This window comes from Streptomyces sp. NPDC050997, from assembly GCF_040660135.1.
Taxonomy (GTDB): domain Bacteria; phylum Actinomycetota; class Actinomycetes; order Streptomycetales; family Streptomycetaceae; genus Streptomyces.
In genome coordinates this window covers 1-114,375 of sequence record NZ_JBFAGK010000019.1, presented here as the reverse complement: position 1 = coordinate 114,375, position 114,375 = coordinate 1, and the positions used below count along the sequence as shown (strand labels likewise).

General features: G+C 71.0%; 103 protein-coding genes, 1 pseudogene and 2 riboswitches (1 of these 106 only partly in view). Of the genes and pseudogenes, 60 read left to right on the top strand and 44 right to left on the bottom strand.

The features are described 5' to 3' along the window. Positions 1-676 carry the 3' portion of a glutamine-hydrolyzing GMP synthase gene (guaA, locus tag AB0H86_RS33430; protein ID WP_362447435.1) on the top strand. Its footprint begins 896 nt before the window's first position, so 676 of the gene's 1,572 nt are visible here — the last part of the coding sequence; its start codon lies off the left edge, out of view; it ends in the stop codon at positions 674-676. A gap of 69 nt (positions 677-745) precedes the next feature. Here guaA and AB0H86_RS33425 read toward each other — a convergent pair whose 3' ends face one another. Further along, a complete protein-coding gene (locus AB0H86_RS33425; RefSeq protein WP_362447432.1) occupies positions 746-1,225 on the bottom strand; it encodes a pyridoxamine 5'-phosphate oxidase family protein in 480 nt (159 codons plus the stop codon). 143 nt (positions 1,226-1,368) lie between these two features. On the opposite strand from AB0H86_RS33425, the gene AB0H86_RS33420 reads away from it, so the two are divergent. Next, complete coding sequence (locus AB0H86_RS33420) at positions 1,369-2,178, top strand: class II aldolase/adducin family protein (RefSeq protein WP_362447429.1); 810 nt, start codon at positions 1,369-1,371, stop codon at positions 2,176-2,178. Between the two features lie 73 nt (positions 2,179-2,251). Here AB0H86_RS33420 and AB0H86_RS33415 read toward each other — a convergent pair whose 3' ends face one another. Further along, positions 2,252-3,148: a DUF4429 domain-containing protein gene (locus AB0H86_RS33415; protein ID WP_362447426.1), complete on the bottom strand. Its 897-nt coding sequence runs from the start codon at positions 3,146-3,148 to the stop codon at positions 2,252-2,254. 145 nt (positions 3,149-3,293) lie between these two features. Between AB0H86_RS33415 and AB0H86_RS33410 the strand changes: the two genes are divergently transcribed. Next, positions 3,294-4,592, top strand: a complete 1,299-nt coding sequence (locus AB0H86_RS33410) for a hypothetical protein (protein ID WP_362447423.1) — start codon at positions 3,294-3,296, stop codon at positions 4,590-4,592. Positions 4,593-4,722: 130 nt separating this feature from the next. Continuing rightward, a complete protein-coding gene (locus tag AB0H86_RS33405) occupies positions 4,723-5,241 on the top strand; it encodes a DoxX family protein (RefSeq protein ID WP_362447420.1) in 519 nt (172 codons plus the stop codon). Positions 5,242-5,273: 32 nt separating this feature from the next. Here the strand turns inward: AB0H86_RS33405 and AB0H86_RS33400 are convergent, their stop codons facing one another. Both AB0H86_RS33400 and AB0H86_RS33395 read right to left on the bottom strand, forming a co-directional pair. After that, the gene (locus tag AB0H86_RS33400) at positions 5,274-5,516 is read right to left on the bottom strand and encodes a hypothetical protein (RefSeq protein ID WP_362447417.1); all 243 of its coding nucleotides are present in this window, start codon (positions 5,514-5,516) and stop codon (positions 5,274-5,276) included. Continuing rightward, the gene (locus AB0H86_RS33395) at positions 5,503-7,059 is read right to left on the bottom strand and encodes a PspC domain-containing protein (protein WP_362447414.1); all 1,557 of its coding nucleotides are present in this window, start codon (positions 7,057-7,059) and stop codon (positions 5,503-5,505) included. Before AB0H86_RS33395 ends, AB0H86_RS33400 begins: the two co-directional genes overlap by 14 nt. 188 nt (positions 7,060-7,247) lie before the next feature. Here AB0H86_RS33395 and AB0H86_RS33390 point away from each other — a divergent pair, with 188 nt between their 5' ends. Both AB0H86_RS33390 and AB0H86_RS33385 read left to right on the top strand, forming a co-directional pair. After that, on the top strand, positions 7,248-8,534 hold the full coding sequence (locus tag AB0H86_RS33390) for a PspC domain-containing protein (RefSeq protein ID WP_362447411.1): 1,287 nt from the start codon (positions 7,248-7,250) through the stop codon (positions 8,532-8,534). Beyond that, the gene (locus tag AB0H86_RS33385; protein WP_362447408.1) at positions 8,534-9,280 is read left to right on the top strand and encodes a response regulator transcription factor; all 747 of its coding nucleotides are present in this window, start codon (positions 8,534-8,536) and stop codon (positions 9,278-9,280) included. Before AB0H86_RS33390 ends, AB0H86_RS33385 begins: the two co-directional genes overlap by 1 nt. Positions 9,281-9,304: 24 nt before the next feature. Here the strand turns inward: AB0H86_RS33385 and AB0H86_RS33380 are convergent, their stop codons facing one another. Beyond that, positions 9,305-10,180, bottom strand: a complete 876-nt coding sequence (locus AB0H86_RS33380; protein ID WP_362447405.1) for an alpha/beta hydrolase — start codon at positions 10,178-10,180, stop codon at positions 9,305-9,307. 108 nt (positions 10,181-10,288) lie between these two features. Here AB0H86_RS33380 and AB0H86_RS33375 point away from each other — a divergent pair, with 108 nt between their 5' ends. The 5 genes from AB0H86_RS33375 (at position 10,289) to haaN (ending at position 15,927) form a co-directional block, all read left to right on the top strand. Then, positions 10,289-10,795, top strand: coding sequence for a CGNR zinc finger domain-containing protein (locus AB0H86_RS33375; RefSeq protein ID WP_362447402.1), 507 nt, complete (start codon positions 10,289-10,291; stop codon positions 10,793-10,795). 159 nt (positions 10,796-10,954) lie between these two features. Continuing rightward, on the top strand, positions 10,955-13,852 hold the full coding sequence (haaT, locus tag AB0H86_RS33370; protein ID WP_362447399.1) for a cyclophane-containing RiPP biosynthesis TPR protein HaaT: 2,898 nt from the start codon (positions 10,955-10,957) through the stop codon (positions 13,850-13,852). Positions 13,853-14,000: 148 nt separating this feature from the next. After that, the gene (gene haaA / locus AB0H86_RS33365; RefSeq protein ID WP_362447395.1) at positions 14,001-14,189 is read left to right on the top strand and encodes a HaaA family cyclophane-containing RiPP peptide; all 189 of its coding nucleotides are present in this window, start codon (positions 14,001-14,003) and stop codon (positions 14,187-14,189) included. 13 nt (positions 14,190-14,202) lie between these two features. Beyond that, positions 14,203-15,369 (top strand): FxsB family cyclophane-forming radical SAM/SPASM peptide maturase, encoded by a 1,167-nt coding sequence (locus AB0H86_RS33360; protein ID WP_362447392.1) that lies wholly within the window; start codon positions 14,203-14,205, stop codon positions 15,367-15,369. 84 nt (positions 15,370-15,453) lie between these two features. Further along, the gene (gene haaN / locus AB0H86_RS33355) at positions 15,454-15,927 is read left to right on the top strand and encodes a cyclophane-containing RiPP N-acetyltransferase HaaN (RefSeq protein ID WP_362447389.1); all 474 of its coding nucleotides are present in this window, start codon (positions 15,454-15,456) and stop codon (positions 15,925-15,927) included. A 79-nt stretch (positions 15,928-16,006) separates the two neighbouring features. On the opposite strand, the gene AB0H86_RS33350 is transcribed toward haaN, so the two are convergent. After that, a complete protein-coding gene (locus tag AB0H86_RS33350) occupies positions 16,007-16,465 on the bottom strand; it encodes an ATP-binding protein (protein ID WP_362447386.1) in 459 nt (152 codons plus the stop codon). A 131-nt stretch (positions 16,466-16,596) separates the two neighbouring features. Here AB0H86_RS33350 and AB0H86_RS33345 point away from each other — a divergent pair, with 131 nt between their 5' ends. From AB0H86_RS33345 to AB0H86_RS33325, 5 genes are all read left to right on the top strand, one after another. After that, complete coding sequence (locus tag AB0H86_RS33345; RefSeq protein WP_362447383.1) at positions 16,597-17,415, top strand: helix-turn-helix transcriptional regulator; 819 nt, start codon at positions 16,597-16,599, stop codon at positions 17,413-17,415. Further along, a complete protein-coding gene (locus AB0H86_RS33340) occupies positions 17,412-17,657 on the top strand; it encodes a DUF397 domain-containing protein (RefSeq protein ID WP_362447380.1) in 246 nt (81 codons plus the stop codon). Before AB0H86_RS33345 ends, AB0H86_RS33340 begins: the two co-directional genes overlap by 4 nt. A gap of 269 nt (positions 17,658-17,926) precedes the next feature. Next, positions 17,927-18,892: a hypothetical protein gene (locus AB0H86_RS33335; protein ID WP_362447377.1), complete on the top strand. Its 966-nt coding sequence runs from the start codon at positions 17,927-17,929 to the stop codon at positions 18,890-18,892. Between the two features lie 80 nt (positions 18,893-18,972). Then, positions 18,973-19,257 (top strand): ribbon-helix-helix protein, CopG family, encoded by a 285-nt coding sequence (locus tag AB0H86_RS33330; RefSeq protein ID WP_362447375.1) that lies wholly within the window; start codon positions 18,973-18,975, stop codon positions 19,255-19,257. Beyond that, entirely contained in the window at positions 19,254-19,634 is a 381-nt protein-coding gene (locus AB0H86_RS33325; protein ID WP_362447372.1) for a hypothetical protein, read from the top strand. Before AB0H86_RS33330 ends, AB0H86_RS33325 begins: the two co-directional genes overlap by 4 nt. 76 nt (positions 19,635-19,710) lie before the next feature. Here AB0H86_RS33325 and AB0H86_RS33320 read toward each other — a convergent pair whose 3' ends face one another. Further along, entirely contained in the window at positions 19,711-20,646 is a 936-nt protein-coding gene (locus AB0H86_RS33320) for a LysR family transcriptional regulator (RefSeq protein ID WP_362447369.1), read from the bottom strand. A gap of 109 nt (positions 20,647-20,755) precedes the next feature. Between AB0H86_RS33320 and AB0H86_RS33315 the strand changes: the two genes are divergently transcribed. Together AB0H86_RS33315 and AB0H86_RS33310 are read left to right on the top strand one after the other, a co-directional pair. Beyond that, positions 20,756-21,379 carry a LysE family translocator gene (locus AB0H86_RS33315; RefSeq protein ID WP_362447366.1) on the top strand — a complete coding sequence of 208 codons (624 nt, stop codon included), beginning with the start codon at positions 20,756-20,758 and terminating at the stop codon, positions 21,377-21,379. A gap of 27 nt (positions 21,380-21,406) precedes the next feature. Next, the gene (locus AB0H86_RS33310) at positions 21,407-22,195 is read left to right on the top strand and encodes an alpha/beta fold hydrolase (protein ID WP_362447363.1); all 789 of its coding nucleotides are present in this window, start codon (positions 21,407-21,409) and stop codon (positions 22,193-22,195) included. A 26-nt stretch (positions 22,196-22,221) separates the two neighbouring features. Here AB0H86_RS33310 and AB0H86_RS33305 read toward each other — a convergent pair whose 3' ends face one another. Beyond that, positions 22,222-23,289 (bottom strand): C40 family peptidase, encoded by a 1,068-nt coding sequence (locus tag AB0H86_RS33305; RefSeq protein ID WP_362447360.1) that lies wholly within the window; start codon positions 23,287-23,289, stop codon positions 22,222-22,224. A 464-nt stretch (positions 23,290-23,753) separates the two neighbouring features. Between AB0H86_RS33305 and AB0H86_RS33300 the strand changes: the two genes are divergently transcribed. Continuing rightward, positions 23,754-24,107, top strand: a complete 354-nt coding sequence (locus tag AB0H86_RS33300; RefSeq protein WP_362447357.1) for a hypothetical protein — start codon at positions 23,754-23,756, stop codon at positions 24,105-24,107. Between the two features lie 118 nt (positions 24,108-24,225). Here AB0H86_RS33300 and AB0H86_RS33295 read toward each other — a convergent pair whose 3' ends face one another. Beyond that, positions 24,226-25,416, bottom strand: coding sequence for an NlpC/P60 family protein (locus AB0H86_RS33295; protein ID WP_362447354.1), 1,191 nt, complete (start codon positions 25,414-25,416; stop codon positions 24,226-24,228). Positions 25,417-25,423: 7 nt separating this feature from the next. Next, positions 25,424-25,593: riboswitch (cyclic di-AMP (ydaO/yuaA leader) on the bottom strand. 418 nt (positions 25,594-26,011) lie between these two features. On the opposite strand from AB0H86_RS33295, the gene pcrA reads away from it, so the two are divergent. Beyond that, positions 26,012-28,498, top strand: coding sequence for a DNA helicase PcrA (gene pcrA / locus AB0H86_RS33290; protein ID WP_362447351.1), 2,487 nt, complete (start codon positions 26,012-26,014; stop codon positions 28,496-28,498). A gap of 65 nt (positions 28,499-28,563) precedes the next feature. Here pcrA and AB0H86_RS33285 read toward each other — a convergent pair whose 3' ends face one another. After that, complete coding sequence (locus AB0H86_RS33285; protein ID WP_362447348.1) at positions 28,564-30,159, bottom strand: M23 family metallopeptidase; 1,596 nt, start codon at positions 30,157-30,159, stop codon at positions 28,564-28,566. Between the two features lie 251 nt (positions 30,160-30,410). Beyond that, positions 30,411-31,280 carry an alpha/beta fold hydrolase gene (locus tag AB0H86_RS33280; RefSeq protein WP_362447345.1) on the bottom strand — a complete coding sequence of 290 codons (870 nt, stop codon included), beginning with the start codon at positions 31,278-31,280 and terminating at the stop codon, positions 30,411-30,413. Between the two features lie 425 nt (positions 31,281-31,705). Here AB0H86_RS33280 and AB0H86_RS33275 point away from each other — a divergent pair, with 425 nt between their 5' ends. After that, positions 31,706-32,122 (top strand): cobalamin B12-binding domain-containing protein, encoded by a 417-nt coding sequence (locus AB0H86_RS33275; RefSeq protein ID WP_362447342.1) that lies wholly within the window; start codon positions 31,706-31,708, stop codon positions 32,120-32,122. 182 nt (positions 32,123-32,304) lie between these two features. On the opposite strand, the gene AB0H86_RS33270 is transcribed toward AB0H86_RS33275, so the two are convergent. Both AB0H86_RS33270 and AB0H86_RS33265 read right to left on the bottom strand, forming a co-directional pair. Beyond that, positions 32,305-33,951 carry a DUF5691 domain-containing protein gene (locus AB0H86_RS33270; RefSeq protein WP_362447339.1) on the bottom strand — a complete coding sequence of 549 codons (1,647 nt, stop codon included), beginning with the start codon at positions 33,949-33,951 and terminating at the stop codon, positions 32,305-32,307. A gap of 184 nt (positions 33,952-34,135) precedes the next feature. Further along, positions 34,136-35,488, bottom strand: a complete 1,353-nt coding sequence (locus AB0H86_RS33265; protein WP_362447336.1) for an SWIM zinc finger family protein — start codon at positions 35,486-35,488, stop codon at positions 34,136-34,138. 133 nt (positions 35,489-35,621) lie between these two features. Between AB0H86_RS33265 and AB0H86_RS33260 the strand changes: the two genes are divergently transcribed. The 8 genes from AB0H86_RS33260 to sucD all read left to right on the top strand — a co-directional run bounded on the left by AB0H86_RS33260 (position 35,622) and on the right by sucD (position 46,009). After that, entirely contained in the window at positions 35,622-36,752 is a 1,131-nt protein-coding gene (locus tag AB0H86_RS33260; protein WP_362447333.1) for an AAA family ATPase, read from the top strand. 184 nt (positions 36,753-36,936) lie between these two features. Then, positions 36,937-39,381: a DUF5682 family protein gene (locus tag AB0H86_RS33255; RefSeq protein WP_362447330.1), complete on the top strand. Its 2,445-nt coding sequence runs from the start codon at positions 36,937-36,939 to the stop codon at positions 39,379-39,381. Continuing rightward, positions 39,378-39,539 (top strand): hypothetical protein, encoded by a 162-nt coding sequence (locus AB0H86_RS33250; protein WP_362447327.1) that lies wholly within the window; start codon positions 39,378-39,380, stop codon positions 39,537-39,539. The genes AB0H86_RS33255 and AB0H86_RS33250 overlap by 4 nt, the downstream gene beginning before the upstream one ends. Beyond that, positions 39,536-40,714, top strand: coding sequence for a VWA domain-containing protein (locus tag AB0H86_RS33245; RefSeq protein WP_362447324.1), 1,179 nt, complete (start codon positions 39,536-39,538; stop codon positions 40,712-40,714). Before AB0H86_RS33250 ends, AB0H86_RS33245 begins: the two co-directional genes overlap by 4 nt. Before the next feature lie 226 nt (positions 40,715-40,940). Next, positions 40,941-41,954 carry a hypothetical protein gene (locus tag AB0H86_RS33240; protein ID WP_362447321.1) on the top strand — a complete coding sequence of 338 codons (1,014 nt, stop codon included), beginning with the start codon at positions 40,941-40,943 and terminating at the stop codon, positions 41,952-41,954. Positions 41,955-42,136: 182 nt separating this feature from the next. Continuing rightward, complete coding sequence (locus tag AB0H86_RS33235; protein WP_362447319.1) at positions 42,137-43,447, top strand: hypothetical protein; 1,311 nt, start codon at positions 42,137-42,139, stop codon at positions 43,445-43,447. A gap of 477 nt (positions 43,448-43,924) precedes the next feature. After that, positions 43,925-45,103, top strand: coding sequence for an ADP-forming succinate--CoA ligase subunit beta (gene sucC / locus AB0H86_RS33230; RefSeq protein ID WP_362447316.1), 1,179 nt, complete (start codon positions 43,925-43,927; stop codon positions 45,101-45,103). 21 nt (positions 45,104-45,124) lie between these two features. Next, a complete protein-coding gene (gene sucD / locus AB0H86_RS33225) occupies positions 45,125-46,009 on the top strand; it encodes a succinate--CoA ligase subunit alpha (protein ID WP_356768305.1) in 885 nt (294 codons plus the stop codon). Between the two features lie 84 nt (positions 46,010-46,093). Here sucD and AB0H86_RS33220 read toward each other — a convergent pair whose 3' ends face one another. Beyond that, positions 46,094-47,260 carry a sigma factor-like helix-turn-helix DNA-binding protein gene (locus tag AB0H86_RS33220; RefSeq protein WP_362447312.1) on the bottom strand — a complete coding sequence of 389 codons (1,167 nt, stop codon included), beginning with the start codon at positions 47,258-47,260 and terminating at the stop codon, positions 46,094-46,096. Between the two features lie 96 nt (positions 47,261-47,356). On the opposite strand from AB0H86_RS33220, the gene AB0H86_RS33215 reads away from it, so the two are divergent. Next, positions 47,357-48,937, top strand: a complete 1,581-nt coding sequence (locus AB0H86_RS33215) for a DUF6350 family protein (RefSeq protein WP_362447309.1) — start codon at positions 47,357-47,359, stop codon at positions 48,935-48,937. Between the two features lie 63 nt (positions 48,938-49,000). Here AB0H86_RS33215 and AB0H86_RS33210 read toward each other — a convergent pair whose 3' ends face one another. Continuing rightward, complete coding sequence (locus AB0H86_RS33210) at positions 49,001-49,951, bottom strand: hypothetical protein (RefSeq protein ID WP_362447306.1); 951 nt, start codon at positions 49,949-49,951, stop codon at positions 49,001-49,003. Between the two features lie 253 nt (positions 49,952-50,204). On the opposite strand from AB0H86_RS33210, the gene purN reads away from it, so the two are divergent. Together purN and purH are read left to right on the top strand one after the other, a co-directional pair. After that, the gene (gene purN, locus AB0H86_RS33205) at positions 50,205-50,834 is read left to right on the top strand and encodes a phosphoribosylglycinamide formyltransferase (protein ID WP_362447303.1); all 630 of its coding nucleotides are present in this window, start codon (positions 50,205-50,207) and stop codon (positions 50,832-50,834) included. Continuing rightward, positions 50,831-52,399 carry a bifunctional phosphoribosylaminoimidazolecarboxamide formyltransferase/IMP cyclohydrolase gene (gene purH, locus AB0H86_RS33200; RefSeq protein ID WP_362447301.1) on the top strand — a complete coding sequence of 523 codons (1,569 nt, stop codon included), beginning with the start codon at positions 50,831-50,833 and terminating at the stop codon, positions 52,397-52,399. Before purN ends, purH begins: the two co-directional genes overlap by 4 nt. A gap of 162 nt (positions 52,400-52,561) precedes the next feature. On the opposite strand, the gene AB0H86_RS33195 is transcribed toward purH, so the two are convergent. Continuing rightward, positions 52,562-53,719, bottom strand: coding sequence for a helix-turn-helix domain-containing protein (locus tag AB0H86_RS33195; RefSeq protein WP_362447298.1), 1,158 nt, complete (start codon positions 53,717-53,719; stop codon positions 52,562-52,564). A gap of 223 nt (positions 53,720-53,942) precedes the next feature. On the opposite strand from AB0H86_RS33195, the gene AB0H86_RS33190 reads away from it, so the two are divergent. Then, complete coding sequence (locus AB0H86_RS33190; RefSeq protein ID WP_362447295.1) at positions 53,943-54,371, top strand: peptidase inhibitor family I36 protein; 429 nt, start codon at positions 53,943-53,945, stop codon at positions 54,369-54,371. Positions 54,372-54,483: 112 nt separating this feature from the next. Here AB0H86_RS33190 and AB0H86_RS33185 read toward each other — a convergent pair. The 3 genes and pseudogenes from AB0H86_RS33185 to AB0H86_RS33175 all read right to left on the bottom strand — a co-directional run bounded on the left by AB0H86_RS33185 (position 54,484) and on the right by AB0H86_RS33175 (position 57,524). Next, positions 54,484-56,073, bottom strand: a pseudogene (locus AB0H86_RS33185) (protein kinase). Further along, a complete protein-coding gene (locus tag AB0H86_RS33180) occupies positions 56,070-56,816 on the bottom strand; it encodes an FHA domain-containing protein (RefSeq protein WP_362447292.1) in 747 nt (248 codons plus the stop codon). The pseudogene AB0H86_RS33185 and the gene AB0H86_RS33180 overlap by 4 nt, the downstream one beginning before the upstream one ends. 132 nt (positions 56,817-56,948) lie before the next feature. Continuing rightward, entirely contained in the window at positions 56,949-57,524 is a 576-nt protein-coding gene (locus AB0H86_RS33175) for a hypothetical protein (protein ID WP_362447289.1), read from the bottom strand. A gap of 276 nt (positions 57,525-57,800) precedes the next feature. Here AB0H86_RS33175 and AB0H86_RS33170 point away from each other — a divergent pair, with 276 nt between their 5' ends. The 13 genes from AB0H86_RS33170 (at position 57,801) to AB0H86_RS33110 (ending at position 74,161) form a co-directional block, all read left to right on the top strand. Then, positions 57,801-58,655, top strand: coding sequence for a bifunctional methylenetetrahydrofolate dehydrogenase/methenyltetrahydrofolate cyclohydrolase (locus AB0H86_RS33170; RefSeq protein WP_362447287.1), 855 nt, complete (start codon positions 57,801-57,803; stop codon positions 58,653-58,655). 301 nt (positions 58,656-58,956) lie between these two features. Next, positions 58,957-59,424, top strand: a complete 468-nt coding sequence (locus AB0H86_RS33165) for a DUF3017 domain-containing protein (RefSeq protein WP_362447619.1) — start codon at positions 58,957-58,959, stop codon at positions 59,422-59,424. Between the two features lie 252 nt (positions 59,425-59,676). Further along, the gene (locus AB0H86_RS33160) at positions 59,677-60,180 is read left to right on the top strand and encodes a helix-turn-helix transcriptional regulator (RefSeq protein WP_362447284.1); all 504 of its coding nucleotides are present in this window, start codon (positions 59,677-59,679) and stop codon (positions 60,178-60,180) included. 325 nt (positions 60,181-60,505) lie between these two features. Next, positions 60,506-61,876: a DUF2690 domain-containing protein gene (locus AB0H86_RS33155; protein ID WP_362447281.1), complete on the top strand. Its 1,371-nt coding sequence runs from the start codon at positions 60,506-60,508 to the stop codon at positions 61,874-61,876. A gap of 322 nt (positions 61,877-62,198) precedes the next feature. Next, a complete protein-coding gene (locus AB0H86_RS33150; RefSeq protein WP_362447278.1) occupies positions 62,199-63,188 on the top strand; it encodes a malate dehydrogenase in 990 nt (329 codons plus the stop codon). A gap of 205 nt (positions 63,189-63,393) precedes the next feature. Further along, complete coding sequence (locus tag AB0H86_RS33145) at positions 63,394-65,247, top strand: hypothetical protein (RefSeq protein ID WP_362447275.1); 1,854 nt, start codon at positions 63,394-63,396, stop codon at positions 65,245-65,247. After that, positions 65,234-65,590, top strand: a complete 357-nt coding sequence (locus AB0H86_RS33140) for a hypothetical protein (RefSeq protein ID WP_362447272.1) — start codon at positions 65,234-65,236, stop codon at positions 65,588-65,590. Before AB0H86_RS33145 ends, AB0H86_RS33140 begins: the two co-directional genes overlap by 14 nt. A gap of 484 nt (positions 65,591-66,074) precedes the next feature. Then, entirely contained in the window at positions 66,075-66,788 is a 714-nt protein-coding gene (locus AB0H86_RS33135) for a hypothetical protein (RefSeq protein WP_362447269.1), read from the top strand. Between the two features lie 185 nt (positions 66,789-66,973). After that, positions 66,974-68,494, top strand: coding sequence for an aldehyde dehydrogenase family protein (locus AB0H86_RS33130; protein ID WP_362447267.1), 1,521 nt, complete (start codon positions 66,974-66,976; stop codon positions 68,492-68,494). 149 nt (positions 68,495-68,643) lie between these two features. Beyond that, a complete protein-coding gene (locus AB0H86_RS33125; protein ID WP_362447264.1) occupies positions 68,644-70,173 on the top strand; it encodes a GMC oxidoreductase in 1,530 nt (509 codons plus the stop codon). After that, on the top strand, positions 70,173-71,258 hold the full coding sequence (locus AB0H86_RS33120) for a glycine betaine/L-proline ABC transporter ATP-binding protein (protein WP_362447261.1): 1,086 nt from the start codon (positions 70,173-70,175) through the stop codon (positions 71,256-71,258). Before AB0H86_RS33125 ends, AB0H86_RS33120 begins: the two co-directional genes overlap by 1 nt. Before the next feature lies 1 nt (position 71,259). After that, entirely contained in the window at positions 71,260-73,206 is a 1,947-nt protein-coding gene (locus tag AB0H86_RS33115; RefSeq protein ID WP_362447258.1) for an ABC transporter permease subunit, read from the top strand. A 1-nt stretch (position 73,207) separates the two neighbouring features. Then, positions 73,208-74,161, top strand: coding sequence for an ABC transporter substrate-binding protein (locus tag AB0H86_RS33110; RefSeq protein ID WP_362447255.1), 954 nt, complete (start codon positions 73,208-73,210; stop codon positions 74,159-74,161). 6 nt (positions 74,162-74,167) lie between these two features. Here the strand turns inward: AB0H86_RS33110 and AB0H86_RS33105 are convergent, their stop codons facing one another. From AB0H86_RS33105 to AB0H86_RS33095, 3 genes are read right to left on the bottom strand one after another with little or no spacing between them, the layout of a single operon-like run. Further along, a complete protein-coding gene (locus tag AB0H86_RS33105) occupies positions 74,168-74,884 on the bottom strand; it encodes an isocitrate lyase/phosphoenolpyruvate mutase family protein (protein WP_362447252.1) in 717 nt (238 codons plus the stop codon). Beyond that, entirely contained in the window at positions 74,881-75,324 is a 444-nt protein-coding gene (locus AB0H86_RS33100) for a carboxymuconolactone decarboxylase family protein (protein ID WP_362447249.1), read from the bottom strand. The genes AB0H86_RS33105 and AB0H86_RS33100 overlap by 4 nt, the downstream gene beginning before the upstream one ends. Continuing rightward, the gene (locus AB0H86_RS33095; RefSeq protein WP_362447246.1) at positions 75,321-75,854 is read right to left on the bottom strand and encodes a carboxymuconolactone decarboxylase family protein; all 534 of its coding nucleotides are present in this window, start codon (positions 75,852-75,854) and stop codon (positions 75,321-75,323) included. Before AB0H86_RS33095 ends, AB0H86_RS33100 begins: the two co-directional genes overlap by 4 nt. A 163-nt stretch (positions 75,855-76,017) precedes the next feature. Here AB0H86_RS33095 and AB0H86_RS33090 point away from each other — a divergent pair, with 163 nt between their 5' ends. After that, entirely contained in the window at positions 76,018-76,509 is a 492-nt protein-coding gene (locus AB0H86_RS33090) for a carboxymuconolactone decarboxylase family protein (protein WP_362447243.1), read from the top strand. 90 nt (positions 76,510-76,599) lie between these two features. Here AB0H86_RS33090 and AB0H86_RS33085 read toward each other — a convergent pair whose 3' ends face one another. The 6 genes from AB0H86_RS33085 to AB0H86_RS33060 form a co-directional block, all read right to left on the bottom strand. Further along, positions 76,600-77,340 (bottom strand): aminotransferase class IV, encoded by a 741-nt coding sequence (locus AB0H86_RS33085; protein WP_362447240.1) that lies wholly within the window; start codon positions 77,338-77,340, stop codon positions 76,600-76,602. Positions 77,341-77,494: 154 nt separating this feature from the next. Next, the gene (locus tag AB0H86_RS33080) at positions 77,495-78,694 is read right to left on the bottom strand and encodes an FAD-dependent monooxygenase (protein ID WP_362447236.1); all 1,200 of its coding nucleotides are present in this window, start codon (positions 78,692-78,694) and stop codon (positions 77,495-77,497) included. Continuing rightward, positions 78,691-80,256, bottom strand: coding sequence for an AMP-binding protein (locus AB0H86_RS33075; protein ID WP_362447233.1), 1,566 nt, complete (start codon positions 80,254-80,256; stop codon positions 78,691-78,693). The genes AB0H86_RS33080 and AB0H86_RS33075 overlap by 4 nt, the downstream gene beginning before the upstream one ends. Before the next feature lie 23 nt (positions 80,257-80,279). Then, entirely contained in the window at positions 80,280-81,860 is a 1,581-nt protein-coding gene (locus AB0H86_RS33070; RefSeq protein ID WP_362447230.1) for an AMP-binding protein, read from the bottom strand. Positions 81,861-81,913: 53 nt separating this feature from the next. Next, on the bottom strand, positions 81,914-84,217 hold the full coding sequence (pabB, locus tag AB0H86_RS33065; protein WP_362447227.1) for an aminodeoxychorismate synthase component I: 2,304 nt from the start codon (positions 84,215-84,217) through the stop codon (positions 81,914-81,916). A gap of 30 nt (positions 84,218-84,247) precedes the next feature. Beyond that, positions 84,248-84,838: a hypothetical protein gene (locus AB0H86_RS33060; RefSeq protein ID WP_362447224.1), complete on the bottom strand. Its 591-nt coding sequence runs from the start codon at positions 84,836-84,838 to the stop codon at positions 84,248-84,250. Between the two features lie 207 nt (positions 84,839-85,045). Between AB0H86_RS33060 and AB0H86_RS33055 the strand changes: the two genes are divergently transcribed. Continuing rightward, positions 85,046-85,852: a DUF3050 domain-containing protein gene (locus tag AB0H86_RS33055; protein WP_362447221.1), complete on the top strand. Its 807-nt coding sequence runs from the start codon at positions 85,046-85,048 to the stop codon at positions 85,850-85,852. 177 nt (positions 85,853-86,029) lie between these two features. Here the strand turns inward: AB0H86_RS33055 and AB0H86_RS33050 are convergent, their stop codons facing one another. After that, the gene (locus tag AB0H86_RS33050; RefSeq protein ID WP_362447616.1) at positions 86,030-86,878 is read right to left on the bottom strand and encodes a DMT family transporter; all 849 of its coding nucleotides are present in this window, start codon (positions 86,876-86,878) and stop codon (positions 86,030-86,032) included. Between the two features lie 162 nt (positions 86,879-87,040). On the opposite strand from AB0H86_RS33050, the gene AB0H86_RS33045 reads away from it, so the two are divergent. The 3 genes from AB0H86_RS33045 (at position 87,041) to AB0H86_RS33035 (ending at position 89,684) form a co-directional block, all read left to right on the top strand. Continuing rightward, positions 87,041-87,409 carry a hypothetical protein gene (locus tag AB0H86_RS33045; protein ID WP_362447218.1) on the top strand — a complete coding sequence of 123 codons (369 nt, stop codon included), beginning with the start codon at positions 87,041-87,043 and terminating at the stop codon, positions 87,407-87,409. Positions 87,410-87,461: 52 nt separating this feature from the next. Further along, positions 87,462-88,655: a glutathionylspermidine synthase family protein gene (locus AB0H86_RS33040; RefSeq protein ID WP_362447215.1), complete on the top strand. Its 1,194-nt coding sequence runs from the start codon at positions 87,462-87,464 to the stop codon at positions 88,653-88,655. Positions 88,656-88,832: 177 nt separating this feature from the next. Beyond that, positions 88,833-89,684: an LLM class flavin-dependent oxidoreductase gene (locus tag AB0H86_RS33035; RefSeq protein WP_362447212.1), complete on the top strand. Its 852-nt coding sequence runs from the start codon at positions 88,833-88,835 to the stop codon at positions 89,682-89,684. Here AB0H86_RS33035 and rocD read toward each other — a convergent pair. Further along, entirely contained in the window at positions 89,665-90,894 is a 1,230-nt protein-coding gene (gene rocD / locus AB0H86_RS33030) for an ornithine--oxo-acid transaminase (protein WP_362447209.1), read from the bottom strand. The genes AB0H86_RS33035 and rocD overlap by 20 nt on opposite strands. Positions 90,895-90,986: 92 nt before the next feature. Next, positions 90,987-91,077, top strand: a riboswitch (ZMP/ZTP riboswitch). Positions 91,078-91,118: 41 nt separating this feature from the next. On the opposite strand from rocD, the gene AB0H86_RS33025 reads away from it, so the two are divergent. After that, entirely contained in the window at positions 91,119-92,567 is a 1,449-nt protein-coding gene (locus AB0H86_RS33025; RefSeq protein ID WP_362447206.1) for a glycine hydroxymethyltransferase, read from the top strand. A gap of 373 nt (positions 92,568-92,940) precedes the next feature. Here the strand turns inward: AB0H86_RS33025 and AB0H86_RS33020 are convergent, their stop codons facing one another. From AB0H86_RS33020 to AB0H86_RS33010, 3 genes are all read right to left on the bottom strand, one after another. Next, on the bottom strand, positions 92,941-93,600 hold the full coding sequence (locus AB0H86_RS33020; protein WP_362447203.1) for a hypothetical protein: 660 nt from the start codon (positions 93,598-93,600) through the stop codon (positions 92,941-92,943). Between the two features lie 185 nt (positions 93,601-93,785). After that, entirely contained in the window at positions 93,786-94,637 is an 852-nt protein-coding gene (locus tag AB0H86_RS33015) for a hypothetical protein (protein ID WP_362447613.1), read from the bottom strand. Between the two features lie 88 nt (positions 94,638-94,725). Further along, a complete protein-coding gene (locus AB0H86_RS33010) occupies positions 94,726-95,286 on the bottom strand; it encodes an RNA polymerase sigma factor (protein ID WP_362447200.1) in 561 nt (186 codons plus the stop codon). 199 nt (positions 95,287-95,485) lie between these two features. On the opposite strand from AB0H86_RS33010, the gene trpS reads away from it, so the two are divergent. Together trpS and AB0H86_RS33000 are read left to right on the top strand one after the other, a co-directional pair. Then, positions 95,486-96,496, top strand: a complete 1,011-nt coding sequence (trpS, locus tag AB0H86_RS33005; protein WP_362447197.1) for a tryptophan--tRNA ligase — start codon at positions 95,486-95,488, stop codon at positions 96,494-96,496. A gap of 151 nt (positions 96,497-96,647) precedes the next feature. Further along, on the top strand, positions 96,648-97,232 hold the full coding sequence (locus tag AB0H86_RS33000; RefSeq protein ID WP_362447194.1) for a 2'-5' RNA ligase family protein: 585 nt from the start codon (positions 96,648-96,650) through the stop codon (positions 97,230-97,232). Positions 97,233-97,259: 27 nt separating this feature from the next. On the opposite strand, the gene AB0H86_RS32995 is transcribed toward AB0H86_RS33000, so the two are convergent. Both AB0H86_RS32995 and AB0H86_RS32990 read right to left on the bottom strand, forming a co-directional pair. Beyond that, positions 97,260-98,015: a decaprenylphospho-beta-D-erythro-pentofuranosid-2-ulose 2-reductase gene (locus tag AB0H86_RS32995; protein ID WP_362447191.1), complete on the bottom strand. Its 756-nt coding sequence runs from the start codon at positions 98,013-98,015 to the stop codon at positions 97,260-97,262. Positions 98,016-98,117: 102 nt separating this feature from the next. Then, entirely contained in the window at positions 98,118-99,473 is a 1,356-nt protein-coding gene (locus AB0H86_RS32990) for an FAD-binding oxidoreductase (protein WP_362447188.1), read from the bottom strand. Positions 99,474-99,734: 261 nt separating this feature from the next. Here AB0H86_RS32990 and AB0H86_RS32985 point away from each other — a divergent pair, with 261 nt between their 5' ends. Beyond that, on the top strand, positions 99,735-100,643 hold the full coding sequence (locus AB0H86_RS32985) for a YihY/virulence factor BrkB family protein (RefSeq protein ID WP_362447185.1): 909 nt from the start codon (positions 99,735-99,737) through the stop codon (positions 100,641-100,643). Here AB0H86_RS32985 and AB0H86_RS32980 read toward each other — a convergent pair. Next, positions 100,591-101,949, bottom strand: coding sequence for a D-alanyl-D-alanine carboxypeptidase (locus tag AB0H86_RS32980; RefSeq protein ID WP_362447182.1), 1,359 nt, complete (start codon positions 101,947-101,949; stop codon positions 100,591-100,593). The two genes, AB0H86_RS32985 and AB0H86_RS32980, sit on opposite strands and share 53 nt — an antisense overlap. Before the next feature lie 91 nt (positions 101,950-102,040). Here AB0H86_RS32980 and AB0H86_RS32975 point away from each other — a divergent pair, with 91 nt between their 5' ends. The 4 genes from AB0H86_RS32975 (at position 102,041) to AB0H86_RS32960 (ending at position 105,875) form a co-directional block, all read left to right on the top strand. Further along, on the top strand, positions 102,041-102,280 hold the full coding sequence (locus AB0H86_RS32975; RefSeq protein WP_362447180.1) for a hypothetical protein: 240 nt from the start codon (positions 102,041-102,043) through the stop codon (positions 102,278-102,280). 39 nt (positions 102,281-102,319) lie between these two features. Then, a complete protein-coding gene (locus AB0H86_RS32970; RefSeq protein ID WP_362447177.1) occupies positions 102,320-103,621 on the top strand; it encodes a metallophosphoesterase in 1,302 nt (433 codons plus the stop codon). A 199-nt stretch (positions 103,622-103,820) separates the two neighbouring features. Beyond that, a complete protein-coding gene (locus AB0H86_RS32965; RefSeq protein WP_362447174.1) occupies positions 103,821-105,377 on the top strand; it encodes an ABC transporter substrate-binding protein in 1,557 nt (518 codons plus the stop codon). 96 nt (positions 105,378-105,473) lie between these two features. After that, a complete protein-coding gene (locus tag AB0H86_RS32960; protein WP_362447171.1) occupies positions 105,474-105,875 on the top strand; it encodes an ATP-binding protein in 402 nt (133 codons plus the stop codon). Between the two features lie 29 nt (positions 105,876-105,904). Here AB0H86_RS32960 and AB0H86_RS32955 read toward each other — a convergent pair whose 3' ends face one another. Then, a complete protein-coding gene (locus AB0H86_RS32955) occupies positions 105,905-107,380 on the bottom strand; it encodes a HAMP domain-containing sensor histidine kinase (protein ID WP_362447168.1) in 1,476 nt (491 codons plus the stop codon). 17 nt (positions 107,381-107,397) lie between these two features. Further along, positions 107,398-108,087 (bottom strand): response regulator transcription factor, encoded by a 690-nt coding sequence (locus AB0H86_RS32950; protein ID WP_362447165.1) that lies wholly within the window; start codon positions 108,085-108,087, stop codon positions 107,398-107,400. 165 nt (positions 108,088-108,252) lie between these two features. On the opposite strand from AB0H86_RS32950, the gene AB0H86_RS32945 reads away from it, so the two are divergent. Next, complete coding sequence (locus AB0H86_RS32945) at positions 108,253-110,691, top strand: MMPL family transporter (protein ID WP_362447611.1); 2,439 nt, start codon at positions 108,253-108,255, stop codon at positions 110,689-110,691. Here AB0H86_RS32945 and AB0H86_RS32940 read toward each other — a convergent pair. The 6 genes from AB0H86_RS32940 to tnpA all read right to left on the bottom strand — a co-directional run. Beyond that, positions 110,684-111,292, bottom strand: a complete 609-nt coding sequence (locus tag AB0H86_RS32940; protein ID WP_362447162.1) for a Uma2 family endonuclease — start codon at positions 111,290-111,292, stop codon at positions 110,684-110,686. The two genes, AB0H86_RS32945 and AB0H86_RS32940, sit on opposite strands and share 8 nt — an antisense overlap. A 91-nt stretch (positions 111,293-111,383) precedes the next feature. Further along, the gene (locus tag AB0H86_RS32935; RefSeq protein WP_362447159.1) at positions 111,384-112,130 is read right to left on the bottom strand and encodes a TetR family transcriptional regulator; all 747 of its coding nucleotides are present in this window, start codon (positions 112,128-112,130) and stop codon (positions 111,384-111,386) included. An 11-nt stretch (positions 112,131-112,141) separates the two neighbouring features. Further along, positions 112,142-112,726 carry a DCC1-like thiol-disulfide oxidoreductase family protein gene (locus tag AB0H86_RS32930; RefSeq protein WP_362447156.1) on the bottom strand — a complete coding sequence of 195 codons (585 nt, stop codon included), beginning with the start codon at positions 112,724-112,726 and terminating at the stop codon, positions 112,142-112,144. Beyond that, positions 112,723-113,127, bottom strand: coding sequence for a hypothetical protein (locus tag AB0H86_RS32925; RefSeq protein WP_362447154.1), 405 nt, complete (start codon positions 113,125-113,127; stop codon positions 112,723-112,725). Before AB0H86_RS32925 ends, AB0H86_RS32930 begins: the two co-directional genes overlap by 4 nt. A 95-nt stretch (positions 113,128-113,222) precedes the next feature. Beyond that, the gene (locus tag AB0H86_RS32920) at positions 113,223-113,633 is read right to left on the bottom strand and encodes a VOC family protein (RefSeq protein ID WP_362447152.1); all 411 of its coding nucleotides are present in this window, start codon (positions 113,631-113,633) and stop codon (positions 113,223-113,225) included. Positions 113,634-114,086: 453 nt separating this feature from the next. After that, positions 114,087-114,375: IS200/IS605 family transposase (gene tnpA / locus AB0H86_RS32915; protein WP_362447149.1), on the bottom strand; the 289-nt coding region annotated here is incomplete at its 5' end.

The window sequence follows — 114,375 nt, the reverse complement described above, 5'->3', positions numbered from 1 at the left end:
GGAGAAGCGGAAGATCATCGGCCGGGAGTTCATCCGGGTCTTCGAGCAGGCCCAGGCGGAGATCATCGCGGACGCGGGCCCCGAGGTGGCCTTCCTGGTCCAGGGCACGCTCTACCCGGACGTGGTCGAGTCCGGTGGCGGCACCGGCACCGCCAACATCAAGTCCCACCACAACGTGGGCGGACTGCCCGAGGACCTCGAGTTCCAGCTGATCGAGCCGCTGCGCCAGCTGTTCAAGGACGAGGTCCGCAGGGTCGGCCAGGAGCTCGGCCTGCCGGACGAGATCGTCCAGCGTCAGCCGTTCCCCGGCCCCGGCCTGGGCATCCGTATCGTCGGCGAGGTCACCAAGGAACGCCTCGACCTGCTCCGTGACGCCGACGCCATCGCCCGCGAGGAACTCACCGCGGCCGGCCTGGACAGGGACATCTGGCAGTGCCCGGTGGTCCTGCTCGCGGATGTCCGCAGCGTCGGTGTCCAGGGCGACGGCCGCACCTACGGCCACCCGATCGTCCTGCGCCCGGTGTCCTCCGAGGACGCGATGACCGCCGACTGGTCGCGGCTGCCGTACGACGTACTCGCGAAGATCTCGACCCGGATCACCAACGAGGTCGCGGACGTCAACCGGGTGGCCCTCGACGTGACGTCGAAGCCGCCGGGCACCATCGAGTGGGAGTGAGCCCCTCCTGGGGCCCCTCCTGGGGCCCACTGGGGCCTCTCCTGGGACCTGTCCTGGGGATCAGGTCCATCAGGTCCGCCTGAGGGTCCGCACCGGCTCTCCGGGCTGCCAGACCTCGGCGACCAGGTACGTGTCGTCCTCGACGTAGGTCCGTACGACCTCCGTCAGCTCGGTGCGGAAGAGGTGGAACGGTTGCGGCGGTTCCACCTCTTCGACGTATCCGGCCTTCTCCTCCGGGTCCTCCACCTCGATCGCCCGACCACTGATCCGGACATCGCCGCCGCCCATGCCGGTGCCCTCCCCGGGGTTCGCCTGGAGCGCGAAACGCGGGTCGCGGCGCAGGTCGAGGGCCTTGAGCGAGTTCGGCATCATGCCCAGCCACAGCTCACCGCGCAGAAAGCGCACCTCCAGACCGGTGGTGCGGGGTGCGCCGTCCCGGCGCAGGGTCGCGAGGGTGTGGTGCGTGAAGGCGGCGAAGCGCGCCTCGACCGTTTTGGCGAGTTCGGGTTCCGCGGAGGAGAAAGCTGCCCAGTTCGTACTAGCGTCCATATCGGACAGTGTTCCGTCGATACCCGACATCTTCTGTCGTGTATCGCTTGCGTGCGTCATCTTTACAAACCAGCGCTGTTCTCTTGCGCTGACCGACGGTAACTTCCGCCCCGTAACACCCACCCAGTGCTGGAGGACGACACATGCACGGGACGCCCGAAGCCGGGCCCACACCGCCGCTGCCGCTGCCGACCGACCGGCTGCGGTTCGCGATGCCGCCGATGCACGAATCGCTGGACGACGAGCGGAGGCATCGAAAAGAGCGGCTCGCGGGCGCGCTGCGGATCTTCGGACGCCTTGGCTTCGAGGACGGGGTCTCAGGACACATCACCGCCCGTGACCCGGAGTTCAGCGACTGCTTCTGGGTCAACCCGTTCGGGATGCCGTTCAAGCACGTCACCGTCAGTGACCTGGTGCTCGCCAACTCCGACGGGCAGGTGATCCAGGGCGGTCACCACGTCAACCAGGCGGCGTTCACCGTGCACGCCCAGGTGCACGCCGCCCGCCCCGACGTCGTCGCCGTCGCCCACTGCCACTCGGTGCACGGCCGGGCGCTGTCCGCGCTGGGCGACCTCCTGGACCCCATCACCCAGGAGAGCTGCGCCTTCTACGAGGACCACGCCCTGTACGACGCCTACTCCGGCGTCGCCGTCGACGCCGGCGAGGGCCGCCGTATCGCGGGCGCCCTCGGCTCCCGCAAGGCGCTCGTGCTGCGCAACCACGGTCTGCTGACGGTCGGCGACTCGGTGGACGCGGCGGCCTGGTGGTTCCTGTCCCTGGAACGGTCCTGTCAGGTCCAGCTGACCGCGAAGGCGGCCGGACGGCCCATCCTGATCGACCACAGGATGGCGGTCGCGACCCGGGAGCAGCTGGGCGGGGACCTGGTGGCGTGGATCAACTACCAGCCAATGTGGCAGGACATCAGCAGAAGCGAGCCCGACCTGTTGTCGTGAGGGGGCTTCAGAGCCCCGCGACGGGGGCTCCAGAGCCCTGAGACAGGGGCTTCGGATGACTGTGGCGGGGGCTTCAGAACCCGCGTAGCACCGCGGCCTTCGTCATCGCGAACTCCTCGTCCGTGAGCACCCCGTCCCGGTGCAGCTCGCCCAACTCCCGCAGTCGTCGCAGGAGTACGTCGTGATGGTCGGCCGGAGGCCGGTCGGCCGACGTGAGCCGGGGCGGGGCGGCACGCCGCTCGCCGTCCTCGACGCCGGAGCGGGCGGAGGGGTGCGGCAGTCTGGCCGTGACGGCGGCGGCGACGATCGCCGTGAGCAGGTCACGGCGGGGGCTGCCCCAAAGGTCCAGGGCGTACGGGTCCTTCTCGGGCGGCAGCTTGGAGAACGCGGTCTCGCGGGTCGCGAAGCGCAGAAAGCCGTCCTCGTAACCGGAGTTGGGCAGCCACTCGACCTGGACGACGTCCCCGATGCCGATGATCCGCGGACCGGTGGCCCGCTTGACCCGGTCGGAGGTGTCGGACCAGTCGATCCGCACCTGGGTGCCGTCGAAGGAGACCGTGCCGTCCGAGGAGCGCACCGAGACCGGGACCGGCGGCCCAGGAAGGAGATAGGCCTTGGCCGGCTCCTGCGGGATCTGGTCCAGCAGAAGGGAGTGGCGGATCTCCTCCGCCACGTACTCGGCGACGCCGGCCCGGTCGACGTCCACCAGCAGCCGGTACGGGTCGGCCGGATCGGGCAGCCGTCCGCCGGTCGCCTGGAGCAGCGGGTCGGCGCCCTCACGCAGCCGCATACGCAGCCGCCCACGCTTGCGTTCGGGTTCGAAGACGACGCCCGCGACGGCCTCCAGAGGCACCGCGATCTCCCCGTACGTCTGCCGGAACAGCGGCACGGAGCGGTGCAGACCCGGCGTGATCCGGACCGTGCTGCCGTCGAAGGCCCAGGTCCCGTCGCGCTGGATGATCTCGGCCATGGGGAAATTCTCGCAGCCGGGTCAACACGTCGGCCCGCGCTTCACCCCGCACTGACCGGACCTGGCGGACGCGGACGGTGCTGGGTAGGGCACAATTCGCTGTCATCGTAGGGGAGTTGCGGGGCTGGGAAGGCGGACGTCGGACGTGGCGGTGCAGGAGGCCAGACAGGGCGCGGTCGGGGGCGCGCGGGGAAGCGCCGACGGCGGGCACGGGGGCGGTTGTACCTGCGGGGACTGTCCGCATGGGGCGCGTGCGGGACACCGGCAGGCGGTCGCCGCGTTTCTGCTGAAACGGGACGGGTTCGCGGTGGGGGAGGGACTGCCCGCCGGCGTCGCCCACTCGGCCTCGGCCTCCCGGCAGTGGGTCTCGGAGGAGCTGACCCAGTCCGCGGAACTCGTCGCCGAACGCGGCCGGGCCGAGGGCGAGGCCTGGCTGGCCCTACTCTGGCGCCGAACGGCCGTCGTGGTGTGGGCGCTGGTCGTCCTGCTGCTCGTGGCGCAGGCGCTCACCGCGATCGGCGCGGGCTGGACGACCGCGCGCACGGCCGGACTGCTCTCCGCCTTCCTGGTGGCCGGCGCCCTGACCGCCGCCTCCTGGTTCCACCGGGCGCGCGGCGGCGCGCTGGCCCCGGTGATCGGCGAGGACAACCGCCTGTCCACCTCCCGTGCGGTGGCGGTCGGTTGGGTGCTCTTCGTCGCCTACGCCGTGCTCGTACTGGTGTGCCGCCTGGCCGCCGCCTCCGACCACACGGAACGCGACACGCTGATCTCCGGGCTCGAACTCGCCCGTGGCGCGGGCGTGGTGACCGTGCTCGCCGTGGTGTGCGCGATCGCCGTGCTGGTGCGCCGCGTGGTCGGGCTGCGGGTGCTCGGGCAACGGCTGCAGAAGGTACGCGCCGACCGGCCGAGAGCGGCCGACCTGCTGACGGACGACGCGGGCCGGGGCGCCTTCGCCGACATCCAGTACGTCGCCATCAGCACGGTGGCCCTGCTGTTCGCGGCGGTACGGCTCGCCCGGCGCCCCGACCAACTGCCGGACCTGCCCTGGGGGTTGGCGGTGGTGGTGCTGGTGTCGGCCGGGACCTACCTCGCCGGGAAGTACGCGGAGGGCGGCCGCCCGGTGATCCTGTCCGTCGTACGGGCCCGGGAGGCCGGCGACCTGGACGGGCCGATCCGCACCGGCGACGACGTCGAGATCCGCGGCGCCGGATTCGTCCCCCCGGGTGGCCAGCACGCCGACCGGCTGTCCCGCATGGTCGTCCGGATCGGCGCGGTCAACGTCCGCGTTCCCCTCGTACCGGTCACCGGAGGCTTCAGCAACCCGACGGACGCGGTGCTCACCGTGCCGGTGCCGGCGGACGTGGAGCCGGGCCGGGTGGAGGTCCAGGTCGTCACCGCGGCGGGGGTGGAGACCAACCGATACGAGATCGACGTGACCGAGTAGCCGTCATGTCCGCCCAAATCGGAGAGACTGGCCGGAACAGGATTGAGCGCGACTCCCCTGGCATACGTATCGTCTTTCAAGGGGTCACTGCACGGCAGGCGAGAGGCGGCTTGGAGCGATGACTCACGGCATGGGTAGGGACACGCAACCCCCTTACCTCGACGGCGACCGCGACTGGCGGGAGACCGCCACCCGCTACGCGCTGCTCCCACTCCGGGTCTTCCTCGGCGTCACCTTCATCTACGCCGGGCTGGACAAACTCACGGACAACGCCTTCCTGAAGGAATCCGGTTCCGGTTCCATCGGCGATCTGATGCGTACCGTCCGCGACTCCTCCGCCATCCCGGCCCTGGTCGACCTGGCCCTGAAGAACCCCGTCGGCTTCGGCTACGCCATCGCGTTCGGTGAGATCGCCGTCGGCCTCGGCACCCTGGTCGGTCTGCTCACCCGTCTGGCCGCGCTCGGCGGCGCGCTGATCTCGCTCAGCCTGTGGCTGACCGTGAGCTGGACCTCCGACCCGTACTACTACGGCAACGACCTCGCCTACCTCATGGCCTGGATCCCCCTGGTCCTGGCCGGCGCCTCCGTCGTGTCCCTGGACGCGGCCCTCCGCTCCCGACGACGACAGCGGTCGGGGGCCTACCGGTAGTTCTAGGGGGCGGGGGCAGGGCCGCGCAGGGGTCAGTTCGGGGAGTCCGTCGGTGTCCGGGTGGGTTCCGTACGGCCCGCTCCCCGGCGTCTGCGGATGGTCCGGGTCAGGTATCCGACCGCACCCGCCAGGAACAGGCCTCCCACGACCAGCGGGATCACGGCGAACCACGGCGTGTCCCAGAGGCCGCCGGCGTCACCCGCGTAGATGAGGCCCGCGAGGGCGATGAAGAATCCGGCGACCAGCTTTCCGGGCTGGAACTCATGACGCAGCACGGCTCACCTCCGCCTGTCCCACGCCCACCTGGAGGTCCAGGTCGATCGTGCCGGTGTTCTTGACGCCGGGGTTCGGTGTCAGGGTCAGTTGCTTGAACTTGCCCGGCGCCACGTCCACGTCCTTCTTCTCGTCGCCCGGCAACTTGATGTCGCCCACCCCCACGTCGATCTGCAGCTTCACCGTGATGTCCGGGGGCACGATCACCCGCACCCGGCCCACGCCCACCTCGACCTCCGACTCCACCGTCTGCCCCTTGGCGAGCCGCAGCTGTCCCAGATCCAGGGTTCCGACGCCGGTGCCCAGGTTGTACTTCCGCTGCAGGTCGGCTTCTGCGGCGGGCCGCCACGTCGTGCGCATCCAGTCCGTGCCGATGTTCTTGGGGAGCGCGGCCGCGCCGGCCAGCAGGCCCGCCGTGATGACCGCCACGAAGACCGACCCCGCGCCCGTGCGCCCCAGGAACGCGCTGACCGCGATGCCGACGCCGAGCACGGCGAGCGCGCAGGCCAGGCCGGTCTGGAGGCTGGTGCCGAGTGGCTGCTCCTCCCACGTCGTCCCGGTGCCGAGTCCGCCCGCGAGGAGGGCGAGGAGGAAGACCCGGCCGCCGATCCAACGGGGACCGCGCGGTTTCGGCGACCGCGTGGGCGGGGTGCGTATGTCCTGGCGGTCGGCCCATGTGGTGCCGAGGCTGATGTTGACGGCCGCGGCGATGTCCCGGTCGTGGGAGTCCCTCGGGCCCCACAGATAGCCCGTGCCGCGCACATGGGTGCCGTCCTTGGCGATGGGGTCCCGCCACCAGGACGAGTAGGCGGCGGGCACCGGTGGCGCCTGGGCCTCCGGCGGGGCGTCGACGACGGCCTGCGCGGCCAGCGGGTCCGTGTCGGGCGCGCCGCGATGCCGTGACCAGTAGCCGGCACCGGCGAGGAGCAGCGAGAGGACGACGCCGAAGGCCAGCACCCCCCCGTTCTTCAGCAGTGTCAGGAACACCCCGCAGCCGATCAGCGCGAACAGTACGGCCGTCAGTGCCTGGCCGTCGACGCGGCCGGTGAGGAGTTTGCGGACCTCGTTCTCGTCCTCGTCGTCGAACGGGACGAAGAGCCACACGAAGCCGTAGAAGAGGAGGCCGATACCGCCGGTCGCGGAGAGCACCGCGAGGGTGATCCGGAAGATCACCGGGTCCATGTCGCACTGCCGTCCGAGCCCCGCGCACACCCCGGCGAGCATCTTGTGCCGCCGGTCGCGCCGGAACTTGCGGGGGAGCTCGGGGGCGAGGGGGGTGCTGGGGGTGCCGGCCGCGTCGGGGGTGCCGGGGGGTCCGGCTTCGGTTGCGTCCGCCCCGTCCGCCCCGTCCGCCCCGGTCGGCCCCGCCCCGTCAGCCGTGTCCGCCCGTCCCCCCGCACCCTGCCCCGTCGGCGCGTCCGCCCGCCCGTGCGCGCGCGGTTCCTTCTCCGCGGCGGCTTCGGGACCCGCGGCGGCTTCGGGACCCGCGTCGGACTCGGTGCCCGCGTCGGGCACGGAGTCCGCGGCGTGCTGGTGCTCTGTCATGTGTCCATGGTGACGGGCGAGCCGCCGCAGCGGCAGTCGGTACGACCCTGGCCGGACCCTGATATCGCCCCTGAGTCGGTGCCCGGGAGGCGTTCGAAGGGAGCGCCCGTCGGAGCTGTCGAAGATCAGGGGTGTCTCGGGGGACAACCCTGATGCCCCGGCCCTCCCGTCGTGTGACCATCGTTGCCATGCCGGAAGCCGCAGCAGCGCCCCTCGTCGAACCGCGGCCGCCGCGCAAGCTCTACCGCAGCAGTGACGGACGCTGGCTCGGTGGTGTGGCGCGGGGGCTCGCCGGGCACCTCGGGCTGCCCGTGATCTGGGTGCGGCTGGTCTTCGTCGGCCTGTTCATGGCGGACGGCCTCGGCGCCCTGCTGTACGCCGCGTTCTGGTTCTTCGTACCCCTGGGCATCGGCGGCGTCGGCGGTCAGAGGCCCCCGTCCCTCGTCACCGCCGAGACGTTGTCGGACGGCCGCCGCAAACTCGTGGCCCGCAGGCCGGACAAGGGTCAGATCGTGGCCCTGCTCCTCATGGTCGTCGTGGCCATGGTCTTCGTGGGCAACGTGAACCTCGGAAACGGCGCGAAGGCCTACCTCTGGCCGATCGTCCTGGTCGGCGCGGGTGTCGCCCTGGTCTGGCGGCAGGCGGACAACGCCCGGCGGGCCCGCTGGGTCGAGGCCGGCCGCCGCCGACGCACGCTCACCCTGCTGCGTGCGGGCGGCGGTGTCCTGCTCGTCACCGCCGGTGTCTCCGGCATCTTCGTCCTGCAGGGCTCCGCCGCCCACCTCGGCGCGGTCCTGCAGGCGGCCCTCGCGGTCCTCGTCGGGATAACGCTCCTCGCCGGCCCCTATCTCGTGCGCATGACCCAGGACCTCTCCGAGGAGCGCCTGATGCGTATCCGTGCCCAGGAGCGCGCCGAGGTGGCCGCGCACGTCCATGACTCGGTGCTGCACACCCTGACGCTGATCCAGCGCAACGCGGAGAACGTGGGCGAGGTGCGCCGCCTCGCCCGCGCCCAGGAGCGCGACCTGCGCACCTGGCTCTACAAACCCGAGGGCACCGGCAAGGACGAGGCCGACGAGCCCACCACCCTCGCCGACGCGGTGCGGCGCAACGCGGCGGAGGTCGAGGACAACCACGGCGTCCCCATCGAGGTCGTGGTCGTCGGCGACTGCCCCCTCGACGACAGAATCGGCGCACAGATGCAGGCAGCGCGCGAAGCTATGGTGAACGCGGCGAAGTACGGTGGCGAGGGCGGCGCGGTCCAGGTCTTCGCCGAAGTCGAGGGAAAGACGGTCTTCGTGTCCGTCCGTGACCGAGGTCCCGGCTTCGACCTCGAGTCGATACCCGCCGACCGTATGGGCGTCAGAGAATCGATCATCGGCCGCATGGAGCGCAACGGGGGCACGGCGCGACTGCGCGCGGTGCCGGACGGCGGCACGGAGGTCGAGCTGGAGATGGAGAGGGCGGAGACGTGATGAGCGACCCGACCGAGGAGAACGGCACGACGGGAGCGGGGGCGGCGGCCGAGTCCGCGAAGGGCTCCGGCACCGGCGCGGACACGCGGCACGTGCGCGTGGTCCTCGTCGACGACCACCGCATGTTCCGTACGGGAGTCCAGGCCGAGATCGGCCGGACCGAGGAGACCGGCGTGGAGGTCGTCGGCGAGGCCGCGGACGTCGACCAGGCGGTCACGGTCATCACCGCGACCCGCCCCGAGGTGGTCCTCCTCGACGTCCACCTCCCGGGCGGCGGCGGCGTCGAAGTCCTGCGCCGCTGCGCCCCGTTGATGGCCGACGCCGAGCGGCCGGTCCGCTTCCTGGCGCTGTCCGTCTCGGACGCGGCGGAGGACGTGATCGGGGTGATCCGGGGCGGCGCGCGGGGCTATGTCACGAAGACGATCACCGGCACGGATCTGGTCAACTCCGTCTTCCGCGTCCAGGAGGGCGACGCGGTCTTCTCCCCGAGGCTGGCCGGCTTCGTGCTGGACGCCTTCGCGTCCACGGACGCGCCTCCCGTCGACGAGGACCTCGACCGCCTCACCCAGCGCGAACGCGAGGTCCTGCGCCTGATCGCCCGCGGCTACGCCTACAAGGAGATCGCCAAGCAGCTCTTCATCTCGGTCAAGACGGTCGAGTCCCATGTCTCCGCGGTCCTCCGCAAGCTCCAGCTGTCCAACCGGCATGAGCTGACGCGGTGGGCTACGGCGCGTCGGCTGGTGTGACGGTGAACTGACTTCTCGCGGGCGTCACGCCGGTGATGCGGCGACGGTCAGGAACCCGCGTATGTAACCGGCCACGGTGTCCAGGTGGCTTTCGAGCAGGAAGTGTCCACCTCCGGGAACCAGGTGGATTTCCGCGTCCGGCAGGTCCCTTGTGAAGGCGCGTGCTCCGTCCGGGCCGAAGATCTCGTCGCCTGCGCCCCAGACCGCGAGGAGAGGAACCTGGCGTTCCCGGAAGTAGGCGTGCACCTGAGGGTAGAGGGGCGGGTTGCCGGCGTAGTCGCGAAACAGGGCGAGCTGTACGAGGTCGTTGCCCGGCCGGTTGACCTCGCGGTGGTCAGTGGCCCAGGTGTCGGGATCGACCAGCTCGGGTCGGTCGACTCCGTGCAGGTACTGCCAGCGGATGGCGTCGAGCGAGAGAGCGCTACGGACAGCGGGTTCGGTCTCAGGGCCCGGATTCTCGCCGTACGCCCATACCGGCTTCCAGAAATCCGGTACGAAGCCGTCCTCGTAGGCGTTGCCGTTCTGCGTGACCACCGCGGTGATCGCATCCGGGGTGCGCAGGGCAAGCCGCCAGCCGATGGGCGCGCCGTAGTCCTGGACGTACACGGCGTAGCGGGTGACGTCGAGCTGGGCCAGCAGGGCTTCGGTGATGTCGGTCAGGGAGTCGAAGGTGTAGGTGAACGCGTCCACGGACGGGGCATCGGAGTTGCCGAAGCCGAGGTGGTCGGGGGCGATGACGTGGAATCGATCGGCCAGCGCCGGAATGAGGTGGCGGAACATGCGGGAACTGGTGGGGAATCCGTGCAGGAGTACAAGCGTGGGCGCCTCGCGGGGTCCTGCCTCGCGGTAGAAGACGCGATGTCCCCGCACTGTCGCGTATTGGTGGCGGATCTCAACCATGGCTAACCCCTTCGACGTCCTTTGATGGTTACTCCGTGGCATCCAGTAGACCGCCCTTGGAGTAACCTGTCAAACGTCTTGATGGAGTTAGCTGGGAAGGTGGGGTCCGTGCTGGACGACCAGGCCCTGATGCAGGCGCTGAACAGCACCCCTGTTGTGGAGGGCCGACGCCAGGACCTGTGGCGTGACGACCATGACGTGGACACGTGGGCGCGTGAGCACGGGGGCCTCGCCGGCGAGGAGGAGCGCCGCTGGCTGCGCACCGCCCGGGACGCGCTCCAGGCGGTGGAGTCGGGCACGTCGGCGGAGCCCCGTCTGCGCCGAGTCCTCGCAGGCGTTCGCAAGGTCCCGCAGCCCAGCGCGTCGGGCATCGAGTGGCACCTGGAAGTACCGCCGGAGCGCAGGCTCGCCGTGGAACTCGTCCTCGCGTGGGCGGACGTCAAAGAGCGCATGCCCGGCCGTCTGCGGCCGTGCGAGAACTCTGAATGCCGCCTCTTCCTCTTGGACCGCAGCCGTGCCAACACCGCACGGTGGTGCTCCATGAAGACCTGCGGGAACCGCATCAAAGCCCGCCGCCACCAGGCCCGGGCACGGGAGACCCCGCGACCCGAGTAGAGCGCCGGCGAACGGGCGTGTGTCGTCAGCTCGCTGAGCAGCAGGACCGCCGTCTCCGTCACGTCGTCGGGGAGCTTCCATGAAGTGGCCTGGCTACGGCCGCGGCCCAAGCCAGGCGGTCCGTGCTCGCGCCTTTGGAGTGATGGCGCGGAGATGACCTTGACCAAGGCCCATGAAGGCTGGTCCGCTTGGGGAGTTGGGCTGGGTTTCGAAGTTGGGGGTGGCCTGCGTGCCGAGAGCGGACCTGCGTGTTGTGGGCTGGCTGAAAGTACGCACGTGAGGATGCGGCGGGGGGCAGCGATTGCCGTCGTCGCCGGCGTCGGCGCGGTGACAACGATGCTCGCGGGCCTTGTCACGAACGCCGTGTCAGCGCAGTCGCATTGGCCTTCCTGGCTGGGCTGGCTGCAGGCGCACCCCTGGCTGTCGTTCGTCATGCTTGCGGTCGTCACGGCCGGGCTGACGGCGGTACTTGCCGCGTTGGACGATCGCAGTACACCGAGCCGGAATCCGGACCCAGCGGTGCGCCCGGATGACGGGGCAGGGCCACCCGGCGCCGCACTGGTCCTCCGCTCACTCCCCCGCGACACCACGGCGTTCACCGACCGGTCCGCCGAGCTGGATTCACTGGTGAGCTCGGTGCGCGCCGCGCAGGAGAACGAGGAGTCCCTGCCCGTCCACGTGATCGACGGGATGCCTGGCGTCGGGAAGACGACCTTCGCGGTACACGCCGGGCACGTGCTATCCGAGCGGTTCCCCGACGGGCAGCTCTTCGTGAACCTGAACGGGCACACGACGGGCCGCAATCCCGTGCAGGCGTCCGAGGCACTGGCCTCGCTTCTCACGGCGGCCGGCGTGCCGACTCAGCAGATACCCGTCGGCGACGACGTGGGTGCGATCACGGAGGCGCGCGCCGCCATGTGGCGGAGTCGGCTGGCAGGGAAGAAGGCGTTGCTCATCCTCGACAACGCGGCTAGTTACCGGCAGTTGGAGCCTCTGCTCCCCGGCGGGAGCGGCTGTCTGGTTCTGGTGACCAGTCGCAAGCGGCTCGCTGCCCACGAGGAGGTGGTGCTGGCGGTGGAGGCGTTGCCGCCGGATCACGCGGTCGACTTGTTCATGCGGCTAAGCGGACGGCCAGCGGACACCCTCGACCGTGACGTGCTCAAGGAACTGGTGCGGCTGTGCGGGTACCTGCCTCTGGGGGTGTCGTTGCTCGCGGCACGGCTGCGGCACCATCCGTCCTGGAGCGCCGAGGACCTGCGCGAACGGCTGATTGCCGCCCGCGACCGACTGGGAGAGCTACGGGCCGGGGAACGTGCTGTCGCCGCGACGTTCGACCTCTCGTACCGGGATCTCACTCCAGAGCGCCAACATTTCTTTCAGAGCCTCGGCTTCTACCCCGGTACGGATCTCGACGCGTACGCCGGGGCCGCGCTCGGCGCGGTCCCGGTGGTGGTCGCCCGTCAGCAACTCGACGCGCTTTACGACGCCCATCTGATCGACGAACACCCCGGGAGCCGCTACCGGCTCCATGACCTCCTACGCGACTACGCCCGCGGTCTGGCTGATGAAGGGGACAGCATGGACCACGTACAAGCCGTTCAGCGTGTGTGCGCCTACTACCTGGCCACTCTCGCCGTGGCGAACGAACACATCGTTCGCGACGGCGCGGGCGGAACGCCTCCGCCAGACCGCTCGTCGCAGGTGGAGACCCCACCTATGGAATCGCGTACGGCGGCTCTGGGCTGGCTGGAGAACGAGCGTCCCAACGTACTGGCCTGCATCCGGGAGGCGAAGAGGCTCGCCCTGCACGACCTCGTGATCGCGCTGGCCGCGGCGATGGCTCCATTCCTTCGGCAGGCCGGGCCCTGGGACCAGGCCGTCGGGCTGCACCGGACCGCGGCCGAGTCCGCCCGGCACACCGGGGATCAGAAGGCGCTGGCCGGCGCGTTGACCGAACTCGGTGTCGTACGGCGCTTCATGGCTGCCTACCCCGAGGCAACCGAAGCCCTGAACGAGGCGGTGACGCAGTACGAGGCTGTCGGCGACCGGCGCGGCAAGGCGGGCGCCCTCAACCAGGTGGGCATCGTCTGGTATCTGACTGCGGACAACGAAGCCGGTGCCCGCGCCCAGACCGAGGCTCTTGCCCTCTACCGCCAGTTGGGAGACCGGCACGGACAGGCCAACTGCCTCGCGGACCTCGGCATGGTGCGTCGGCAGACGAGCCGGTTCGACGCGTCGGTCGAGGCACAGTCCGAAGCGCTGTCCATCTATCGTGAGCTCGGCGACCGCTATGGAGAGGCCAACTCTCTCCGGGACCTCGGCATCGTGCACTGTCTCCTGGGCGAGTACGGCCTGGCCACTCGGCGGCACCGCGAAGCGTTCGACATCTACGCGGAGTTGGGCGACCGGAACCACCAGGCGTATGCCCTCAACGAGTTGGGCGTGGTACGGCGGCTCACCGGTGATCTCGAAGGTGCCCGCGATGTCCATGCTCAGGCGCTGGAGCACTACACCGATCTCGGCGACCGCTTCGGCCGAGCGAACAGCATCCGTCATCTTGGGGTGCTTGATCGTCTGTCCGGGGACGCTGCCGCGGCGATCCGTGTGTTGGAGGAGGCTCTGGAGGCGTATCGCGATCTCGGCAGCCGCGGCGGCGAAGCCGTCTCGCTGAGCGAGCTGGGCGTTGCCCGCGGGCTCGTCGGTGCACAGGACGGTGCCGTCGAGGGGCTCCGGCAGAGCGTGGAAATCCTACGTGAGCTCGGTGATCGCTGCGGCGAGGCGGAGGTGCTGAACCACTGGGGAGCCCTTCTGCGTACGACCGGTGATCCGGTGGCAGGGCGTGGATGCTTTGAGCAGGCGCTGGTGCTGGCCCGGGACGTTCGCTGTCCCTTGGAGGAGGCGAGGGCACTGGAGGGGATCGGCCGCTGTGAGTGGGGGACCCACGGGCCCGCCCGGGCCGGGGGGCCGTTGAGGGAAGCGGTCGCCGTGTACCGGCAGTTGGGCGTGAGCGCGGTGGTCGACGACATCGAGCGGCTTTTGGTGTCGCAGGCGGGGTGAGTCGGAGCGAAATACGTGACCAGTTTCTGTATGTCGCGGTGAGCGGCGGAGCTGTTACGTTGCGAGCCGATCTGTCGTTTCAACCGCCATCACACCGTGCCGACGTCGGCCCCCGGGCACGTCCATCACGCAGCACGAGGAGCGTTGAATGCCGTCACGCACATCCGTTCCCGCACCGCACGCCACGGCCGCCACCGGTGGGGCCGCGCAGGACAACGTGGTCCTGGACCGCGTCGCCGCCCGCGTACGGCAGAGGCTGGCAGTCGAGCAGGCCGCCACCAACCGTGTCGGCGACGGTTCCCACGCGGCCTCGCTCATCTGGCCCTGGCCTGTCTGAGCGCTGTCGCTCGATGACCCTGCTCGAAGACACCGCCCCCTTCCGGACGTTCATCCTCAAGGTCGCCAACCGCTGCAACATCGACTGCGACTATTGCTTCGTCTTCAACTCCAAGGACCAGGCGGCGCGACACCTGCCCGCCCGGATGAACCTGGACGTAGCCCGAGCCGCGGCCCGACAGATCGGCGACCACGTCAGGACGCACGGCCTGTCGACTGTCCATGTCGTGCTGCACGGCGGGGAGCCGCTGCTCGCCGGCCCCCGGCACACGGCTGACCTGTTGGACGCCGTTCGGGAGGCGATCCCGGACAGCGCGGAGGTCCGCTTCGAGCTCCAGACCAACGCCACGCTTGTCTCCGAAGCGTGGCTGGACCTCTTCGAGCAGTACGAGGTTGCTGTGGGCGTCAGTCTCGACGGGCCGTCGGCCGCGAACGACCGACACCGGCTGACGCACGCCGGACGGTCGAGCTCAGCCACCACCGTGCGCGGCATCGAACTCCTGCGCTCCCGCCCGCACCTGTTCGCGGGACTGCTCGCTGTCGTGGACCTGGCCAACGACCCCGTGGAAGTCCACGACTACCTGGCCTCCTTCGAGCCGCCGGTGATCGACTTCGGCCTGCCGCACGGGACCCACGACGACCCGCCGCACCGCCGCGACCCGAGCGTGCCCAACGAGTACGGGCTGTGGATGAGCCGGGTGTACGACGCCTGGATCGCCCGTCCCGAGTACCAGCACAGCGTCCGGATGCTGGAAGACATCGTGGCACTCAGCTCCGGCGTGCGCGGCTCGGTGGAGACCCTCGGCCTGGCCCCGCCGACGAGTGTCGTCGTCGAGTCCGACGGCACCATCGAGGGCGTGGATACCCTGCGCTCCGTCGAGGAGGGCGCCTCCTGGCTCGGGCTCGATGTCTTCCACCAGTCCTTCGACGATGCCCTTCGGCATCCGAAGCTCATGCACCGGCAGTACGGCAAGGCCGCGCTCGCCGAACAGTGCCAGAGCTGCCCGCTGGTGGACGTCTGCGGCGGCGGGTATCTCCCACATCGCTTCAGCGCCGACCGCGGCTACCGCAACCGCTCCGTCTACTGCGCGGACCTGGAGTACGTCATCCGGCACGTCCAGGGCTCGCTGCGCCGACACGGCTGGGAGGACACCCACGCGTCGGATGCTCCGCCGCCGTAACCGTGTTGTGGGCCACGATGGAATCGTGCGTTGGAGCGAGTGAGTGAAGCGACCGAAGAGACTGAGAAAGGACGGGAGATGCCGATGAGCGTGACGATTCGGCCCGCCGGCAAGCGGGACGTAACGGCCGTGGCCGAGCTGATCGAGGAGATCGAGCGGTTCTACGAGTCGACGGAGATCCAGCCGTTCGAGGAACGCCGGGCCCAGGTGGAGGAGGCCCTCTTCGGCTCCCCGCCCCTGGCGTCCGCACTCCTGGTCGAGGACGAAACCGGCGACATCGTCGGCCTCGCCGCCTACTCGTTCCTCTGGCCCAGCGCCGGCTCCACGCACTCCCTCTTCCTCAAGGAGCTCTACGTCCGCGACACCCTCCGCCGGCAAGGCGTCGGCGCCCGCCTCATGGACGAAATCCGTGCTGTAGCCGCCGCGCGTCCCGGGTGCAGCCGTGTCGAGTGGATGACGGACCGCGTCAATCCTGGCGCGCGCGCCTTCTACAAGTCGCTCGGGTTCGCGGAGTTCAACGGGAAAATCGTGTACCAGGTCTTCACCGACAAGCCCTGATTGGACTCGGCGCTCAGTTCACCACTCGGTGGCGACATGCAGGGTTTTCGAACTCGCGCGGTGCGCTAGATCCTTTGCGTCACGGTTCGTCGCCGTGTGGGCCGCGGAGCCGGCAATCGAGTTCGAACCAGACCGTCTTGCCGATGCCGTGCTCGCGAGGGGCCGCGCCCCAGTTGTCTGCCAGCGTGGCCACCAGTGCCAGGCCTCGGCCCGATTCGTCGTCCGAGGATGCCGCGCTCGGCGTCGGGAGCGTGGCGTTCGCGTCGGTGACCGTTACCCGGACCCGGTCTTCGGTGACCACGCAGCGCGCCCAGATCTCGCGGTCGGCCGGGACCTTCGCATGGCGGTACGCGTTTGTCATCAGCTCGCTCAGAAGGAGTTCGGTCGTGTCCGTCACGTCTTGAGGCAGGCCCCAGGACACCGCCTGTTCTCGGAACAGCGCGCGTGCCCTGCTCACGCTTCGCGCGTGACGCGGCAGGCGCCACTCGATGTCCTTCGGGGCGGCCGTCGTGGGGAGCGGGGGCCACGGGGTCTGCATGCGCTGTTCATCCCTTGCGTCGATGTTCTGACGTTTCGTGGGATCACGGTCCCGGGGCGCGCGTAGCCTCACGAGTAACGGCGCGGGTACAGCGGGTGGTTGTACCTGTCGTGGACCCGGCGGAGGTGTGCGTGTCGACCGAGGTGAACTCCCAGCCGCCGATCGCGTGGCGGTATTGCGGCAGCCAGATCAAGCTGTGGCGTACGGAAGCCGGTATCGGGCGGGAGGCGCTGGCCAAGGAGTCCGGATACGACTACGAGTACGTCAAGTCCATGGAGAACGGCCGCCGTCGGCCCACGCTGCGGTTGCTGCAGATCGCCGATCAGGTGTGTGGGGCCGGTGGGAAGCTCGTCGCTGCGCAGGACTACCTGAAGCCGGAGCCGTTCCCGGCGCGGTCGCAGGAGTTCATGGCGCTTGAGGCCGAGGCCATTGCCGTCTCCTGGTATGAACCGCTGCTCATTCCAGGCTTGTTGCAGACGGAGGGATATGCCAGAGCGCTGATCGGCGACAGCTCACCTCCTCTTGATGATGAGACGGTCAACGAACGTGTGGCAGCCAGACTCCGTAGGGCCGACGCACTGCGGCGCAAGGTCGGAGTGATGTACGGCTTCGTGATCTACGAGGCGGCTCTGCGTACCAGCGTCGGTGGGGCGGAGGTGATGCGCGAACAGTTCCAGCACCTCTTGGCCGTGGGTGGACCACGCAATGTGTCCATTCAGGTCCTGCCCTTCGGGCGGTGTAGCGGAGTTGCTCTCAACGGCAGCATCGTTCTGTTGGAGACACCCGAGCACGAGCACTATGGATACATCGAGGCGCCGGAGGTCAGCGTGCTGCATGCGAGCCCCGGCAAGCTGAGTGCTCTGACTCAGGCTCATGCGATGATCCGCATGCACTGCCTCAGCGTGGAAGAGTCGGCCACGTTCATCAGAAAGGTGGCGGAGGAACGATGAGCGAACGCCTGATCTGGTACAAGTCCAGCTACAGCGACAGCCAGGGTGGCGCCTGCCTCGAAGTAGCCCTCGACTGGCACAAGTCCAGCCACAGCGACAGCCAGGGTGGCGACTGCCTCGAAGTAGCCCCCTGCCCCCACACCATCCACGTCCGAGACTCGAAACTCGGCGCTCGGAGCCCCCAGCTCGCGGTTCCAGCCAGCGCCTGGACTGCCTTCGTCGCCAACGCCCGCAGCGTCTGAGTCGTCGGCGCTTGAACCCCGTGCTTCGGGCGCCGAGACCCGAGCTCTGTTTGTGAGGAATGGGCGGTTGGGTTCAACCCACCCTCCCTCCCAACCCCCGCGCATACCAGCGCACATGACTTTTCGTGACCGGCTTGCCACGCGCCGTGGCGAACGTCTAGCGTTCGCAGCAACAAACGACCCCGGCAGGTGTTACCAGCACCAGACCGGGGTCTCACCCAAAGATCGAAGTGGACGATCTCGTGGCTTACCAAGACCCTAACGCGGCCATGCCCGCGCCCGCACACCCCATGGCGAACCCCGGCTACGGCAAACGGTCCGCCCCGGACCAACTCCCGTTCCGCTCCGGCTGCTTCGATCACCTTCCGCCCCGTGAGCGTTACGTCGCCGCATTCATCGACCGGCTCCCCCAGGGCGCAGCCATGGACGCCAAGACCCTCGCCAAGGCGCTGCCCCTCTACGGCCAACAGGCTGTCCGCACCGCCCTCAACGAGTTGTCCCGGGCCGGTCACCTCCGCCGCGTACGCCGCCGAGCGGAAGGCGGGGCTACCGGTGACGGCGCCGATGGCGTGACCCGCTGGGTGTTCCACACCTACTGGTCCCGTACCGCACGTGACAGCGAATGGTGGGCCCGGTTCCTCGCCGGTGACGTACCGAGTGAGGCGCAGCCCGAGACTCCAGCAGAGACATGCCCCGCCTCTGCGGCTCCGGTGGCCCCCGGCGACGTACCGGCCCCGGAGCCCAACCAGGCCGAGGATGCCGACGCACCGCAGCCCGCAGTACGGCCGCGCTCCTCCGTCGCCTACGAAACCCTCGCCCAACTCGGCCGCACCGAACCTCGTTTGGCGCTCTCCGCCACCGACTGTGCCGCCCTCGAAGAACTTGCCGCCGCATGGCTCGCCCGTGGCGCGACACCGGCCAGCCTGACGCAGTCCCTCGTTGCCGGGCTCCCCGAGCCGGTGTACTCACCCCGCGCCCTCGTGCACCGGAGACTGCGCGACAAGATGCCGCCCGAGTTGCCAGCCCCGGAGGAACGCCCCTCTCTCCGCGCACGGCTGATCATGGAGTGCACCGAGTGCCGCGTCCCCGGCCGCCCGGAGGCCCTGCCCGGAGGTCTCTGCCGGGCCTGCCGCGGCGGCACCACGGCCGAGGCGCCGCGGGCGCTACCCCCGACGGCAGTGCATGTCCGAGCCGCACAGGTGCGCGGGACGATCCGTATGCCGCTGCGCGCTTGAGCCGTTTCCGCGCACGGCCCACAACCTGTCCATCACCCTCAATAGGAGTCTCTCGCATGACCATGCGATACCCTCGCATCATGGCAGCCAAGAAGCCCATCTCCGTCACTCTCGACCCGGACGTGCTCGAAGAGCTGCAGCGGCTCGTCGAGGCAGGCGAGGCGACCTCGATCTCAGCCGTGATCAACGAGACCCTGCGAAGCCGTGTCGAACGCCGGCGGCGAGCCGAACAGGCACGGGAGTACGTCGAGGAAACCCTGCTCGGCGGCCAGGCGCTGACGGACGAGGAGCTCGTCGAGGCGCGCGGCATGCTGGCCGCGAGCAAGGCCCGCACCGACGCCCGCCGCAAGGGCACGGCGGCGTGAGCGACGGCGTCATTCTGGACCATCACGGTCTACTTGCCCTCGGGCGCGGGCATCGCGTGCTGTCCGGGTTCATCGTGGCAGCGCATGAGGACCCGCTGTACACGGTGGTGGTTCCAGCTCTCAGCCTGGCCGAGGCGACGAGGAGTCGCCCCGGTATCGCGGGTCACCTGGCTCAGCTTCCCGCCGTGGAGGTGGCATCGGTCGACCGGATCGTCGCCGACACCATGGGGCGTATCGCGGCCACGCTCTTCCCCGAGCAGGGGTGGTCGGCCGTACACGTGGCCGCGGTGAGCATGGCGACCGGCTGGGAAGTCGCCACCACGGAGCCTGGCGCGTATCGCGGGTTCGGCGTGCCGGTGCTGCCCTTGACGGGATGACCTGCCCAACCGTCGCGAATGATCGAAGCAGTCACCACGGACCCGCGCCAGGCACTGCGGGAGCGGATCGCCGATCTTATGCGGGAGCCTCCCAGGTGGCGGTGATGTCGCGGGCGACATCGCGTAGGAGGCCGATGAGCATGTCTGCGAGTGGTGTGAGGCCGGCGTCGGTTTTGGTCAGGGCGTAGAGCTGGCGGTAGGGCCTGGGGTGGGCCAGTTCGCGATGGGTGGTGCCGGGCGCATGGGTCAGGGCCAAGCGCGATACCAGAGCCACAGCGCTGCCCGTGCCGACGAGGGCCTGGACAACGTCGTAGGACTCGGTCTCGAACCGCACGGAGGGAGTGAAGTCGGCCTCGCGGGCAGCGTCGTGGAACTGTTCGCGGGCGGCATGGCTGGCCAGGATGGAAACCCATGATTCGTCGCGCAGTTGTTCCAGGTGAAGTTCGGTGTCCGCGGGCTGCCCGGTGGCCAGCGGATGGTCATCGGGGAGAACCACGACCATCGGGTCCAACAGGAGCGAGTGTGCCCGTACGTGTGGGGGCGGCGCGAGCGGCGTGCCCCACGACGCGACGATGGCCACGTCCAGGCGCCCCGCGCTGATCTCGTCCGCTCCGCGTCCGGACACCACGTCTACGACGGAGACGTCGGCGTCCGGATGGCGGTGCCGCAGGGCCGTCAGGGCGGGTGGCAGCAGGTGCAGGGCAGCCGCCTGGAACGTTCCGATCCGCAGCCGTAGGGAGAGGTGGCCGAGCAGTGCGGCCAGTTGCGCCTCGGCCGTGTCCGACGCCTCCATCACGGTTCGACCGTGGGAGGCGAGCAGCGCACCGGCCGCGGTGAGCGTTGCTCCGCGAGGACCACGGATGACCAGGGGTGCCTGCCAGTCGCGCTCGGCCTTGACCACCTGCTGTGTGACCGCCGCGGGCGTGAGTTGGAGGGCGTGAGCCGCCGCCGTCAAGGAGCCGTGCCGCTCGATCAACGCGAGAAGCCGCAGCTGCGCCGGGTCCACCACCATTCACTAATCCTAACGCTGCACCCTTCTCTTTTAACTTCTCTTACAGGTGCGGGAGGGGAAGCCTGGTGGTGCACCCATCGGCCGCGGTCCCTGGAAGGGTTCTCTCCCCATGCCTACGCATGTGCCCGTTTTCATCGCCACCACATTGCTGCTGGCGATGCTGCCAGGCGCGAGTACAGCCATGATGATCCGGCAGGTTCTGGAAGGCGGGCAACGCACAGTCCGAGGCACGCTCGCGGGCAACGCCACCGGCTTCCTGCTGTGGTCCACGGCCGCCGCGGCCGGGCTGTCCGCTGTCCTGCTGGCCAGCCCGCGCGCGTACGCGGTGCTACGGATCGCTGGCGGCATCGTGCTGATGATCCTCGGGGTGAACACGCTGCGGACCGCGCTCACCACCGTCGCCGCCCGTCCGCCCCGCGAGGGCGGGCGCCGCACCGGCTTCGGGGGCGGATACCTCACCGGCCTGAGCACCAACCTCGGCAACCCGAAGGCGGGCGTGTTCGCCGTCTCGGTGCTGCCCCAATTCGTGACGACGAAGGGCCCGGTGTTCCTGTCGACCGTCGCCCTGGGAGCTCTGTGGGCGCTCGTCAGTGCCTCTTGGTACCTGTTGCTCACCTGGGCCGTCGGCCGAGGGCGCGCCTTGGTATCACGGCCGACGGTCCTGCGGGGGCTCAGTGTGACGACCGGCGTCGTCCTGCTTGGGCTGGGCGCCGCGGTGGCAGCCGGTGTCTGAGGGCCGGGCCGGTACTTCTTCCGGCAGATGACGCACGCGATGACACCGGACGGAACCCGCATCGCCTACCAGCTCCAGGGCCGGGGGACGCCGCTGGTTCTGCTGGCGGGCCAGGCCAACAACCATCACTGGTGGGACGCGATTCGCGCCGACTTCCATCCCGCTCGCAGCACCCTCACGCTCGACTACCGCGGCACCGGCGCCAGCGACAAGCCCGACATCCCCTACAGCACCGAACTGTTCGCCCAGGACGTCATCGCCGTCCTCGACACACTCGGCATCGACCGGGCCGACGTCTACGGCACGTCCATGGGCGGACGGGTGGCCCAGCAACTCGCGGCCCGTCACCCCCGCCGGGTGGGCGCCCTGGTTCTCGGCTGCACCTCACCCGGCGGCCCGCACAGTGTCGAACGGGACGACGACGTCCGCCAAGCCCTGGCGCAACCTCAGCCTGGAGCCGCGCGACAGGCCCTGCTGGAGCTGATGTACACACCCCAGTGGCTCGCCTCCCATCCCGGCCCGCACCACACCCTCGGCGACCCCGGTATGCCTACCTACGCCCGGCGCCGCCACCTCGCGGCCAGCAACCGGCACGACGCCTGGGACATCCTCCCGGACGTCAGCGCACCCACCCTGGTCGTCCACGGGAGCGACGATCTGCTCAACCCCACCGCCAACGCACCCCTGCTCACCGACCGCATCCCGGGCGCCCGACTCCACCTGATCCCCGAAGCCCGGCACGCCTACTTCGAGGAGTTCCGCGCCCACGCCGGCCCCCTCGTCCTGGACTTCCTCACCACCGCGCACAAGCTGTGAGAACAGCGCGGAGTGCGCACGCCACCTCACGCCACCCGCGTAGCCCCCGCGAACGGCATCTCGTCGATCGGTGCCACGCGTACCGGGGCCGAGGGGTTCGGGGCGTGGATCATCTGGCCGTTGCCCACGTACAGGCCGACGTGGCTGATGCCGGAGTAGAAGAACACCAGGTCGCCCGGGCGTAGTTCGGAGCGGGAGACGCGCTGGCCGGCGCCGATCTGGGCGTAGGTGGTGCGCGGTAGGGAGACGCCCGCGGAGCGGTACGCGGCGAGGATGAGGCCCGAGCAGTCGAAGGCGGCGGGGCCGGTCGCGCCCCACACGTAGGGGCTGCCCAGCTTGGAGTAGGCGAAGGAGACGGCGGCCGCGGCACGGGAGTCGGGTGCCTCGGAGGTGGCCGTCCCCGTCGCCTTCAGGGTGTCCCGCGCGGCGCCGGCGGACCGTGCGGCGCGGGCCCCGTCGCCGCCGGCCCCGTACCGGGCCCGTTCCTCGGCGGGCAGCCTGGACAGCAGCTGTCGGGCCGTGTCCAGCTTCCCGTTGACCGTGTCCTTGTGCCGCTTCAGCTCAGCCTGCCGGGACTTCAGCGAGGTCAGCTCGATGTGCGCGGCCCCGCGTAACCGCTCGATCTCCCGCAGCTGTCCGCGGACGTTCGCGACGGACGTGGCCTGCCGGGTGCCGGCCCGTTCGACGAACTCGGCCCCGTCCAGGTACTGGTCAGGGTCGTCGGACAGTGCGAGCTGCAGCGCGGGATCCAGGCCGCCGTCGCGGTACTGCGCCCTGGCCATCGAACCCAGCGAGTCCCGCGCCGAGTTGAGCTTCTCCGTCCGGCGCGCGGCCTCGTCCCGCAGTGTCGAGAGGCGCTGTTCCGCGCTGTCCGCCTTCTCCTTGGCGCCGTTGTACTTCTCGGTGGCGACCTCCGCCTCCTGGTACAGCTTGTCCACCTTCGCCTTGACCTGCGTCGGCGTCAGCTGGGGCTCGGCGTGTCCGGTCCCGTCGAAACCCGTCGCCGTCGCCGCGCCCGCGAGGGCGATCGTCGCCGCGGTGCGGGCCGTGTTGCCGCTGACCGAACGTTGTCGGGGCTTGCGGTGCGCTGCCAACTGGACTGCACGTCCTTTCGTACGACCGCCTCATCCGTACGAACGCCAAGCGGAGCGGACGTACGGCCGCCCGGAGGCGGATGACGCGTCCGGCGGCGGCCCGCACAGGGGGAACGGACCGCCGCCGGACTTCTCGGCGGTGGTGGCCGACTGCCGCCCCTGGCCCGGGCGGCGGTGGGGAGCCGGTCACCTGGTTGAGGACGCTAAACCGGACTGTGACGGCACGGTAACGCGATGTACGGAAGTGCCGCGTGTAGGCCGTCTGGTGACCGTATGTGACCGTGATCCGCCATTGGCGTCGTCGACTTCACGCAGAGCGATGACCGAGGTGAGGAATCCGCGGCACAGGGGAGTCGCCAGGTGCTATGGGCCGCATATATGCAAGATCTGGTCGGGCAAGATCCGGTCCAGTGGGGCGGCCCGGTGTCAGATGCCTCCCGCACCCCTGATTAGGCTCCGGCCTCATGGACGTACTCATCCATCTCTTCGTCGGCCTGCACATCATCGGCATCGCCTCGCTGCTCGGCGGCTTCCTCACCCAGATGAAGGCGATGGGCCAGGGCACCGCCCGCTTCGTCCCGGCGATGCTGCACGGCGCCCTGACGATGCTGGTCACCGGCGCGATCCTGGTAGGCCTCAACCAGGCCGACGACCAGCCCGTCAACAACATCAAGATCGGCGTGAAGCTGGCCCTGCTGGTCGTGATCCTCGGCCTCGTCTACGTGAAGCGGGACGACGAGCGGGTGGACAAGAGCATGTTCGGCCTGGTGGGCGCGCTGACCACGGCGAACATCTTCATCGCGGTGCTGTGGACGTGACCTCCGCGCGGGTGGCGGCGTAGGCCGACAGGACCACGCCCGCGCCGAGCCGCAGGAGAGCCGCCCCGCCTCCGGAGGAGGCGGCGGACGAACGCCGTCCGCCCCCGGATGGGCAGGGTCAGGCCGGTCGCACCACGCGGTAGATCGACGACTCGCCGTCGTAGTAGATCGACTCCTCGCGGACGTACGCGCCCGGCTTTGGGGCGTGGATCATCATGCCGTTGCCGATGTACACGCCGACGTGGCTGATGTCGTCGTAGAAGAAGACCAGGTCACCGGGTTGGGCGGCGGAGAGGGCGACCGTGGTGCCGGCGTTCACCTGATCGTAGGTGGTGCGCGGGAGGGAGACGCCGGCGGCCTTCCAGGCGGCCTGGGTGAGGCCGGAGCAGTCGTAGGATCCGGGGCCTGTGGCGCCCCAGACGTACGGCTTGCCGATCTGCGCGCGGGCGAAGGCGAGCGCCTTCTCGGCCTTGGTGGCGTACGAGGCGTCGGGCGCGGAATCGGACGCGGAGCCGGACGTGGACGAGGATCCCGACGACGTGGAGCCCGTCGAGGAGCCGCTGTCCTGCTGCTGAGCCGCCTCCTCCCGGGCCTTCTGCTCCGCCGCGGCCTGCTGCTCCGCCAGCTCGGCGGCCTTGCGCTCCGCCTCCTGCTTCTTCTTCTCCTCGATCGCGGCGAGCCGCGCCTTCTCCTCGGCGGTCAGCTGCGACAGCAGGGCGCGGGCGCCGGCGAGCTTCTTCTGGACGGTCGCCTTGGCCGTCTTCAGGTCGCCCTGCGACTCGGTGAACGACTGAAGGCTCTCGGTGGCCTCCTTGCGCTTCTCCATCGTCGCGGACTGCTCGACGGTGTAGTCGTCGACCGCGCCCTTCTGCCTGTTGGTCAGCCGACCCATCAGCTGGGTCTGGTCGAAGTAGTCCTGCGGGGAGTCCGCGAGCAGGAAGGTCGCGGTGTCGGGTGCGGAGGCGCCGGTGCGGTACTGGGCGGCGGCGAAGGAACCCAGCTCCTCCCGTGCCTCGTTGAGTTTCTGGGTGCGCTGGGCGACGTCGTCGAGGAGGGTGTCGACGCGCTTGCGCTGCTTCCCGGTCTTCTCCTTGGCCGCGTTGTACTTGTCGGTCGCCGACTCCGCCTGGCGATAGAGGTCGTCGACCTTCTGTTCGACCTCTTCGAGGCTGGGTCTGTCGTCGACGGGGGCGGCCTGCGCCGATTGGGACAGCAGGGCGACGGAGGTGAGGGCCGCCGTGGCGAGGGCGGGGGTCCGTATGCCTGCTACGCGCGTACCCGGAGGACGCGACTTGCGGTGCGACGCCAAGGGAGGCGACTCCTTCCACGTTCCGCCTACCGAGTTAGCTGTCGGGTTCGGGCGGGTGGTTAGGAAGGGTTGCCCTACGGCCTTGTCCCAGAGGGAGTTGGGCCGATTCACCCCAATGTTCGGTGGGTCCCCGGTTCCAGTCGCGCGGCGGCGCTGCGGATTCGGCGGGGGCCGCGCGGCCCGGCGAGGTTCGCCGGTGGGGGTCGTACGGCCTGTGCGGCACGGTAGCCAACTCGTGTGGCCGCTGTGAAGGTTGATGTTCGATATGCCCGATACATTTTCGTGACCTTCAGTCAGGACGTCGCCGGTCGTGGTCGATCCGGAGTGCTCTGAAACGGTCTGAAGCGATCTGAGTGATATACGCGATCTAAGCTATATGCATCGGCTTACACGTGTTTTCGTCGGAGTGGTGACGTCCGCCCCTTCGTGACCGGCCTGGTCGATCGCGGACCGTGACGGCTTCGCCCCGCAGGGTGGGAGGCTGCCGGGCGGCCGGCACCGGAAGATCCTCGGGGTCCGCGCCCGCCGCCGGATTCCGGCGATGTTCTCGGGGTGGCGGCGGGCTGTCAGTGGGGGGTCCTAGACTCGGAGGGCGATGAGCAGCCTCTTTGATGACAGCTTCCTGGCGAACCTCCAGACCCCTCGCGGGCACGAGGAGGAACCCCCGCCGCCGCCCGAAGACGATCACGTACCGGAGCCCGTTCCGGACGATCTGTTCGGCGGGAAGTTCGACGCGCCGCCGGACCGGGACACGCACTACCGCGACGGCGCCCCCCGCCCGGCGGTGGACCCGGCCGCGCTCCTGGAGGGGCTGAACGAGAACCAGCGCGAGGCTGTCGTGCACTCCGGCGCCCCGCTGCTCATCGTGGCCGGCGCCGGCTCGGGCAAGACCCGTGTGCTCACGCACCGCATCGCGTACCTGCTCGGCGAGCGGAACGTGCATCCGGGCCAGATCCTCGCGATCACCTTCACCAACAAGGCCGCGGGCGAGATGAAGGAGCGCGTCGAGCAGCTCGTCGGCCCGCGCGCGAACGCGATGTGGGTGATGACCTTCCACAGCGCGTGCGTCCGCATCCTGCGCAGGGAGTCGAAGAGGCTGGGCTTCACGTCCTCGTTCTCGATCTACGACGCCGCCGACTCCAAGCGTCTGATGGCCCTGGTCTGCCGTGACCTGGACCTCGACCCCAAGCGCTTCCCGCCGAAGTCCTTCAGCGCCAAGATCTCGAACCTGAAGAACGAGCTGATCGACGAGGAGGACTTCGCCGCCCAGGCCACCGACGGCTTCGAGAAGACCCTCGCCCAGGCCTACGCGATGTACCAGTCGCGGCTGCGCGAGGCGAACGCCCTCGACTTCGACGACCTGATCATGACGACGGTCAATGTGCTCCGCGCCTTCCCGGACGTCTCCGAGTACTACCGCCGCCGCTTCCGGCATGTCCTCGTCGACGAGTACCAGGACACCAACCACGCCCAGTACTCCCTGGTCCGGGAGCTCGTCGGCATCTCCGAGCACCCGGTGGACGTGCCGCCCAGCGAGTACGACCTCCAGCCCGCCGAACTGTGCGTGGTCGGTGACGCCGACCAGTCGATCTACGCGTTCCGCGGCGCGACCATCCGCAACATCCTCCAGTTCGAGGAGGACTACCCGGACGCGACGACGATCCTGCTGGAGCAGAACTACCGCTCGACGCAGACGATCCTCACCGCGGCCAACGCGGTCATCGAGCGCAACGAGTCCCGCCGCCCCAAGAATCTGTGGACCAACGCGGGCGCGGGCGCCCGCATCACCGGCTATGTCGCCGACACCGAACACGACGAGGCGCAGTTCGTCGCCGACGAGATAGACCGCCTCACGGACGCGGGCGACGCGAAGGCCGGCGATGTCGCCGTCTTCTACCGGACGAACGCCCAGTCACGTGTCTTCGAAGAGATCTTCATCCGCGTCGGCCTGCCCTACAAGGTCGTCGGCGGCGTCCGCTTCTACGAGCGCAAGGAGGTCCGGGACGTCCTGGCCTACCTGCGGGTCCTCGCCAACCCGGAGGACTCGGTACCGCTGCGCCGGGTCCTGAACGTGCCCAAGCGCGGCATCGGCGAACGCGCCGAGGCGATGATCGACGCCCTGTCCCAGCGGGAGAAGATCAGCTTCCCGCAGGCACTGAAGCGGGTCGACGAGGCGTACGGCATGGCCGCGCGCTCCACGAACGCCGTGAAGCGGTTCAACACGCTGATGGAGGACCTCCGTACCGTCGTCGACTCCGGCGCGGGCCCGGCGACCGTCCTGGAGGCGGTGCTCGAACGCACCGGCTACCTGGCCGAGTTGCAGGCCTCCACCGACCCTCAGGACGAGACCCGGATCGAGAACCTTCAGGAACTCGCCGCCGTCGCCCTGGAGTTCGAACAGGAGGCCGCGCAGGGGGAGGCGTCCGGTTCGCTCTCCGACTTCCTGGAGCGGGTGGCCCTTGTCGCCGACTCCGACCAGATCCCCGACGAGGACGAGGACGGCTCCGGAGTCATCACCCTGATGACCCTGCACACCGCCAAGGGCCTGGAGTTCCCTGTGGTGTTCCTGACCGGCATGGAGGACGGCGTCTTCCCGCACATGCGTGCCCTCGGTCAGACCAAGGAACTGGAGGAGGAGCGCCGGCTGGCGTACGTCGGCATCACGCGCGCGCGGGAACGGCTGTATCTGACACGGTCGTCGCTGCGGAGCGCGTGGGGGCAGCCGTCGTACAACCCGCCCTCCCGTTTCCTGGAGGAGATCCCGCCGCAGCACGTCGACTGGAAGCGGACCGGCGCCACATCACCGGTGTCCTCCGGCCCGGTGTCCGGGGTGGCGGCCTCGCTGTCGTCGTCCCGCTCCCGCTCGTCGGCGTCCGGGGCGTCCGGCTTCGCCACCCGCCGGGGCTCGGAGAAGCCGGTGGTGGCGCTGGCGGTCGGGGACCGGGTCACCCACGACCAGTTCGGGCTCGGAACGGTCGTGGCCGTGAAGGGCACGGGCGGCAACGCCGAGGCGTCGGTCGACTTCGGGGAAGAGAAGCCGAAGCGACTGCTGCTGCGGTACGCGCCGGTGGAGAAGCTGTAGTTCTCACGCCATGAGCCCCGGCCGAACGGCCGGGGCTCAGCGGGGCACAGGGGGAGTTGTGGTGCCTACGTCGGGTTGATCCCGTGGCTGCGCAGCCACGGCAGGGGGTCGATCGCCGCGCCGCCGGCCGGCCGTACCTCGAAGTGCAGGTGCGGGCCGGTCGAGTTGCCGGAGTTGCCGGAGTACGCGATCGGGTCGCCGGCCTTCACGGTCGTACCGGACGAGACCCGGTAGCTGGAGAGGTGGCAGTACCACGTCTCCGTGCCGTCCTTCGCGATCAGGATCATCATGTTGCCGTACGCGCTGTTCCACTGCGTCCGCACGGTGGCGTCGGTCGCGGCCATCACGGTCGTGCCGTAGGAGACGGGGAAGTCGATGCCGGTGTGCACGGACATCCAGTTGACGCCGGACTGGCCGAAGTAGGCGCTGAGCCCCTGCTGGGCGACCGGCAGCGCGTACTTGGGGCGCAGCCGCTCCTTACGCGCCGCATCCGCGGCCGCCTGCTTCTTCTCCGCCGCCTGCTGGGCCTTGAGGTCGATACGTTCCTGCGTACGGCTGACCCGGTCGCTGAAGTCGTCCGCCTCGGCGGAGAGGCTCTGCAACTGGGTGTCCAGCTTGTTGTTCGCGGCGGCCGGCTGCACGGCGCTGACGTCCGAAAGGGTCTTCGCCGTCTCCTGGTCGCCGCCGGTCATCGTGCCGACGGAGGCGGCGGCGATCCCCGCGACACCCATCACACACGCCGAGGGAACGGCCACCGTCAGCAGCGCGGACCGCTTGGCGGGCACACGGCGGCGGGACCGGGACCCGCTACGGGAGGCGGCGCGGGAGGACGGGGCCGGGGCCGGGGCGACCTCTTCCTGGTCGTCGAGGAGAGGGGAGTGCGGGGAGTCAGCGGCGTACGGGGAGTGGGCGGAGTCGGACGCGGGCGACGCCTCTGACCCGTCCGGCAGCTCGGCGTTGCCGGTGAACTCGCCGTCGCCGATGAACTCGCCGTCACCCGGGGTCGGTTCGCCGTACGTGACCTGGTCGAAGGTCGCCGTCGCCTGCTGTTCGAAGGGCTCGCCGTGCGGCGCGTACTCCTCGGTGCCGGTCGCGGCGTGAGGGCCGTCGGAGTTCCACTGCGTGGCGTCGTACGCCCCGGTGTCGAAGGCCTGCGTGCCCCATTCCCACTGCTGGGTCTGGTCGGCCGGGCCGCCGGACTGGCCGGGCTGGAGCCAGGCGTTCGCGTCCCATTGGCCGCTGGTGTCGGGGCCGGTGGCCTGCGGCGGGATCGCTGAGAGCTGCTGGTGCTCGCCGGTCCAGGCAGTGCTGTCGTACGCGCCGGTGTCGTAGGTGGCGTGGTGCTGCGCCGCGTATATGTCGTAGTTCAGGGTCTGGTGACCGCCCGTGGGCCAGGCCGACGAGTCGTACGAGCCCGTGCCGTCGCCGGGAAGGCTGCCGAAGAGGGGGTCCGACTCGAAGGTCGCCGTGGCATGGGCGCCGGCGTCGAAACCCGGGTTCAGGGAACCCGAGGCGTCAAAACCGGGGGCGTCATAGCCGCCGTAGGTGGTGAAGTCGCCGTACTGGGCTTCCTGGGCGCCGTAGGACGGGTGGTGCGTGGAGGCGGCGTCGGAAGCCGGAGCCGGGGTGGTTGTGATCCCCGACGGGTGACGGTCGTTCACCAACTTCTCTTTCGCCTCGACAACAGGGGCTGCCAGAGCAGTGCGGCGACTGTACCCGGCGGTATGCGGGCACGACAATCTTCGGCAGGTTTCCCGCGCGCAGGAAACGGGCAATCGGCCGTGTTTCGGGGGACTGTGGACGAGGGTTTGGCCCTGCGTTCGAAGCGTGTTCGATGTTGATGTGCTGTCGGGTGGCTGTTTTTTTGCTGTGCGGGCCGGCTGGGACGGTCGTGGGTCGCTCCTTCGCCGGGTTACGCGACCGTCAGTCCGTCGGTGCGCGCGGCGGTCTCCTCGCCCGGGCGCGCCGCGTCGAGAACCCGCCGTATCCCGGCCGCGACGGCGGGGTGCACGGGCAGGGCCAGATGTCCGATCCCGGTCACCCGGATGTTGTCCGCGGTCAGGTCGGGGTGGTCGACACAGGCGGTCTCCAGCGGGTCCATCAGATGGTCCAGGTCGCTCCAGAAACTGACGAAGTGCGTCCGGCAGCCGGGGGAGGGCCGGTTCAGCTCTTCGAGCAGCTCCGAGCCGGGGCGCATCTGACGCACGATCGGGTGCGCGTTCGCCAGCGGCACCACCCGGGTGCCGGAGTGCGGGGTGCCGAGCGTCACGAGGGTGCGCACCCGGATGTCACCGCCGAGGCGCTGCACGTAGTAGCGCGCGATCAGGCCGCCCAGGCTGTGCCCGACGACATCGACCTGCCGGCTGCCCGTGCGCTCGCAGATCTCCTCTATGTGCCGCCCGAGCAGCGCTGCCGCGGTACGTATGTCGCAGGTCAGCGGCGAGTAGTTGAGCGACTCGATCTGCTGCCTGCCGTGCTGGGCGAGGCTGCGGCGCAGCAGGACGAACACCGAGCGGTTGTCGATGAACCCGTGCAGCAGCACGACCGGCGGCTTGGCCTCCCTGGGCAGTTGGGTCGCGCTGTCCTCCGGGGCGGGGATGGGGGGCACGGGGGCGCGGCGCTCCTGGGTGATGCCGGAGGGATAGAGGAGGAGGTGGCCCGCGAGGATCGCGATCTCCAGGGCGGTCGCCTTCAGGAGTGTCAGGGAGAAGCCCGCCAGTCTGCTCGGAAGCAGGCGCTGGCAGAGCGGAAGAAGGGGCAGCGCTGCCCTGGTGACCTTCATGGCCGACCTCCTGTCGGCGCGCGGGAGGACTGCTCCCTACCCCGTGTGCCCTTGTGGGGAGGCGCGGCGGAGGTCGTCGACGGGGCGCGAGCGGGGCGGGTCGGTCCGATGGCCTGGTGAGGCTCCCTGCCGGTGTGGCGACGAGGCTCCCCGCTGTCGTGCCTTACCTGCCCTGCGTGCCCTTCGCGCCCAAGTCGATACGCCTCACCGCCGCGGCGCGCGGCCTGCGGCGCGGCGGTGAGGCGACCTCGTAGCGGCTCCCGAACGTGTCCCATCGTGTGATTTCCCCTTCGGTATCCTCCGCGAAACTGCCGGTTGAGGGATGCTGGCGATAACGGTCGTTCACTTTTCCGGCTGGTGCGGTACTTGTCGGTATGGATGGATGAATCCGTACGGATGGATGTAGTCGCTTCATGGAGGCAGTGATGGGTGTGGCAGCCGGTCCGATCCGCGTCGTGGTGGCCAAGCCGGGGCTCGACGGTCATGATCGCGGGGCCAAGGTGATCGCGCGGGCGCTGCGCGACGCCGGTATGGAGGTCATCTACACCGGGCTCCACCAGACGCCCGAGCAGATCGTCGACACCGCGATCCAGGAGGACGCCGACGCCATCGGACTGTCCATCCTGTCCGGGGCGCACAACACCCTCTTCGCCGCGGTGATCGACCTGCTCAAGGAGCGGGACGCGGAGGACATCCTGGTCTTCGGCGGCGGGATCATCCCCGAGGCGGACATCGCTCCGCTGAAGGAGAAGGGCGTCGCGGAGATCTTCACCCCGGGCGCGACGACGGCGTCGATCGTGGACTGGGTGCGCGCGAACGCACAGGAGCCCGCGGGGGCCTAGGGAGGCACTGAAGATCTTGGCCGGGCTCTCGACGCCCGACATGCCTGGGCGGTCGTAGGTCCGCGCGGGTGGGCAGGGGCAGCGGTTCCCAGGAGCCCCGCCTCCACTCACCCCGCCTCCACTCACCCCGCCTCCACTCGCCCCGCCTCCACGCTCCCCGTCCGGTCCGACCGGCCCGGGCCTCAATCCCCGGACGCGCTGCGGGGGCGCACCACCCCCAGTTCCTCCTGCATCGCCGCCCGCAGCCGCAACGTCGTGACCAGGCGCTGGAACGCCTCCGCCCAGTACCCCCCGGCCCCGGGGCTCGCGTTCTCCGTCTCGTCCGGCACCGCCAGCAGCCCGTTGAGGCGGCTCGCCTCGGAGGGATCGAGGCAGCGCTCCGCCAGCCCCATCACTCCGCTGAAGCTCCATGGGTAACTCCCCGCGTCTCGTGCGATGTTGAGCGCGTCGACCACGGCCCGGCCGAGCGGCGCGGCCCACGGCACCGCGCACACACCGAGCAGTTGGAACGCCTCGGACAGTCCGTGGGCCGAGATGAACCTGGCCACCCATTCGGCCCGTTCGGTGGCGCCCAGGGTGCCGAGCAGCTTGGCCCGCTCGGCCAGGGACACCGCTCCGGGGCCGCCGGCCTCGGGTGCCGCGGACGCCCCGAGGAGGGCCCGCGCCCACTCGGCGTCCCGCTGTCGCACCGCCGCCCGGCACCAGGCCGCGTGCAGTTCGCCCTGCCAGCCGTCCGCCACGGGCAGCGCCACGATCTCCTGGGGCGTACGGCCACCGAGCCGCCCCGGCCAGGTTCCGAGCGGTGCCGCCTCCACCAACTGGCCCAACCACCACGACCGTTCTCCCCGCCCCGCCGGGGGCTTGGGTACGACACCGTCGCACTCCATGCTCGCGTCGCACTCGTGCGGCGCCTCGACCGAGAGGGTCGGTGCGTCCCCGGTGTGGTCGACGGCCACGCAGGCCCCGGCCCGCACCGCCATCCGCGCGGCGAGCGCCGAGCCGGGCAGCGCCGACAACAACTCCGCCGCCGTCGCCCGTACGTTGCGGCTGCGGTCGGTGAGCGCCTGCTCCAGGAACGACTCGTCGCCCGCCGTCAGTCCGGTGCGCAGGGAGTCGAGGAACATCAGCCGGTCCTCGGCCCGTTCCGTCGCCCAGGTCGTCGCGAGCAGCTCGCGCGCGGCGGCGGGCTCACGGGCACGGATCGCGGAGAGCAGGGCGACCCGCTCGGCGAACAGCCCCTCCTGCCACAGCTGTCGGATCTTCTCGGTGTCCTCGGGGTGCGGCAGCGTCGTGCCCCCGCCCGGGGTCGCACGCAGGGCGAACCGCCAGTCGGGGTTCAGCCGGGCGAGCCACACCGCGCGTGGCCCCGCGAACGTCAGCGCCGACGGCCGTAGGTCCGTACGCCCCCGCGCCGCGTCCAGCAGGGCCGGCAACTGCTCGGGGGGAGCGGCGAAACCGCGGGTGTTGGCCGTCGCGAGCCACTGCGGCAGCAACTCCATCAGGTCCGGTGCCGTACCCCGGCGGCCACCGCCGCCCGTGCCGGGGCGGTCGGCCAGCAGCATCGCCAGCCGGCGGGCCGCCGCGGCCGGCAGCGGCGGGCGTGGGTCCTCGCCCACCGGTTCCGGCAGCCGGGCCGCCCGTCCCGGTCGCAGGCCTGCCCGTCGCCGTACGGTTTCCGCGGCCGCCGCGTCCAGCAGGGCGAGCGGTGCCTCCCGGCCGGGCGGGCAGCCCGGTGGGGTGCGTCGCTCCGTTCCGAGCAGGGCCGCCGTGACGAGTTCCTCCCAGACGCCCGGCGTGGGCGCGTCCACAGGAGCGGAAGTCCTGGTCATGTGTTCCTTTCCGTTCCACTCCCTGGGGCGCCGGGAAGTGGTTGAAGGGTCACTTGATGCGGGTGTCCCGTGAGCCGGGAGACATGCGTGGCAGATCGGGACAATGGGAGGGACACCGGGACGGGCAGTGATCGGGTCAGCGGTCGGGTCAGCGGTCGTATCAGGGGTCGTGTCAGCGGTCGCGTCAGCACAGGGACACCGCCTCGCCCGCGCTCTCCGGCCAGGCCGTGAGCGGAGTGAAGCCGCGGTGGCCGCACTCGCCGAAGACCTTGACCGGAGCGCCACCGGACACGGAGACCAGCCGCCACAGGCCCGGACGGGACCGCGCGGTGGACGTCAGCGGCAGCGCCGTGTTCCCGTCGGCGTCCGCCAGCTGCCAGGAGTCGCCGTCCGGGGCCGGGACGACCCTGTCCAGCGTCACCGGCACGGAGTCCAGCCAGGGATCGTCCCGCAGGGCCTCGCCGTAGCGCGCGACAGCCTCCGCCGGTGTCACCCCCGGCGGGCGTATCGCCGCGGGAGCGGGCGGGGCGAACTGCTCGCCCAGGGCCGCCCGTGGTTGTCCGGCACCCGGATACGCCGACACCTCCGCGTCCAACGCCAGCCCCATCGGCAGCGCGAGCTCCGGCGCGCGGCCGGCGGCACCATAGGAGAGGAGCAGCGCCGTACGGCCGGACGCGGCGCCGTACAGCCAGATCCGGCGGGTCGTCAGCCGGGCGTCCGCCGTGTCGTACTGGGCGAGGACCAGCCAGCTGTCCCGCAGCGGCGGGCCACCCGCCGAAGTGGGCAGGCCGACCCGGGAACGGACCGTCGCCGCCAGGTCGTCGGGCAGCCGCTCCCGGCGCAGCCAGCCCTGGTCGAGGAGATGGAGGAGGGCACAATCCTCCAGCAGGCGCACCGGCCAGCCCGGCCCGGACGACGGGATCGCCCCCAACTCCCGCACCCGCGCGGCCAGTCCGGAGGCCTGGGCGTCGACCATCCGGGCCGCCGTCTCCTCCCACAGCCCGTACCCCGCCTGCTCCGCGCCCGCGAGGCCGCCGCGCAGCAGATCCACCAGCCGTTGCTCCAACTCCGTCGCGCCCGCGGTGATCCGCGCGGCCCGGCGCTCCGCCCGGAGCCGCGCCGCCTCGGGATCACCGGAGCCCGACGGTGAAGCGGCGGCCGCCGCATGCTTCTCCGCCGAGCGCTTCCTTCTCCCCTCCAACCACTCCCCGGCCCACTCCGGCGGCTGCCTCGCCGGCACCGCGCCGTCCCCGCCCGCCCAGAGCAGCAGCAGCCCGAGCGCGTGCTTGCACGGGAACTTCCGGCTCGGACAACTGCACTTGTACGCCGGTCCGGACGCGTCCGCGACGTCCACGACCGTCTGATACGGCTTGCTGCCGCTGCCCTTGCACAGCCCCCACACCGTCCCCTCCCCGGAACTGCCCGCCTCGGACCACGGTCCGGCCGCGCCGAGTTTGCTGCCCGCTTTGCGTGAAGCGGCGTCAGGCGCCAGTGACAGCACCTGGTCCGCGCTCCAGCGCACCCCCTGCTGAGTCATGTCATCGAAGGTAGATCCCACCACTGACAATCGGCCCTGCGAGCGCGTTTGTGCAGGTCAGATCGCATTGTCAGTGGCGTGGTGCACGGTGGACACCAGATCCGAACCGGCCGAGCTGGAGGGGGACTCAGCCATGACTGTGTCTGTAGAACCGACGTCCGCTGACGTGCGTGAGAAGGAGCCGACCGAGGCGTTGCGTCCGCATGCCGAGGACGCCTTCGCCGGTGAACTCGTCGCGCTCGCCGCACAGGACGACCGCCCGCGCCCGGCCCGCTGGAAGCTGTCGCCGTGGGCCGTCGCCACCTATCTCCTCGGCGGCACCCTGCCCGACGGCACGGTGATCACGCCGAAGTACGTCGGCCCGCGCCGCCTCGTCGAGGTCGCCGTCACCACTCTCGCCACCGACCGCGCCCTGCTCCTGCTCGGGGTGCCCGGCACCGCGAAGACATGGGTGTCCGAGCACCTCGCCGCCGCGGTCAGTGGCGACTCCACCCTGCTCGTCCAGGGCACGGCCGGTACCCCGGAGGAGGCCATCCGGTACGGCTGGAACTACGCGCAGTTGCTCGCGCACGGCCCCAGCCGGGACGCCCTGGTCCCCAGCCCCGTCATGCGGGCGATGGCCGAGGGGATGACGGCCCGCGTCGAGGAACTGACCCGTATCCCGGCCGACGTACAGGACTCCCTCATCACGATCCTGTCGGAGAAGACGCTGCCGATACCGGAGTTGGGCCAGGAGGTGCAGGCGGTCGGCGGCTTCAACGTGATCGCGACGGCCAACGACCGTGACCGCGGGGTCAACGAGCTGTCCAGCGCCCTGCGCCGCCGTTTCAACACGGTGGTGCTGCCGCTGCCGGAGAGCGTCGAGGCCGAGGTCGACATCGTCTCGCGGCGCGTCGACCAGATCGGCCGCTCACTCGACCTGCCGGCCGCCCCCGACGGCATCGACGAGATGCGCCGCGTCGTGACGGTCTTCCGTGAGCTGCGTGACGGTCTCACGTCCGACGGCCGCACAAAGCTGAAGTCGCCCACCGGCACCCTGTCGACGGCGGAGGCGATCTCCGTCGTCACCAACGGCCTCGCCCTGGCTGCGCACTTCGGCGACGGCGTGCTGCGGGCGGGCGATGTCGCCGCGGGCATCCTCGGCGCGGTCGTCCGCGACCCGGCGTCCGACCGGGTCGTCTGGCGGGAGTACCTGGAGGCGGTCGTCCGCGAACGCGACGGCTGGACGGACTTCTACCGCGCCTGCCGTGAGGTGAGCGCGTGAACGGAGGCGGGCGGGGATCCGGTGGCGGGAGGGGAGTTCAGCGCGCTGTTCGCGGGGGTGGGCGCGGGCTCGGGCTCCGGTGCGGGTGTGCGTGCGGGTGCGGGTGCGGGCGCGGGTGGGCGTGCGGGTGCGGACTCGCTCTGGTCTCGGTGGTCTCGGTTGTCTCGGAAGGGAGGGGGTCGAAGTGACGGGCGCTGACGAGACCGGGGGGCGAGGGGCCGGGGTGGCGGGGCCGCTGCTGCTCGGGGTGCGGCACCACGGGCCGGGTTCCGCGCGGGCCGTGCGGGCGGCGTTGGCCGCGGCCCGGCCGCGGGTCGTGCTGATCGAGGGGCCGCCCGAGGCCGACGCGCTGATCCCGCTGGCCGCCGACGAGGACATGCGGCCACCGGTCGCCCTGCTCGCCCACGCGGTGGACGAACCCGGCTGTTCGGCGTTCTGGCCGCTGGCCGAGTTCTCCCCGGAGTGGGTCGCCATCCGCTGGGCCCTGGAACACGACGTCCCGGCCCACTTCATCGACCTGCCGGCGGCACACACGCTGGCGTGGGGGCGGGACGGGGAGGAGTCCGGGGGCGTAGAGCCCGAAGGGGAGACGAGCGGGGCGGCAAAGGACCAGGGAGAGGGCGCCGAGCCGGACGTCCGCGTCGACGTCCGGGTGGACCCGCTCGCCGTGCTCGCGGAGACCGCCGGTTATGACGACGCCGAGCGCTGGTGGGAGGACGTCGTCGAACACCGGGGACCGGGCGCGGGGGACCCCTTCGCTCCGTTCGTCGCGCTTGAGGAGGCCATGGGGGTGCTGCGGGAGACGTACGGGAGCGGGGGCCACGACCGGGATCTCGTACGGGAGGCGTACATGCGGCTCCAGATGCGGGACGCACAGCGCGAGTTCGGGGACGACGTGGCCGTGGTGTGCGGCGCCTGGCACGTGCCCGCACTGCGCCGACGGACCACCGTCGCCGCCGACAAGGCACTGCTGAAGGGACTGCCCAAGGTCAGGACGGACATGACCTGGGTGCCGTGGACGCACCGCAGGCTGTCGCGCCGCAGCGGGTACGGCGCGGGGATCGACTCCCCGGGCTGGTACGGGCATCTGTTCGGGGCGCCGGACCGGCCGGTCGAGCGATGGCTGACCAAGGTCGCGGGGCTCCTGCGCGACGAGGACCGCATGGTCTCCTCGGCGCATGTCATCGAGGCGGTACGGCTGGCCCGGACGCTCGCCGCGATGCGGGGCCGCCCGCTGGCCGGCCTGAGCGAGACGACCGACGCCGTGCGGGCGGTGATGTGCGACGGCTCGGACGTACCGCTGGCGCTGGTGCACGACCGGCTCGTCGTGGGGGACGTGCTGGGGGAGGTGCCGCCGACGGCGCCCGCGGTGCCCCTGCAGCGGGACCTCGACCGGATCCAGCGCCGCCTGCGGCTCAAACCGGAGGCGCGGGAACGGGAGTTGGAACTCGACCTGCGCAAGGACAACGACGCCGAGCGCAGCCGGCTGCTGCACCGGCTGCGGCTGCTGGTGGTGGCCTGGGGGGAACCGATCGCCTCGCGCGGCAGCACGGGCACGTTCCGGGAGACATGGCGGCTGAGGTGGGAGCCGGAGCTGGCCGTGCGGGTCGCGGAGGCGGGGGTGTGGGGGACGACCGTGCTCGCCGCCGCGACCGCCAAGGCGGAGTCCGACGCGGTCGCCGCGCACGGGCTCGCCGATGTCACGGCACTCGCCGAGCGCTGCCTGCTCGCCGAACTGCCGGACGCGCTCCCCACGGTGATGCGGATCCTCGCCGACCGGGCGGCCCTCGACGCCGACGTCGGCCACCTCGCCCAGGCCCTGCCCGCCCTGGTCCGCTCCCTGCGCTACGGCGACGTACGCGGCACGGACACCGCGGCCCTGACGGAGGTCGCCGCCGGCCTCGCCGAGCGGATCTTCGTCGGCCTGCCGCCCGCCTGCGCCGCGCTCGACACGGACGCGGCCGAAGAGATGCGGCGCCATGTCGAAGCGGTGCACGGGGCGGTGGGGATGCTGGACGACGCCGCCGTACCGGCCCACGGCGACCTGCGGGGGCGTTGGCACGCGGTGCTCGGGGTGCTGTCCGGGCGGGACACCGTGCCCGGTGTCATCCGGGGCCGGGCGGTGCGCCTGCTGCTGGACGGCGGGCAGCTGGCGCAGAGCGACGCGGCGCGGCTCATGGGGCTCGCGCTGTCGCCGGGGACGCCGCCGGGAGACGCGGCCGCGTGGATCGAGGGCTTCGTCGGCGGCGGAGCGGGCGGCGGGATGCTGCTGGTGCACGACGAGCGGCTGCTCAGCCTTGTCGACACCTGGCTGACCGGCGTGCCGGCGGAGGCGTTCATCGATGTACTGCCGCTGCTGCGGCGGACGTTCTCGGCGTACGAGCCGGGCGTGCGCCGCACCCTCGGTGAACTCGTCCGGCGAGGGCCGGCCCGCCGCCGGAGCACAGGAGCGGCCCAGTCCGGCATCCCCGGATTCGCACCCGACCTCGACGGTGAGCGCGCGAACGCGGTCCGGCCGGTCGTGCGGCTGCTGTTGGGCCTGGATGAACTGAGTGAACCGGACGGCCTGGGTGGACCGGACGGAATGGAAGAGGACGCGGGCAACGACCTGGTGGGGGTGACGCGATGACGACCGACTGCCTGAGCGGGCCGAGGGAGAGGGAGCGGGCCGAAGGGGTGAGCGTGGTCGGCGACGGGCGCGGTTCGCGGGCGGCGCAGGACCGCCCGGCGACGACCGTGCCGGTGATCCCGCTCTGGGAACGGCTTCGCACGGAGGTACGCGGATGACGACCGACCCGCACACGACGACCCAGCCGGTCGACCCGGCGCAGGAGCGGCTGCGGCGCTGGCGGCTCGTGCTCGGAGGCGACACGGCCGACGGCACGGGCTGCGAGCTCTCCGGGCGGGACGCCGCGATGGACGGGGCACTGGCCGGGCTCTACGGGAAGGGGGACAAGGAGCGTTCGGCCCGGGACCGTTCGGCGGGGCTCGGAGCGTCGGCGCCGTCCGTGGCGCGCTGGCTCGGGGACATCCGGACCTACTTCCCGTCCACCGTCGTCCAGGTCATGCAGCGCGACGCCATCGACCGGCTCGGGTTGTCCACGCTGCTCCTGGAGCCGGAGATGCTGGAGGCGGTGGAGGCGGACGTGCACCTCGTCGGCACGCTGCTCTCCCTCAACAAGGCGATGCCGGAGACCACGAAGGAGACGGCACGGGCAGTCGTCCGCAAGGTCGTCGAGGACCTGGAGAAGCGGCTCGCGACCCGCACCCGGGCCACCCTCACCGGCGCCCTGGACCGCAGCGCCCGTATCAACCGGCCCCGCCACCACGACATCGACTGGAACCGCACCATCGCGGCCAACCTCAAGCACTATCTGCCGGAGTACCGGACGATCGTGCCGGAGCGGCTCATCGGGTACGGGCGCGCGTCCCAGTCGGTGAAGAAGGAGGTCGTCCTGTGCATCGACCAGTCGGGGTCGATGGCGGCGTCCGTCGTCTACGCGTCCGTGTTCGGGGCGGTGCTGGCGTCGATGCGGTCGATCAACACGCGGCTCGTCGTCTTCGACACGGCCGTCGTCGACCTCACCGACCAGCTCGACGACCCGGTGGACGTCCTGTTCGGCACACAGCTCGGCGGCGGCACGGACATCAACCGGGCGCTGGCGTACTGCCAGTCGCAGATCACCCGGCCCGCGGAGACCGTGGTCGTGCTGATCAGTGACCTCTACGAGGGAGGCATACGGCAGGAGATGCTCAAGCGGGTCGCGGCGATGAAGGCGTCGGGGGTGCAGTTCGTGACGCTGCTCGCGCTGTCCGACGAGGGGGCGCCCGCCTACGACCGGGAGCACGCGGCCGCGCTCGCCGCACTCGGCGCACCGGCCTTCGCGTGTACGCCCGACCTGTTCCCGGAGGTGATGGCGGCGGCGATCGAGAAGCGGCCTCTGCCGATACCGGAGACCTAGTCACGGCCCCCCTGGGCAGGGCGATTTGTCGACCCATTGACGTGAATTCCGTGCGGACTTCGGCCACCAAAACGGACATGACCACCCATCGGTAAAGGGGGGCTTGCGCAACCTCGGGAGTCCCGTGCAAGGATCGACGAAAATCAGCGGTGCGAGGCGCTCCGCTTGCTTCGAACCGAGTCGTACGGCGTGCAATGTTCCGTCGCACGGAGGGACCCACACCCAGTTGATCCAGCCTGTCGCCCTTATCGGTGCCGCTCTGCGCGTGATGCGTACGGCGGCCGGGCGGCGTGCGCTGCAAGTGGTGCTGCTGGTGGGCGGGTTGTTCGCGCTCGGGTTCCTCTGCGGGGAGCAGGCGCACGCGGCGGACAGGGCGGCATCGGCGTCGGTCACCGAGGTGTCGTCGGTTTCGGCGGATGGCGTCCGGTCGTTGACGAGCGGTGCGGTCACCGGGGTGACGCACACCCCGGCGGAGGCGGCACCGGCCAAGCCGGCCGCTCCCAGGCCCCCCGCTGACGAGGCGGAGGTCAAGCCTCCTCCGCTGTCCGTCGCGGTTCCCGACTCGCCTTCTCCGCCCGACGTGACGGGCGTGACGGACGTGACGGACGTGGTGGACGCGGCTGCGCTGCCCGACGTGACGACCCTGCCGGACTCGGCGGACCTGTCAAAGCTCCCGCCCGTGCAGTCTCTGCCTTCGGTCCCACCCTTCCCGTCCCAGCCGGCTGTGCCGTCCGGGCCGACTATGCCGTCCACGCCGATCCTGCCGGGGCTTCCGCAGCTGCCGGGGGCGCCGTCGCTCCCCGTTCACACGCTGCCGATCCCGGTCACGCCGGCTCCGCAGCCGGGCTCGCCGACGTCACCGACCTCACCGACGGCCCCGACGGCGACGGACGGTCAGACCTCCGAGGGACGTTCCGACGCGGCGACGCCGCTCGCCTACGGGCCTCGGTTCACCGCGGACGCCGACGTCACCGGCGTCGGGGCGCGGACACCCGCGCACCGGGTCGCCCGCCCGGGGCCCGTCCCCGCGCACCAGGAGCCCCCGCACGACCCGGGTGGTGCGTTGAGCGGCAAGGCGGCAGGCGACTCCGGTACCGGCAGCCCACGGCACGGTGGCGACGCGCACGCCGTCACCTTCGACCACCGGGCGCCGCTGCGGCTCGTGCCCGGCGCCGCCGTGGGCGCGGACGCCTACGGCACCCGGGACAGGCACCGGGACATTCCCTTCTCCCCGGCCTAGGCCAGACCCCTTCCCCCGCCGCAGACCTGCCGCGCGGGGGCGGAAACAGGTCTGCCCGCCCGTCCGGATCCCCTGCGATCTCCGGACGCAAGCCCTCGGAATTGTCCCCAAGCCTTCCCGAGTCCCGCGGCTCCCATCGAGGACCACCGGACTCCTGTGGATCTAAGGATCTGACGCACGCCATGAACAAGAACATCCGCATGAACACGAACATCCGCCGTTCCATCGTGATAGCCGCCGGTGTCACCGGCGCGTGGGCGCTCGGCTCCACCGTCGCCAGCGCGGACGAACTGCCCGCGACCCCTGTCTCCACACCGGACGCGACAACCGAAACCACCACCGACGCGGTGACGAACACCACGAACACCATCACCGCCACCCTCCACACCGCCACCACCACGGTCGACGGACTCGTCTCCGACGCGCAGGCCCTCACCCCGAAGGTCACCACCCCGAAGGCCGCCACCCCCAAGAAGTCCAAGGTGAACGGTGCCGCCGCGATCCAGGGGGCCCGGGCCGCCCGCGCGGCGCAGGCCACCAGCACCGTCTCCGACGTGGGCGTCACCCCCGAGGGCCACGCCCACGCGGACGGCATCGACTACCTCTTCGGCCCCCTCGCCGCCTTCGCACCCGAGGTGGAGCAGGCGCGGTCCACCGCCCACGACACGGCGACCTCCGCCACGACCGCCGCCGAGGCCACCGTCTCCGGCGTCCCGAGCCACGTCACCGGCACGGTCGTCCCCGTCGTCGGGCAGACGGTGGACGCGGCCGCCCCGCCGGTGGCGACGTCCGCCGTGGACGGAGCGCTGCCGATCGCCACCGGCGCCGTGCACGGAGTGACGCCGGTCGTCGCCGGCGTGGCCGCGGACGTTCACCCGTACGCCACCGGTCTGGTCGGTCAGGTCGCCGGTGGCACCACGGCCGCCGTTCTGCCGCCGGTGGTGAACACCGCCGTACACGGCGTGGTGCCGGTCGCCGGGCAGGCCGTGGCGGACGCGGGTGGGCTGGCGACCGGTGTCGCCCAGGACGTCCAGCCCGTCGCGACCGGGGTCGTCGGCTCCGTGCCGCCGCTCGCGCATGGCGTGGCCGGTCACGCCACCGACCTGGTGTACGGCGTCGTGGGCCAGGTGCCGCCGTTCGCCCAGGGGGTCACGGGCGCCGTCCACCCGGTCGTCGACACCGTCACCCGGACCGTGAACGACACCCTGCGCGACACCGTCCAGCCGGTCGTGCACGGCGTCGGCGGCAGCGCCACGACGCTGGCGTACGGCGTCACGGGCGATGTCGCTCCCTTCGCGGACGGTCTCGTCGGAGAGGTCGGCCCGTTCGCGTACGGGGCCGTCGGCCAGGTCGCGCCCCTGGCGCAGGACCTGACCGGCACCGTCCGGGCGACGGCCGGCCCGCTCGCCGGTCACGCCGTCACCGGGGTCGAGGGCGTCGCCGAGTCGATCACCCCGAGCTACGTGCACCACGGCGGCACGTACAGCGTCTGAGCCCACCGCTCATGAGGACTCCGTGAGGCGGCAGATCCCGGATCGCCGAAAACCATCGGCTTGTCCGGCCGAAACCTCACGGACAGGGCGAGGTGGTCCCCATTGGGGTGGGGATCAACCGCCCTTCGCCCCGTAGGGGCTGTTTCAAGGGGCCTCACCGGGTCAACCCCAGCCCGGTGAGGCCCTTCGCTCGCTGCCCCGATGCCGCCGCAGGACGTCCCCAGTGCCGCCCCGACCCCTCACATACGGCACCCCGTGCCAGTGAGCGCGGCATCATGTGACAGGTATCACCGCTCAGGTGTGACCCGCGATTTAGAGGCCCCCCGCAAGCAGCGATAACCTGCGAGACGGACATGCCGCGCGCTCGGACACCGTGTGCGCCTCCCTTGTGACTGACAGACGGCGGACGTCACGTTGCCCTCGCGGCACGCCCACGCAGACAACGAACCGCGAGATCACTGATAGGGACGGAAGCGCGTGGACCTGTTCGAGTACCAGGCGAGGGACCTCTTCGCCAAGCACGATGTACCGGTGCTGGCCGGTGAAGTCATCGACACGCCTGAGGCGGCCCGCGCAGCCACTGAGCGTCTTGGTGGCAAATCCGTCGTCAAGGCCCAGGTGAAGGTCGGCGGCCGTGGCAAGGCCGGTGGCGTGAAGCTCGCCGCCACCCCGGACGAGGCCGTCGCCCGTGCGACGGACATCCTCGGCATGGACATCAAGGGCCACACGGTCCACAAGGTGATGATCGCCGAGACCGCGCCCGAGATCGTCGAGGAGTACTACGTCTCGTACCTCCTCGACCGCACCAACCGCACTTTCCTCGCCATGGCGTCCGTCCAGGGCGGCGTGGAGATCGAGGTCGTCGCGGAGGAGAACCCCGAGGCCCTCGCGAAGGTCCCGGTCGACGCCAACGAAGGCGTGTCGATCGAGAAGGCCCGCGAGATCGTCGCCCAGGCGAAGTTCCCGGCCGACGTCGCCGAGCAGGTCGCCGAGATCCTGGTGACCCTGTGGGACACCTTCATCAAGGAGGACGCCCTCCTCGTCGAGGTGAACCCGCTCGCCAAGGTCGCCTCCGGCAAGGTCATCGCCCTCGACGGCAAGGTGTCGCTGGACGAGAACGCCGACTTCCGCCAGCCGGACCACGAGGCGCTCGTCGACCACGCGGCGGCCAACCCGCTCGAGGCCGCGGCCAAGGAGAAGAACCTCAACTACGTCAAGCTCGACGGTGAGGTCGGCATCATCGGCAACGGCGCGGGGCTCGTCATGAGCACCCTGGACGTCGTCGCGTACGCCGGTGAGGCGCACGGTGGCGTCAAGCCCGCCAACTTCCTCGACATCGGCGGCGGCGCCTCCGCCGCGGTCATGGCGAACGGCCTGGAGATCATCCTCGGCGACCCGGACGTCAAGTCCGTGTTCGTCAACGTCTTCGGTGGCATCACCGCCTGCGACGAGGTCGCCAACGGCATCGTGCAGGCGCTGCAGCTGCTCGCGGACAAGGGCGAGGAAGTCAGCAAGCCCCTCGTCGTCCGCCTCGACGGCAACAACGCCGAGCTGGGTCGCAAGATCCTCTCCGACGCCAACCACCCGCTGGTCCAGCGCGTGGACACCATGGACGGCGCGGCCGACAAGGCCGCCGAGCTCGCGGCTGCGAAGTAAGGAAGAGGGACAGACACAGCCATGGCTATCTTCCTCAACAAGGACAGCAAGGTCATCGTCCAGGGCATGACCGGCTCCACGGGCATGAAGCACACCAAGCTCATGCTCGCCGACGGCACGAACATCGTCGGTGGCGTCAACCCGCGCAAGGCGGGCACGTCCGTGGACATCGACGGCACCGACATCCCGGTGTTCGGCACGGTCGCCGAGGCGATCGAGAAGACGGGCGCGAACGTGTCCGTCCTCTTCGTACCGCCGGCCTTCTCCAAGGCCGCCGTGGTCGAGGCCATCGACGCCGAGATCCCGCTCGCGGTCGTCATCACCGAGGGCATCGCCGTCCACGACTCGGCCGCGTTCTACGCGTACGCCGTGTCCAAGGGCAACAAGACCCGGATCATCGGCCCGAACTGCCCCGGTCTCATCACCCCGGGCCAGTCGAACGCCGGCATCATCCCGGGCGACATCACCAAGCCGGGCCGTATCGGCCTGGTCTCGAAGTCCGGCACGCTGACGTACCAGATGATGTACGAGCTGCGTGACATCGGCTTCTCGTCCGCCGTCGGCATCGGTGGCGACCCGGTCATCGGCACCACGCACATCGACGCCCTGGCGGCCTTCGAGGCCGACCCGGACACCGACCTGATCGTCATGATCGGTGAGATCGGCGGCGACGCCGAGGAGCGTGCGGCGGACTTCATCGCGAAGAACGTGACGAAGCCGGTCGTCGGCTACGTCGCCGGCTTCACCGCGCCCGAGGGCAAGACCATGGGCCACGCCGGCGCCATCGTCTCCGGTTCCTCCGGCACGGCCGCCGCGAAGAAGGAGGCCCTGGAGGCCGCGGGCGTCAAGGTCGGCAAGACGCCGACCGAGACGGCCAAGCTGGCGCGCGCCATCCTCGCCGGCTGACGCGTCTCTCAGCGGAAGGGCCCGCACCCTCACCGGGGGTGCGGGCCCTTCCGCATGCTCAACGCGCCTGCGTCTGCCGCATGCTCAACGCGCCTGCGGCACCAGTCTCTGGGGCCCGCTCGCCGTTCCCTCCCGCAGCTTCGCCCGCAGTGCCAGCTCCCCCGCCGACAGCGAGCCCGGCGCCACCTTCGGCGGTACGCCCCGCACCGTCTCACCCGGTGACACCGGCGGCTCGTAGTGCGTCGGCGCCGTCCGCAGCGTGAGCGCCGTCGCGCCGATCAGGGCGACGGTGAAGGCGATGGCGGCCCGGGTCCAGAAGCGGGCCCGGCGCTCACCGTCCGCCCGTACCGCCAAGGGCCGCGCGGCGCGCAGCCGCTCCAGGGAGGCCAGTTCGACCAGCCGCCGGTGCAACTCCGCGGGATGCGCCAGTTCCGGCAGACGCGTGGCGACCGCCTCGCGCGCGTGCAGCAGCCGGTTCGCCGTCGCCCGGGTGCTCGCCTCCGTCTCCGCCGCCGTCTCCGGCAGGCCGAGGCCGACACCGTCGTAGAGGAGGAGCGCGCGACGGTACGGCGGCGGGAGTTTGAGGAGGGCGTCGAGCAGCGTGCGGGAGAAGGCGTCGGCGGGGGGCGGCCCGGAGTGCCGGGAGCGGGGGCGGAGCCGGTGCCAGGGGGAGAGCGCGTACTCGTACGTCGCCGCCCGCACCCAGCCCGCCGGGTCGGGGTCGCGGGCCACCTCGGGCCAGCGCTGCCAGGCGAGTTGGAAGGCCCGCTCGACCGACTCGCGCGCGAGCTCGCGTCGCCCGGTGAGCAGATAGGCCTGCCGGACGAGGGCGGGCGCGCAGAACGCGTACAGCCCGTCGAAGGCCTGAGCGGGCGTCAGAGCAGACGTCAGAGCAGGCGTCAGAGCAAGCGTCAGAGCAGGCGATTCCGCGACCGGTTCAGATGCTGACACGGGCGATGGCGGTGCCGGCTCCGGTGCGGGGCTTGGCGCGGGGCTTGGCGCGGGTTCAGGTGACGGGGCGTCCGTTCGTACGGGGCTGTCGGCGGCATGGGCCGTGAGCTCGGCCAGCAGCTTCGCGTACGCCTCCCGTTTCCGGCCGCGCGGAGTCGTCCGGCCGGCCTCCCACCCGCGTACCGTCTCGCGAGTGACGCCCACGCGTGCCGCGACCTGAGCCTGCGTCAACGCCCCGGACTCACGCAGGCGTCGGCGTTCCTTGGGTGGGGGAAGCGGGGTTGCAGTGCTCTGGGTCACCGGGCGACCCTTCGTGCCGAAAAGTACATAAACGTATATTGAGCGACACATCCGGTGTTCGCCTGTTACGACGAGAAAGTGCGTGTCGTTGGCAGCATGGCCGTCATGATCCAGATGACCGCTTGCCGACCGCTGTTGTCGTCCCTGCTCACCCGGATGCGCGACCGACCGCCCGGAGAGGCTGCCAGCCTCCTGAATGGTGCCGTCGCCGCGGGGCTCGGCCTCTGCTTGTTCGCCGCACCCGCGATGTTGCTGTGGATCAGCTCGCCGTATCCCGACAGCGGCCCCGGAGGCGCGCTGCACGTCGCCGCGGCGCTGTGGCTGTTGGCGCACGGCGCCGAACTGGTCCGCCCCGACACCCACTCCGGCGTCCCCGCGCCCGTGGGAGTCACCCCGCTCCTGCTGCTCGCACTGCCGGTCTGGCTGGTGTACCGGGCGGCGCGGGACGCGGTGGACGGCAGCGAGGACCCGGGGGGCGGCCCGGGGGCCGGAGGAGCCGAGGGACCGCCGCCGGTTGCCGCGCGGACGGCGTGGAGGGGGGTCGTCCTCGGCTACCTCGCCGTCGGCTTGGCCGCCGCGCTGTACGCCTCGGGCGGCGATCTGCGGCCCGCGTGGGGGTGGACGGCGGTGTGCCTGCCGCTGACGGTGACAAGCGCGGCCGGGTGGGGGGTGTGGACGGCGTACGGCTGTCCGCGCGCGGCGATGGACAGTGCGCTGGTCCGGTTGCCGGCGGGGCTGCGGCGGCGGGCCCTGGGGCCGGAGGCGTGGGAGGGCGGCGTTGTCGCCGGACGCGCGGCCGGGGCCGGGGCGGCGGTGCTGGTCGGAGGCGGGGCGTTGGCACTGGCGGCGTCGCTGGTGTGGCACGGCGGGGCGGCGCGGGTGGCCTTCCTGCAGCTGACCGAGGGGTGGTCGGGGCGGTTCGCGGTTCTGCTGCTGTGCCTGGCCCTGGTGCCGAACGCGGCGATGTGGGCGGCGGCGTACGGGCTCGGGCCCGGCTTCACCCTCGGCGTCGGCCATGTCGTGAGCCCGTTCTCCTCCGCACCCGCGCCGCTGCTGCCGCCGTTTCCCCTGTTGGCGGCGGTGCCGGACGCGGGAGCCGGCACGCCCTTGAACTGGGCGGCGGTTCTGGTGCCGGTGGCGGCGGGGCTGACGGTGGGGTGGTTCACGGGACGGGAGGCGACGACGGGCGGTGCCCGGACCGGGGAAACGGCCGCGATGGGCGGGGACGGTGACGATGGCGGACGGGCAGTGGGTGCCTGGTCGTACGGGCGGACCGCCGTGACCGCGGGGATGGCGGCCGTGTGGTGTGCGGTGCTGGTCGCGGTGCTCGCCGCGTTGGCCGGCGGACCGCTCGGAGTCTCCGCGTTGGCGCGCTTCGGGCCGGTGTGGTGGCAGGCGGGAGGGGCGGCGCTGGTGTGGACGGCGGCGTTGGCGGTGCCGGTGGCGCTGGGAGTGCGGGCGTGGCGGTGCTGGGGACGAGGCGGGGGAGGCAAGTATGAGACGACGGCGACGATCGGGAAGCCTCGGGTGGAGTCGAAGCGGGAGCCGCGGGGCGGCGGCGAGGTCGTGGTGGACGTGGTGCCGAAGGTCCCGTACCTGTCCTACGCCGACGACACCGACGACGAGCCGTACGACTTCCTCCCCGTGGAGCCGCCGGAGCCCGGGTCCGCATCCTGAGAGACACCTACGCCGGTGCGAGCCCTCGGGGGCTCGACGGGTGTCGGTGCCGAGCCTCAGACGTCAGCTGTCCGTGCCCAGTACTCCGCGCAGTTCCTTCGGGAGGAGGTCCTCGCAGGACTGCTTCGCCGAGTTGGTCAGGGCGTCGTTCGTGCAGGTGTAGTAGTCGTCGTAGACCAGCTTCGCGGTGAAGCCCGCGGCGACCAGGACGATGGCCAGGGACGCCGTGACCAGGCCGCTCACCGCGGACGTCGTGACGGGGCGGGCGCTCTGGACGGGGGCCGGGCTGTGCGGGTCGGGGGTGCGGGGCTTGGCGCGCAGCGCGCTGATGCTCCAGTACATGGCCAGCGCACCGAGCAGCAGGGCCACGTACGGCCAGCTGAAGAGGGCGAAGAAGAAGGCCCACATGCCGCTCAGCAGGGCGTACCGCGCATGCCGCTGGGCCGGGTCCGTCGGGTCCCACCGGCTGCCGGTGCCCGGGCCCGATCCGCTCGGGCCCTCGGGGCCGGTTCCCTGGCCGCCGCCGCCCTGACGCTCACCGAAGCCGCCGGGGGTACGGCCGGGCTGTCGGTCGCTCCACTGGTTGCCCCAGGGGGAGCCGTCGTCGCCGGACTCCGGGCCCTGCCCGCCCTGAGCCCCCTGCGAACCCTCGGACCCCTCGCCGCCCACCGGGCGACGCGGCTGCCAGGGGCTGTCCGGCGTGCCCTCCGGGGGCGGAGCGAAGGGATTGTCGGCCCGGGTGTCCTCGGGCGCCCCTTGGGTCTGCCCGTCGCCGGGCCCCTGGGAGGACCCACCACCCTGTCCGCCGCTCGCATCCTGAGAGGTGCCGCCGCCCTGTCCGTCGCCGGGACCCTGGGACGACCCGCGGCCATGGCCGCCGACGCCCCCGCCCGACGGAGTGCCCGCGGCGTCGGGAGGAGAAGCGGGGCGCTCCCGACGCAGCACGCCGCTGCGCTCCCCTCCCTGCGGTGACTGCGGGGGGAGCGTGAGGAGTCGCAGACTGCGGTCCGGCATCAAGTGAGCGTCTTCCCTAGGTGATACGGCTGGCTGGCGTGAGCTGTCGCTTGGAGAACGCACCACACCACCACCGCGTTCCCGAGCCCGCCCGCCCCAGACGCTACCTCCCGGCCGCGCCCCCGTCCCGTGGGGGCCGCCCCGTGTGCCGGTATCGTTGCTGACGGTCGGCCGCTTCGTAGACTTCCCCGTATCCCGGGGCGTGAAGCATTCGTACGACCGTACAAACGCACCCCCGAGAAAGGGCCTCACCGTGGCCGCCAAGCCCGTGGCCAAGCGCCTTGTCGTGCTGGTCTCCGGATCCGGTACGAACCTCCAGGCGCTGCTCGACGCCATCGAGACCACCGGCACCGAGGCATACGGCGCCGAGATCGTGGCCGTGGGCGCCGACCGCGAGGGCATCGAGGGGCTCGCGCGGGCCGAGCGCGCCCAGATCCCCACCTTCGTGCGGAAGGTCAAGGAGTTCGGGACGCGTGACGAGTGGGACGCCGCCCTCGCCGAGGCCGTCGCCGCCCACGAGCCCGACCTCGTGGTGTCCGCGGGGTTCATGAAGATCGTGGGCAAGGAGTTCCTGGCCCGCTTCGGCGGGCGGTTCGTGAACACGCACCCCGCCCTCCTCCCCAGTTTTCCCGGCCCCCACGGTGTCCGCGACGCCCTCGCGTACGGCGCCCGGGTCACCGGCTGCACCGTCCACTTCGTCGACGACGGCGTCGACACCGGCCCGATCATCGCTCAGGGCGTGGTCGAGGTCCTGGACGAGGACGACGAGAGCGCTCTGCACGAGCGCATCAAGGAAGTCGAGCGAAGGCTGCTCGTCGAGGTCGTGGGGCGGCTCGCCCGCAACGGCTATCGCATTGAGGGACGAAAGGTAGTTATCCAGTGACCGCCACCGCCGAGAGCAACAAGCGGGCCATCCGTCGCGCGCTCGTCAGCGTCTACGACAAGACCGGGCTCGAGGACCTCGCGCGCGGGCTGCACGAGGCGGGCGTGGAGCTCGTCTCCACCGGGTCCACCGCCTCCCGTATCGCCGACGCCGGCGTCCCCGTCACCAGGGTCGAGGAGCTCACCGGCTTCCCCGAGTGCCTGGACGGCCGCGTCAAGACCCTGCACCCCAAGGTCCACGCGGGCATCCTGGCCGACCTGCGGCTGGAGGACCACCGCAACCAGCTCGCCGAGCTGGGCGTGGAACCCTTCGACCTGGTCGTCGTCAACCTCTACCCCTTCCGCGAGACCGTCGCCTCCGGTGCCACTCCCGACGAGTGCGTGGAGCAGATCGACATCGGCGGGCCGTCCATGGTGCGCGCCGCCGCCAAGAACCACCCCTCCGTCGCCGTGGTCACCAGCCCCGCGCGGTACGCGGACGTCCTCGCCGCCGTGCAGCACGGCGGCTTCGACCTCGCCACCCGCAAGCGGCTGGCCGCCGAGGCCTTCCGGCACACGGCCGAGTACGACATCGCGGTCTCCTCCTGGTTCGCCTCCGCCTACGCGCCTGCCGACGACTCGCCCTTCCCCTCCTTCCTCGCCACCAGCCTGGAGCGCGCCAACACCCTGCGCTACGGCGAGAACCCGCACCAGCCCGCCGCTCTCTACAGCGCCGGCACCGGCGGCCTGGCGGCGGCCGAGCAGTTGCACGGCAAGGAGATGTCGTTCAACAACTACACGGACACGGACGCCGCTCGCCGTGCCGCGTACGACCACGCCGAGCCGGCCGTCGCGATCATCAAGCACGCCAACCCGTGCGGTATCGCGGTCGGCGCGGACGTCGCCGAGGCGCACCGCAAGGCGCACGCCTGCGACCCGCTGTCCGCGTTCGGCGGCGTGATCGCGGTCAACCGGCCGGTGTCGAAGGAGATGGCCGAGCAGGTCGCCGAGATCTTCACCGAGGTCATCGTCGCGCCCGACTACGAGGACGGCGCGCTGGAGGCCCTCGCCAGGAAGAAGAACATCCGCGTGCTGCGCGTCCCGGACAGCCCCGCCCACCCGGTCGACGTCAAGCCGATCGACGGCGGCGCCCTGCTCCAGGTCGCCGACCGGCTCCAGGCCGAGGGCGACGACCCCGCGAACTGGACCCTTGCGACGGGCGAGGCGCTCGGCGCGGACGAGCTGGAGCAGCTGTCCTTCGCGTGGAAGGCCTGCCGTGCCGTGAAGTCCAACGCGATCCTCCTCGCCAAGGACGGCGCCTCGGTCGGCGTCGGCATGGGCCAGGTCAACCGCGTCGACTCCGCGAAGCTGGCCGTCGAGCGGGCGGGCGCAGAGCGCGCGCAGGGGGCGTACGCCGCGTCGGACGCGTTCTTCCCCTTCCCCGACGGCCTGGAGATCCTCGTCGAGGCAGGTGTGAAGGCCGTGGTCCAGCCGGGCGGTTCGGTCCGCGACGAACTGGTCGTCGAGGCCGCGAAGAAGGCGGGCGTGACGATGTACTTCACGGGCACGCGGCACTTCTTCCACTAGGAACCTGGCCGGTAGGTCATATCCGGTGGGTCCTGTCCGGTGGGTCCTGTCCGGGCGGTTGTCAGTGCCGGATGAGAGCCTGGCGGCATGGACGTCGAGTGCATACGTTCATGCCGCCGGGGCCGAGCCGGGTGGCGGACGCCCGAGACTCATCCCCGAGATTCACCGCGGAGTGGGGGAGTCCTTGACGGCTCGCTCGCAGTGCGGCCAGTCGTGGAAGTCGTGGGCGCTGCTCCACAGGCGGTGGGCTGCCTTGATGTTCCACTCCGGGTCCAGCGCCTGACGAGGTGTACCGCCCAGTTCGCGCAGGCGGGCGTCGGAGATCTGGAACAGGCCCCAGTTACGGGTGCCGTTGGTGTTGGGAAGGATGTGCAGCGGGTCCAGGAAGGACTGGCAGTCCGCGATGGCGACCGCCTCGTCGGGAGCCTCGGTGAACACCGCACGGATGTGCTGCCGCACCTTCGCCGGGGACCATACGGTCATGCGCACGTGCGAGTCGTACAGCGCCTTCTTGGTGGAGTCCCCGACGACCCCGTTGGGCGGGAGACCGGCGAACACCTGGAAGGCGGTGACGCGGCGCAGCGTCTGCGGCCCGAAGGACGAGTCGACACCGATGTCCGCGCCCTTGGTGTGCAGCAGCCGTTGCACCTCCTCGACGCACGCGTCCTGCTGGCCCATGGCCACGACGGACTGACAGGCGGCCGAGAAGAGCAGTCGGCCGTCCGTGGGACCGCCGCTCGAACCGTTGACGTTGCTGTTGCCGGACGACGGCTGCTCGGCCGACAGAGCCCAGGCGGAGATGCCGATCGTCAGGACCGCGGTGGCGACGACGGCGTTGCGGAACCGGTGCCGGAGGAACCGGTCCCGGGCCCGCACCGGTTCCGGCTCCGCCACCGGCTCGGATACCGGCTCCGGCTCCGGCACCGACGCCGATTCCTCGGCACCGCCCACCACGTCCGCGGCGGCTTCGACACCGCCCTCCGCCGTCTCCCGCTCCCCGGTTTCCCGCTCCCCGGTTTCCTGCCCCCCGGCTTCTCGCTCCCCGGTTTCCCGCTCCTCGGTCTCCCGTGTCCGGGACGCGTCCGCCAAGGCCCACAGCCGGTGCAGGTTCCGCAGCTCGTCCGGGGCCGCGCCGCAGACCTTGGCGAGCCGGTGCACGCTGCCGTAGTCCTGAGGCACCGAAGTGCCGCGGCAGTAGCGATGGAGTGTGGACCCGGCTATTCCGGACTTCCCGGCGAGCGCCTCGTAACTGAGGCCTGATCTGTTCTTCAGTGAACGCAAAAACGCGGCGAACCGCTCGGTTTCCGTGCACGCGGACATCGAAGTATCCCCCTGCCGTACGGGACGTTGGTCAGACGTTCCAGCGGCTGGTCACAGTAGCGTCCCACGGCCGTCCCAACGGCATCAGAACGCGCCATCCAGAGGGCGTCCCGTCGTCCCGGCATCCCACCCCGGCCGGTTTCCTTGCCCGGGTCGGACGCGACTTGCCACGGTCTGGCTGTCCGCAGCACCAGTCGACGAACCACCAAGGGAGACCAGGCCCATGCATGTTTCCGTACGCCGGCCGCGCCGTACCGCACCGCTGTTCGCAGCCCTCGCCGTCAGCGCGGCGGTCGCCACCACGCTGGCTCTGCCCACGTCCGCGTCAGCGGCGCAGGCCACGCCCGCCGCCGTGGACTGCGCGACGGGTGACATCTGCTTCTGGACCGGCGCCAACTTCACCGGCAGCAAGTGCGCGTGGGACGCCGCCGATCCCGACTGGACGTCCGGCGCCGTCACGTGTTCCTGGGCCGCCACGACGAACGTGAAGTCGGTGTGGAACGCGGGCACCGGCTCCTTCACCGGTGTGGCGTACTACAAGGGGGCCAACTACACGGACCGGGTCGGCTGTACCCGGCAGCAGGCCGGCGGCAACCTCGCCGGCACTTACAAGGTCAAGTCCCACAAGTGGATCACGAGCAGCTGCGGCTGAGCCGGAAGCCTGCGTGACGGTGGCCTCCGGCCTTCCCCCGATCGGGCCGGAGACCACCTCGGGACCACGTTCCCACCGGCGGGCCCGAGGGTGAACCTGGGAAGTCTCAGGGTCACTTCTTGGCCTCAGGCGTGTACTCCTTGAGGTAGTGAGCGACGCGGTCGGCGTAGGCGCGAGCCTTCGGGGGAACACCCTCCGCGGCGTTCACCTTCTTGTAGGACGTTCAGTACGAGGCGGCGAGCAGCACCTTCCGGTCGCCCGGCAGGGAGGGGTTCAGCAGCGGCTCGATGCCGCAGAGGTAACGGCTCACGGCGGGGATGGACTGTTCGGGCGTGAGGGGAGGCCGGGGTGTCTCTTCCGCGGGGACGCCGTCGTTGCGGACCCACCAGCGCAGGATGTTCGGGGTCCAGCGGGCGATGCCGTACTCGCCGGCCACGGGGTCGGAGAGGTTCGGGTCGAAGTTGCTCTCCGACTTGAGCAGCGCCGCGATGAGGGCCGGGGTGACCTCCGGCTGGGCGCAGTTGTGGGCCGAGTCGACGATCAGCTTGCGGTACTTCACGGGGACACCCTTGTCCGTACGGAGTTCGGCGGCGCCGTAGCGGGCGGAGGTGACGGTCTGGGCCCCCGTGCCGGCGGAGGTCTTCGCGTTGTCGCCGGAGCCGGCGCGTGGGCCGGCCGTGCCGCCGGGATCCGACCAGGTGGAGACGGCGTAGCCGAGCGCGGCCACCACGACCGTGGCGGTCGCGGCGGCCAGGACGGCGGTGCGGCGGCGCAGCGGCATCCGGGGCAGACGGGGTGAGCGGCCCGAGCCCGCCGCGGTCTCGACCCGGCGGAGCAGGGCCTCGGTGGTGATGCGGTCGGCGTGCGTACGAGCCAGACAGTCCCGCACGATCTCCCGCCACGGCTGGGGCAGTTCCGGCGACAGCCGCAGCTCGTCCGTGCCCCGGGCGTACGCGGCGGCGGCATCCCTGCGGGCCGTCGGGGTGCCGCCGGGCAACGGGAAGGAGTCGGTGAGGACGAGGTGGGCGAGAACACCGAAGGCCCAGACGTCGGCGGACGGACGGATCCGGCGGCCACGTTCGCCGATCTCCGACCAGAGCAGCTCGGGCGGGGTGTAGTCGGGGGTGGAGAAGGCGGGCGTGTACGCGTGGGTGCCCTCCAGTTCGGCGGCCATGTTGAAATCGGCCAGCCGCGCCGAACCGTCCTTCATCAGCAGCACGTTGGCCGGTTTCAGATCCCCGTGCACCCAGCCCGCGCGATGCAGCTGGGCCAGCCCCTCGCAGATCTGCGCGAGGAGGACGGGGCCCGCGCCGGGCCGGGGCGAGGCGGTGAGCAGGGCGGACAGCGATCGCTCCGCCTTCTCCAGTACGAGGACCGTGGCACCGTCGAGGGCCGGGCGCTCCGGGTCGTCGACGGTGAGGGTGTCGTACATCCGGATCAGTCGCGGGCGTCTGAGCCGACGGTACAACTCGACCTCCCGCTCGATCAGTTCGCGCAGGTGGGTCAGCTGTCGGGGAGTGCCCGTGCCGGTGGGCAGGAACTTCAGGGCGGCCGTGCGGGGCAGTTCCTCGCCGCCGACGACGTCCTGGGTGCGCCGGGCCTCGTACACGCTCCCGAACGCGCCCGTCGCGATCGGCTCGCGCACCTCCCAGGCGCCCACCCGGTACCCGCGGGGCACCGGCACGGCGTACGGCTCGGTCACCGTGCCCCCCGGGCTGCGGGGGCCGTCAGGACGGTGAGGTCGTCCTCCCGGACCAGGTCGAAGCGGAGCGCCAGGGACACCAGCGACTCCTTCTTGCCGTTGAGCCGGGCGCCGGTCTCCGCGGTGTCCGGGCCGGGCTTGAGGCGCAGCTTGACGGCCAGGTAGTCGATGTTCCACTGGACGGTGGTGCGGGACGCCGCGGGCCAGTTCGGGCGCAGGCGGTCGACGACCTGCTCGACCGTGGGCAGCGCGGCGTGCGGCTCACCGCGCAGCCGTGGCTCGCACAGCGCGGCGAGGACCGCGAAGTAGCGCTTGGTGCGGTCGACGGAGAAGGCGGGCGCCGTGGTGTCGCCGTCGAGGCCGCCCTCGGTGCGCAGATAGTCGTGGCGGGGCGCCCACACGTCGATCGCCAGCAGATCGCCCGCCGCCGGCAGCACGATCCGCGAGAACTCGAACGGCACCGGCGCGTCCAGCCGCCCCGGCCCGACCTTGATGTGTTCGCCCGCGCCCTCCGGGTTCTCCACGACGTACGTCTGGTGGCCGCAGAGGTTGCTCAGGGTCCAGCAGGCGCCCTGCGCGCTGATCACGCCCGCTCGGCGGGACACCCCGTCATGCGGAACGACCAGGTCGTTCTCGCGCGCGGAGCGGCCGAAGGTCAAGCGCTCGCCGGGCGCGAGTCGCTGTCGTGTGTACTGGGGCTCGTCCTCCGTGGTCGGCGGAGGTACCACGATGATGCTGTACAAGGTGCTTCTCCCCGTGCCTGACGGCTACAGGGGTCAGAGTAGGGCGACGCACCAGGGCCGTGTCCCCCTCGTGCGGGTGAGACACGGCCCTTGGACAGGATTGGCGCGAACTGTTCAGTCCGGCCAAATGCCTCAGTAGCGCGGGCGGTTGAACCAGGCCTTGCCCTTGGAGTTGCCGGTGAAGACGGCGATCAGGATGCCGAGCACCAGGTGGATTATGCCCACGAGAGTGAACGGGTACAGGCCGAGGACCGCGGTGATGACGCCGAACACGAGGGTCGTGACACGCAGGCCGTTGCCGCCGGTGGTGAACTTCGTCGCCAGGAAGGCCGCCCACACCAGCCAGGCCAGAGCGAACACCGAGAAGGCCCACAGCGCGCCGGTCGGGTAGTCGGCGAACTGCTCGAAGGCGGCGTCGTCCTTGGCCTTGTCGAGGGCCACGGCGGCGAACGCGAAGAGGGCCACGCCGATGACCTGCAGACCGACGATGACCCACAGCATCACGCGGGCCGCGCTGACCGAGCCGGGCATCGTCGTCACCGGAGCGCCGGCGCCGTACGGCTGCTGCACCGGCGGGGCCTGGGGGTAGCCGTAACCGGGCGCCTGGCCCTGCTGCTGGGGGTAGCCGTAGCCCTGCTGCGGCGGCTGCTGCGGTTGCTGCTGGCCCTGGGGCGCGCCGTAGGGGTTGTTCGGGTCGCCGTAACTCATGGCGGTCTTTCCTCCGTTGATGTCCAAGTGCGGGGACGACGCGCAGCGGCATCGAAGGAGGAAAGTTCTTCGGATACGGCCGTCCCCCCGATGGGCTGCCCGCGGCACTGTGCATGTCATGGTTCTGCACCGTCGTCTCGCTTGTCCAGCCGCATTCCGCATGCGTTGTGCAAGTGCAACATGACTGATCATGAGGGGATACGGGCGGACGGATGCCGCACCATCCAATGGGCCCCTGATTGGAACCCGGGCCGGGTCATCCGCGAGGATGGGTACATGACCGCCCAGATTCTCGATGGCAAGGCCACCGCAGCCGCGATCAAGTCCGACCTGACCGCCCGCGTGGCGGCGCTGAAGGAGAAGGGCGTCACGCCCGGCCTCGGCACGATCCTCGTCGGGGAGGACCCCGGCAGCCAGAAGTACGTCGCCGGCAAGCACCGCGACTGCGCCCAGGTCGGCATCGCCTCCATCCAGCGGGAACTGCCGGCCACGGCGACGCAGGAGGAGATCGAGGCGGTCGTCCGCGAACTGAACGAGGACCCGGCCTGCACCGGCTACATCGTCCAGCTGCCGCTGCCGAAGGGCATCGACGAGAACCGGATCCTGGAACTGATGGACCCGGACAAGGACGCCGACGGCCTGCACCCGATGAACCTCGGCCGCCTCGTCCTCAACGAGCCCGCCCCGCTGCCCTGCACCCCCAACGGCGTGCTGACCCTGCTGCGCCGGTACGGCGTGGAGATCAAGGGCGCCGAGGTCGTGGTCGTCGGCCGTGGCGTCACCATCGGCCGGCCGATGCCGCTGCTGCTGACCCGCCGCAGCGAGAACGCCACGGTGACCCAGTGCCACACCGGCACCCGTGACCTGTCGGCGCACCTGAAGCGCGCGGACATCATCGTCGCCGCGGCCGGTTCCGCCCACCTGATCCGCGCGGAGGACGTGAAGCCGGGCGCGGCCGTCCTCGACGTCGGTGTCTCCCGCAGCGCCGAGGGCAAGATCGTCGGCGATGTCCACCCGGACGTCGCCGAGGTGGCCGGTTTCATCTCCCCGAACCCCGGCGGCGTCGGCCCGATGACCCGGGCGCAGCTGCTCGTCAACGTGGTCGAGGCGGCGGAGCGCAGTGTCGGCTGACGGCAAGCCCGGCGACCCGGCGTCCGCCGACCCGGCGTCGGGCGACCGGGCGTCCGCCGACCCGGCGTCGGGCGACCGGGCGTCCGGTGACCCGGCGTTCGCCGACCCGGCGTCCGGTGACCCGGCGTCCGGTGACCCGGCGTCCGCCGACCCGGCGTCGGGCGACCGGGCGTCCGGTGACCCGGCGTCCGGCGACGAGAAGGCCGAGGGAGTCGAGAAGCCCGAGAAGCCCGCGAAAGCCGAGAAGCCCGAGAAGCCCGCGAAAGCCGAGAAGCCCGAGAAAGCCGAGGACGCCGAGGAAGTGGACGGAGTCGAGGCCGTCGACGACATCGAGGTGCGGGACCCGATCAGCGCGCCCGACGCCGAGGGGAACCCACGCCGGGTGACCCGCCGGTTCCCGCTGTTCACCAGGGACACCGCGCGCCCCGAGGGCGGCGGCCGGGCCGCACCCCGCGACGCCCCGGCGCCCGCCCGGCAGTGGCCGATCCTCGCCGTCCTGTCGGCGGTCGGACTCGGACTGCTGCTCACCGCCCTCGACCTGTTCCGCCTCGGCATCCTGCTGATCGGCGTCGCGCTGCTGGTCGGCGGGCTCCTGCGCTGGCTGCTGCCGGACGTCGGCATGCTCGCCGTCCGCTCCCGCTTCACCGACATCGTCACCTACGGCGTGCTGGGCGGCGCGATCGCGCTGCTGGCGCTGATGGTGCAGCCGGACCCGTGGCTGGTGATCCCCTTCCTGAAGGACACCCTGCACTTCACGGTCAGCGGCTAGGACTTGTCAGCCGCTCACCTGTGACGGAGGCCCGTCCTCTCCCCCGAGCGAGGACGGGCCGCCGCCGGTGTCCACACTCGGGCACGGGATCTGCCCGTACAACGCCTGGCCGTCGGCTGTGGCACGGAAGTGACTGTTCCGCCACGCTGTCCGGGCCCTGCCACAGCCCGGCCCGCGACGGGAACCGACCAGCTGTCCGACGTCGTCATTCGCTCAGGACCGGGCGAGACGGCGACGCCGTGGAGGTGGGTGATGGGCGACTGGCAGCCGTTGCCGGACGAGCTGCCGCCGGAGGTGCGGCACTTCGTGGAGCAGCTGCGGCTTCTCAAGGACCGCACGGGGCTCAGCCTCGTCGCGCTGGGCGCCCGCACCGCGTACAGCAAGTCCTCCTGGCACCGTTACCTCAACGCGGGGCAGCCGCCGCCCCGGCAGGCCGTCGTCGCCCTGTGCCGGATCGCCGGCCTCGCCGACCCGGACGCCGAACGGTTCGGCGTGCGCTGGGAACTCGCCGTCCAGGCCTGGCCCCGACCGGCGACGCTCCCGGCGCCCGGCTCCGGGAGCGACGCGGGCGGTGATCCGGGTGTGGGCACGGGCGGTGATCCAAGGGGTGAGTACGAGGACGATCCCACGCTGCCGTGGTGGGACACGCCCCCCGAGGAGAGCGGGCGTGGGCGGGGCGGGCTGCTGCTGTCCGCCGTGCTGCTGCTCCTTCTCACGCTGCTGATCGGGGTGGCCGGCACGGTTGCGTTTGGGTGAGCCGAAGTCTTCTGTGACAGGCGTTATTTCCCATGTGTTCCCCTTGTGTCGATGTATTGACACGTTCGCGTATGTGACACGAAGTCCATCGACATAGGGGCTAGCGTGACCCCTCTGCCGACGGAGTCCTGGGCCTCGTCCCGGAGGGCGTGCGACGGTGCGTGCCCGCGGCCACGATGCACCCGTGCGCCCCCACCCCGGGAACTGAGATCCTGAGTGCGCGCATCCCTGTGGGTAGCCACAACGGGGACTCGGCAGACGGCACCACGCACGCACGGGGAACGCGCGGGACAACCAGCACCAACCGGGGGGAAGAGGGGGAGCAATGCCTCGTTGGAGGGCTTTGCCGGACGAACTCGATCCGCAGGTCAGAGAGTTCGCGAGCCAGTTGCGTCGGCTCGTGGACCGCGGCGGCCTCAGTATCGCGGCCCTGGCGGACCGTACGGGCTACAGCAAGACATCCTGGGAGCGTTATCTGAACGGCCGGCTTCTCGCACCGAAGGGCGCGATCGTCGCCCTGGCCGAGGTCACCGGCACCAATCCCATTCACCTGACCACGATGTGGGAGCTCGCCGAGCGTGCCTGGAGCCGCTCGGAGATGCGCCACGACATGACCATGGAGGCCATCCGGATCTCCCAGGCGCGGGCCGCGCTCGGCGAGTTCGGCGGCGACGTCGGGGCGCCCGCGGCGGGCGCCAAGGGGAGCGGGACGGCCCGCAGGAGCGGCAGCGCCACGGTCAGACCAGGCATCGCCGGACCGGCCGGGGTGGCCCCGAGCGTGCCGCCGCAGCCGACGGCACCGGAGGTCCAGGACTCGGCGGGCGGCGTACGCGAGGTGCTGCCCCCGGGCGGCACGAGCGGGTCCTCGGGCGGCTCGAGCGGGTCGGGCGGGTCGTCCTCGAGCGGGTCGACGGGCTCGTCGGGGACCTCCTCGGGAAGCTCTTCGGCCGGCACCTCGGGAGTCTCGTCGAACAGGAACTCCTGGGGGCTGGCGGGCTACCAGGGACCGTCGGCGAGCGGCGGCGGGCGTACCGCCGGGGCCTCGTCGCCCGCGCCGACCCCCTCGCCGTCGGTGCCCCCGTCGCCCTCGCCCGCCCCCTCGTCCTCGGCCTCGGCCGACGGCCCGGGGTGGACTCCGGCGTCGGTCGGCCCGTACGGCGAACCCCCGCAGGGGCCCCGGCCCGGTGCCGGCCCGTCCGGCGGGGCGGGCGGCAAGCGGCGGCTGACCATGTTCCTCGCGGGCGTCGTCGGTGTGCTGGTCGTGGTCGCCGCCGCGTTCTTCCTCACGAAGGGCGGCGACAAGAAGCCGGAAGCGGGGCCCTCGCCCTCGCCGTCCGTCAGCACCGACGCCGACCTGCCGACCGGGGTGAAGTGCAGCGGTGACTCGTGCACAGGCAAGGACGCGGAGAGCATGGGCTGCAGCGGCGAACTGGTGACCACCGCCAAGACCGCGACCGTCGGCACGAGTGTCGTCGAGGTCCGCTACAGCAAGACCTGCGGCGCGGCGTGGGGACGTATCACGCAGGCCGCGCAGGGAGACGAGGTGCGGGTGACCGTGGGGAAGACCGCGCAGAGCGGGAACATCACGGTGGCCGGGGACACGATCGCGTACACGCCGATGGTGGCCGTGAAGGACGCGGGCGAGGCCAAGGCGTGCGCGGTGCTGGCCGCGGGGCAGGAGGGGTGCACGACCTGAGGTGGGGTGCCGCACAGCCCGGCGAAACTTTTCCGGGAACCGTAGGCATGGTTCCTGGAAACCCGGGCACGCGACCGTTACCCCCACGGGAGTCCGGAAACGGTACCCCCGCACGGCGGCCGCCTTTGTCCCCCTCTCCCGGACAGGCGGCCGCCGCTTTTCGTGGACCGCACCGGGCTCTGTGGGCTGGGCCACATGGCCCCGGACGTCCGGGATCCCGGATGCGCGATAGCCTGACCGCTGGATCTGTCTTGATGCCAAGAGATCGATCAAACGTCCGGGGCAGGGACGCCCCACCGCCAGCTGTCATACGGAGAACGCCATGACCCGCACTCCCGTGAACGTCACCGTCACCGGCGCGGCCGGCCAGATCGGTTACGCCCTGCTCTTCCGCATCGCCTCCGGCCAGCTGCTCGGCGCGGACGTGCCGGTCAGGCTTCGCCTCCTGGAGATCACGCCGGCCCTGAAGGCCGCCGAGGGCACCGCCATGGAGCTGGACGACAGCGCGTTCCCGCTGCTCCAGGGCATCGACATCACGGACGACCCGAACGTCGCCTTCGACGGCACGAACGTCGCCCTCCTGGTGGGCGCCCGCCCGCGTACCAAAGGCATGGAGCGCGGTGACCTGCTCTCGGCCAACGGCGGCATCTTCAAGCCGCAGGGCAAGGCCATCAACGACAACGCCGCGGACGACATCAAGGTCCTGGTCGTCGGCAACCCGGCCAACACCAACGCCCTGATCGCCCAGGCCGCCGCCCCGGACGTACCGGCCGAGCGTTTCACCGCGATGACCCGCCTGGACCACAACCGCGCGCTGACCCAGCTCGCGAAGAAGACGGGCTCCACGGTCGCCGACATCCAGCGCCTGACCATCTGGGGCAACCACTCCGCGACCCAGTACCCGGACATCTTCCACGCCACGGTCGCCGGCAAGAACGCCGCCGAGGTCGTCAGCGACGAGAAGTGGCTGGCCGAGGACTTCATCCCGACCGTCGCCAAGCGCGGCGCCGCGATCATCGAGGCCCGTGGCGCGTCCTCGGCCGCCTCCGCCGCCAACGCCGCCATCGACCACGTCCACACCTGGGTCAACGGCACCGCCGAGGGCGACTGGACCTCCATGGGTATCCCGTCGGACGGTTCCTACGGCGTCCCGGAGGGCCTGATCTCCTCCTTCCCGGTCACCACGAAGGACGGTCAGTACGAGATCGTCCAGGGCCTGGACATCAACGAGTTCTCCCGCGCCCGGATCGACGCCTCCGTCCAGGAGCTCACGGAGGAGCGCGAGGCGGTCCGCGGCCTCGGCCTCATCTGAGCCGTACTCCACGGTTCTCTCACGACCCCGCACGGGCCCCGCTCCGGTTTCGGCCGGAACGGGGCCCGTGCTCCTTCACGGGGGAAGCCTCCCCCGTACGGATGCTTCCTGACATTCCGGTTCCCCCGGTCCCACCCGCCCCTCTATGCTGATTGTTTGTCAACAACACGGTGAGCAAGGGTTTTCCACGCATCGGGGGAACGGCGTGAGTACCGCATACGTGCCTCAACAACCACAGTCGACGGATGACGCTGCTTCACCGGCGCCCTCGGCACCACCGCACCCGCCCACTCCGCCGCACGCCAGCGAGGCGAGCCGACTGCTGTGCGCGGGTGCCTATCTGGACTCCGGCTACCGAGACCGGGTCATCGAGCAGCTCCACCTCAACGAGCAGCGGATCGTCGCGCCCTCGCTCGGCTTCGACGCGGCCCGCGTCCTCGCGCACGCCCTGCGGGCCTGGCGCCAGGAGCTGCTGTGGGCCGGGCTGGTGATCTTCCTGTGGGTGGTGGGACTGCCGCTGACCGACGGTCTGCTGATCGGTTTCCTCGGGCCGAGCCTGCTGCTCGCGGTCGCCGGCTGGGTCCGCGGCCGTGCCGCCGACCCGCCCGTCTACCGGCGGCTGCCCGCCTTCCTGCTCCGCTGGTGGGGCCGCATCGTCTTCGCGATGTTCCTGGTGATCACGCTGGTCGCCGCGTTCGGCGGCGGGGACGACGACCCCTACGCCTCGTCCGGCTACGGCTCGTCCGGCTATGACCCGTACTCCAGCGACAACCCCAGCGTGTCCGATCTGATCATCCCGGACATCTCCCAGGTCAGCGGCCTGATCGAGCCGTGGCGGGCCTGGCTCGCGCTCGGCGTGTTCACGCTGATCACGCTGTGCCTCGCGGCGCAGCGGGCCCAGTTCGCGAAGACGATGTCCGCCGAACTGTCCCCGGCGAGTTTCTCGGACGCCGCGGGTGACCCGGCGGAGCAGGCCGAGGGCCGGCGCTTCCAGCGGCTGAAGGAACGCATCCGGGTCGAGCAGCACGCGCCGCTGGTCATGTACCACGAGGCGCGGCCGTTCTGCGGGACGGGCGAGGCGTACGAGACCTGGGTGCTGGCGGTCGAACTCCGTCCCGCCGGCACGAAGAAGCAGCAGCCGATCAGCAACCGCACGGTCCTCGAGAAGATCCGCCCGCTGCTCGAACAGCTGCGGCTGCCCGCCGAGTTCGCCGGACACACCGTGCGTGACCGGCTGCGCTGGCTGGAGATCGACGAGTGCGTGTTCCTGCCCGCCGAGGGGCTCAGGCTGCGCGAGGAGGCGCCGTACAACGCGCGGGCCTTCGAGGACCACCGGGTGCGGGCGGTCGAGGAGGGCGCCGAGAAGCGGCGGCACTTCCTGCGCATCCGGGTCGGCGGCTGGGAGGAGGAGCTGGTCGTCACGGTGTTCGTGCGCATCCACACCCAGGGCCGCATGCTGATGCTGGAGATCGCCCCGCACGTGCTGCTGCCGGTGCGCGAGGACTTCAAGAACGCCGACCGTACGGCCCATGCCTTCCGCCACAACAACGTGGTCGGCAAGGCCGCCTGGGCGGTCGCCCGGGTGCCCGGATCCGCGGCCCGCTCCCTGGTCTCGCTGGCCAAGGGGCTCGTCTACGCGTGGCGGCTGCTGACCGGCGGCTTCAAGGGCGCGCTGCCCGACGGGCCGGCCCTGTCGGTGCGGGAACTGGGTTCGGCGAGCGCCGGGTCCACGTTCCAGGCGATGGACGTGTCCCGCTATCTCAAGAGCGTCCAGGACCGGGTCGCCCACGGGGTGCGGGCCGCGCTGGACGAATCCGGTTACCAGACCGGTGAGTTCGTCCAGAAGATCGTGAACATCAGCGGCGGTGGAGTGAACATCGAGGGCGGGGTCGAGGACAGCACGTTCGCCGTGGGCAGCCACGCGAAGGCCTCTTCGTCCACGTCCGCCACCCCCTCCGCTCCTTCCGATCCCTCCACCTCTGCGCCTTCCACTCCTTCCGCTACGACTTCCGGCGGCGCCGCGCCGCAGAAGGGATCCGGCACCGATGGCAACGGATGAGCCCAACGTCAGCATCAGCGGAGGCGTCTCGAAGAGCACCTTCGCCATCGGCAGCCACGCGCACGCCGAGAGTCATCACGGCACGGCGGTACCGCGCGACCAGGCCGCCGAGGAACTGCTCGCCGCCGTACGGGAGTTGCGCGCCGACCTGACCAGGGTGCGGGCCAGCGACGAGACGGCGGCGCTGGACGTGGCGCTCGCCGACACGGAGGAGGAGATCACCCGCACCGGGACACCGTCGCCGTCCCGCCTCGATCGCCTGCGGCAACTCCTCCAGGACTCCCAGGCCCTGGTCGGTCTGATCGCCTCGGCCGGAGCCGTGGCCGGCCTTCTGAACATCTGAGCGCGGCTCCGGCCGCAGAACGGAGAGGGACGCGATGAGCGGGGGAGCACGGTACTGGAACGAGGAGACCCAGCGCTGGGAGGACACCGGCGGCCGGGACACCGCGTCCGCCCCGGTCACGCCTCCGCCACCGGCCCGTCCGGGGTTCGCGCCGGGAGAGGGGGCGCCGGGCGCCGACACGGGGCCAGGGTCAGGTCCGGTGGCCGGGTCAGGTCCGGCGGTCGGCGGGCACGCGGAAGGGTCGCCGTCCGCCGGGACTGGGGCCGCGGCTCCGCCTGGTGACTGGCCCGGGCAAGGCGGCCAGGGTGGCTGGCACAGTCCGGTGGGTGCCGGCGATGGGGCATGGTCCCCGACCGAGGTGTCGGGCGGGGCCCCCGCTTCGTCGGAGCCGGGCGGCGGCGTCGGCGCCGGGCCCGCCGCTCCGTGGCCCGGTGCGTCCTGGCCGCCCGTCGGTCAGCCCGCCGCGCCCGCCCCGCCCCGGGGGATGAGCAGGCGGCTCGTGTGGTCCGTGGTGATCGCGGCCGCCGTTGTCGGTGTCACCGTGAGCCTGGTGCTGACCCTGGTGGTCTCGTCCGGGGACGACAAGGACGGACCGACGGTCGCGGCGAGCGGGTCCGAGTCGTCACCGCCGGCCGAGGTCTCGCAGCAGAGCGACCCGAATCCGACACCCACCGAGGAGACGGCGCCCCCCTCCACCTCGGCCCCGACGCTCCCCGCGGGGTACGAGTCGTACGAGGACAAGGAGGGGTTCCGGATCGCGCTGCCCAAGGGGTGGACACGCAGCACGAAGGCGTCGCAGTACGGCATCCCCATCGTCAACTACCGCAGCGCGGACGGCGAACGCCGGCTGCAGATCTACCAGGTGTCCGAGCCGTCCCCGGACTCCTCGTTCGACCTGTACCTGTCCGACCAGACCGCCAAGGCGGCCGGTTTCGACGAACTCTCCCTGGAGAACCTCGACGACGGGGAGTTCACCGGCTCACGACTGGAGTACCTGGCCGACCGCATCAAGGGCGAGCCCGACGTCGGCACCTGGCACGTCTACGACGAGCGGTTCGTGGCGGCGGACGGCAACATCTACGCCATAGCCGCCTACGGCCCCGACTCGGACGGCCGCGAGGACGAGCTGGAGCTGCTCACCACCGCCCTGGACAACTTCTGCCCGCCCTACGCCTGTGATCCGGCGTCGATCGACTGAGTCACACCTTCCGTAGTTCAGCTGTACGCCTTTCACCCTATTTGTCCGAATGGCCAGTGGCGCGGCGCACTTTCAGCCAGGGATTGCGCATGCAATGCCTGCTTGGGGGAATGCGATCCCGGTCCCGGTGAGTGACAAGTGTCTGACGCAGGGGCGCTGAACAGGAACGGAAGGCAATACCGATCATGGCGGACAGAGTGGAACTCCAGGCGCGGAAGACCATCCACGCGGACGGGGAATGGCGTGAAGCCGTCTCCGGTGCCACGCGCGAGATCCTCGACCCCGCGGACGCCCTGCCGTTCGCCGTGGTCGCGGAGGGTGACGAGAAGGACACCGACCTGGCGGTCGCGGCGGCCCGCCGGGCCTTCGATCAGGGTGACTGGCCCGGTACTCCCGTCACCGAACGCGCCGCGCTGCTGCGCCGCGTCGCCGATCTCCTCGTACGCGACCGTGCGGAGCTCGGTCTGCTGGAGGCCCGGGACGCGGGCAAGACCGTCGAGGAGGGCTGTGTCGACATCGACTGTGTCGCGGACGCCTTCCGCTACTTCGCCGACCTGGTCGCGGGCGAGTCGCCCGGCCGGGTGGTCGACGCGGGCTCGCCCGACATCCACAGCGTGGTCGTCCATGAGCCGGTCGGCGTCTGCGCGCTGATCACCCCCTGGAACTACCCCCTCCTCCAGGCGAGTTGGAAGATAGCCCCGGCGCTCGCGGCCGGCAACACCTTCGTGGTCAAGCCGAGCGAGATCACCCCCCTGACGACGATCGCCCTGATCGACCTGCTGGCCGAGGCGGGCCTGCCCGCCGGAGTCGCGAACATCGTCACCGGCCCCGGCCACTCGGTCGGCGCCCGCCTCGCCGAGCACCCCGACGTCGACCTCGTCTCCTTCACCGGCGGCCTGGTCAGCGGCACGAAGGTGGCCCAGGCCGCCGCGCCGAGCGTCAAGAAGGTCGCCCTCGAACTCGGCGGCAAGAACCCCAACGTCGTCTTCGCCGACGCCTGCGGCACCGACGAGGCCTTCGACACCGCCGTCGACCAGGCCCTCAACGCGGCCTTCATCCACAGCGGCCAGGTCTGCTCGGCGGGCGGCCGCCTCATCATCGAGGAGTCGGTCCGGGACCGCTTCGTCGCCGAACTCGCCCGGCGGGCGGACCGTATCCGCCTCGGACGCGGTACCGCGGACGGTGTCGAGTGCGGCCCGCTCGTCTCCGAACAGCAGCGGGCCAAGGTGGAGGGGTACGTCGAGTCCGCCCTGAAGGAAGGCGCGGTGCTGCGCTCCGGCGGCAAGCGCCCCGAGCCGTCCCCGGAACGGCCCGAACGCGGCTACTTCTACGAGCCGACCGTCCTCGACCACTGCCACCGCGAGATGCGGGTCGTACGGGAGGAGGTCTTCGGACCGGTCCTCACCGTCGAGACCTTCCGCACCGAGGACGAGGCCGTCGCCCTCGCCAACGACACCGAGTACGGACTCGCGGGCGCCGTCTGGACCACCGACGCCGGCCGGGCCCGCAGGGTCGCGGGACGGCTGCGGCACGGCACGGTGTGGATCAACGACTTCCACCCCTATCTCCCGCAGGCGGAGTGGGGCGGCTTCGGCAAGAGCGGAGTGGGCCGCGAACTCGGCCCCGCCGGACTCGCCGAGTACCGCGAGACCAAGCACGTCTACCAGAACCTCGCCCCGAAGCCCGTCCGCTGGTTCGGCGGCTGACCCCCGTCCTTCGCAGGTCCGGCGGCTGATCCCCACCCCTTTGCCGCCCCAGGAGCCCAGGCCCCGAGCCCAGGCCATTCCGAAGCCCAGGCCACCCCGGCCCAGGCCACCCCGAAGCCCTGGCCCCGCAAGACCCTGGAGTACCCCCCATGCCCGAGAACCCACATGTCTACGACTATGTCGTCATCGGCGGTGGCACCGCAGGCTCCGTCATAGCCTCCCGCCTCACCGAGAACCCCGACGTCACCGTCGCCGTCATCGAGGGCGGCCCCAGTGACGTCGGCCGCGACGACGTGCTGACCCTGCGCCGCTGGATGGGTCTGCTCGGCGGCGAACTCGACTACGACTACCCCACCACCGAGCAGCCGCGCGGCAACTCGCACATCCGGCACAGCCGCGCCCGGGTCCTCGGCGGCTGTTCCTCGCACAACACCCTGATCGCCTTCAAGCCGCTGCCGTCCGACTGGGACGAGTGGGAGGCGGCCGGTGCCAAGGGCTGGGGCGCGGTGCCGATGGAGGCGTACTACGCCCGGCTGAAGAACAACGTCGTCCCGGTCGACGAAAAGGACCGCAACGCCATCGCCCGCGACTTCGTGGACTCCGCGCAGACAGCGCTGGAGGTCCCCCGCATCGAGGGCTTCAACAAGAAGCCGTTCAACGACGGCGTCGGGTTCTTCGACCTCGCCTACCACCCCGAGAACAACAAGCGGTCGAGCGCCTCGGTGGCGTATCTCCACCCGGTGATGGACGAGCGGCCCAACCTCCACATCTGGCTGGAGACCTGGGCGTACCGGCTGGAGCTGAACGGCACCCGCGCCGAGGGCGTACACGTCCGCACGAAGGACGGCGAGGAGATCCTCGTACGGGCCGGCAAGGAGGTGCTCCTGTGCGCCGGCGCCGTCGACACGCCCCGGCTGCTGCTGCACTCCGGCGTCGGCCCGAAGGCAGACCTCGTCAAGCTGGGCATCCCCGTCGTGCACGACCTTCCCGGCGTCGGCGAGAACCTGCTCGACCACCCCGAGTCGGTGATCGTCTGGGAGACCAACGGCCCCATCCCCGAGAACTCCGCGATGGACTCCGACGCGGGCCTGTTCGTGCGCCGCGACCCCGAACACCACGGCCCCGACCTGATGTTCCACTTCTACCAGCTCCCCTTCACGGACAACCCGGAACGCCTGGGCTACGAACGCCCCGCTCACGGCGTCTCGATGACCCCGAACATCCCCAAGCCCAAGAGCCGCGGCCGCGTCTACCTGACCAGCGCGGACCCGTCGGTGAAGCCCGCCCTGGACTTCCGCTACTTCACCGACGAGGACGACTACGACGGCCGCACCCTCGTCGACGGGATCAAGATCGCCCGTGAGATCGCGAAGACCGAGCCGCTGGCAGGCTGGCTCAAACGCGAGGTGGCCCCGGGACCGCAGATCACGGACGACGAGGAGCTGAGCGAGTACGCCCGCAAGGTCGCGCACACCGTGTACCACCCGGCGGGGACCTGCCGTATGGGATCCGCCGACGACCAACTGGCCGTCGTCGACCCGGAGTTGAAGATTCGCGGTCTGGACGGCATCCGGATCGCCGACGCGTCCGTCTTCCCGACCATGCCCGCGGTGAACCCGATGATCGGGGTGCTCATGGTCGGCGAGAAGGCGGTTGAACTGATCGGAGGTGACGCCTGATGGCGCTCACAGTTCCCACCCGCAAGCCCCCCACGGACGACTCCACCACCCCGGTCTTCTCGGTGGACGGCCTCTGGAAGGTCTTCGGACCGAAGGCCGACAGCATCCCCGCCGACCCGGAGCTCGCCGCCCTGACGCCGGCCGAACTACGTTCCCGTACCGGCTGCACGGCCGCCGTCCGGGACGTCTCCTTCGACGTGCGCAAGGGTGAGGTCTTCGTCGTCATGGGCCTGTCCGGCTCCGGCAAGTCCACGCTGGTGCGCTGCCTGACCCGGCTGATCGAGCCGACCGCCGGCACGATCGTCATCGACGGCGAGGACGTCCGTGCCATGGACAAGTCCCGGCTGCGTGAACTGCGCCGCCACCGCGCCGCGATGGTCTTCCAGCACTTCGGCCTGCTGCCGCACCGCACGGTCCTCGACAACGTGGCCTACGGCCTGGAGATCCAGGGTGTCGGCCGGGCCGAGCGCCGGGCCCGCGCCAAGGACATCGTCGCCAAGGTCGGTCTGGACGGCATGGAACAGCGCCGCCCGGGCCAGCTGTCGGGCGGTCAGCAGCAGCGTGTCGGGCTGGCCCGCGCGCTCGCCGTCGACCCCGAGGTCCTGCTGTTCGACGAGCCGTTCAGCGCGCTCGACCCGCTGATCCGGCGCGACATGCAGGAGGAGGTCGTACGGCTGCACCGCGAGGAGGGCCGCACGATGGTCTTCATCACCCACGACCTCAACGAGGCGCTCAAGCTGGGTGACCGCATCGCCCTGATGCGCGACGGCCGGGTGGTGCAGCTGGGCACCCCGGAGGAGATCGTGGGCTCCCCGGCAGACGACTACGTACGCGAGTTCGTCCGGGACGTCCCGCGCGAGCAGGTCATGACGGTCCGTACGGCCATGCGCCCCGGGGACTGCGGCAACTCGGCGCACCCGGGCGCGCTCGCCGCGGACGCGGTGGTCGCCGAGGCCATCGGGGTCGTCTCCCGCAGCCACAAGCCGGCCTGTGTCGTGGAGGACGGCCGGTGTCTGGGGGTCGTCGACAACGAACGGCTCCTGGACGTCGTGGCCGGAACGGAGCTCCGCAAGGAGGCGGTCTGACATGGCGACGGCCACCGCATCCGCTCCCCGGCTCTCCCTGCCCGGCGTCCTCAAACGACGCGCGGTCGCCAAGCTTGCCCTGCTGGCCCTCGCCGCCGCGGTCCTCGTGCCACTGGCGAACGCCCGCTGGGCCAGCGGCAGTTGGCCCGACGCGCTCACCGTCGACCTCACCGAGCCGCTGACCAGGACCAGCGACTGGATCATCGACAACCGGGACAGCCACCCGCTGTTCCTCTACTTCTTCGGCTACGTCAGCAACGCGGTCGTGCTCTCCGTACGCGCCGTGTACCTGGTGCTGCTCGGCGTCGGCTGGGCCGGTGTCACCGCGATCGCCGGGCTGGTCGCCTGGCGGGTCGCCGGAGTGAGGCTCGCCGCCGGCACCGCCGTCGCGTTCGTGGCCTGCGGCCTGCTCGGCATGTGGATCCCCACCATGCAGACGCTCGCCCTGATGGTCGCGGCGGTCCTCGCCTCGGTCGTCGTGGGCCTCGTGCTGGGGCTCGCCGCCGGGCTGTCCGACCGGATGGACCGGATCCTGCGTCCGGTCCTGGACACCATGCAGGTGCTGCCCGCCTTCGCCTACCTCCTCCCGGTGGTCCTGGTCTTCGGCATCGGCGTCCCCGCGGCCGTCCTGGCCACCGTCGTCTACGCCGCCCCGCCCATGGCCCGCCTCACCTCGCTCGGCCTGCGCGGCGCCGACAAGGAGGTGCTGGAGGCGGTCGAGTCGCTCGGCTCCACCGCCCGCCAGCGCCTGCTGACCGCCCGGCTCCCGCTGGCCCGCAAGGAACTCCTGCTCGGCCTCAACCAGACGATCATGATGGCGCTGTCCATGGCCGTCATCGCGTCGGTGATCGGCGCCGGCGGCCTCGGTGACCGTGTCTACCAGGCGCTCGCGTCCGTCGACGTGGGCGCGGCCCTCGCGGCCGGTATCCCGATCGTGCTCCTCGCCGTCGTCCTGGACCGGATCACGTCCGCGGCGGGGGAACGATCGGACGACGCCGAGCGGTCGGGCCGCGCGGGATGGGCGTACGCGCTCGTCGCCGCCGTCGTGGTCGCCGTGGCCGGGCGGCTGCTGGGCCGTCTCGACTGGCCCGACACCTGGACGCTGAACATCGCCGAGCCGGTCAACCGGGTCGTCGACTGGATGACCGCGCACCTGTACTCCGGGGTCCCCGTGGTCGGCGGCACCGCCGACTGGGCGGGCCACTTCACCACCTGGGTCCTCGACCCGGTCCGGGACGGCCTGCAAGGGCTGCCGTGGTGGTCGGTGCTGCTCATCGTCGCCGCGCTGGCCTGGGTGATCGGCACCTGGCAGACCGCGCTCACCGCGGTCCTCGCCATGGTCGGCATCGGTGTCCTCGGGGTGTGGAAGCCGTCCCTGGACACGCTGTCCCAGGTGCTGGCGGCGGTCGCCGTCACCCTCGTCCTGGGCTTCGCGACCGGTATCGCGGCGGCCCGCAGCGAGCGGTTCGAGCGGCTGCTGCGGCCCGTCCTGGACGTCTGCCAGACGATGCCGCAGTTCGTGTACCTGATCCCGGTCGTCGCCCTGTTCGGCGTCGGCCGTGCCCCCGCCGTCGCGGCGGCCGTCGTCTACGCCCTGCCCGCCGTCGTCCGCATCACCGCCCAGGGGCTGCGTCAGGTCGACCCGGCCGCGATGGAGGCGGCGCGTTCGCTGGGCGCCAACAGCGGCCAGCAACTCCGCCAGGTGCAACTCCCGCTGGCCCGGCGGTCCTTGCTGCTCGCCGTCAACCAGGGCGTGGTCCTGGTCCTCGCCGTCGTCATCATCGGCGGCCTGGTCGGCGGTGGCGCGCTCGGCTACGACGTCGTCTTCGGCCTCGCCCAGGGCGACCTCGCGACCGGCCTGGTGGCCGGAGCGGCCATCGTCTGCCTCGGCCTGATGCTCGACCGGGTGACCCAGCCGACGGAACGCCGCATGAAGAAGGGAGCGTGACATGCGACTTCGTACGAATGCCGTAGTGGGCTCCCTGCTGCTGGTCACCATGACCGGCTGCGGCGCCGCCGACATGACCAAGCAGGCCTCGCCCTTCGCCAACGCCCAGGGCTCCAAGACCGTGACCCTCTCGGTCCAGTCCTGGGTGGGAGCGCAGGCCAACGTGGCTGTGGCCCAGTACCTGATGGAGCACAAGCTCGGCTACCGCGTCGACACCGTCCAGGTCGACGAGGTGCCTGCCTGGGACGCGCTCAGCCAGGGCCGCGTCGACGCGATCCTGGAGGACTGGGGCCACCCCGACCAGGAGCAGCGGTACGTCAAGGACAAGAAGACGATCACGTCGGGCGGTGAGCTCGGAGTGACCGGGCACATCGGCTGGTTCGTGCCGACGTACTTCACCAAGAAGCACCCGGACGTCACCGACTGGAAGAACCTCGACAAGTACGCCTCGCAGTTCCGCACTCCGGAGAGCGGCGGCAAGGGCCAGCTGATGGACGGCTCGCCCTCCTACGTCACCAACGACAAGGCGCTGGTGCAGAACCTGAAGCTCGACTACCAGGTCGTCTTCGCCGGTTCGGAGGCCGCCCAGATCACGCAGATGAGGCAGTTCGCCAAGGAGAAGAAGCCCTTCCTGACGTACTGGTACGCCCCGCAGTGGCTGTTCAAGAAGGTCCCGATGACCGAGGTGAAGCTGCCCGCCTACAAGGAGGGCTGCGACGCCGACCCGGCGAAGGTCGCCTGCGCCTATCCGCACACCCCTCTGCAGAAGTACCTCAACACGGACTTCGCGAAGAGCGGCGGCAAGGCGGCGGCGCTGCTGAAGAAGTTCAACTGGACGACCGAGGACCAGAACGAGGTCTCCCTGATGATCGCCGACCAGAAGCTGACGCCCGAGGAGGCGGCGAAGAAGTGGGTGGACAGCCACGAGTCCACCTGGAAGGCGTGGCTGTCCTGATCACGTCTACGTCAGCTGTGCGGCGATCTCCCGCAGTGCCTGGGCGGTCCGCCGCTGGAGCCCTGGTCCGAACGTGACCCGAGTGGCCCCTCGTGCGCCCAGCTCGGCGGGCGAGGGGCCCTCACCGATCTCCGCGCCCACGTTGATCGGACCCTGGATCCCGGCCCGCAGCAGCGGCAGGACGTGCGGCGGGGCACCGATCGGGTACACGCAGTCCGCGCCCGCGGCGACGTACAACGCGGCCCGCTCGATGGCCCGTTCGGGATCGTCGACCCCGCAGGCGAAGGTGTCGACGCGCGCGTTGACGAAGAGCCGGTCGGCCGCCGCGGACCGCACCTCGGCGAGCCGGTCGGCGTGCTCGCGCGGGTCCTGGAGGACGCCGTCGACGGAGTCCTCCAGGTTGCACCCGACGGCTCCCGCCTCCAGGAGCCGCTCCACCAACTCCTTGGCCGGCAGCCCGTACCCTCCCTCGATGTCCGCCGACACCGGCACGTCCACGGCCCGGACGATCCGCGCGACGGCCGCGAACATCTCGTCGGCGGGAGTCTGCCCGTCCGCGTAACCGAGGGAGGCGGCGATCCCGGCGCTGGGCGTCGCGAGCGCCGGGAACCCGGCCTCGGCGAGTACCCGGGCGGCGGCCGCGTCCCAGGGGCCGGGCAGGACGAGGGGATCCCCGGGAAGGCGGCCTCGGTGCAGTCTCCGGAACGTCTCGACCTTGCTCACGGCGTATGACCCCCCGGCGGGATCCGGCGGCTGACCATCACCCGGTTCCAGTTGTTGATGGCGACGATCAGCCCGATGAGGTGGGCGAGTCGGACGTCGTCGAAGTGCTGGGCGGCCCGCTCGTACACCGCGTCCGGCACGAACCGGTCCGTCAGCACGGTCACCGCCTCCGTCAGGGCCAGCGCGGCCCGCTCCCGCTCGTCGTAGACCCCCTCGGCCTCCTCCCAGGCGGCGAGCAGATCGAGCTGCTTCTCGCTCACCCCGTGCCCGCGGGCGATCGTGAGGTGCATGTCCAGGCAGAACGCACAGTGGTTGAGCTGCGAGGCCCGGATCACCACCAGCTCGGCGAGCGCGGGGTCGCCGAGCCCCTTCTTCGCGGTGGCGCTGAGCGCGGACATGGCCTGGCCGACCTCGCGGTCCAGGAGCGTCGTACGGCTCATGTGTACTGCCCCGGCTGGTAGTGGCCCGGGACCAGACGGCAGGTCACGCCGAACCGGTTCCAGGCGTTGATCACCGCGATAGCGGCGATCAGCTGGGCCAGCTCGGCCTCCGCGAAGTGCTTGGCGGCCCGCTCGTAGACCGCGTCCGGCACGAAGCCGTCCGTCAGTACGGTCACCGCCTCCGTCAGCGCGAGCGCCGCGAGCTCCTGCTCGGTGTAGAAGTGCTCCGACTCCTCCCACGCGCTGAGCTGGATGATTCGCTCCACGCTCTCGCCGCCCGCGAGCGCGTCCTTGCTGTGCATGTCGACGCAGAGCGCGCAGTGGTTGAGCTGAGAGGCGCGGATCTTCACCAGCTCCAGCAGCTTGGCGTCGAGGCCCTTACGGGCGGCGGCGTCGAGCCGGAGCATCGCCTTGAAGACCTCGGGGGCGTGCTCGGTCCAGCGCAGTCGGGGGGTGTGTTCGGGGGCGTACTCCACGGCCGTGGCGGCCGTCGTGGCGGCCGCCGTGCCGTCGTCGCTTCTCGTCGTCATGCTCTCGACCCTAGGAGCGAGGCTGCCCAGGAGCATGGTCCATTTCCAGACCGAAACCTTGGGCCAATCCGGGTGCCGCCCTCCGCCTCGAACCGGCCGGACCGCACTGATTGTTTTCTCTTTCTGGAATCCGGATCGCCGAAAGAGCGGATAGAGTCACCCCATGAGCAAAAGCGATTCCATAACCCGCGTGGCCCTCAAGGAAATCACCCCCGACGTCTCCGCCGCGATGGGCTCCCTGCATGGCGCCGCCGTTTCCGCGGCCCAGGACGCCAAGGTCGAACCGGAACTCCTGGAACTGATCAGGATCCGCGCCTCGCAGCTCAACGGCTGCGCGTTCTGCCTCGACATGCACACCAAGGACGCCCGCGCCCAGGGCGAGACCGAGCAGCGGATCTACGCGCTCAACGCCTGGCGGGAGACCCCCTTCTTCTCCGCGCGGGAGCGCGCCGCGCTGGCGTTGACCGAGGCGGTGACGCTGGTGCACGACGGCCAGGTCCCGGACGCGGTCTACGCCGAGGCCGCGGAGGTCTTCGAGGAGGAGCAGATCGCGGCACTGATCTGGGCGGCCACGGTCATCAATGCCTACAACCGGATTGCCATCGCGACCCGGATGGTGCCGGGCGCTTATCAGCCGGTGCAGAAGAAAAACTGAATTCGGGCAGCTTTTATGGCGCCGGGTCGAATGGGCTCAGGAATACGGGTCTCATTCGGTCCGGCGCCACGCCGTCGGGGGGCGTTGAATTCAGCGCTCCGGCAGTGGCTCCATGAGGTCGTCCAGCCATTTCCGCCATTCCGGGGCCCGCACCGCCGGTGCCGCTTCCATCGGTCGTCCCGTCCAGCCCGTCACCGGCCGGATTCCGTGCAGCGCGTTCACCAGCCACACCTCACGCCCGTCCAGCTCGGCCAGGGTCCGCTCGCGGTGGGCGACGCGGGTCCTGGTGCGCGCGGCCTGTTCCTGGATGATTCCGACGGTGACCCCGGGCAGGACGGGCAGTCGCGGCGGGGGCAGGCACAGGGTGTCCTCCTCCCACCACAGCACGCTGGCGGTGGCCGACTCCAGCACCACTCCGGAGTGCGCGATCAGCACCGCCTCCTGAGCGCCCTCGACGGACGCCCGCCGCCGCACCCTGGCCAGGGCGTCCAGGTCCGGCCCCTTGCGGCGGGGGACGGTCCGTGGATCGGACTGCCCCGCCGCCCATACCCGCACCTCGGTGCCGAGCGGCGGCGCGTGCCGCAGCAGCAACCGCAACTCCAGGGAACCGGCGGCGAGTTCGACCCGGGGAAACCACTCGCCGGTACGCGGCAGGGTCGCCGTCATGTCCTGCCAGAACTCCACGAGCCGCCGCAACGGGGGCCCGCCGCACTCGCCGCACGCCCGCAGGAACCGCTCCCGGTGCCGCTCGAAGCCCCGCACCCGCCCGTCCCGCACCAGCCAGGAGTCCGCGACGAGCAACCGCCCCCCGACCGCCGCCCCCGTCTCCACCGCCGCACCTGTCTCCCCCGACTGCCTCCCGGCCGCTGCACCTGTCGTCGCCACGGCGCCCGGCGCCGGCCCACTGACCGGCACCAGCCCATCGCCGGGCGTCCACCTCAACAGTCCTTCCGCAACCGCCGGTCGTATCACCCGAAACGCCTCCTCAGTACTTGCCGCCGGCCGCCACCGGCGCCCCGCCACGCGGCCCGTAGGGCGCGTGTTCCAACCATGACCCACACCACGGCAGCACCGGCGAGAGGGCCGCCGCCGCCCGCTGCCTGACCCGGACGCTCCGCCGCCGTGGCCGCAGATGGTCCAGCGCCTCCCCGGCGGCCGCACTGTTGAACAGGGCCGCCTCCCGCCGCGCCGCGGCGAACTCGGCGACCGCCTCCGCCGTCCCCGCGGCGACGGCGCCCTCGGCCGCCGCGATGGCGTGCGCCGCCGCCGCCGCGTCCGCGATCCCGCTGTTCATCCCCCGCGCCCCGAACGGCGGGAAGAGATGCGCCGCCTCCCCGACCAGCAGCACCCGCCGGTGCGGATCGGTGAACGAGGCCGCGACCTTGCGCAGAAAGCGGTACGTCGACACCCACAGGATCCGCTCGGCGTACCCGTCACCCACGACCGACGGCAGCCACCGGCGTACGGCCTCCTCGGTGCCGTACTCCTCCTCCCGGTCGTCGTCCCGGCACTGCAGGTCGACCTGGAAGCCCCCGGTGAACGGCACCCGCATCACACTGCGCCCGCCCACCCCCGGATGCTCGTAGTGGAAGACCCGCTCCAGCGGCAGCTCGGCGCCCGGGATGTCGGCGACGTCGACGACGACGTGGAAGCCCTCGCCACGACTGCCCTCCATGGCGATGCCCAGCGAGCGCCGGAGCGTGGAGCGGGCCCCGTCGGCGGCGATCGCGTACTCGCCGGTCCACACCCGTCCGTCCTCGCCGGTGATCCGGACCCCGGTCGCCGTACCGCGCACGTCCGTCACGCGGGCGTCCCACACGAACTCCACCCCGGCCCGCTCACAGGCGGCCCGCAGGAAGCGCTCGGTGTCCACCTGGCGCAGGCTGGTGAAGGGCGGGATTCCCGACGGGGGCGGGTAGGTCCGGGAGTACACCTCACGGCCCCGGTAGAGGGTGCGCCGGGTGTGCCAGGTCCGCCCGTACGCGGTGATCTCCTCGGCGAGCCCCGGCTGCATCCCGTCGAGCAGACGGAGGGTCTCCCGGTGCACGAACAGGGCCCGGCTGCCCGGCCGTTCACGGTCCTTCGGGTCGGCCTCCAGCAGGACGACCGGCAGCCCGTGCGCCCGCAGTCCGAGGGCCGCCGACAACCCCACGGGGCCGGCGCCGACGACCAAGACGGGGTTCATGCGCGCGCGCCCTCGGCCAGCATGCGGGTGATCTCCAGCCGCTTCACCTTCCACGTGGCGGTCATCGGCAGCTCCTCGAACCGCCACTGCCGCGGCTCGGCCATCGCGGGCAGACCGGCCGTGGCCTCCCGCCAGCGCTCGGGGTCCAGCGGTCGTTCGCCCCGCACACACACCACAGGCACCGGTTCGCGGTCCGCGCCGGGCACGATGACGACCTCGCGGAGTTCCTCCAGCCGGTCCATCAGCGCGTCCTCGACCTCCAGATTGCTGTGCACGGCGTCTATCTGGTCGACCTCACGGTCGATCAGATGCAGGGTGCCCAGGCGGCTTTGGTACCCCATGTCGCCCATCTGCCACCAGCCGTCGTCGAGTTGACGTTCGTACTGCTCCCGGGCCCCGAGGTAGGTGAGGATGCGGCCCCGGGTGCGTGCCTCGATCCGGCCGGCCGTGCCGGGCGCCGCCCGCCTCCCCTCGGCGTCGGTGACCCGGACGCGGGTGAAGCCGGGGATCCCGATCCCGACCCGGCGGCCGTCCGCGCGGGCCGCACTGCGCCGGGTGAACCACTGGAACGCCACCGGCCCCGTCTCGCTCTGCCCGTACAACTGGACCAGCCAGGGTGTACGCCGCTTCGAGGCGTCCAGCAGCCGCCGTACGGTCCGCGGGTGGATCGCGTCGAACGTGGAGCCGTACGCCTTGACCCGGGACAGCGGCGCGCCGGACGCGTCGGCCAACTCCTCCCACAGCACGAAGGTGTTGGGATGCGTCTCGACGATCCCGGGCCGGTGCCGCACCAGCAGCGGCGCCACGCGCACCGGATCGGGGTCGGTGATCAGCACCAGCGGGCTGCCGAAGTGCAGCAGGACACCGAGCAGATGGTAGAAGCGCGAATGCACGAAGGACATGTGCAGGGCCGCCGTCTCGCCACGGGTCGGCCAGCCCATCGCCTGCTGCGGTACGAGCCGGTTCCACATGGTGTTCGCGCAGTGCACGGCGAGCTTGGGCACGCCCGTGGTGCCCGAGCTGTGGGTGATCAGGGCGGGTTCGCGGGGATGAAGCCGTACCGGCGCGGGTGGCTCGGCGCCCGCGTACTTCTCCAACGACTCGGCACCGGGCGCGTAGTCCACGGAGAGGGTCCGCCGTACGTACGCGGACACGTCGACGTCCTGGAGCGGACCGTCCAGTTTCGCCCTGTCGGTGATCAGCCAGGGCCGCCGCAGCCGCGCCAGCAACTGCCCCACCACGGGCCCGGCGAGACCGGGCGAGAGCAGTGCCGGGACCGCGCCGATACGGGAGATCGCGCAGGTCAGCAGCATGATGTCGACGTTGTCCGTCTTGTGTACGACCACCTGCTCGGAGGGCCGTATCCCTGCCTCCCACAGCCGTCCCGACAGTTCCTCCACCACGTCGGCCAGCACCGGGTAGCTCAGGTCGACCCCGAGGGACGGGTTGACGTCCAGCGGCCGGTCCAGGGTGACGAAGACGGGCCCGTGGCGCTCGGCCGCCCGCCGGAACACCGGGCCGAGATAGAACCCGCGGTCGGCGAGGAGAGGTTGTTCGGGCATGACGCCCTTCCTTTCTGCCATGGTCACCACGCGCCTGCGCGGACCAGGTGACGGCGGAGCTTTCCGGTCGGCGTGCGGGGCAGGGACGGCACGAAGCTGACAATCCGGGGGACCTTGAAAGCGGCCAGATGCGACTGAGCCAGCCGGATCAGGTCGTCCTCGAGCCCGGGTGGCACCGCCGCGGCGGGGACGATGAAGGCACGCAGCCGACTGCGGCCGTTCCCGTCCCGGACGGCGGTGACCGCGACCTCCCGCACCGCCGGATGCGTCCGCAGCACGTCCTCCACCTCCAGCGGGGAGACGGTGATGCCGCCGACCATCTCCATGTCGTCGGCGCGGCCCAGATGCCGGTACGTGCCGTCCGGTTCGCGGCACGCCCGGTCCCGGGTGGCCAGCCAGCCGCCGGCCAGGGCCCGGTCCGTCTCCTCGGGCCGGTTCAGATAGCCGGGCGTCACCGTCGGCCCGCGCACCCACAGTTCGCCCTCGGCGTCCTCCGGCACCGGATGCCCGTCCCGGTCACGCAGCTCCACCTCGAAGCCGGGGACGGGACGGCCGACGGTGCCGGGACGGTTGTACTCGAAGCTGTTGGCGCAGAACGCGTGCCCCGCCTCGGTGGAGCCGATCTGTTCGAGCACCGGCGCGCCCAGCAGCTCGGCGACCTGCATCCCGAGCACCGTCGGCATGCCCTCACCGGCCGACACCGCCGCGCGTACGGAGGCGAAGCACGCCTCGTGGCCGCTGCCCCGGTCGGCGACCAGGGCGGCGTACGCCGACGGTACGGAGTACAGCAGCGTCACCCGGTGCCGGGCGGCCAGCTCGTCCACGGCGGCCGGGGTCGGACGCCGGTCCACCAGCACGGCCGACGAACCCGAGAAGAGCGGGAAGACGAAGGCGTTGCCGAAACCGTAGGCGAAGTACAGCTTCGACACCGACAGCGTGACGTCGTTCTGCGTGATCCGCAGCAGCCGCCGGCCGATCAGATCGTGGTACGTCCGCGGATCGCCGTGGGTGTGCGGCACCCCCTTGGGGCGGCCCGTGGTGCCGGACGTGTACTGGACGTACAGCGGAGTGTGCGCGTCCACCGGGTAGGCGTCGGCCGGCTCGGCGGTGGGCGTGAGCGCGAGCAGCTGGTCGGCGCCGAGCCGCGCCCGGTCGCTGAAGCGGTCCTCAAGTCCCGGCCCGGTCACGCACAGCACGGCCTCGGTGTCCTCGGCCATGAACGCGTGCTCGGCCGCGGGCAGTTCCGGGTTGACCAGGACCGCCACGGCCCCGAGACGGGCGGTGGCGAGGAAGGCCGTCACCCAGGCGATCCCGTCCGGCAGGGCGAGCAGCACCCTGTCGCCGGGGCGCACACCGTGCTCGGCGAGCACGGTGGCCGCGCGGGCCCCGAGAGCGTGCACCTCGCCGTGGGTCCAGACCCGGTGGCCCTGGTGGAAGGCGGCCCGGCCGGTCCATCCGCGCCGCTCGGCGAGCGCGGTGAGATGCGCCGCGAGGTTCCCGGGGGCGCCCGCGTCGGCCGGGGCGAGCCTGGGCTGGGGAGCCGTGGACTTGGAGGCCGTGGGTTTGGAGGCCGTGGACTTCGGGGCCGTGGGCTTCGGGGTCATGGATCGGGGGGTCGGCGTCGCACGGGCTGTGCCGTGCCGGTTCGCGGCGGTCGTCATCGGGTGGCCTCCTCGGTGGCGGTCCGAGGCATCCGGGGGCCGGCCTGCTCCCGCTGCTCCTGGATCCGGTCGGCCGTGTGCTCCCGCAGCGCTCTCATCTGCGCGGCCGTCTTCAGCAGCATCTCGTCGTACTCCGCGACCGGGTCCGAGTCGAGGACGATCGCCCCGCCCGCGCCGAGGTGCATCATTCCGTCGGCGAGTACGGCCGTACGGATCACGATGTTGAGATCCGCGCCGCCGCCGCACCCCAGATAGCCGAGGGCTCCGGAGTAGACGCCCCGGGCCTCGGTCTCCAGCGAGTCGATGATCTCCATCGTGCGCAGCTTCGGCGCGCCGGTCATGGAGCCGCCGGGGAAGCAGGCGCGGACACAGTCCACCGCGTCCGTGCCCGCGCGCAGCCGGCCCTCGACGGTGGAGACGAGCTGGTGCACGGTGGCGTACGTCTCGGTGGCCATCAGCCTCGGCACGCGCACGGTGCCGGTCCGGCAGACCCGGCCCAGGTCGTTGCGGAGCAGGTCGACGATCATCAGGTTCTCGGCGCGGGTCTTGGCGTCCGCCGCCAGTGCGTCCCGGAGCCTCGCGTCCGCCGCCGGTCCGTCGCCGCGGGGCGCGGTGCCCTTGATGGGCCTGGCCTCGGCCACCCCGTCCCGGGTGATCCGCAGGAAACGCTCGGGGGAGGAGCCGGCCACATCGAGGTCCTTGAACCTCAGGAACGCCGCGTACGGTGCCGGGTTCACGCGACGCAGTACGCGGTAGAAGTCGTACGCGTCCGGCGGAGCGGGTAAACGGGCGGCGTCGGTCAGACAGATCTCGTAGCTGGTGCCCGCCCGCAACTCCCGCACACAGGCCTCGATGTCCGCGAGATAGGTCGCCCGGTCGCGCACCAGCCAGGGCTCGGCGGCGAGGAGGTCAGGAGCAGGAGCGGCCGTGGGCGGCGACTGGACGTCGGCGGTCGGGCCGGGGTCGGCTTTCACGCAGGTGAGTTGGGCGAGCGTGCCCTCCAGCCAGTCCGCGGCCTCCCGCGCCGCCTGCGGGGAGTCCTCCGCCAGGCAGACGGCGTAGGTGAAACCCTCCTGGTGGTCCACCGCGATCAGCCGGTCCGCGAACAGCCAGCAGGCGTCCGGGATTTCGGACGAGTGTCGGTTCGGCGATCCGCAGTCGGCCTTCGTCTCGTAGCCGAAGTAGCCGACATAGCCGCCGGTGAAGTCGAAGGGCAGCCCGGTGGCGTCCACCCGACGGTTCGCCAACTGCCGCTTCAGGTAGTCGAAGACGCTGGCCTTGACCTTGCGCGGCGGCCGTCCCGCCCGCTCGATCTCGCAGAGCCCGGCGTCGACGTCGTAGCGCACGAACTCGGCGAGCGGTCCGCTGTCGTCACCGAGGAAGGAGAACCGGGACCGGCTCGGCTCGACCAGCGAACTGTCCAGCCAGAACGCCCGCTCGGACGCGGCGTACATCCGGGTGAAGGCGGCCTCCGCGTCGACCGCGCCCGCGATACGACGGGTGTGCAGACGGTAGGCGGCACCACCGGCCCGCCGAGGGCGGGGGATGGAGACGCCGGACGGGCCGGGTGTGGTGGTCGACGATGTGGCCGTGGCCGTGGCCGCCGGCTTCGTGATGGCCGCGGATGTCGCGGCGGCGGATCGGATCGCGGTGGCCGCGGGGCGGCGGATCGCCACCTCGGCCGGGGGGACCGCGGTGTTCTTCGTACGCAGCTTGCGTGCCCGGTCCGCGGTGAGGTTCCGGAAGTTCACGAGCATGCGGTGGCCGTACTGGGTGAGGACGGACTCCGGGTGGAACTGCACGCCCCACAGGGGCCGGGTGCGGTGCCGCAGCCCCATGAGCACGCCGTCCTCGGCCCAGGCGGTGGCCTCCAGGGCCTCGGGCAGCGGCTCGCGCACGGCCAGTGAGTGGTAGCGGACCGCGGTGAAGGCCTGCGGCACCCCCTGGAACAGGTCCCGCTCGTCGTGCCGGACGGTGGTCAGATGCCCGTGCCGGGGCTCCGGCGCCGGCTCCACCCGGCCGCTCGACCCGAGGGCGATGCCCTGGTGGCCCAGGCAGACGCCGAGCACGGGAACCGGGGACCCGGCCAGCACCCGGGCGCTGATGCCGAAGTCGCGTGCCTTCGCCGGGTGTCCTGGACCCGGCGACACCACCACGTTGTCGAATCCCGCCAGATCCGGAATCGCGTCGGCGTGGGCGTCATTGAGGATCACCACCGGCTCCTCGCCGTTGACCTCGGCGATCAGCTGGAACAGGTTGTACGTGTACGAGTCGTAATTGTCGATGAGCAGGGTCTTCACCCGCCCACCTCCCTTGCGTCGTTCTCTGGCCTACGCGGTCCGTTTGTGCCGTCCGCGGAGTGCCTGGAGCGGTGGATACAGCCATTTCTTGAAGAAACGCTGAAGGCGCGGCATCAAAATCCAGGTGACAAGAGCCGTCACGCACAGACACAAAAGCAGCGTACGAATGAACGGATTGAGATCGCCAAGATAGGGGAGCACGATCAGATTGAACAGAAGCACCGGCGGGAACACGGCGCTCATATTCACGAACCACAGCTTCCATTTCGACGGCGGAGCCGGAGGTGCCGGAGGCGTCGTCGCAGTGCGCTCGCTCTGGGCGTCGAACCACACCTTCGCGCCTCGGACGCTCCGTCGGCCCGTCTGTCGGGCGAACCCCTCCGCGCGCATGTCCCACTGTCTGCGCACGGTCGAGTTCTCCCAGGCCAGGGCGGTGCCTTCGCTGGCGAAGCGATAGACGACATGCCACTCCGCCTCTCCGTCGACAAGAACGCCACCCCCCAGGAAGCCTTGCTGCTGCGCGCTCGCGGCCAGCATGGCCCACCCCCAGGAGTGGAACTCCCCTTCATGGCCCGGCACCACGTGATAAGCCACGGTCACGGTGACGGGATTACTGGTCACGCCGTGGAGTACGGAAAGGCGACCGGACCCGTTCAAATATTCAACGAAGTTTTTCGACTGTCCGAAACGCGGCTCTTCGTATGTTTTTGACGTCCTTGGCGTCTTGTGTCGATCAGTACCTGCGGTAACTTTTGGCAAATACGGGGAAGCGCTTGCCGGGTGGTCGGGAAAAGCTGCACGATCGCCGTCCGAGACCTAAGGAGTTCCATGTCCAGGTACGACTGGAATATGACCCACGAGGGAATCGACCGGGCCCGGGCCGTGATCGAACCAGCACGAAAAGAAGTCACCGCCCATCCTCTTTACCGGCGAATAGACAGCCGAGAACGTATGGCGACCTTCATGGCGCACCATGTGTTCGCCGTGTGGGACTTCATGTCCCTGCTCACATCCCTGCAACGGGAGCTGACCTGTGTCGACGTCCCCTGGGTGCCGCGCGGTTCGGCCGTGAGCCGGCGACTGATCAACGACATCGTGCTGGTCGAGGAGAGCGACGAACTGAACGGCGGCTTCAGCAGCCACTTCGAGCTGTACCGCGCGGCCATGACCGAGGCGTCGGCCGACACCACCCGGATCGACACGTTCCTCGCGCTGACCGAAGAGGGCCACGACGTGTCCTCCGCGCTGCGGGTCGCTCAAGTCCCGGCCCCCGCCGCCGAGTTCGTCCGCACCACCTTCGCGATCATCACCGACCGGCCCCTGCACTGTCGGGCGGCCGCCTTCGCCTTCTCCCGCGAGGACCTCATCCCTGACATGTTCGATCAGGTGATCAAGGAGGAGGGCGCCGACCGGTTCCCGCTCTTCCGCGACTACCTCGCCCGCCACATCGAGGTCGACGGCGAGGAACACACCCCCATGGCCCTGCAGATGGTGGCCGACCTCTGCGGCACGGACGACACCCGCTGGCAGGAGGCCGTCGAAACGGCCACCCTCGCGCTGGAGGCCAGGTCCCGGCTGTGGGACGGCATCACGGAGGCGATGGACGCGGTGGACGCGGTGGACGCGGTGGGGTGAGGGGCAGGGCGCTTTCAGGGCGCCCTCGGGACTTTGGGGCCTTGGGGCCGGCCGCAGGGCCTCTGGACCCCACGACCTCAGGGCCTCACGGCCTCATGGCGTCAGGGCCTCACGACCCCAGGTCTCACGACCTCAGGTCTCACGACCTCAGGTCTCACGACCTCAGGTCTCACGACCTCACGGACTCACGGCCTCCGGCGCTTCGGCCGTAGACGGTGCCTCCCCGAAGCGGGCCAGCGCCAACGCCCCGGCGACCGCGACGAGGAAGCCCAGCACCGCCACCCACCCCAGGCCCTCCCGGGTGCGATCCCCGAGCCAGATCACCCCCACGGCCGCCGGACCGACCGTCTCGCCGATCACCATGCCGGCGGTGGCCGCCGTGACCGAGCCCGAGCGCAGCCCCGACGTCAGGGACAGGAACGCCGCCGCACCCCCGACCAGCAGCGCGTACACCGCCGGATTCCGCACCAGGTCCCAGACCGCGAGCGAGTCGATCAGCCGTACCGCCACCTCGACCACCCCGAACCCGAACCCGGCCCCCAGGCCGAGCACCGCGGCCCGCACCCGCTTCGGCAGCCGGCCCCCGTTCAGCCCGAGCAGCAGCACCGCGAGGGCCGCACCGAGCAGCGCGTACTCCAACGCCGCCGGGCCGTCGCGGTCGCCCTCCGTCCCGGACGCGATCCCCAGCAGCGCGAGCCCCGCGCACACCACCCCCACCGCGCCCCACTCACGCCCGCTCAGTGGTACCCGCAGCAGCCGCGCCGCGACCACCGCCGTCACCGCGAGACTGGACGCGAGTGCCGCCCCGACCGCGTAGATCGGGATCGACCGCAGCGCGGCGACCTGGAACAGGAAACCGAGGCCGTCCAGCGCCAGGCCGGCCAGGTACCGCCACTGCCGGACCGCTCGCAGGAACAGCGTCGCCTCCCCGACGTCGCCCCCTCCGGTGTCCGCCGCCCGCGCCGCCACCGCCTGCAACACCGTCGCCGTACCGAAGCAGACCGCGGCACCGAGCGCGCACACCATTCCAAAGAGCACAAAGCGACTGTAGGGGAGGTGCGAGCGGCGGCCCGCCCGGCCGCGCCCTCTCGCCGATCTCTAAACTGTCCGGCGGACATCGGACACGGGCCGTACACCGGGCCTGACCAGGGGCCGTACACCGGGCCCGGTCAAGGGGGAGACACGAACATGGCGGACGCACGTCGGCAACTTCGCTCGGGAACGGTCGCGCTCGGCGGCGTGGGCCTGCTCGCCGTGGCCCTGACGGCCTGTTCCTCGGACCCCGACAAGCGCTGCGTCGACCGCGACAGCTACACCCTCTCCAAGGGCTACAAGGTCGTCGGCGACAAGAACTGCAAGTCCGCGACCACCGTCGACGGCACCTATTACTACGGCGGCAAGAAGCAGGGCAGCTGGGTCAAGGGCGGCTCCTTCACCAAGCCCGGCAAGAAGTCCGGATCGGGCGGTTCGAGCAGCAGCGGGGGCAGCGGAGTCGACCGCGGCGGCTTCGGCGGCGGGGGCGACGGCGACGGCGGCGGCAAGAGTTCCGGCGGCTGACCCACCGTCCGAGCCCCCGCCACCCGTCCGAAAGCAGCTCAGAAAGCCCCGCGTGGAACGCCACACCATCGAGCCCCGCCCCGGCTGGCAGCAGACCGTGGAGGAGCAGGGGCTCGTCTACCCGCTCACCCGCTACCCCGACGACACCCTGCGCCCCTACTGGGACGAGAGCGCGTACTACGCCTTCACGCTCCCCGAGGTCGAGGCGCTGGAGGAGGTCGTCGAGGAACTCCACCGCATGTGCCTGACGGCGGCCGAGCACATCGTCGTCGAGAACCGCTTCGCCGACCTCGGCATCACCGACCCGCGGGTGGTCGGGACGGTCGCCGAGGCCTGGCGCCGCCGTGCGGAACTCCCGTCCGTCTACGGCCGGTTCGACCTCCGCCACGACGGCACGGGCCCGGCGAAGCTGCTGGAGTACAACGCCGACACCCCCACCTCCCTCGTCGAGGCCGCCTCCCCCCAGTGGTTCTGGATGGAGGAACGCTTCCCGGGCGCCGACCAGTGGAACTCCCTCCACGAAAGCCTGATCGCCGCCTGGAAGAAGCAAGCCGCCCTCCTCCCGCCCGGCAGCCCCCTGTACTTCGCCCACTCCTCGGCCGACGAACTCGGCGAGGACCTCATGACGGTCGCCTACCTCAAGGAGACCGCGGAGCAGGCCGGCCTGGACACCGAGTGGATCGCCATGGAGGAGATCGGCTGGGACCCGCTGTCCGGCCGCTTCGTCGACAACCAACTCCGCTTCATCCGCAGCTGCTTCAAGCTCTATCCCTGGGAGTGGCTCACCACCGACCGCTTCGCCGGCCACGTCCTGGACACCCTCGACAACGGCGGCGGGACGGGCAGCACCCTGTGGATCGAGCCTGCCTGGAAGATGCTGCTGAGCAACAAGGCGTTGCTGGCGATCCTCTGGGAGCTGTATCCGGGCCACCCGAACCTGCTCCCCGCCTACCTGGACGGCCCGCGGGAGTTGGCGCGGACGACCGGTTACGTGGCCAAGCCTCTGCTGGGCCGGGAGGGTGCGGGGGTGACGATCCACCAGCCGAACCCCTCCGACGCCGCCCCGGCGCCACGCGAAGAGGCCTGCTGCTACCAGGAGTTGGCGCCGCTGCCCGACTTCGACGGCAACCACGTGGTCCTCGGCGCCTGGGTCGTCGAGGGCGAGTCGGCGGGCCTCGGCATCCGCGAGTCCTCCGGTCTGGTCACGGACGAGTACGCCCGCTTCCTGCCACACGTCGTCCGCTGAGGAGGCGTCGGAAAACGCGTTGCCGGGCCCGGACCGGCCGCGTTACGGTCACCCCACTCTGAAGAAACAGAGCTCTCTGGAAGCATCGCCGCAGAACGGGAGCAGGCCCACGCACAGCGCGTGGGGCCACGGAGGGGCGGCACCCGTATCAGGCTTGCCCTCCGGAGGACTCTTCCCATGAACATCGGCCTCGGCCTTCCCATCGACGACCCCGCCCAGCTCCCGGCCTGGGCCCGGCGCGCGGACACCGGCCCCTTCAGCACCCTCGGCCTCCTCGACCGGCTCGTCTACGACAACCCCGAGCCCCTCGTCACCCTCGCGGCCCTCGCCGGTGCCACGTCCCGCATCCGTGTGCAGACCGAGGTACTGCTCGCGCCCCACCACAGCACCGCGCTGCTGGCCAAGCAGACCGCGACCCTCGACCGCCTCTCGGACGGCCGCTTCACCCTCGGCATCGGCGTCGGCGGCCGCCTGGACGACTGCCGGGCCGCCGGCATCGACTTCCACCGCCGTGGCCACCGCCTCGACGAACAGATGACCCTGCTGCGCCGCGCCTGGTCAGGTGAGCCCTACGGTGACGGCATCGGCCCCATCGGCCCCGCGCCCGCGCGGTGCGGCGGTCCCGAGGTGCTGTTCGGCGGCTTCGCCCCGGCCGCGCTCGAACGGGTCGGCCGCTTCGGCGACGGCTTCCTCGGCGCCGCCCTCCCGCCCCGCCACATGTCCGGACTGTTCCGTGGCGTCGAGGCGATCTGGCAGAAGTACGACCGTCCCGGCCGTCCGCGCCTGGTCGCCCAGGTGAGCGTCGCCCTCGGCCCGCGGACCACCGTGGACCTGGCCCGCCGCAACCTCCACGACTACTACGAGTTCACCGGCCGCGCCGACTACATGGCGAACGGACTGTTGACCACCACGCGGCAGATCCGCGAGGCGACCGACGCCCTGTCCGACATCGGCGCCGACGAGGTCATGCTCTACTGCTGGGCCCCCGACATCGACCAGATCGACCGACTCACCGACGCCCTGTTCTGACCACCGGCACCTCCAGTACGGCACCCAGCTGGGCCAACCCCCAGTCCAGGTCCTCCTCGGAGACGACCAGGGGCGGCGCGATCCGGAGCGTCGCCCCACGGGTGTCCTTCACCAGCACCCCCCGCTCCATCAGCCTCTCGGACACCTCCCGACCCGTGCCGTACGCCGGATCGATGTCGATACCCGCCCACAGTCCCCGCCCGCGCACCGCCGTCAGCCGGCCCTTCCCGGCCAGCACTCCCAGCTCCCGCAGCAGATGATCGCCGAGCTCCGCCGCCCGCGCCTGGTACTCGCCCGACCGCAGCATCGCGATCACCTCCAGCGCCACCGCACAGGCCAGCGGGTTCCCTCCGAACGTCGACCCGTGCTCCCCGGGCCGGAACACCCCGAGCACCTCGGCACCCGCCACCACCGCCGACACCGGCACGATCCCGCCGCCCAGCGCCTTCCCCAGCACATACACGTCCGGCACCACCCCCTCGTGCTCACACGCGAACGTCCGCCCCGTCCGCCCCAGCCCCGACTGGATCTCGTCCGCCAGGAACAGCACGTTCCGCTCCCGCGTCAACTCCCGCACCCCCGCCAGATATCCGGCCGGCGGAACCAGCACCCCCGCCTCCCCCTGGATCGGTTCGAGGAGCACGGCGACCGTGTTCTCGGTCATCGCCGCCCGCATCGCGGTCAGATCCCCGTACGGCACGATCTCGAAGCCCGGCGTGTACGGCCCGAAGTCCGCCCGTGCCTCCGGATCCGTGGAGAAGCTGATGACGGTCGTGGTCCGCCCGTGGAAGTTGCCTCCCGCGACCACGACCTTCGCCATCTCCGCGGGCACGCCCTTGACCCGGTACCCCCACTTCCGGGCGGTCTTCACGGCCGCCTCCACCGCCTCCGTGCCGGTGTTCATCGGCAGCACCATCTCCATCCCGCACAGCTCGGCGAGCTCCGAGCAGAACGCCGCGAACCGGTCGTGATGGAACGCCCGGGACGTCAACGTCACCCGCTCCAACTGAGCCTTCGCCGCCGCCACGAGCCGACGGTTGCCATGTCCGAAATTCAGCGCCGAGTAGCCCGCCAGCAGATCCAGATAACGCCGCCCCTCCACATCCGTCATCCACGCGCCGTCCGCGGTGGCGACCACCATCGGCAGCGGATCGTAGGTGTGCGCGCTGTGGGCGTCCGCCGCGGCGATGAGCGCTTCCGTCGTGGTCACGGGACCTCCCGAGGTCAGACTGCCCTCCCTTCCTATAGTCGCTCGCATGGTGGACGCGGGACCTTCCCCTGCCGACGCGCCCGGTAGGCTGACCGGCAGGCCGTGACTGGCGCGCTGGGATGGGACGGACCATCGGGGAGCGGCCTGCGAGAGTGACAAGTGCCGTGCGCCTGGGCCGACCCGTGAACCGTGACCGCTTCAAGCCACGCCGCCCGGAGGCCGCCATGTCAGAGCAGCAGCCCCTCTCCAACGAGTCCACCGCCTTCCGCGCGGCCCTCGACGTGATCCGCGCCGTCGAACCGCGCGTCGCCGACGCCATCGGCCAGGAGGTCCACGACCAGCGCGAGATGCTCAAGCTGATCGCCTCCGAGAACTACGCCTCCCCGGCCACCCTGCTGGCCATGGGCAACTGGTTCAGCGACAAGTACGCCGAGGGCACCATCGGCCGCCGCTTCTACGCCGGCTGTCGCAACGTCGACACCGTCGAGTCCCTCGCCGCCGAGCACGCCCGCGAACTCTTCGGCGCCCGGCACGCCTACGTCCAGCCGCACTCCGGCATCGACGCCAACCTCGTCGCCTTCTGGTCCGTGCTCGCCGCGCGCGTGGAGGTCCCCGCCCTGGAGAAGGCCGGCGCCCGCCAGGTCAACGACCTCTCCGACGCCGACTGGGCCGAGCTCCGCCAGGCCTTCGGCAACCAGCGCATGCTCGGCATGTCCCTGGACGCCGGCGGCCACCTCACCCACGGCTTCCGCCCGAACATCTCCGGCAAGATGTTCGACCAGCGCTCCTACGGCACCGACCCCACCACCGGCCTCCTCGACTACGAGGCCCTGCGCGCCACCGCCCGCGAGTTCAAGCCGCTCATCATCGTCGCCGGCTACTCCGCCTACCCCCGTCTCGTGAACTTCCGGATCATGCGCGAGATCGCCGACGAGGTCGGCGCCACGCTCATGGTCGACATGGCCCACTTCGCCGGTCTGGTCGCCGGCAAGGTCCTCACCGGCGACTTCGACCCGGTTCCGCACGCCCAGATCGTCACCACCACCACCCACAAGTCGCTGCGCGGCCCCCGCGGCGGCATGGTCCTGTGCGACGACTCCCTCAAGGACCAGGTCGACCGAGGCTGCCCGATGGTCCTCGGCGGCCCGCTCCCGCACGTCATGGCCGCGAAGGCGGTGGCGCTGGCGGAGGCCCGGCAGCCCTCCTTCCAGGACTACGCCCAGCGCATCGTCGACAACTCCCGCGCCCTCGCCGAAGGCCTGACGCGCCGCGGCGCCACCCTCGTCACCGGCGGCACCGACAACCACCTCAACCTGATCGACGTGTCCTCCTACGGCCTCACCGGCCGCCAGGCCGAGGCCGCCCTGCTCGACTCGGGCATCGTCACCAACCGCAACGCCATCCCCGCCGACCCCAACGGCGCCTGGTACACCTCCGGCATCCGCATCGGCACCCCCGCCCTGACCACCCGCGGTCTGGGCACCGCCGAGATGGACGAGGTCGCCGGTCTCATCGACCGCGTCCTCACCACCACGGAGCCCGGCACCACCAGCAAGGGCGCCCCTTCCAAGGCCCAGCACATCCTCGACCCGAAGATCTCCGACGAGATCTCCCGCCGCGCCACCGACCTGGTCGCCGGCTTCCCGCTGTACCCGGAGATCGACCTCGGCTGACCCACCTCGACCGATACCCCGCCCGGCTCCCGTTTCGGCAGTGACGGGACTCAGAGGTCGATCAGCTCTTGGCGTGGCCCCTCCCGCGGCGGTCCGGCACCCGGCCGGCCCGCCGCGCGGCGTATCAGCAGCGCGCCTCCGACCCCGGCCAGGAACCCCACAGCGAGCCCCGCAAATCCGGAACCTCACCGCCCGGCCCCCGCGGGGAGGCACCTGCCACCGCACCCCGAACAGGCCGACCACCAGCACCACCGCTACGAAGCCCCCGAGACGCACCCCCGTACCTCTGCTCCGAGCCGTCATCCGTCCCGCCCCCTCCTGATATCCCAGGCCGTCCCGATGTCCCAGGCCGTCCCGATCAACGCGCCCGACCTCACAGATCCCGCAGCTCCTGCCTGGGCCCCGACTCCCGCTGCACCCGGTTCCAAGGCACCCGAAGGGCCGGCCGCCGCAGAACCAGTGCCAGCCCCGCCCCGCCCGCAGCGCCGGGCAGTGCCCACCACCAGTCGGTGTCGTCGGACGCCACCGGTGCGCCTGTCCGCAGCCCGGCCGTCTCCGTGTCGGGAGTGGCCGCGGGCGGAGCCTCCGACTGCCAGGGCGCCGGGAAGATGCCCGTGTAGCCCTCGCCCGAGACCTTGCCCATCACGCCGAGCTTGCTGAGCAGGTCGCGCAGCTGGGCCGGGTGCTCGGCGCGGTGCCAGTAGCCGTTCGGGGTGTCGGGCATATTGGCCGCGGTGTGGATCCAGACGGCCCCGGCACCGGACTCGACAGGAAAGACCCGGTCCAGCCGCCACGGCGATATGTCGTGCGCCAGCCATGTCACATTGATCTGACGGGCCTCTGCCAGACCAGCCTCGGGAGGCTGGTCCGGGGTGCCCCGGCCGGCAGCTCCGAGCAGCTGCTCCAGCTCTCCGTACCCCTCGTCGGAGTAGTACAGCGCGTGGGCCTCTCCGCTCGCCGGAGACGTCACCAGGACACTCGTCGGCCCCCCGGCCGAGGCGGACGACGCGCCCCACACCATCAGCGCCGTCATCACCGCCAACGACCCGATCAGCGCCGCCAGTTCGCGACCCCGGCCCCTGCTCCGGCTTTCGCTGCTGCTCCTGCTCCTCCACCCGTGCATCCCGCCCCCAGCGTGTCCGTCCGTGCGGCCCGCCGCGGGCCGCGTGTCACTTCTGGTACACCGCCCGATCCGCCGGGGTTCCCACCCCGCGCGCACTATTTCGGCGACTTCTCCGGGGACGTCGGAGGCCAGACGCCGACGGACTTCGCGATGTCCGTCACCCGCGACTTCGGGGCCACCCCCTCAAGCCTGAGCGTCACGTCCGGTCCGCCCGCGCCGCCATGGGTCCACAGCAACGTCGGCCCCGCCGTCCGCTCCTCGCGCGTATAACGGCCCCCGTCCGCACCCACCAGCCAGAAACTCAGCACATGCGGCCGGGGGAACCACAGCGCGAGGTCACTCATGCCGGTCGTGGAGGGCTCGGTACCCAGCTCCACCCACTCCGGCTGCTCGCGCACGGTCTTCGTGAACGTGATGTCCAGGCTCGCCGCGAACTCGTCCAGCCGGATCGTCCGCCCCCGCTCATGCCAGCACAGGCTCATCACGAACCGGCCCCGCGGTTCGCCGGTCACCGTCACCGCGTCCGGCAGGCCCAGTGTCCGCGGGACCAGCGGCGCGAACCCGGCCCGGCGCTCGGCCTGCGCGAAGGACAGCGACCGCCCGCAGCCGGGCACCTCCGCACCGGCGGACGGCACCGCCGACGGGTCGTACCGCACCTCGACCCCGCCGAAGTCGAACCAGTCGAGGACCGCCGCCCGCACCGGAGGCGTGAGCGCGAGGATCGCCAGCAGTCCGCACAGCGTCGCGGTCAGTGAGCGCCATCGCGCCCGCGTCCAGCGCCGGGCCGCGCGCAGCCGCTCACCGGCCCCCGCCCTCGGCGGTTCGGCCACCGGCGCCGGGATCCGCTCGGCGATTATCTGCGCCAGCACCCGCTCGACCATCGACTCCGACCCGGCGGCCCCGGCCGGATCCAGCGACCTCCCCAGCGCCCGCAACTCCTCCGGCAGCCGGGAGGCACCGGCACCCTCGGCACCGGCGGCCTCACCGCCGTACGCACCCCGCTCCCGCGCCCGCTCTCCTCTCCGCTCCGGCTCCTCACTCACGCTCGTCACCCCCTTCCCGAGGCTGGAAATCCGGCAGCAGGCGGCCCAGCCTGCGCAGTGCGCGGTTGAGCCGGGACTTCACCGTGCCCCGGGGCCAGCCCAGGGCCAGGGCCGTCTCCGACTCGTCCATCTCCAGCAGATAGCGGTAGGTGACGACCAGTCGGTGCTCCTCGCTCAGCTTCTCCAGGGCGGCCAGCAGGGCCGCCCGGCGCTCCGTCTCCAGCGTGGCCACCGCCGGGTCCGCCGATTCCGGTATCAGCGGCTCGGCCTCCGCGAACGCCGCCTCACGCCCGGCGAGCGTGCGCTGACGCGCCGCTGTCCGCACTGTGTTCCTCGTCTCGTTGGCCACGATCGACAGCAGCCACGGCTTGAACGACGCGCCGTCCTGGAACCGGCCCAGCGCGCAGTACGCCTTGACGAAGGCCTGCTGCACCACGTCCTCCGCGTCCGCTCCCGCCCCGAGTGCGGCGGCCGCCCTGAGCGCGATGCCCGTATGGGCCCGCACCAGCTCCGCGTACGCCTCCGGCTCTCCGGCGCGTACGCGTGCGATCACCGCGGCCTCATCGACGATGCGGCCCCCCTCCCGCGTCCTCACACGATTGGTACACCGCTCGCGGCGGATCGGTTCCCACCTGTGTCACTTCTGTTTCCGACCAGTTCCGGATCGGCCCCCGACACCTGAGAGAATGGTGAGCATGGCTTCTGATCGCCCACACGTCGCCCACACAGACCCGCAGGGGAATGGCTCCGCCATGCAGCGTCGCCCGCGAGTGCTCTCCGGAATCCAGCCCACCGCGGGCTCGTTCCACCTCGGCAACTACCTCGGCGCCGTCCGCCAGTGGGTGGCCCTGCAGGAGTCGCACGACGCGTTCTACATGGTCGTCGACCTGCACGCGATCACGATGCCGCAAGACCCCGCGGACCTGCGCGCGAACACCAGGCTGGCCGTCGCCCAGCTCCTCGCGGCCGGTCTCGACCCGGAGCGCTGCACGCTCTTCGTCCAGAGCCACGTCCCCGAGCACACCCAGCTGGCCTGGGTCATGAACTGCCTCACCGGCTTCGGCGAGGCGTCCCGCATGACCCAGTTCAAGGACAAGTCCGCCAAGCAGGGCGCCGACCGCGCCAGCGTCGGCCTGTTCACGTACCCGATCCTCCAGGTCGCGGACATCCTGCTGTACCAGGCCCACGAGGTCCCCGTCGGCGAGGACCAGCGCCAGCACATCGAGCTCACCCGCGACCTCGCCGAGCGCTTCAACGGCCGCTTCGGCGCGACCTTCACCGTCCCCAAGCCGTACATTCTCAGGGAGACGTCGAAGATCTACGATCTTCAGGACCCGTCGATCAAGATGAGCAAGTCGGCGTCGACGCCGAAGGGCCTCATCAACCTCCTCGACGACCCCAAGACCACCGCGAAGAAGGTCAAGAGCGCGGTCACCGACACCGACACCGTGATCCGTTTCGACCGGGAGAACAAGCCGGGTGTGAGCAACCTGCTCAGCATCTACTCGACGCTCACCGGGGCGGGTATCGCCGAACTGGAGGAGAAGTACGTCGGCAAGGGCTACGGTGCGCTCAAGACGGACCTCGCCGAGATCATGGTCGACTTCGTGACGCCGTTCCGGGAGCGCACCCAGCAGTACCTGGACGACCCGGAGACGCTCGACTCGATCCTGGCGAAGGGTGCGGAGAAGGCGCGCGCCGTCGCCGCGGAGACGCTGTCGCAGGCCTATGAGCGGGTCGGATTCCTGCCCGCCAAGCACTGAGGGGCCGGCGCGCACGCGTACCACCGGGCAGAGCGCTGCACATCACTACGACTGCGCCTGCCGACAACACGGCCGTGGCCGTACAGTCGACAGTCGGACGGCTGAGAACAAAACCGACACGGACCATGCCGACACGACGACAGGAGATGACGTGGGGACCGTAACGATCGGCGTGTCGATCGCGGTCCCGGAGCCCCACGGCAGCCAGCTCCAGGAGCGGCGTGCGGGCTTCGGCGACGCCGCGGCTCACGGCATCCCCACGCACGTCACCCTGTTGCCGCCGACCGAGGTCGAGGCGTCGCTGCTGCCCGCGATCGAGACCCACCTCGGCGAGGTCGCGGCCGCCGGGCGCCCCTTCCCGATGCGGCTGTCCGGCACCGGGACCTTCCGGCCCCTGTCGCCCGTGGTCTACGTCCAGGTGGCCGAAGGCGCCGAGGCCTGCACCTGGCTGCAGAAGCAGGTCCGGGACGCCTCCGGCCCCGTGGCACGCGAACTGCAGTTCCCGTATCACCCGCACGTCACGGTGGCGCACGGCATCGAGGACGAGGCCATGGACCGGGCCTACGAGGAGCTCGCCGACTACCAGGCCCAGTGGCCCTGCACCGGCTTCGCGCTCTACGAACAGGGCGCCGACGGCGTGTGGCGCAAGCTGCGCGAGTTCACCTTCCGAGGCGCGATCGTGCCCCCGCAGGCGGCCCATGCGGCGCGCGGCTCCCTGCCCACCGGCCAGCTGTAACCACAGTTACAGCCGCTGTACCTCTGGTTACAGCGGCAGCCGCCGGAACACCGTCCGCGGCATGTGCCGCAGCGCCGACATAACCACCCGCAGCATGCCCGGCACCCACACCGTCTCCGAGCGCCGCCGCAGCCCCAGTTCGACGGCCGTCGCGACGGCTTCGGGGGTCGTGGCCAGGGGCGCCTCCGGAAGGCCCGCGGTCATCTTCGACCGCACGAATCCGGGGCGTACGACCATGACGTGCACGCCCGTGCCGTGCAGCGCGTCGCCCAGGCCCTGTGTGAAGGCGTCCAGGCCGGCCTTGCTGGAGCCGTAGATGAAGTTGGTGCGGCGGGCGCGCTCCCCGGCCGCGGAGGAGAGCACGACGAGCGAGCCGTGGCCCTGGGCCTGCAACGCGCTCGCGGTCACCAGTCCCGCCGAGACCGCGCCCGTGTAGTTGGTCTGCGCGACGCGCACCGCACCGGCCGGATCGCGCTCGTCGTGGGCCTGGTCGCCGAGGATCCCGAAGGCGAACAGCGCCATGTCGATGTCGCCCTCGGCGAACACCTTGCCGAGCGCGACCTCGTGGGAGTCGGGGTCGAGCGCGTCGAAGACGACGGTGTGCACGTCCGCTCCCAGGGCGCGCAGTTCCGAGGCGGCCGCCTCCAGGGCGGGCGTCGGGCGCCCGGCCAGCCACACCGTACGGGTACGGCGGGCGATCAGCCGGCGCGCGGTCGCCAGCGCGATCTCCGACGTACCGCCCAGGACGAGCAGGGACTGGGGAATGCCGAAGGCGTCCTTCACGACAGCTCCTAGAGGTTGCCCGATGCCGGGGGAAGAAGCCCGGAGGGCTGGGGAGTTGGTGGGCTGGAGGGGTGGAGAGTTGGAGGGCCGGCGAGTTGAGGGCTAGAGGGCGAGGCGCCGGGACAGGTCCGAGGTGAACACCGCGCGCGGGTCCAACTCCGCGCGCAGTGCCCGGAAGTCGTCCAGCCGCGGGTACATCGCGGCGAGGAGTTCGGGCCGCAGCCGGGAGTCCTTGGCGAGATAGACCCGCCCGCCGGCCGTGGCCACCTCCTCGTCCAGTTCGTCGAGGAAGGCGCCGAGGCCGGGCAGCCCCGCCGGGATGTCCAGGGCCAGCGTCCACCCCGGTACGGGGAAGGACAGCCAGCCCGGATCGGCGTGCCCGAAGCGCTTGAGGACGGCGAGGAAGGACGGGCAGCGGCGCTCGGAGACACGGCGCACGATCCGGCGTACGGCGTCCTCCTGGCCGTGGCCGACGACGAACTGGTACTGCACGAAGCCGCCGCGGCCGTAGATCCGGTTCCAGTGCGGAACCCCGTCGAGGGGGTGGAAGAAGGTGGAGAACCGCTGGAGTTCGCCGGTACGCGCGCGGGGGGCCTTGCGGTACCAGAGTTCGTTGAAGAGGCCGACGGTCGTCCGGCTGAGGAGGCCCTCGGGGAGGAAGGCGGGGGCGGCCGGGAGCCGGGCGGGGCGGAAGGCCAGCGGCTGCCTCCGCGCGCGGGCGACGCTCGGCAGCGCCTCCAGGGGCGCGTGGTCGCCGCGGGTCAGCACCGCGCGGCCCGTCGCCGTGCCGCGCGCCAGGAGGTCGATCCAGGCGACCGAGTAGCGGTAGCGGTGGTCGGTGGCCGTCAGGCGCGCCATCAGGTCGTCGAGGTCCCGTGCCCGCTCGGTGTCGACCGACATCAGCGAGGTCTCGACCCGCTGGAGTTGGAAGGTCGCGGTGAGGATCACGCCGGTCAGGCCCATGCCGCCGGTGGTCGCGTCGAACAGGGGCGTGCCGCGTCCGACCGTGCGGACCTCGCCGTCGGCGGTGAGCAGTTCCAGTGACAGGACGTGCCGGGAGAAGGAGCCCGACACGTGGTGGTTCTTGCCGTGGATGTCCGCGCCGATCGCCCCGCCGACGGTGACGTACCGCGTGCCGGGCGTCACCGGCACGAACCAGCCGAGTGGCAGCAGCACTTCCATCAGCCGGTGCAGGGAGACGCCCGCGTCGCACAGCACGATCCCGCTGCCCGCGTCGATCACGTGGACGCGGTCCAGGCCTGTCATGTCGAACACCGCGCCGCCCGCGTTCTGCGCCGCGTCCCCGTACGCCCGCCCCAGGCCCCTCGGAATGCCCCCGCGCGCCCCGCAGTTCCGGACGGCGGCCGCGGCCTCCTCGTACGTCCGTGGGCGGATCAGACGGGCGGCGGTGGGAGCGGTGCGGCCCCAGCCGGTGACGGAAACAGTGTCGGCAGACATGTGCGCGACCGTATCGCCCCTATGTGGACGATTAGTTTTGAAACATCCCAGCCCTCCCCAAAATGGGTGATTAATGGGATGTCGCTCAATATTGCCGGAGTCCCGGTGAAGTGGGCATGAGCAGGTGGCGCGCGAGCCCTGTCCCGGGCGGAATCGGCCATGGTGCTCGCCACTGTTCTGCGTTTCTGGGGTACTAGGACATTTGTCTTCCGCGTCCGGGCGGGAGTTGGATCATGAACTGGCCAGGGCAGAGTCGGGATCATGGACTGGCTGAAGAAGCTCCCCGTCGTCGGGCCGCTGATCGCGCGCCTGATGACCACCCACGCGTGGCGGTCGTACGAGCGGCTGGACCGGGTGAAGTGGACCCGGCTGGCCGCCGCGATGACCTTCACCAGCTTCGTCGCGCTCTTCCCCGTGCTCACCGTGGCCGCCGCGATCGCCGCCGCCACGCTCAGCGAGGGCCAGCAGAACGACCTCCAGGACAAGATCACCGCCCAGGTGCCCGGCATATCCGACCAGCTCACCATCGAGGGCCTGGTCCAGAACGCCGGCACCGTCGGCCTCATCGCGGGCGCCGTCCTGCTGTTCACCGGCATCACCTGGGCCGGTTCGATGCGCGAGTGCCTGCGGGCGGTATGGGAGCTGCCCGACGAGGAGGAGAACCCGGTCCTGCGCAAGGCCAAGGACACCGGGATCCTCCTCGGGCTCGGCGGCGCCGTGCTGGCCACGCTCGTCGTCTCCACCATCGCCTCCGCGATGATCGGCTGGACAACCGACCAACTGGGCATCGACAAGGCCGGCTGGGGCAGCGTCCTGCTGCGGATCGCCGCGTTCCTGGTCGCCGTACTCGCGGACTTCCTGCTGCTCCTCTACGTCCTCACGATGCTGCCCGGTGTCGAGCCGAAGCGGCGCCGCCTCTTCGTGGCGGCGCTGACCGGCGCGGTCGGCTTCGAGCTGCTGAAGCTGCTGCTGAGCGGCTATATGCAGGGCGTGGCGGCGAAGAGCATGTACGGCGCGTTCGGGGTGCCCGTCGCCCTGCTGCTGTGGATCAACTTCACGTCGAAGCTGGTGCTGTTCTGCGCCGCGTGGACGGCGACGCGGAGCAAGGAGGACGAACTCACGGACGAGTCCGACGACGTACCAGATCGGGAAGCGGCCAGCGGCGGTTGACCAGGAACGCCGCGCCCGCGAGCAGCACCAGCACCCCGCCGGCGATCGACAGCGCGATCCCCATGCCGCCCGATCCGCCCCCGGCCGTGGCACTCGCCACCGGCTTCGAGGAAGCCTGCGACGAAGCACCGCCGTTCTCGCCGCCCCCGGCCTGCCCGGAGGCGCCCGTGCCCGGCTGCGCGCTCGACCCCGCCGAGCCCCTCGGCGGCACCAGCTCACCCACCGGCTGCACCTTGCCGACCGCCTTGAAGCCCCAGTCGAACAGCTTGGAGGTCTCCTTGTAGACCTCGTTGTGCTCGCTCTTCTCCGGATTCATGACCGTGACCAGCAGCACCTTGCCGCCCCGCTCGGCGACCCCGGTGAAGGTGGCGCCCGCGTTGGTGGTGTTGCCGTTCTTGACGCCCGCGATACCCGGGTAGACGGAGACGTCGGAGTCGCCGGACAGCAGCCGGTTGGTGTTCTGGATCTCGAAGGACTCCCGGGTCGTCCTGCCCTTGTTCTTGCCCTTCTTGGCCTTCGTCGTCTGGCCCGGGAACTTCGCGCTGACCGTCGAGCAGTACTCGCGGAAGTCCTTCTTCTGCAGTCCGGAGCGGGCGAACAGCGTCAGGTCGTACGCGGAGGAGACCTGACCCGGGGCGTCGTAGCCGTCGGGGCTGATCACGTCCGTGTCGAGGGCCTGGAGCTCCTCGGCGTGCGCGTTCATCTGGTCGACGGTGGTGTCGATGCCGCCGTTCATCTGCGACAGCACGTGCACGGCGTCGTTGCCGGAGCGCAGGAAGACACCGAGCCACAGGTCGTGGACGGTGTACGTCTCGTTCTCCTTTATCCCGACCAGGCTGGAGCCGGAACCGATGCCGGCCAGGTCGGTGGGGACGACCTTGTGCTTCTCGGTCTTCGGGAACTTCGGCAGGACCGTGTCCGCGAACAGCATCTTCAGGGTGCTCGCCGGAGGAAGCCGCCAGTGCGCGTTGTGTGCGGCCAGCACATCTCCGGACTCCGCGTCGGAGACGATCCACGAGCGCGCGGTCAGGTCCTTGGGCAGGACCGGAACCCCACTCGCCAGATTCACCTGTGTCCCGGCCTGGCCGAGGCGTTCGCCACCGACGGACGACATCCCCGCCGGGGGAGTGGCCGACGGGCTCCCGGACGGACTGCCCGAGGGACTGCCCGACGGACTGCCCGAAGGACTGTCACTGGGGGACGGGCTGGGCGCCGCGTACGACAGGGGCGCGGTCAGCGCGAGGGACGACAGGACTGCGGTGGTGACCAGCAGGGATCGCCTGGCGGTCTTCTTGGGTGCGGGCACGGTGAGGAACGTACATGGCACGGGGCGTGAAGTCCCGCCCCCCTCCCCACCCCGGGCATGGAACCGGACACCGGGCGGCGATACTGGACGCATGAAGCTCAGCCGCCCCGTCTCCTGGTTCCTGCTCGCCTTCGGGGTGTGGAGCTGGGTCATCTGGGTCACTTTCGTCAAAAACCTGGTCAAGGACAGCAGCGGGCTCGCGTTCGACGACGGCCACGCCACGGCGTACTTCTGGGTGCACCTGACGCTCGCCGTCGTCTCCTTCGTATTGGGGACGGTCGTCGGCGGCATCGGGTTGCGCGGGGTGCGCGCACTGCGCCGTACGTCATAACCGACCGGGCCGACCGCCCACTACGGGGGACACAACACCGTGGTCATACTTTTCGTACTGCTTCTCCTGGTCGTCCTGGCCGTCCTGGTGACGGCCAACTGGTACCTGTGGAGACGGCTGTTCCGCGACACGACCCGGGCCCCCGGCCCGGTGCGCCGCGCGGGCGCGGTGCTGATCGCGGGCGGCTGGGTGCTCGCGATCACGGCCCTCGTCGCCGAGCGCACCGGCGCGCCCTTCTGGCTCCAGCGCACCCTGGCCTGGCCGGGCTTCCTGTGGATGGCGCTGTCGATCTACCTGCTGCTGGCAGTGGCGGTGGGTGAGGTCGTACGGCCGCTGCTGCGACGGTTCCTGGAGCGGCGGGCGGGCGCCGGGACGGCCGTACGACAGCCGGAGCCCGAGCCGGTCCCGGAGCTGCAGTCGGTCCCGGCGGGGGCGGCGTCCCTGCCGGAGCAGGAGACCGAACAGGGCCCCGAGCAGGATCCCCAGCCCGCGTCCCCCGCGCCGGCGCCGGCCCTCCCCTCCCGCCGTCTCTTCGTCTCCCGAGTGGTCGGCGGCGGCGCCGCCGTGGCCGCCCTCGGAACCGTCGGCCACGGCACCTACGGGGTCCTGAACGGCCCCACGGTCAAGCGGGTCACCGTGCCGCTGGCCAAACTGCCGCGCGCGGCGCACGGTTACCGGATCGCGGTGGTCAGCGACATCCATCTGGGCCCGGTCCTGGGCCGGGGCTTCGCCCAGCGGGTCGTCGACACGATCAACGGCACCCAGCCCGACCTGATCGCGGTCGTCGGCGACCTGGTGGACGGCAGCGTGAAGGACCTGGGCCCGGCGGCGGCGCCCCTGTCCCAGCTGAAGGCCCGCCACGGGGCGTACTTCGTCACCGGCAACCACGAGTACTTCTCCGGCGCCGAGCAGTGGGTCGAGGAGGTCCGCCGGCTGGGCCTGCGCCCGCTGGAGAACGACCGGACCGAACTGGCCCACTTCGACCTCGCGGGCGTCAACGACGTGGCGGGCGAGAGCGAGGGGCAGGGTCCCGACTTCGCCAAGGCGCTCGGCGACCGGGACACGGCACGCGCGTGCGTGCTCCTCGCCCACCAGCCGGTCCAGATCCACGACGCCGTCGAGCACGGCGTCGACCTCCAGCTCTCCGGCCACACCCACGGCGGCCAGCTCTGGCCCGGCAACCTCATCGCGGCGGCCGCGAACCCGACCGTCGCCGGTCTGGAGCGCTACGGCGACACGCAGCTGTACGTCAGCCGCGGCGCCGGTGCCTGGGGCCCGCCGACCCGGGTCGGCGCGGAGTCCGACATCACGGTGATCGAACTGGCCTCGCGGCAGGCCTGAGCGAGAGGGACCGGCGGGCGACCTGTGAGCGCGCGGTGAAACCTGGTCGAAACCCGCTTGCGTAAGTTCTTGCTCAACTCGAACAAACCCCCCTTCCCCCGGGTGAAACACCTGTGATTATGTGACCTCCGTCATCGGGGAGTGGCATATGCGCTGTGGCCCGCCGAGGGCCCGCGAAGGGCCTGGGGAGGGCACACCGATGCGGTCGGTTCGCATATGGATCCTGGCGACGCTGCTCGTGCTGGCGGGCGTCGGAGTGGGCGGCTGGCAGTTGCTGCCGGACGACTCCGGCGAGAGCCGGGCCATCCTGGTCGGTACCAGTGACTCCGTCACCTCGCTCGACCCGGCCGGCGCCTACGACGCCGGCTCCTGGGCCGTGTTCAGCAATGTCTTCCAGTCGCTGCTGACCTTCGAGCCGGGCGGTGCCTCGCCCGTCCCGGACGCGGCCGACCACTGTGCCTTCGTCGGCAACGACCTGCGCACCTACCGCTGCGAACTGCGCGAGGGCCTCACCTTCCCCAGCGGCCGCGAGGTCACCGCCGAGGACGTGAAGTACTCCTTCGACCGGGTCAAGAGGATCAACTCGCCGGTCGGCCCCGCCTCCCTCCTCGACACCCTCGAGTCGGTGACCGCGAGCGGCCGGACCGTCACCTTCCACCTGTCCTCGCCCGACGCGACCTTCCCCTTCAAGGTCGCCACCGGAGCCGGCTCGATCGTCGACCGCACCAAGTACCCGGCGGACGGCCTGCGCGGCGACACCGGAGTCGACGGCACCGGACCGTACGAGCTGACGACGTACACGAAGGGCAAGAAGGCGGTCCTCGCGCCCAACGGCCACTACGAGGGCGCCCTCAAGAGCACCGGCCGGCCCGTGGAGCTGCGCTACTTCGCCGACGGCGAGAAGCTCGACGCCGCCTGGAAGGCGAAGCGGATCGACGTCGCCACCCGGCAGTTGCCGCCGGAGGTCCTGTCGGCACTGAACGCCAGCGACCCGACCCAGCGCGTCTCCGAGGTCGACAGCTCCGAGACCCGCAACCTGTACCTCAACACCCGCGCCCGCTCACCGCTGCACGACCCCCGGGTCCGGCAGGCCATGGCCTGGCTGATCGACCGCGACCGGCTGGCCGCCACGGTGTACGACGGCACCGTCGACCCGCTCTACTCGCTGATCCCGACCGGCATCACCGGCCACACCACGTCGTTCTTCGACCTCTACCCCAAGCAGGACACCGACAAGGCCCGGGAGCTGCTCACCCGGGCCGGGGTGACCCTGCCGGTCCGCTTCACCTACGGCTATGGCATCGGCCGCGGTGCCGCCGCCGAGGAGGCCGCGGAGATCAAACGGGAGCTGGAGGCGAGCGGCCTGTTCAAGGTCACCGTCAAGGGCTACGAGTGGACCGACTTCCAGGAGCGCTGGGCGAGCGGCAAGCTGGACGCGTACGCGGTCGGCTGGGTGGCCGACTATCCCGACCCGGACACCTTCGGTTCCCCGCTCGTCGGCACCGGCGGCTCGATGAACACCGGCTACAGCAGCAAGACCGTCGACCGGCTGATCCGGGACAGCCGACGGTACGCCGACCGCGGCGAAGCGAGTGAGGACTTCAGCGAGCTTCAGCAGACCGTTGCGGCCGACGTGCCGGTGATTCCGCTGTGGCAGGCCAAGGAGTACGTCGTCACCAGCGAGGCCGTCGGCGGCGGGCAGTACCTGTCGGACGGCACCGGGGTCTTCCGCCTCTGGCGCCTCACCTGGATCTGACGCGATCTCGCGGCACGGACATTCGCCCGAGTGACACCGGGCAGCATCCCCACACAGGACGATGTGACGATGGCGTGTGCGGGGTGAGGAGTAAACGTGTTGAGGCGCAACTCGTTCCGGCTGCCCAGGCACCCGGCGTCCGTCGGTCTGGCCCGACGCCGGGTCCGGGACCATCTGACCGACTGGGGGCACGGGCCGGACGACGAGGCGCTGGCCGACGCGGTGCTGCTGGTGTCCGAGCTGGCGACCAACGTCATACGCCACGGGCCGTTCCAGGAGCGGGAGTTCGAGGTGGCGGTGACCGCCCTGGCCGACGGCTCGGCCCTCATCGAGGTCTCCGACGACGGCGGGCCGGAGCCCCGGCTGCGGGCGGTCGACGAGTCGGCGGAGGCCGGCCGCGGCCTGCACGTGGTCGAGAACGTCTCCGCCGCCTGGGGTGTGTGGAGCAGGGGCCGCCACGGCAAGACGGTTTGGGCCCTGGTGCAGGCCACCCCATGACGCCCACCGGGGAACGAATGCGCGCAGGTCTACGGCGGTCCCGGCGTCCCCGCCGGTAGCGTCACCGTCACCGTCAGCCCCTCGCCCGGTGCCGTCCGCACCGCCACCTCGCCGCTGTGCGCCCGCACCACCCCCTGCACGATCGCCAGGCCGAGACCGCTGCCCGCGCCGCCGCCGGCCCGGAAGAACCGGTCGAAGACCCGGGCCGAGTCCGCCGGGCCGAGCCCCGGCCCCTTGTCGGCGACACACAGCCGTACGACCCCGTCCGCCCGCGCCACACCGAGCCGCACCGGCACGTCCGCGGGCGTGTGGGTGCGCACGTTGGCGACCAGGTTGCCCAGCACCTGCCGCAGCCCGGACTCGTCGGCGCGCACCAGCAGGGAGCCGTCGGCGTCGACCGTGATGGGCCGGTCGGGCTGCTGCACCCGAAGGTCCTCGGCCGCGTCCCGCACCAGACGGCTCACGTCCACGTTCCGGAAGCGGAGTTCGGGCCGCTGGTCGAGACGGGCGAGGGTGAGCAGCTCGTCGACGAGCCGGCTCATGCGATCGGCCTCCGCCATCATCCGGCCCCAGGCCCGCTTGCGCTCGCCCCGGTCGGACAGCATCCCCTGGTCGTACAGCTGGAGGTAGCCGCGTATCGCGGACAGCGGGGTGCGCAGCTCGTGCGAGGCGTCGGCGACGAAGCGGCGCAGCTGGGCCGCGCTGTCCTCGCGTGTGCGGTACGCCGACTCCACCTGGTGGAGCATGGAGTTGAGGGCGAGGCGGAGCTGTTCGACCTCCTGCGTCGGATGGTGGCTGGAGGGCACGCGCCGGGTCAGGTCCCCGTCGGCGATCGCGGACGAGGTCTCCACCATGTCCTCCAGCGGCCGCATCCGTCTGCGGACGCTGAACATCGTCAGACAGGCCAGCAGCGCGAGCAGCAGGGTGCCGATGGTCAGATCGAGCTTGAGAGCCTTGGCGACGCCCTTGTGGAGGGCGTCGGTGGAGGTCGCGAGCAGGATCCGCGTGCCGTCGGCGAGCCGGGTCCCGGTCACCCGGTAGGGGGCGCCGTGCAGCGAGACATCGTGCGGCTCGGGATCCTCGACGATCTGGCGCTGGTCGGCGACGGCGTCCGCCAGGCCGCGCTGGGCGTCGGTCGGCTTGAACCCGAGGATGCCGACGGGCTCGCCCCGGCTGTCGACGGCGGCGAAGATCGAGTCCGGCCTCGGCTGCTCGTCCCCGGCCTGCGGGGCGAGCCGGTCGTGGACGAAACCCAGCACGCTCAGCGAGTCGATCTGCCGCAGGGTGAGCTGCGAACCGCCCAGCGAGTCACGGGTCTTGGCGAGCTCGGTGTCGATCTGGTCGAGCAGGTAGTACCGCATGCCCATCACGCTCACGGCGGTCGCGGCGACGATCCCGAGCGCGAGCAACGCCACATTCGCCAGCGTCAGCTTGCCGCGCAGGGAGTGGATGCCGCGCTTGCGGCGGACCCCGGTGCGGATGCCGGGCGGCCTCGGGAGGCTCACTCGCCACTTCGGGAAGATCACGCCAGCCCGTATCCCACGCCCCGCCGGGTGGTGATCACCGGCGGTCCCAGCACGTCGAGCTTGCGCCGCAGATAGCTGATGTACGTCTCGACGACGGTCGACTCGGCCGGGGTGTGCTCGTACTGCCAGACATGGCGCAGGAGCTGCTCCTTGGGCACGATCCGGCCGCCGTTGCGCACCAGGAAACGCAGCAGCGCGTACTCGGTGGGGGTGAGCTCGACGGAGCGGCCCGCGCGGTGCACCGAGTACGTCGTGTCGTCCAGCTCCAGGTCGCCGTAGCGCAGGGGCGGCCGCTGCGGCAGGACGTCGGCCGGCCGGGTCCGGCGCAGCACGGCCGTGATCCGCGCGACGACCTCGTCGATGTTGAACGGCTTGGTGATGTAGTCGTCGCCGTAGCCGAGGGCGCCGACTATCTCGGCGGGCGAGTCGCGGGCGGTGAGGAAGACGACCGCCAGGTCGGGCCGCTCGGCGCGCAGCTGACGGCCCAGGGCACGGCCGTCGCCGTCCGGGAGCATCACGTCGAGCAGCGCGGCGTCCGGGCAGGTGCGCGCGGCGAGCGTGAGCGCCTCGCGGACCGTGCCCGCCGTCATGACCTCGAAGCGGTGGTAGCGCAGGGCGATGGCGAGCACGTCGGCGATGCTCTCCTCGTCCTCCACGACCAGCACGGTGCCTGGACCCGTCGTCATGCCCCCAGTATCGGCGGGGGCACTGACAACCGCGCGGGTTCGGTGCTTTGGAGTTCCTTGAGAGTCATGGCGGGACGCCCCCACGCGCGCGTGGCGCCGCCAATTCTGTTGCGCAGGACCTGGGGGACCAACCGATCGACTGAGGAGCTGTTGAACGTGGCGGCATTGGCACGGTGGTGCTATCGGCACCGGCTGGTGGTCCTGTTGCTGTGGGTGGGAGCGTTGTTCGGCCTGGGCTTTTCGGCCTCTACGGCGGGCACGGACTACGCGAACGTCTTCTCCCTCCCGAACACGGACTCCAAGCGCGCGTACGACCTGATGGAGAAGGCCTTCCCGGAGAGCGCGGGCGACACCGACACGGTGGTGTGGAAGGTCGACGAGGGGTCGGTGAGGGACCAGGCGGTACGGTCCCGTGTCCAGCCCGCGCTCGACGAGATCGCCGGCATGAAGGGCGTCGGCGGGGTCACCAGCCCCTACGCCGCGGGCGCGGCCCAGATCAGCGGCGACGGGCGGATCGCCTACGCCCAGATCACCTTCGCCGACCAGGCGAACGCCGTACCGAAGGAGCTGGTGGAGGACGTCGTCGACACCGCGCAGCGCGCCGAACGCGCCGGGCTGCAAGTCGAGTTGGGCGGCCAGGCGATCCAGCGGGTGCAGGAACCGCCCACCGGCCTCGCAGAGATGATCGGCATCCTGGCGGCGGCCGTCGTCCTGTTCCTGGCCTTCGGCTCGCTCTTCGCGATGCTGCTGCCGCTCGCCGTCGCGGTCTTCGGCGTCGGCACGGGCATGTTCTCCACGCAGCTGCTCAGCCATGTCACGGACATCCCCGACCTGGCCCCGCTGCTCGCCACCCTGATCGGGCTGGGCGTCGGCATCGACTACGCCCTGTTCATCGTCACCCGGCACCGCAAGGGCATCCTGCGCGGCATGGACCCGGAGGAGTCGGCGGTCACCGCCCTCAACACCTCCGGCCGGGCCGTGCTGTTCGCGGGCGGCACGGTGTGCATCGCGCTCGCCGGGATGCTGGTGACGAACCTGCGCTTCCTTGACGGTGTCGTCATCGGCACCTCGCTGACCGTGGTGCTGAGCGTCCTGGCCGCCACGACCCTGCTGCCGGCCCTGCTCGGCTTCCTCGGCTCCCGGGTGCTCAGCCGCCGCCAGCGGCGCCGGCTCGCCGCGACCGGGCCCGAACCGGACCGGGCGAGCGGGCTCTCGGCCCGCTGGTCGACGGGCGTGCAGAAGCGCCCGCGCAGGATCGCCGCGATCGCCCTGGTCGTCATGGCCGTACTCGCGCTGCCGGTGCTGTCGCTGCGCCTGGGCGCCACCGACCAGGGCAACGACGACGCGTCGACAACCACGAGGAAGGCGTACGACCTGCTCGCCGAGGGCTTCGGGCCCGGCTTCAACGGCCCGCTCCAGGTGGTCGTGGACGGCGGCGACACCGCCACGCTGGTCAAGGGCATCGAGGACACGAAGGGGGTCGCCCAGGTCGCCGCGCTGCCGTCCGCGCGGGGGGTGACGGTGATCCAGGTCGTCCCGACCACGTCACCGCAGTCCGAGGAGACGGACCAGGTCATCGACACCCTGCGGGACGAGGTGATCCCGAAGGCGGGGGTGCGGGCCCACGTCGGCGGCGTCACGGCGGTGTCGAAGGACTTCGCGACGGTGACGGGAGACCGCCTGCCGCTCTTCATCGCCACGATCATCGGCCTGGGCTTCCTGCTGCTGCTGGTCGCCTTCCGCTCCGTGGTGGTTCCGCTGACGGCCGCCCTGATGAACCTGATCGCGGCCGCCGCCTCCTTCGGTGTCCTCGTCGCGATCTTCCAGTGGGGCTGGGGCCTCGACCTCCTCGGCCTGGGCAAGGAGGGCCCGATCAACGCCTTCCTGCCGGTCATCATGCTGTCCCTGCTCTTCGGCCTCTCGATGGACTACCAGGTGTTCCTGGTCAGCCGAATGCACGAGGAGTGGGTCAACACCAAGGACAACGCCCGTGCGGTACGCGTCGGTCTGGCCGAGACCAGCCGCGTCATCAACTCCGCGGCCCTGATCATGGTCTGCGTCTTCATGGCGTTCGTGCTCAGCGGCGACGCGGGGGCGGCGATGGCGGGCGTGGGCCTGGCCGCGGCGGTGGCGCTGGACGCGTTCATCCTGCGTACGGCACTGGTGCCGGCCGCGATGCACCTGCTCGGCAACTCCAACTGGTGGCTGCCGGCCTGGCTGGAGAAGCGGCTGCCGCATCTGGCGGTGGAGCCCAAGGAGGAGACGGGGGCGGCCTCCTCCGAGAGCCAGGCGGAGGGCCCCTCCTCGGCCGGCCCGTCCTCCGCCGACCACTCCTCGGCTGTCCACGGCTTCGTCCGTACGGCCGACGGCGACCCGATCGCGGGCGCGGCCGTCACCCTGCTGTCGAAGGGCGGACGCCAGGTGGACCGGGTCGTGTCGCTTGCCGACGGCTCGTACATCGTCTCGGTCCCGGCGCCGGGGACGTATCTGGTGACGACGTCGGCGCCGTCGTACGCCTCCCGGGCCCGTCAGGTGGTCGTCGAGGACGGTCCGGTGGTGCATGACGTGGACCTGGCGGAGGGGGAGGTGGACGCGGTCAATTAGTTCTGGGCCGACCGGCCTTCAGGACCTCGTCGACATCGATGGTGACCTTGGCACCGATCGAGTCGGGCAGTGCGATGATCTCGCCGGGGGCGTGGACGCGGTGGTTCGCGTAGTTGTCCCCGGTGGGGTCGGTGAGGACGTGGAGGCGTTGGTGTCTGCGGTCGACGATGACATAGACGGGGAGCTTCGCCTGGGCGTACGCCGCGACCTTGGTGCGGAGGTCGTTCTGGTAGTTGCTGGAGGTCACTTCCAGGACCAGCCGGAAGGCGATCGGGTCATAGCAGTTGTTCTCGACCAGGTGATCCTCGAAGTCGGCATCCACAACCGCGAGGTCGGGGATCGCGAAGTCTTCGGCCCCCGCGGGAAGCCACAGCCCGATCCCTTCAAGCACTTCGGTTTCGTCGCCGTCCAGCCCGGCCGCGACGAAAGGACGCCTCATCCTGGACAGTGCGCGGGCGTGAGCACCGTCGGGGGGCGGGGACACGATGATCAGGCCTCCGATGATCTCGACGCGATACCCCGGAAGGCGGTCCATGATCCGGTTCGCCTCCGCAATCAGCGGACGGTCGTCATGGGGACGCTCGACGGATGCTGCAGACATCGCGTGCCTCCTGTGGGCTGCTGTCGAGGAAATCATCGTATGGCGGGCGAGTCCCAGGTGTCCCGTTCGAGTCCCATCACCCGATCGTGGATCACTCCGCCCGCCCCTTGCTCGCCCCCGGATCCGGCATCGCCTTCGTCATCCCCGGCAGGAAGTCCGTGAACAGCTCGTGCACCTCCCGTACGAGCGGCCGCAGCACCCGGAACCGGGCGAGCGACACGCCCCGCGCGGTGAGCCGGGCACCCCGCTCGGCGAGCCGGTAGCTCCGCTCCCGTCCCTCGGTCCGATCGAAGATCCAGTACAGCACGAGCCCCATCTGGGCGAGCCACATCAACTCGGGGAGCATGTCCCGCAGTTCTTCCGGAACCTTCGTTTTCGTGGCCCCGGCCAGCACCTGCCGATGGACGCTGATCGCCGCCACGCGCGCGTGCTCCGACTCGGGGGAGAAGGGGCTGAGCGGACTGTCCGGATCGGCGGCGTTCTTGAAGAACTGCACCGCGAATTCGTGGTACGGCGTGGCGATGTCCAGCCACACCTTCAGCACGCCCCCGAGCCGGGCCTCCAGGTCGGTCTCCCGGGCCAGGACATCCCGGACCGCCGCCTGGTGCTCGGCGGCGATCCGGTCGTAGAAGCCCTGGATCAGGTGCTCCTTGCCCGCGAAGTAGTAGTACGCGTTGCCGACGGAGACCCCGGCCTCCTGGGCGATGGCCCGCATGGTCGTCTTGTCGTAGCCCCGCTCCTGGAACAGCCGCATCGCCGTCTCCAGGATCAGCGCGCGGGTCTGCTCGGACTTGCTCGGGGTACCGCCCTCGTCGGGGCTGTCATGGTTCGCAGGCATCGGAAGAGAGCCTAACCAGTGGGACAGGTACCGCTGTCGCAGACCGGTGGGGTCTGGCCCTGGCCGGCGCCGCGTCCGGGCGGGTTGTACGTCCATCCCTGGCCGGGGTCGTACGTCCACCCGTCCGCACGGCGGTACACGGCCCCGCCCCACCTGCCGCCGTATCCCCACTGACCGCTGCCGCTGCCCCTGCCGCTGCCCCTGCCCTGCTGGCCGGCACGCCACTTGGCGGCGGCGAGCACCGCACCCCTGGCAAGCCGGGCCCCCGACCGGGTGCTCAGCCGGTGCGCCAGTGCCCGGTGCTCGCGCAGGGCCCACAGCGTGACGATCCAGGCGGCGGTGTCCCGGTACACCTGCCCCGCGTCACCGACGACGGTGATCTCGTCGAGGGTGGCCCGGTGATCGAGCCCGGGGAAGCGCCGCCGGGCCTCCTGCGACCCGGCCGGCACCAGCTCCAGAGGTACCAACTGCGGTTGCCGTACGAGCCAGTCGCGCAGGAAGCCGCACAGGGCGCACTGGGCGTCGTACAGGACGGTGAGCCGGCGGACCGGGACGCGCGTGGCGCCCCGGTCCTCGATGGTGGCCACGGTGGTCACGCGCCCTGCGTCCCGACCCAGCCCTGCGGCGCGACGGGCGGCACCTGCTCCCGCTCCATCACACTCCGGCGCCGGATCCGGTTGAGCACGTACACGTTGGCCAGATGCATGACCCCGAGCACCAGCAGCACCACGCCCAGCTTGGTCGACAGGGCCTCGAAGATGCCGCGCGTGTCCTCTATGGTCGCGTCCCCGCTCAGGTAGAGCGCGACGAACCCGAGGTTGACGAGGTAGAAGCCGACCACCAGCAGATGGTTGACGGCGTCGGCGAGCTTCTCGTTCCCCTGCAGCACGTCGGCGAGGAAGACCCGCCCGTTCCGGCTGAGAGTCCGGGCCACCCAGATGGTCAGCGCGATGCTGACGACCAGGTAGATGACGTAGGCGACGACGGTGCGGTCCATTGCCCCATCCCTTCTTGAACGCGTTCAAAACGCTGACAGGACAGACTCTAGACCTGCTTTTGAACACGTTCAACTCACTGGGGATGGGGCGTACGTCACGCTCTGCGCCCGAGCGTCGGCCGTTTGCTGTAGTCCGTGAAGCCGAGGACGTTCCCCCAGGGGTCGGCGATCTCGACGGTCCATCCGGTCGCCACGGAGAACGGCTCGTCGAGCAGGTCGATCCCTGCGCCGGTCAACTCCCGCGCGGCCACCCGGGCGTCCGGCACCTCCAGCCACACGCGCGCGGAGGGCCAGGCCGGCGGACGCTGCCCGAGCCCCTCCTCCTGGCGCAACAGGATCCCGGGTGTCTCGCCCCCGACCTTCAGCAACGCGATCCCGCCCTCGTCGAACCGAAACCCCACCACGAACCCGGCCCGCTCGTAGAAGCGGACGGCATCGGCGAGGTCTCCGACGGGGAGCAGGATGTTGTCGAAACCGAGCAGCTCGTACGATTCGTTGTCTGACATGTCGTCACATTAGGTACGAATCACCGGGCACGCGTGGGGGCTGACCGGGAGACGCGGCAAGGTCACTCGTCGGGGGCAGCGGCGAAGCGGCCGAGGGCCGTCGGATCAGTCGTCCGACGGCCCTCGGCCACTTGAGGCACGGGTGAGCGCACGGGCGCCCGGCGTGTGGGTGCCCCCTTCTCTCACCCGATGGCGATACGTGTCGGCCAGTAGGTCGACTTGCCGATGATCTCCGTACCGGACCCCGACAGCGGGCCCTTGCTGCCTGGATGGAACGAGCGCCGCTACCGGGGTTCATTCGCAGTGCATCGGGCTTCAGCCCGGTGGTGAGGCGAATCTGATGGTTGTGACGGGGAGCGTCGCCGTGTCTGGTTCCGCGGAGCCGGACACGGCGTGGGCATATTCGCGGCGCGGAGCGCCGTGATCGCTGGTCCCGGCGAAGCCGGGCTGTGTTCACACCGGCCGGTTCTGCTGCTCGATGTACTGCCTGACCACGGTGAGCGGGGCGCCGCCGACAGTTCCGGCGAAGTAGGAGCCCGACCATAGCTTGTTGGCCCGCCAGTAGTGGCGTACGAGGTCGGGGAACTCTTGGCGCAGGCGGCGTGAGGAGACGCCCTTGAGGGAGTTGACCAGCTTGGTGACGGGGGCCTTGGGCGGGAAGTTCACCAGCAGGTGGACGTGGTTGTTCTCGCCGTTGCATTCCACCAGCTCGCACTCGAAGTCCGCGCACACCGACCGCATG

Bases quoted from the DNA above. Each gene is read 5' to 3' on its own strand.
- AB0H86_RS33425 (WP_362447432.1), bottom strand. From the start codon at position 1,225: ATGGACGCTAGTACGAACTGGGCAGCTTTCTCCTCCGCGGAACCCGAA.
- AB0H86_RS33420 (WP_362447429.1), top strand. From the start codon at position 1,369: ATGCACGGGACGCCCGAAGCCGGGCCCACACCGCCGCTGCCGCTGCCG.
- AB0H86_RS33415 (WP_362447426.1), bottom strand. From the start codon at position 3,148: ATGGCCGAGATCATCCAGCGCGACGGGACCTGGGCCTTCGACGGCAGC.
- AB0H86_RS33405 (WP_362447420.1), top strand. From the start codon at position 4,723: ATGGGTAGGGACACGCAACCCCCTTACCTCGACGGCGACCGCGACTGG.
- AB0H86_RS33395 (WP_362447414.1), bottom strand. From the start codon at position 7,059: ATGACAGAGCACCAGCACGCCGCGGACTCCGTGCCCGACGCGGGCACC.
- AB0H86_RS33390 (WP_362447411.1), top strand. From the start codon at position 7,248: ATGCCGGAAGCCGCAGCAGCGCCCCTCGTCGAACCGCGGCCGCCGCGC.
- AB0H86_RS33385 (WP_362447408.1), top strand. From the start codon at position 8,534: ATGAGCGACCCGACCGAGGAGAACGGCACGACGGGAGCGGGGGCGGCG.
- AB0H86_RS33380 (WP_362447405.1), bottom strand. From the start codon at position 10,180: ATGGTTGAGATCCGCCACCAATACGCGACAGTGCGGGGACATCGCGTC.
- haaA (WP_362447395.1), top strand. From the start codon at position 14,001: ATGCCGTCACGCACATCCGTTCCCGCACCGCACGCCACGGCCGCCACC.
- AB0H86_RS33360 (WP_362447392.1), top strand. From the start codon at position 14,203: ATGACCCTGCTCGAAGACACCGCCCCCTTCCGGACGTTCATCCTCAAG.
- haaN (WP_362447389.1), top strand. From the start codon at position 15,454: ATGAGCGTGACGATTCGGCCCGCCGGCAAGCGGGACGTAACGGCCGTG.
- AB0H86_RS33350 (WP_362447386.1), bottom strand. From the start codon at position 16,465: ATGCAGACCCCGTGGCCCCCGCTCCCCACGACGGCCGCCCCGAAGGAC.
- AB0H86_RS33340 (WP_362447380.1), top strand. From the start codon at position 17,412: ATGAGCGAACGCCTGATCTGGTACAAGTCCAGCTACAGCGACAGCCAG.
- AB0H86_RS33335 (WP_362447377.1), top strand. From the start codon at position 17,927: ATGCCCGCGCCCGCACACCCCATGGCGAACCCCGGCTACGGCAAACGG.
- AB0H86_RS33330 (WP_362447375.1), top strand. From the start codon at position 18,973: ATGGCAGCCAAGAAGCCCATCTCCGTCACTCTCGACCCGGACGTGCTC.
- AB0H86_RS33320 (WP_362447369.1), bottom strand. From the start codon at position 20,646: ATGGTGGTGGACCCGGCGCAGCTGCGGCTTCTCGCGTTGATCGAGCGG.
- AB0H86_RS33315 (WP_362447366.1), top strand. From the start codon at position 20,756: ATGCCTACGCATGTGCCCGTTTTCATCGCCACCACATTGCTGCTGGCG.
- AB0H86_RS33310 (WP_362447363.1), top strand. From the start codon at position 21,407: ATGACGCACGCGATGACACCGGACGGAACCCGCATCGCCTACCAGCTC.
- AB0H86_RS33300 (WP_362447357.1), top strand. From the start codon at position 23,754: ATGGACGTACTCATCCATCTCTTCGTCGGCCTGCACATCATCGGCATC.
- pcrA (WP_362447351.1), top strand. From the start codon at position 26,012: ATGAGCAGCCTCTTTGATGACAGCTTCCTGGCGAACCTCCAGACCCCT.
- AB0H86_RS33280 (WP_362447345.1), bottom strand. From the start codon at position 31,280: ATGAAGGTCACCAGGGCAGCGCTGCCCCTTCTTCCGCTCTGCCAGCGC.
- AB0H86_RS33275 (WP_362447342.1), top strand. From the start codon at position 31,706: ATGGGTGTGGCAGCCGGTCCGATCCGCGTCGTGGTGGCCAAGCCGGGG.
- AB0H86_RS33270 (WP_362447339.1), bottom strand. From the start codon at position 33,951: ATGACCAGGACTTCCGCTCCTGTGGACGCGCCCACGCCGGGCGTCTGG.
- AB0H86_RS33265 (WP_362447336.1), bottom strand. From the start codon at position 35,488: ATGACTCAGCAGGGGGTGCGCTGGAGCGCGGACCAGGTGCTGTCACTG.
- AB0H86_RS33260 (WP_362447333.1), top strand. From the start codon at position 35,622: ATGACTGTGTCTGTAGAACCGACGTCCGCTGACGTGCGTGAGAAGGAG.
- AB0H86_RS33250 (WP_362447327.1), top strand. From the start codon at position 39,378: ATGACGACCGACTGCCTGAGCGGGCCGAGGGAGAGGGAGCGGGCCGAA.
- AB0H86_RS33245 (WP_362447324.1), top strand. From the start codon at position 39,536: ATGACGACCGACCCGCACACGACGACCCAGCCGGTCGACCCGGCGCAG.
- AB0H86_RS33235 (WP_362447319.1), top strand. From the start codon at position 42,137: ATGAACAAGAACATCCGCATGAACACGAACATCCGCCGTTCCATCGTG.
- sucD (WP_356768305.1), top strand. From the start codon at position 45,125: ATGGCTATCTTCCTCAACAAGGACAGCAAGGTCATCGTCCAGGGCATG.
- AB0H86_RS33215 (WP_362447309.1), top strand. From the start codon at position 47,357: ATGGCCGTCATGATCCAGATGACCGCTTGCCGACCGCTGTTGTCGTCC.
- AB0H86_RS33210 (WP_362447306.1), bottom strand. From the start codon at position 49,951: ATGCCGGACCGCAGTCTGCGACTCCTCACGCTCCCCCCGCAGTCACCG.
- AB0H86_RS33195 (WP_362447298.1), bottom strand. From the start codon at position 53,719: ATGTCCGCGTGCACGGAAACCGAGCGGTTCGCCGCGTTTTTGCGTTCA.
- AB0H86_RS33190 (WP_362447295.1), top strand. From the start codon at position 53,943: ATGCATGTTTCCGTACGCCGGCCGCGCCGTACCGCACCGCTGTTCGCA.
- AB0H86_RS33175 (WP_362447289.1), bottom strand. From the start codon at position 57,524: ATGAGTTACGGCGACCCGAACAACCCCTACGGCGCGCCCCAGGGCCAG.
- AB0H86_RS33170 (WP_362447287.1), top strand. From the start codon at position 57,801: ATGACCGCCCAGATTCTCGATGGCAAGGCCACCGCAGCCGCGATCAAG.
- AB0H86_RS33160 (WP_362447284.1), top strand. From the start codon at position 59,677: ATGGGCGACTGGCAGCCGTTGCCGGACGAGCTGCCGCCGGAGGTGCGG.
- AB0H86_RS33155 (WP_362447281.1), top strand. From the start codon at position 60,506: ATGCCTCGTTGGAGGGCTTTGCCGGACGAACTCGATCCGCAGGTCAGA.
- AB0H86_RS33150 (WP_362447278.1), top strand. From the start codon at position 62,199: ATGACCCGCACTCCCGTGAACGTCACCGTCACCGGCGCGGCCGGCCAG.
- AB0H86_RS33140 (WP_362447272.1), top strand. From the start codon at position 65,234: ATGGCAACGGATGAGCCCAACGTCAGCATCAGCGGAGGCGTCTCGAAG.
- AB0H86_RS33135 (WP_362447269.1), top strand. From the start codon at position 66,075: ATGAGCAGGCGGCTCGTGTGGTCCGTGGTGATCGCGGCCGCCGTTGTC.
- AB0H86_RS33130 (WP_362447267.1), top strand. From the start codon at position 66,974: ATGGCGGACAGAGTGGAACTCCAGGCGCGGAAGACCATCCACGCGGAC.
- AB0H86_RS33125 (WP_362447264.1), top strand. From the start codon at position 68,644: ATGCCCGAGAACCCACATGTCTACGACTATGTCGTCATCGGCGGTGGC.
- AB0H86_RS33120 (WP_362447261.1), top strand. From the start codon at position 70,173: ATGGCGCTCACAGTTCCCACCCGCAAGCCCCCCACGGACGACTCCACC.
- AB0H86_RS33115 (WP_362447258.1), top strand. From the start codon at position 71,260: ATGGCGACGGCCACCGCATCCGCTCCCCGGCTCTCCCTGCCCGGCGTC.
- AB0H86_RS33110 (WP_362447255.1), top strand. From the start codon at position 73,208: ATGCGACTTCGTACGAATGCCGTAGTGGGCTCCCTGCTGCTGGTCACC.
- AB0H86_RS33100 (WP_362447249.1), bottom strand. From the start codon at position 75,324: ATGAGCCGTACGACGCTCCTGGACCGCGAGGTCGGCCAGGCCATGTCC.
- AB0H86_RS33095 (WP_362447246.1), bottom strand. From the start codon at position 75,854: ATGACGACGAGAAGCGACGACGGCACGGCGGCCGCCACGACGGCCGCC.
- AB0H86_RS33090 (WP_362447243.1), top strand. From the start codon at position 76,018: ATGAGCAAAAGCGATTCCATAACCCGCGTGGCCCTCAAGGAAATCACC.
- AB0H86_RS33080 (WP_362447236.1), bottom strand. From the start codon at position 78,694: ATGAACCCCGTCTTGGTCGTCGGCGCCGGCCCCGTGGGGTTGTCGGCG.
- AB0H86_RS33075 (WP_362447233.1), bottom strand. From the start codon at position 80,256: ATGCCCGAACAACCTCTCCTCGCCGACCGCGGGTTCTATCTCGGCCCG.
- AB0H86_RS33070 (WP_362447230.1), bottom strand. From the start codon at position 81,860: ATGACCCCGAAGCCCACGGCCCCGAAGTCCACGGCCTCCAAACCCACG.
- AB0H86_RS33055 (WP_362447221.1), top strand. From the start codon at position 85,046: ATGTCCAGGTACGACTGGAATATGACCCACGAGGGAATCGACCGGGCC.
- AB0H86_RS33050 (WP_362447616.1), bottom strand. From the start codon at position 86,878: ATGGTGTGCGCGCTCGGTGCCGCGGTCTGCTTCGGTACGGCGACGGTG.
- AB0H86_RS33045 (WP_362447218.1), top strand. From the start codon at position 87,041: ATGGCGGACGCACGTCGGCAACTTCGCTCGGGAACGGTCGCGCTCGGC.
- AB0H86_RS33035 (WP_362447212.1), top strand. From the start codon at position 88,833: ATGAACATCGGCCTCGGCCTTCCCATCGACGACCCCGCCCAGCTCCCG.
- AB0H86_RS33025 (WP_362447206.1), top strand. From the start codon at position 91,119: ATGTCAGAGCAGCAGCCCCTCTCCAACGAGTCCACCGCCTTCCGCGCG.
- AB0H86_RS33020 (WP_362447203.1), bottom strand. From the start codon at position 93,600: ATGACGGCGCTGATGGTGTGGGGCGCGTCGTCCGCCTCGGCCGGGGGG.
- trpS (WP_362447197.1), top strand. From the start codon at position 95,486: ATGCAGCGTCGCCCGCGAGTGCTCTCCGGAATCCAGCCCACCGCGGGC.
- AB0H86_RS32990 (WP_362447188.1), bottom strand. From the start codon at position 99,473: ATGTCTGCCGACACTGTTTCCGTCACCGGCTGGGGCCGCACCGCTCCC.
- AB0H86_RS32985 (WP_362447185.1), top strand. From the start codon at position 99,735: ATGGACTGGCTGAAGAAGCTCCCCGTCGTCGGGCCGCTGATCGCGCGC.
- AB0H86_RS32975 (WP_362447180.1), top strand. From the start codon at position 102,041: ATGAAGCTCAGCCGCCCCGTCTCCTGGTTCCTGCTCGCCTTCGGGGTG.
- AB0H86_RS32965 (WP_362447174.1), top strand. From the start codon at position 103,821: ATGCGGTCGGTTCGCATATGGATCCTGGCGACGCTGCTCGTGCTGGCG.
- AB0H86_RS32950 (WP_362447165.1), bottom strand. From the start codon at position 108,087: ATGACGACGGGTCCAGGCACCGTGCTGGTCGTGGAGGACGAGGAGAGC.
- AB0H86_RS32940 (WP_362447162.1), bottom strand. From the start codon at position 111,292: ATGTCTGCAGCATCCGTCGAGCGTCCCCATGACGACCGTCCGCTGATT.
- AB0H86_RS32935 (WP_362447159.1), bottom strand. From the start codon at position 112,130: ATGCCTGCGAACCATGACAGCCCCGACGAGGGCGGTACCCCGAGCAAG.
- AB0H86_RS32925 (WP_362447154.1), bottom strand. From the start codon at position 113,127: ATGGACCGCACCGTCGTCGCCTACGTCATCTACCTGGTCGTCAGCATC.
- AB0H86_RS32920 (WP_362447152.1), bottom strand. From the start codon at position 113,633: ATGTCAGACAACGAATCGTACGAGCTGCTCGGTTTCGACAACATCCTG.